Genomic DNA, 93,255 nt, shown 5'->3' on the forward strand with positions numbered 1-93,255 from the left:
ACGACGTTGATAGGTTGGGTGTGTAAGCGCTGTGAGGCGTTGAGCTAACCAATACTAATTGCCCGTGAGGCTTGACCATATAACACCCAAGCAATCTGCCTACTCGAAAGAGCATCAGATTGCGGTGTGTGAAGACGAAAGAACCGAAAGTTCGACTCTCGCAAAACACCGAAAGCTATCACATACCCAATTTGCTGAAGCGCGGCCAGCTGGCCACGACTCGGTACCCGAATTTCTTGACGACCATAGAGCATTGGAACCACCTGATCCCATCCCGAACTCAGCAGTGAAACGATGCATCGCCGATGGTAGTGTGGGGTTTCCCCATGTGAGAGTAGGTCATCGTCAAGATTAAATTCCAAAACCCCTATCTGCGCACGCAGGTAGGGGTTTTGTTTTTGGCCGCAGGAAAGCGAAACTACTGCCCCAACCGCTCCAGCGTGTGCGTCAATGGTTCCAGCGACACACAGATAAAACCATCAAGCGGCCGATTGAGTTCCTCCACCAGCAAGATTGTTGCCCCCGTCGACAGGGCGCACATCAACAACACGACGACAATGGTGCCATTGCATGGTGCAAACAGGCCGAACGAGCCGAAGATAATCGCCAGCCATGTCACCAGGATCACCAGCATCACCGGTGGAATCGATTGATTGGCCTGTAGCAGGGTCAGCCAGCGGGTGGCAAACACGGTGTCCATGTCCCGCAATGCCTTGGCTTTGAGCGAGCGCTGATCATCGTTGCCGGGCGTCAGTGACTCGACCTGGCGTTGCAGGCCTTCGGAGCGACGGATCATTTCGGGGCTATCGAGTTTTTCAATCTGCTGGTGATCGCGGGTCGCGAGCACTTGGGTGACTTCGGCGTAGTTGTGCTTGAGCTCGGTGCGGATACCCTGGGTGTCAGCGCCGTAACGGGCCAGCAAGCGGTCGAACTGAACCACTTTCGCCGCCGCGCCCTCCAGTTCGGCATTGGCCGTATCGAATGTGCCTTTGGCAGAGGAAACGAGCAGGCCGAGGACCAGCGCCGACATCGTTGCGATGAGGCCGGTGGCCAGCTTCACCACCGCCACGGAGTCATCGCTCAGATGATGGCTTGGTAATCGCTCCCTCACGTACGAGCCCAGCAGTGCGCTGGCGGACAGGCAGGCGAAGACGATGAGGGCGATCACCACGTCATTCAAATTCAACCTCCGTTGACGCTGTCTTCCATGGGGGAGATATCTACTGGTACTTGATCACGATGCCTTTGAGTTTGCGTCCCTCGATGGTCGTCACGTCGCGAGCCCACAGCGGTCCGCTGGCATAGGCACCCACTGCCTGAATGTGGTCATAGACGACCACCACGGCGTTGCCACCGAGTTTGGCGGATTCTATCCGCAGCTTCTGTTCGACTTCGGTAATCGGCGGGGCAGGGTCGATGCTGGCGTCGATCAGCACCTCACCCAGGCGCACATGCGGACGTGAGGGTTCGGAGCGCAGCACCACGACCTGGTCGGGCGATGTCGGTGCGGGGTGTTCTACGCCGACATAGGCGGTGGTCTGTGCATCGACAGTGGCGCAGCCATTGAGGGTCAGCAGACTCGTGATCAGTCCACCTGCCAGTAGCAAGTATTTGAAACGGGGGGACCAGGACAGGACGTGGGTCGGCATAGTGGGTTTGCTCCTTGGTTGCGCTGCTATCCCTGTGGCTAGTTGACGGTAGCAGACAGACCGGGAGTTGCCAGAACGCCCAACCTTTTCAGGTTGGGCTTTTATGCCTTGAAGATTGTCGATCGACAAAAGCCGTTCACTGATCCTTTTCGCAATTGACCATCCACGAAACACCAAAACGGTCGACCAGCATACCGAAGCGTGCCGCCCAGAACGTGGTCTCCAGTGGCATTTGCACAGTGCCACCGTCCGCCAGCGCGTTGAAGACCCGCTCGGCCTCGGCAATGCTGTCGACGTTAAGTGAAATCGAACAGCCACTCATTTTATCGATGGGGCGATCCGGTGTGGTGTCCGAGCCCATGATGGCCTGATCGCCCACGATCAGGCGGGTATGGATGATCAGGTTGTGCAGATCCTTGGGGAAATGCTCACCGGCCGGCGTTTCGCCGAAGGTCAACATGGCTTCGATCTGGCCCTGCAGGCACTGCGCGTAGAACGTGAAGGCCGCTTTGCAGTCGCCGTTGAAGATAAGGTAGGGATTGATTTTCATGGTCTGCTCCGGGTGCTCGAGTAAATACATCGGTTTGGACGCCGGTTTTTTCGGCGAATTCCGATTGTGTCGAGCCGACAAGCAAAGCGCTAAATCTTTGTCGAAGCTTGTGTTTCTTTAGATGTTTTTTCGATAGGACGCGCGAGGCTTATCGCCTCCGGCACACGCCGTGGCGCCAGCACACGTTCGATGGCGCCGCTGACCATGCTTTCCAGCAGTTCATCGCGTTCCTGCTCGTCCAGCACATGGGGCGTCAGCCAGCTGGGAGCGCTGTTGAGCAGGGCGCCAATGGCATGCCCGGCGGCGAGCAGGCCTTGCTCGCTGAAACGGGACTTCGCGCCCAGCATCTTCAGCAGCGTACGTTCGTATTGCTCGCGCAATTGCCTGACCCGAGCCTGTTGCTCTTCGTTCAGGCAACCGCTGTCGCGCTCCACCAGGCGGAAATGCCAGGGCATCTCCCGATGCAGACTCAGATGGGCGCGGATCAGGCTGTTGAGTTTGTCGCGCTTGCCCGGGGCCTTCTGCTGGATACGTGCCAGGGTGGCCAGCAGTTCCTCGTAGAACTCTTCGATCAGGTCGAGCAGAAGATGCTGTTTGCTCGGGTAATGGTGATACAGCGAGCCTGGAGAAAGCCCCAGGCACGTCGCGAGCTCACGCATGCCGACCTGGCCGAACCCCTTGCAGGCAAACAGCTCCAGGACCTTGTCCCGGTACTCGGCAAAGCGCGAGCAACGCTCAGGCATAGGCATGGAAGCCGCGCCCCGTTTTGCGTCCCAGGTAACCGGCAGCGACCATTTCCTTGAGCAGCGGCGCCGGGCGATATTTGCTGTCGTTGAAACCGTCATAGAAGGCTTCGAGGATCGACAACAGGGTGTCCAGGCCAATCAGGTCCGCCAGGGCCAACGGGCCGATAGGCTGATTGCAGCCCAGGCGCATGCCGGCGTCGATGTCTTCGGCGCTGGCCAGGCCCTCCTGGAACACCAGGATCGCTTCGTTGATCATCGGCACCAGGATCCGGTTGACCACGAAGCCCGGGCGGTTACCGGCGGTGATCGCCGTTTTGCCGAGGGTGGTCGCCATGTCCAGCGCCAGTTTGTGGCTCGCGTCACTGGTTTGCAGGCCGCGGATGACTTCGATCAGGCCCATCACCGGCACCGGGTTGAAGAAATGCAGGCCGATGAAGCGCTCAGGCTGGCTGACACTGGCGGCGAGTTGGGTGATCGACAGCGACGAGGTGTTGGAGGCAATGACGCATTCGCTGCTGACCTGCGCGGCGATCTGTTGCAGCACACGCAGTTTCAGGTCGAGATTTTCCGTCGCCGCTTCGATGACCAATTGCGCGTCACCCAGGACACTGTAATCGGTGCTGGTGCGGATTTTGTCGAGGGTGGCCTGTTTCTGCTCCGGCGTCAGGGTTTGCTTGGCGATCTGCCGGTCCAGGTTTTTACCAACGGTTGCGACAGCTTTTTGCAAAGCGCTTTCGGAAATGTCGAGCAAGGTCACGTTGAAACCGGCCATGGCACAGACTTGCGCGATGCCGTTGCCCATGGTGCCCGCACCGATCACGCCGATGTTTTGCAGATTCATCTTCCCATCCTTCGATCAAACCCTGCGATACCTTGGCCGCGACTGCAGCCGAAGGCGTACTATTGCCGCGAGTCTAGAGCCGGCAGGGCGGTTGTCCTATGCCAAAACTGTTCAACGGCACTGATGTTTTTTGCCATTCGGGTGATGAGAGAGAAACGAACCAATGCGGGAAAAGGACTCGGTTGCCGCCTATTTCGTGCAGGCAATGATCCATGGGCTGAGGGATGATCCGCAGCGCGTGACGGCCGTGCTCGAACAGGCGGGCATTGATCCGGCGGTCATGCACCAACCTACGGCGCGGGTGCCGGCCAATGCGTTTGCGGCGTTGTGGCTGATCCAGATCCGCGAACTCGACGACGAGTTTTTCGGGCTCGACTCCCATGGCATGCCGCCGGGCAGTTTCGCCCTGATTTGCCGTGCCCTGATTCAGGAGCCCGACCTGCACAAGGCCATGCGTCAATGCCTGGCCAACTTCGGCTTGTTCCTGCGCGACTTTCGCGGCTCGCTGGCCGTGCGTGGCAAGCGTGCGGTGATCAGCCTGGAAACCCGTTCGACGGACAACGATGCCAGCCGGTTCGGTGAAGAAACCTTCCTGGTGTTGATGATCAGCCTGCTGTGCTGGCTGGGCGGGCGGCGCATTCCCATTGACCGTGCGGACTTCCGCCATTCACGCCTGTCGCTGGGTGACGATCGCCTGCTTTGGGGCCCCAACCTGACCTTTGGTGCCGAGCGCACCGAAATCGAATTTGCCAGCCACTACTTGCGCCTGCCAGTGGTTCAGGACCTGGCGTCGTTGAAAGTGTTTCTGCGTACCGCGCCGCAATGGCTGGTGATCCGTTTCCGTAACCAGCATGGCCTGGCATCCCAGGTTCATCAGCGCTTGCGCGGCAGTCATTACAGCGAATGGCCGACGTTGCAGGCCTTTGCCCTGGAACAGCACCTGAGCCCCAGCACCTTCCGCCGCAAACTGGAACGTGAAGGCTGCTCCTACCAGGAAATCAAGGACGAAGTACGGCGTGGCGTGGCCTTTGAGCAGTTGCGTCAGAGCGACGCGAGCATCAGCGATATCGCCGAGCGACTGGGTTTCCAGGAACCCAGCGCCTTCCATCGGGCATTCAAGAAGTGGACCGGGGAAAGCCCTGGGCGCTATCGGGCCCGTTATCAGGGGGAGCAGGGTACAGGGGGCGCCGCCCTTCAGGAGTCCTGCGAGCCCTGAGCCATCAACTCTCCACCCGCAGGACAATCTTGCCGATGTGATCACCCGCTTCCATCCGGGCGTGGGCCTGTGCCGCTTCGGTGAGCGGGTAAACCCGGTCGATCATCGGCAGGCAGCGACCGGCACTCAGCACGGGCCATACGTGTTCGTGCAGTTGGCGGGCGATGGCGGCTTTCTCATCCTGAGTCCTCGAGCGCAACAGGGAGCCGGTGACAACGGCGCGTTTGGCCATGATCGCCAGTAAATCGACATCCCTGGCGTGAGCTCCACCGAGGAAACCGAGCATCACCAGGCGACCTTCCATGGCCAGGGCGGCCACATTGTTGTTGAGGTACGAGCCACCCATGATGTCGAGAATCACGTTGACGCCCTGGCCTGCGGTTTTTTCCGCGATGACCTGCATAAAGTCCTGGTCGCGATAGTTGATCGCCTCGGCGCCCAATTGGCGAATCGCGGCGCATTTTTCTTCGCTGCCGGCGGTGGCGAACGCTTCGATGCCGAGCTCGCGGCACAGCATCAACGCGGTAGTGCCGATGCCGCTGGTACCACCGTGGATCAAGGCGCGCTGACCCTGACGGGCATCGCCAAGGCCGAACAGATTGGCCCAAACCGTAAAGTAGGTTTCCGGGACGGCCGCCGCCTGCAGCCAGTCCATGCCTGCGGGGATCGGCAGCGCCTGACTGGCCGGGACCACGCAGTATTGTGCGTATCCGCCGCCATTGGTCAGGGCACAGACCTTGTCGCCCAGGGCAAATTCGCTGACGCCCGCGCCAATCGCCATCACTTCGCCGGCTACTTCCAGCCCTGGGTTCGGGTTCATGCCGGGTTTCATCGGGTACTTGCCGGCCCGTTGCAGCGCGTCCGGGCGATTGACCCCGGCGGCGTGCACGCGGATCAGTATTTCACCGGCCCCTGCAACGGGCACAGGCACCTGGCGCGGTTGCAGGACTTCAGGGCCACCGGGTTCGGTGATTTCGATCAGGGTCATGGTCTGGGGCAGTGTCATTTCAAATACCTGTATCGAGTGTCAATGATTCGCTCGAACGACTGAGCAATCGGCTGCCGAGTTCCAGCAATAGCGCTACCACAATGGCCCCGGCGGCAATCACGAACATCAAGGCATGATGGCCACCACTGGCGTTGAACAGCGCCGAATAAGCAAACCCCGAGAGGGCCTGGAACGTCGCGAACGACACGGTGGCGCGGCTCCAGGCAATCTGCTGTTGGTGATGGTTGGGGATCAATTCATGCACCCGGGCCAACGCCAGCGGCACGATGCCGGGCGGGAAGGAGCCGAGGATCACCGCCAGTACAGCCAGTGCCGCGAACGAACTGCTGATCGATAAAAGGCCAACCGCCAACGCCTGTATGACCAGCACGATGCGGATCCCTGTTTTCGCGCCCAGTTGGTCGGCCAGAAAACCGTAGCTCACTGGCCCGACAATCGCGCCAAGGCCATACATCACCCAGATCAGCGCGCCGACATGCGCCCCGGCATTGAGCCCGCGGGCGACGTAATCCACCAGGAACACCATGGCCGGCACCAGTCCGGCGGCCATGAACGCGTATTGGGCGAACAGCAGGTAAACGCTCGGGTCGGCGGGGGCAGACGACGAGGTATCCGACGGCGCAGGGGCGACCAGGTGCGCAGCGGTTGGCCAGCCAAACCAACTGGCGGCGGTGAGGACCAGGGCCAACACGCCAAGGCCGAACCAGGTTTGCTGCAAGCCGAGGCTCAGCAGCGGCGGCACGAGCGTCCCCGAGCCGGCGATGCCCAAGCCGATGCCAAGGAATATCGCACCGCTGGCCAGGCCCCTGCGGGTCGCCGGTACGTGAGGCAATACGGTTCCCGCCACCAACACCATGATCGCGCCACCGGCGATCCCCGACAGCAGGCGCCAGCCGAAGAACCAGCTCATCGACAACGGAAAACCACAGGCGAAAAACGCCAGCGTCACTGCCAGCATCATCAGGCGCAGGGCGGTTTTGTTCGAGGTCCGGCGTGCCAGTGGATGACCAATCAGTGCGCCGATCAGGTAACCCACCAGATTGGCGGCGCCGAGGTACACCACGTCGCTGGCGGAAAACCAGTGGGCCTGGATCAGTGAGGGAATCAACGGCGTGTAGGCGAAACGCGCCAGGCCGATGCTGACCAGGCTGGCGCAGAGGCCGGCGAAGATCGGCAGCCAGATCGCACTGGGTGCAGGAGTAAGGGGAGCAGATGAGCGGTGCATGTGCATTGTCCTGTGGGGAACTCAGGCCTTCAGCATAGCGAGCTTCTTTGAAGCATTAATGAAGCGATTACGCGCTATGCTGATGCACAAATGCATCATCAGGAGAGCGCTGTGAATTGGGATGACGCCCGGGTATTTCTCGCGGTTTGCCGTGAATCGACGTTGCGTGGTGCGGCGCGGGTGTTGGGGGTCGACCAGGCGACGGTCGGCCGGCGCATCACGGCGCTGGAAAAGTCATTGAGTGCGACCTTGTTCCTGCGTACCTCCGAAGGTTACGCGCTGACGGCTGTCGGCGAAGCGGCGCTCAAGGCGGTGGAGAAAATGGAACATTCGGCGTTAGAGCTGGAACGCCAGATCCAGGGCCTGGACGATCGCCTGACCGGCACGGTTCGGGTCAGCACCACCGATTCCCTGGCGATCGATTTCCTGATTCCGGCGATTGCCCGCCTGCATCGACAACACCCGGATGTACGGGTGCAACTGGACGCCACCACGCAGATTCTCAGCCTCGCAAAACGCGAGGCGGACATCGCCGTACGCAACACCCGACCGGACAACCCGGACCTTATCGCCCGGCGCATCGCCCGCTGGCCGGTGGGTCTGTTTGCCTCGCAAGCCTATGTCGATGCCCACGGCGTGCCGGAGCCCGGGTCGGCGTTCGCCGGGCACGACCTGGTGGTGTATCAACCGTACTTGCAGGGCAACAAGGACCTGACGCTGGTCTCGGAACCGGTGGCGCGCGGGCGGATTGTCGCCAGCCTCAGTTCCAGCCTGCTGGTGCGCCGTTCGATTGCTGCGGGGATAGGGGTTGGGGAAATTCCGGTGTACATCGGGGAGAAGGAGGGGCTGGTCAGGTTGTGGCCGGAGCGCTCGCGGCCGTTGCCCTATGACATCTGGCTGGTGACCCACGCGGACCTGCGGCATACGGCGAGGGTGCGGGCGGTCATTGATGAGATTGTCGCGGGGTTTGCCGGGACCGGCGAGTAACCTGTAGGAGCGAGCTTGCTCGCGATGGAGTGTCATTCACATTGGTGTCGACTGACGCACCATCGCGAGCAAGCTCGCTCCTACAGGGATCCGTCATGGCATTTGCGGCAGTTCCTGTGGGCGCAGGTCAAACACCAGCACTTCGGCATCCACGCCGTTGCTCAAGGTCAGCGCCTGTTCGTCACGAACCCGCACACCGTCGCCTTCCTGCAACAACACACCGTTGAGTTCGACGCTGCCCCGGGCCACGTGCACATAGGCGTAGCGGTTGGCGGCGAGTTCCAGGGTGGCGCTTTCCTTGCCGTCGATCAGGCCGGCATACACCCGTGCATCCTGACGCACCTTCAACGAACCCTTGGCGCCGTCCGGCGAGATGATCAGTTGCAGGCGCCCACGTTTTTTCTGGGTGCTGAAGTGCTCTTGCTGATAACGCGGTTTGGCGCCACTGACGTCGGGCACGATCCAGATCTGCAGAAAGTGCACCGGCCGGGTGTTGGAGTGGTTGAACTCACTGTGGGCCACGCCGCTGCCTGCGCTCATCAGTTGCACGTCGCCGGGGCGGATCACCGAACCTGTGCCCAGGGTGTCCTTGTGTTCCAGGGCACCTTCAAGCACGTAGGAGAAAATCTCCATGTCGCGGTGCGGGTGTTGGCCGAAGCCTTTACCGGCGGCGACGCGGTCGTCGTTGATCACCAACAGGTCAGAAAAACCCTGCTCTTTCGGGTTGCGATAGCTGGCGAAGGAAAAGGTATGGAATGACTTCAACCAGCCGTGATTGGCCAGGCCACGATCCGAGGCTTTGCGAAGAGTCAGCATGATCAAATCTCCTTTCAGGACGTGAATTCGTCCGAGTGAGGAGAAGGTTAATGTTTATCGTTAGATGCAATAAGTAGATGGAAATTGAAATACTGTCTCTATGTGGTTGACAGTTATGTGGGCTGTGTCACGCATTCTTTTTTCGATGCAAGCGCCACATTTAGCCATAATGCACACCACCCCTGATGCCGGGCGCAGACTTTGTAGGAGCGAGCCTGCTCGCGATGGTCGTTAACGGTGACGCGTTCTGGCTGGATGAAAGCGGCGCTGTTGAGTCCATCGCGAGCAAGCTCGCTCCTACAGGGGGGCCGTGTTCGGCGGACCGACCTAATTTGATCCCAGTGAATTCCAATCCATGAAAACCGTGGCAATGGTGCTGTTTCCCGACTTTCTCCTGCTCGATATGGCCGGGCCCATGGAAGTGTTTTCCATCGCCAATCGTTATCTGAAACCCGACGATCACTATGTGCTGTCGACCATCGGCACTGAGCACGGCGCACTGCGGGCGTCCAACGGGGTGAGCGTGCATGCCGACCGGCACATCGACCAGGCCTGCGAGGGTTTTGATTTGCTGCTGGTGCCCGGTGGTCCCGGTGCCTACAACGAAAGGCATCCGCCGTTGCTCGACTGGCTCAGGCACAACGTCAACCGGTCCGCTGGTTATGGTTCCATCTGCACCGGGGCGTTCGTGCTGGGGCATGCGGGTTTGCTCGATGGCTATCGCGTCACCACCCACTGGCACTACACCGAGCGGCTGATCAAGGGCTTTCCGAAGGCGACCGTCGAGACCGATCAGATCTTCGTCCAGGACCGCAACCTGATCACCTCCGGTGGCGTCACCGCCGGGATCGACCTGGCCTTGTCGGTGGTGGCCCGGGACCATGGCAAAAAAGTCGCCCAGGACGTGGCCAAGGTGTTGCTGGTGGTCATGAAACGCCAGGGCGGGCAGGCGCAGTTCAGCCCGTTGATGGCGGCGGTCGCCCCCCACGAAACGGCGATTACCCGGGTGCAGAACCATGTGCTTGAACATCTCGATGAAACCTATGGCATCGAGCGCATGGCGGGTCTGGCCAACATGAGCCCGCGTCACTTCGCCAGGGTGTTCGCCCGGGAAGTGAACATGACGCCGATGGAGTTTCTGCAAAGCGCGCGCATCGATTGCGCCAGGAACCTGCTGGAAACCACCGAGTTGCCGCTCAAGACCGTGGCGTTCAAAAGTGGCTTCGGCAGTGTGCGGCACATGCGTTTTCTGTTCAGTGAAAGGCTTGGCCTGACCCCGACCCAATACCGCGAGCAGTTCAGCTAGCGCGTATGTCCGTCATGCGCACCGCAATGGCCGTGACGCTCCCCCCGTGGCAGTTGTACCGTCACCGTGGCCTGCCAAGATACCGCTGAACTCATTGCAAGGACGGTGCGGAGCCTGGGCTGGAAGCCAGGTTTCCAGCGAGTGACAGCCCATGAACAGCCTCAGAGATATAAACAGCGAAGCGGTGCTGCAATTCGGGCCCTACGCTTTCCACCTCAGTCAGCGACTGGTGCTGGAGGGCGATCGACCGCTGCGCCTGGGCGGCCGCGCTCTTGACGTGTTGCAGGTGCTGGTCGAGCACGCAGGTTCAGTGGTCAGCAAGGAAGAGTTGATTGCGCAGGTCTGGCCGCGCTCCGTGGTCGAAGAGATCAACCTGCGGGTGCACATTGCCGCCCTGCGTCGTGCCCTGGGCGATGGGCAGAACGGCCAGTGCTACATCGTCAACATTCCCCAGCGCGGCTACAGTTTTGTCGCCCCGGTGCAGCTTTCGCCAGAGCCTGTAGCGTTCCCGAGCGGGACCGTACAAAAGCTGCTGCACAACCTGCCGGCGCGGCTCACGCCGATTACCGGGCGCGATGCGGTTGTCGGCAGCCTGGTGCGGCAGATGCCGGTGCGCCGATTCATGACCCTGGTCGGGCCTTGCGGGATCGGCAAGACCACCGTGGCGCTGCGCGTGGCCGAACTGTTGCTGCAGCACTATCGGCATGGCGTGTGGCTGGTGGACCTGGCGGCGATCGATGACCCGGCGCAAGTGACTGATTACCTCACTCGAACCCTTGAACTGAAGGTCGGCACCACGCTGGAGACGCTGGCGCAGCGGCATGCCTTGTTGGTGCTCGACAATTGCGAACACCTGCTCGAACGCTGCCAGACGTTGATCGAGACACTGCTGCATTCGATGCCCCGACTGTCGATCCTCGCCACCAGCCGCGAGCCACTCAAGGCGTCTGGCGAAACCGTATTGCGTCTGCCACCGCTGGCGGTGCCGCCGGCGTCAGGGCTGCGCAGCGTCGCCGAGGTCATGGGCTATTCGGCGGTGCAGTTGTTCGTCAGCCGTGCCCGGGCTCGATTGCACGGGTTCACCCTGCGCGAACAAGACCTCAGGACCGTACGGGATATCTGCCGACGCCTCGATGGCCTGCCGCTGGCGATTGAACTGGCCGCGGCGCAAATCGATGCGTTGGCGCTGGTGGGGTTGCAAGCGCAACTCGACAACTGTTTTCAGCTGCTGACTCAGGGCCGCCGCACAGCCGTTCCCCGACATCAGACCCTCAAAGCCGCTCTGGACTGGAGCTACGAACGGTTGACTGCCGTGGAGCAAACCGTGTTGCAGCGTCTGGCGGTGTTCAAAATGGCGTTTACCCAGGACGCAGCGATTGGCGTGATCAGTTGCGACGGGCTGCCCGCCGCCGAGCTGATCAAGGTGATGGAGAGCCTCGCTCTCAAGTCACTGCTGTCCCAGGAGCAGGGCGGCGGTGTTACCCGTTACCGCTTTCTCAACACCACCCGCACCTACGCACTGGAAAAACTCGAACTCAGTGGTCAATTGCGAACCCTTGAAATGCGTTATGCGGCATACATCAGTAAAACGTGCTGGTCTTCAGGCCGACAGGTGGCATTGCAACTCGTCGAGTAGCCGGCGAACCGTCATCAGGTCAGGCGTGGCAAAACCTTCGGTGAAGCGCTCGTAGATCGGTGCCAGCAGGTCATACGCCCTTTGGCGGTGGCCTTGACGCTGCCACAGTTGCGCCAGCGAGGTGGCGCTGCGCAGCTCCCAGGCCAGTGCACCCTGAGTTCTGGCCACGTTGAGTGCCTTGAGCAGCACGGTTTCGGCCGTCGCGGCGTTGACCGGGCAATCCGTTGCCAGCAACGTCTTGGCCCTGGCCCGCAGAATCTCTGCGGTGCTCCAGCCCGACACACCGTTTTTTGCGCGTTCGAGCAAACCATCGTCGACGTATGTCGAATCCAGCGTGACCATGATGTCTTTGATCAAACCGACGCTTTGGCGGCCGGTTGGCCGAACATTGGTGCCACCGATCACCTGCGCGTAGTGTTGCGCCCAGTTGTAGAACAGTAGAATCGAGTGTTTCTGCGCCTGTTCCAGCAGCAGGCGCAGGAGTTCGCGGGCGCTGCGGGTGTCGCCGTTGTAGTAAGCGATCAGGCAGCCGGAGAGCGCCAGGGTGTAGCAGATCGACGTGCCGTGGTTGATCTGCAAGGCGATGTCCAGTGCCTGCCGGGCCGCGCGCCAGGCCTGCTCCGGTTGGCCTTGCAGCCAGAGGATGCGCGCGTGGATGGTCAGCGCCGCAACGCTCTGGTCGTATTGCACGCCGAAAGCATGGGTGAAACGGTTGAGATGACCGCTGTGGGCCATGCGTTGCAGCACCTGTTCGGCATGCTCCCGAGCCTGATGCTGGTCGCCGCAGAAGTGCAGGGCCAGTACCCGCAATCGATGCATGCTCAGGGACATCAGGGCGTCGTCCTGCAGCCCCAGTTGATCGAATTGCCGGCTCTGCTCCTGGGCCATCCGGTAATGACCGCAACAGAGATTGACCGCCAGGTGACCGGAAATCGCCAGTAACTGGCCAGCCACATCGTTGCACTGTCGGGCCAGGTTGTGGGCGCTGACGAAAGCGCCGACGGTTTCGTCGGTCCCCCCCTGCGTGTGATAACAGGCGCTGCCCAGGGCCAGCATGAGGGCCATCTTCAAGCGCGGGCAAGGCTCGGGTGACTGCTCGAGCAAGGCCAGGGCCTTGCGCACATAACCGCCGTGTTCCTTGAGCAGTGACAACTCCTGCCACAGGGGAGTGGACTTCGCGGCCAGGCGAATCGCCAGTGCCTGCGGCCCTTGAGCGTGCAAACCCCAATCGAGGGTTGCACGGATGTCCTCCAGAGCCCGGCCATAGCGCTCGATCCACAGGTCGGTCGACGTTTTCTCCCAGTCGTCCTGGGCCTGTTGCATCAGCACCAGGCAGCGCTCGGCATGGCGTTCCCGCGTGCCGGGCAGGTCGGCGGTTTGCGCAAGTTTTTCCAGGGCGTAGCCGCGGGTGGTGTCGAGCAGACGGTAGTACACGTCTTCGTCGCCCACTTCCACGTTCAGTAACGACTTGGCGACCAGTTGCGTGATTGAACCGAACACCTCGCGCGGTTCCATGTGTTCGCCGACGATCACTGCCGCTGCCGACTCCAGGGTGAAGCCTGCGCAAAACACACTCAGTCGGCGCAGGCAGGTCTTTTCGCAGGCAGTGAGCAGTTCGAAGCTCCAGTCCAATGTTGCACGCAGGGTCTGATGGCGTGCCAGGGGTGTCTGGCAGGACTGGTTCAGCAACCGGAAGCTGCTTTGCAACTGCGCCAGCAAGCCGTGCAATCCGAAGTTGCCCACTTGCGCCGCTGCCAGTTCGATGGCCAGCGGTATGCCGTCCAGTCGATGGCAAATGTCTATCAGCAGCGGCAGTTCATCATCGGCCAGTTCAAAGCTGTCATGACTGGCCATGGCCCGCTCGACAAACAGTTGCAGGGCGGAAAAGGTCATGGCCTGGGCGCGGTCGAGGACGGCGATGGGCGGCGGGCAGTCGAGTGACTCCAGGCGCTGGACGAATTCCCCTTCGGCCCGCAGGCTCTCGCGGCTGGTGGCGAGGATGTGCACGTGCGGCGCACTGCGCAGAATGTCTTCGCTGAGCTGGGCAATGGCGTCGATCAAGTGCTCGCAGTTGTCGATGATCAGCAGCATGTGGCGATCGCGCAGAGAGTCTGCAAGTCCGCTCAGGGGGGCGTCGTCGTGCAGGGCCAGTTCGAGTAGCGTCGCCAGATGACCGTTAATCATCAGCGGGCAGTTGATCGGGGCCAGGTCCAGCAGGTGTATGCCGTCCCGGTAGCGACCGATCATTTGTTCGGCGACCTGCAGGGCTACGGTGGTCTTGCCGATGCCGCCGGGGCCGAGGAGGGTGATGAAGCGCTGGCGGGGCAGTTGCTCCATCAGGTTGTCGACCAGGGTCTGCCGGCCGATCATGCGCGTGCGGCGCACCGGCAGGTTATGCCGGCTCGACGCGGAACGTGCGGGTCCCGGCGCTTGCTCGGCCTGTACCAGTGAATGCGGTGCGACGAAACTGTACCCGCGCTGGGCCACGGTGACGATGTAGCGCTGGCCGGCCTGACCGTCGCCGAGCGCCTTGCGCAAGGCGGCCATGTGCACCCGCAGGTTGATGTCTTCGACCACGCTGTTGGGCCAGACCCGGGCGATCAATTGTTGCTTGCTGACCACGTTGCCAGCGTGTTCCAGCAGGATCAACAGAATGTCCATGGCGCGCCGTCCCAGGCGCAAGGGCTGGTCGGCCTCCATCACCAGGCGTTGTCCGGGGTAGACCCGGTAGGGGCCGAAATGCACAGCCTGTTCGGGGGAAAGGGTCAACGAGTCGCTCCTGTTGCATCCGTCTGGTTCGCGGTTTTGGAGCATATTCCTCAGGTTTTTTACCTAGCGCAATGCGCCGCCCGGGTGACTGATGAGGGCAGGCATTGACTCTAACGTATCGGCCAATGGCTGTCGGTCCCGCGATCATTGGGCGCGACAGACGGACAGCAGTTGCCGAGGCTTTTTGCGCGCCATGGAAATTTAACAACGTTTAACTCGTCGCGCGTCCGGTTTGCGTCCAAAACTCTCCCTCTTCAACTTCCACTGAAGGCAGGGATGAAATGTCAGTCAGCCGCGAGCAGCTCAATGTGGGAGCGAGCCTGCTCGCGAAGGCGGTGTCACATTCAGCATATGCGATGACTGACACAATGCTTTCGCGAGTAGGCTCGCTCCCACAAAGGACAGAGCAATGAGCAACGTGGTGGTGGTCTATCACAGTGGCTACGGGCACACCCGGGTCATGGCCGAAGCCGTGGCCGGGGGCGTGGAACGGCACCTGGGCAGCACCTGCCAGTTGATTCCGGTCGAGGACGTGGACGAGCACTGGGAGCGGCTGCACAACGCCGACGCCATCATCTTTGGTGCGCCGACCTACATGGGCAGCGCCTCGGCGGCCTTCAAGGGCTTCATGGAGGCCACGGCGGCGTTCTACCTGGCCCAGCCCTGGCGCGACAAACTGGCAGCCGGTTTCACCAATTCCGGCTGCCTGTGCGGCGACAAACTCAGCACCTTGTTGCAGATGGCCGTGTTCGCCGCCCAGCACTCGATGATCTGGGTCGGCCTCGACCTGCTGCCGGCGCGCTCCAGCACCGGCGCGTTCAACGGCCAACTCAATCGCCTGGGCAGCTCACTGGGCGCCATGGCCCAGTCGAATGTCGAACAATCCCCCGACGATGCCCCTCCGCCCGAGGATCGCTGCACCGCCGCGCACCTGGGCGAGCGTGTGGCGCGCCTGGCGGATCGCATGAACCCGCTACCGGTTTGTTTCACCCCCCAACCCTCGTTAAGGAAGCATCACCCATGAGCACCTTTACTACCCGCGACGGCGTCGAGATTTACTACAAGGACTGGGGCACCGGTCAGCCGATTGTCTTCAGCCACGGCTGGCCGCTGAACGCCGACAGCTGGGAGTCGCAGATGATCTTCCTGGCCTCCAAGGGCTACAGGGTCATCGCCCACGACCGTCGCGGTCATGGGCGTTCCAGCCAGCCGTGGTCGGGCAATGACATGGACCATTACGCCGACGATCTGGCGCAGTTGATCGAGCTGCTGGATCTGCAAGACGCTGTGCTGTTCGGCTTCTCCACCGGCGGTGGCGAGGTGGCGCGTTACATCGGTCGCCACGGCACCGGCCGCGTGGCCAAGGCCGGGCTGATATCCGCCGTGCCACCACAGATGCTCAAGACCGAAGCCAACCCCGGCGGCCTGCCGCTGGAAGTATTCGACGGCATCCGCCAGGCCTCGCTGGCCGACCGTTCGCAGCTGTACATCGACCTCGCCAGCGGCCCGTTCTTCGGCTTCAACAAACCCGGCGCGAAACCGTCCCAGGGCATGATCGACTGGTTCTGGATGCAGGGCATGATGGCCGGCCACAAGAACGCCTATGACTGCATCAAGGCGTTCTCGGAAACCGACTTCACCGAAGATTTGAAGAAGTTCGACGTGCCGACCCTGGTGGTGCATGGCGATGCGGATCAGGTCGTGCCCTACGAAGCGGCGGGCGTCTCCTCTGCCAGGCTGGTGAAGGGCTCGACCCTGAAGATTTACCCGGGCGCCCCTCACGGTTTGACGGACACCCATAAGGACCAGCTCAACGCGGATCTGTTGGCGTTCTTGAAAGGTTAAAAAGCCGGATCAAAAGATCGCAGGCTTCGCCAGCTCCTACAGGGTCGCGTGCATACCCGTAGGAGCTGGCGAAGGCTGTGATCTTTTGCCGTTGAGGGCGGTGCCGCGGACAAACTGACAGCGCCACGCAAACGGATTGATGCCTTCGCTGCGGGTGAAGATGTGGCTGAAGTGCGCCTGATCGCAGAAGCCGCATTCAAGGCTGATCTGCGTAAGGCTCATGTCGGTGTACCGGATCAATTGCTTGGCCAGGGCAATGCGCTGCTGGCGGATCCAGTCCTGGGGCGAGAGACCGGTGCTGCACTTGAACGCGCGGGAGAAGTGACTGCGCGATAGGGCGCAGGCCTGTGCCAGCTCGCTGACTTCCAGGCTGTCGCCCAGGCGTTCGAGGATCAATTGTTTAACCAGCTTTTCGCGTTGCGGGCTGAGGCCGCCGGTGTGGGTCTTGCGTGGTTCGCTGGCAGGTGCGCGGGCGGTGGTGTGCTGTGGGTAAGCCATGGCCATTGTCCGGTCGGGGAGGAAAAGCGCTGGCGCCCGGTTTGAGCGATCAGCACCGTTACTCTGGAAAAACAGTTCTGCGCTGAGGGCTTCATTGTTGGCGGCGCCCGCTGTGGCTGACGAGTTAAACGTTGTTAATTCCATGCCCGAGGCTGTGAACACAGCACATCGTTGCAAGTGCGGGCGACGTCGATGGGCACAAGATGCGCAATCTGGAGCGGGCCACAACGGACCGTCGGTTGATTTGAAAAGGTGAACAGATGAAACGGACATGGCAGGGAACGCTGGGCGCCATCGGCCTGGTTCTGATATCCGCCAACGCGCTGGCCCAGGCGCCGGCGCAGGTGGGCACGCAAGTACCCGGTTACTTCCGGCTGGCGCTGGGGGATTACGAGGTGACGGCGCTGTTCGACGGTTACAACGACCTGTCGCCAAAGCTGTTGCAAGGCATGAGCCAGAGCCAGATCCGCGCGCTGTTGGCCCGTCGTTCGATTGAAACCCCGGGTGTGCAGACCGCCTTCAACGCCTTTCTGGTCAACACCGGTAAACAGCTTGTCCTGATTGATACCGGGGCAGGGCAATGCATCGGTCCTACCGCCGGCCAGCTCCCGGCCAACCTGCAAGCGGCCGGCTACAAACCGGAGCAGGTGGACGCCATCCTGATCACTCACCTGCACCTGGATCACGTCTGCGGTCTGGTGGACGGCCAGCAGCAACCGCTGTTCGCCAACGCCACGGTGTACGCGGCCAAGGCCGAAGCCGACTACTGGCTCGACCCGCAGGCGTTGGCCAAGGCGCCGGAAGCGGCCAAGGGCTACTTCAAGATCGCCCAGGATTCCACCGCACCTTACGTGGCCGCCGGCCGATTCAAGACCTTCACCCCCGGCCAGTCACCGCTGCCGGGCGTGGTCGAGGCGCAACTGGAAGAAGGGCACACGCCGGGCAGCACCACGTACCGTTTCACCTCGCAAGGGCAAAGCATCCTGTTCATGGGCGACCTGGTGCACAACCTGGCCGTGCAATTCCTGCACCCTGAGGTATCGATCAGTTTCGACGTCGACAGCCAGCGTGCGATCAAAAGCCGCAACCAGGTGTTCAGTGCCGCTGCCGCCAGCAAGACCTGGGTGACGGCGGCGCACCTGCCATTCCCCGGCATCGGCCACATCACCGCCGAAGGCAAGCATTTCCAGTGGGTGCCGGTGGAATACGGACCGTATAAACGAGCGGCGAACGTGCCGTTGATCGAGTAAAGTCGGCAGTTCTCGCGCCTGGCCGACCACACAAGGAACCCGAGCCTATGAACCGTAACGATCTGCGTCGCGTCGACATGAACCTGCTGGTGATTTTCGAAGCCCTGATGTTCGAAAAGAACCTGACCCGCGTCGCCGAAAAACTGTTCATGGGTCAGCCGGCGGTGAGCGCCGCGTTGGGGCGTTTGCGCGATCTGTTCGACGACCCGTTGCTGTTGCGCAACGGTCGCGGCATGGAACCGACGGCGCGTGCGCTGGCGATTCTCAAGGAGTTGCAGCCGGCGATGGACACCATTTCCGGCGCGGTCAGCCGGGCCAGGGAGTTCGATCCGGCGACCAGTTGCGATGTGTTCCGCATCGGTCTGTCGGACGATGCCGAGTTCGGTTTGTTTCCACCGTTGCTGCGTCAGTTGCAAGAGGAGGCACCGGGCATCGTCGTGGTCGTGCGGCGGGCCAATTACCTGTTGATGCCGGCGCTGCTGGCGTCGGGGGAAATCTCGGTGGGCGTGAGTTACACCACGGATCTGCCGGCCAATGCCAAGCGCAAGAAGCTGCGCGATATCCCCTGCAAAGTGCTGCGCGGCGACACCCGGCCGGGGACGCTGACCCTGGACGAGTACTGCGAGCGGCCCCATGCGATGGTGTCGTTCTCGGGGGACTTGAGCGGCAATATCGATCTGGATCTGGCGAAGGTCGGGCGCAGTCGTCGAGTGGTGCTGGGGGTGCCGCAGTTCAGTGGGTTGCGGGCGTTGCTCGCCGGGACCGAGATGATTGCCACCGTGCCGGATTATGCGGCGTGCGCGTTGGTCGAGGGCTGTGGGTTGCGCGCTGAGGATCCGCCGTTCGAGATTGAGGCGGCGCAGTTGTCGATGGCCTGGAGTGGGGTGCATGACAATGATCCGGCGGAGCGGTGGTTGCGGTCGCGGATCGGCGAGTTCATGTCTTTGGCTTTGGATGTTTCTTAGGTTTTCTTTGACCTTGGCGGCCTCTGGGCCGACCAGGTTCTTGGGTGATTGAGTACATATCCATTCCTGCGGTAACGGCGGCTTATGGTTCCGCTCTTACAGCGTGTCACTTTTGGCAAACGCCCCAAAAGTAACCAAAAGGTCTCGCCCCTTACGTACGGCCCCTCGCTGAGGCTCGGGGTTCCTTCGCTCCGGTATTCATCCGGGGGCATTGCCCTCCGGTCGGCTTCGCTTCGACCTACATGCAATGAGTTCGACTGCGTCGAACGGCGCTGCGCGCCCATCCCCGGATGAACACCTCCACTCAGCCTGCCGAGGGGGCGGGTGGATCAAGATCAAGATCAAGAGCTGCAGGCGAGCTAACGCTCGGCCTGTTGAGTGGTGAGAGGCGTGGGTGTACGCCGATCAACTGTAGGAGCGGGCTTGCCAGCGAAGGCGGCCTGGCAGCCGACCAATCTCTCACAGACATACGCTGATCCACTGTAGGAGCGAGCCTGCTCGCGATAGCGGTGGATCAGTCAACACCAATGCCGGATGTAATGCCGCCATCGCGAGCAAGCTCGCACACAGGGAATGTGCCGCGTTCTGACAGCCCTGTTCAAAAGCCGTCAGCCTCTATTCCTGAAAGCCACACCGCCTTGCGTCGTTGCCTACAACTACGCCAGAATCCGCCGGCTTGTGAGTCTTGGCCCTGATCTCTAACGTTCTCCCCGTCGCTGCCCATTCAGCGATCGGGTTTAGCAGCTCGGTAAATTTCAAGGCTCGCCAGTGTCACCTTCAGATCAGTCCGATCTGCAATTTGGTGGCTGTGCGTGGGGCACTTCGGTGCGCCGGGTTCCTTGATCCCTGGTCTGCTAACCCGCGTACAGCCGCCACCCAATTCGTTTAGCAGCGACCTGTGGCGGCTCCATTGATCAAGGAGATTGACCATGTTCAAACCAACCCCGAATCCCCCGCAATCCGACGACGTTTCCCCCTACGATTCCCCAGACTCCAGAAAGCTCCACGAAGCCGCCGACCGCGCACTGGATCACTACCTCAATCCCCCGAAAGACCCGGCGCCATCGCACAAGCCCAGCACGATGTTTGTCATCGCCCCCGACATCAACACCGAAACCCTGTTGGCTCACGCCTGCGAATCCCTGGCTTCGGCCAGCATCATGGCCAGTGACCTTGCGGGGTTTCTGCAAAGCCCTCATCGCAACGCGCTGCTGGGGATTGCGCAGATCATCATGTTGGGCGAGCTGGCGGTGAACCGGGCGCTGGATAATCTTGACCCGCAAGGCTAGCCGAGTAGCAACAAGCAACGAGTAACCTTGTGGGAGCGAGCTTGCTCGCGATAGCGGTGTATCAGTCAACACCAATGCCGGATGTGATGCCGCCATCGCGAGCAAGCTCGCTCCCACAGGGTTCTATGTCGTGTGGTCGATCTCGGTCTTCCCGCAAACAGAGCACGTACATTCAATTTTTCCTCCTCCTTCCCCGGCACTATCGAATCCAGTCCCGGCACATCGACGCCGGTGGTTTTTCATTTGTATGGGTAGGCCATGGACGCTTCGCGACGCGATGATCGGGCGCAAGACTGGGGGCTGCTGTTTCTGCGGGGCAGCGGCGGGTTGTTCCTGTTGTGGGTGCACGGCTTGCCCAAGCTGCTGCACTACAGTGCCGAGTTGCAAAACATCGAAGACCCTTTCCACCTGGGCGCGAACCTGACGCTGATGTTGGCGATTTTTGCCGAGGTCGTGTGCCCGCTGCTGATCGTCGGCGGGTTGCTGGCGCGTCTGGCATGTTTGCCTATTCTGTTTGTGCTGTGGGTGTCGATGTTGATCGTGCATCCGCAGTGGACCCTCTTCGAAGGCCAGTTCGGCTGGCTGTTGCTGATTGTCTTCACCAGCATTTTCATCGCCGGGCCGGGACGGCTGGCACTCAATGTCCGTTTCGCCGGAGCCTTGCGTTATGTCTGAATCCAATCGCCGTGAGCCGGCAAGTCCCGGGCCTGATGAGGTGGTGACCCTGATCGTCAAACACCGGGTCAAGGCCGGTTTCGAAGTGCCTTATGAAGCCTGGCTGCGCAACATCGTCAAGGTGGCGGCACAGAACGTCGGGCACCTGGGCGTGGATGTGGTACGCGGCAAGCACGCCGGCCTCGACACCTACACCTGCGTGTTGCGCTTTTGCTCGACCGAAGCGATGCAGAACTGGCTCGATTCACCGCAACGCCAGGCACTGGTCGACGAAGCCGCGCCGATGCTCGCCGATGGCGACCAGACCGAAGTCAATCCGGTCAACGAGTTCTGGTTCTCGCCCCAGGCCGAAGCCGGTACGCCACCGCCGCGCTGGAAGCAGGCCGTGGTGACGCTGCTGGTAATCCTGCCGCACACCTTGCTGGTGCCGCTGCTCTGGGGGCCGTTGTTGCAGCTCAACGCCTTGCTCTCCAATTACGTGGTGGCCACGTTCCTGATCACCCTGACCATCGTACTGTCGGTGGTTTACATCTTCATGCCCATGGCGACGCGTCTGTTTGCGCCCTGGCTGTCTCCCGCTACTTTGCACGAGGAACCGTGATGAACGCCGATCTGATTCTGTTCAATGGTCAATTCCACACCGTTGACCGCGAAAAACCGCTCGCCAGCGCCGTGGCGATCAGCGACGGTCGTTTCGTCGTGGTCGGCAGCGATGCCCAGGCCATGGCCCTGCGTGGTTCGAACACCCAGGTGATCGACCTCAAGGGCCGTTGTGTGATTCCCGGGCTCAACGACTCGCACTTGCACCTGATCCGTGGTGGCTTGAACTACAACCTCGAACTGCGCTGGGAGGGTGTGCCGTCCCTGGCCGATGCCTTGCGCATGCTCAAGGATCAGGCTGACCGCACGCCGACGCCGCAGTGGGTGCGGGTGGTCGGTGGCTGGAACGAATTCCAGTTCGCCGAAAAACGCATGCCGACCCTGGCCGAGCTCAATCAGGCGGCACCAGACACGCCGGTTTTCGTGCTGCACCTGTACGACCGCGCCTTGCTCAACCGTGCCGCGTTGCGCGTAGCCGGCTACACCCGCGACACGCCGAACCCGCCGGGTGGCGAGATCGTGCGCGACGCCAATGGCGAGCCGACCGGCATGCTGGTGGCGCGGCCGAACGCGATGATTCTGTACTCGACCCTGGCCAAGGGGCCGAAACTGCCGCTGGAGTATCAGGTCAACTCGACCCGCCAGTTCATGCGCGAACTCAATCGCCTGGGCCTGACCAGTGCCATCGATGCCGGCGGCGGTTTCCAGAATTACCCGGACGATTACCAGGTGATCGAGCAGTTGGCGAAGGATGAGCAACTGACCGTGCGCATCGCCTACAACCTGTTCACCCAGAAGCCCAAGGAAGAGTTGACCGACTTCAAGAACTGGACCGGCAGCGTGAAGCTGCACCAGGGCGACGATTTCCTGCGGCACAACGGCGCCGGGGAAATGCTGGTGTTCTCGGCGGCGGACTTCGAAGACTTCCTCGAACCGCGCCCGGACCTTCCGCAAACCATGGAAGCCGAACTGGAGCCGGTGGTGCGCCACTTGGTCGAGCAACGCTGGCCGTTCCGTTTGCACGCCACCTACAACGAATCCATCAGCCGCATGCTCGACGTATTCGAGAAGGTCAACCGCGACATTCCGTTCAACGGCTTGCCGTGGTTTTTCGACCACGCCGAAACCATCACCCCGCAGAACATCGAGCGGGTGAGGGCGTTGGGAGGCGGCATTGCGATTCAGGATCGCATGGCGTTCCAGGGTGAATATTTCGTCGAGCGTTACGGCGCGAAAGCGGCCGAAGCCACGCCACCGATCAAGCGCATGCTGGCCGAGGGCGTACCGGTCGGTGCCGGTACCGACGCCACGCGGGTGTCGAGCTACAACCCGTGGACTTCGCTGTACTGGATGGTCAGTGGCCGCACCGTCGGCGGCATGGAGCTGCACGCCGAAGGCCTTTCACGCCTGACGGCGTTGGAACTGTTCACCCACGGCAGCGCCTGGTTCTCGTCGGAGCAAGGCAAGAAAGGCCAGATCAAGGTCGGGCAACTGGCCGACGTCGCCGCCCTCAGCGCGGACTTTTTCAGCGTCGATGAAGAGGCGATCAAGTGGATCGAGTCGGTGCTGACTGTGGTCGGCGGCAAGGTGGTGTACGGCGCCGGTGACTTCGAGAAGCTCGGGCCGGCCAGCGTGCCGGTGCTGCCGGACTGGTCGCCGGTGGTGAAGGTGCCGGGCCACTGGCGCCCGACGTCGCCGATGCAGGCCCAGGTTCACCATTGCAGCGGGCCGTGTGCGGTGCATTCCCACAGCCATGAACGGGCGCGCCTGTCGAACGCGCCGGTCAGCGATTTCGCCGGTTTCTGGGGCGCCTTTGGCTGCTCGTGTTTTGCCTTCTGACCCATTTAAAAAAGCGCCGGCCCAACAGGTCGGCGTTGACTGCGACAACCATCCACCAAGGAGTTTCCAATGAGCAACGTTCCGTACAAACGCCTGAACAAAGACGATGCCGTGGTATTGCTGGTCGACCACCAGACCGGTCTGATCTCGCTGGTACAGGATTTCTCGCCCAACGAGTTCAAGAACAACGTGCTGGCCCTGGGTGACATCGCCAAGTTCTTCAAATTACCGACCATCCTCACCACCAGTTTCGACAGCGGTCCGAACGGTCCGATCGTGCCGGAGCTCAAGGCGCAGTTCCCGGACGCGCCGTTCATTGCACGCCCGGGCCAGATCAACGCCTGGGACAACGAAGACTTCGTCAAGGCGATCAAGGCCACCGGTCGCAAGCAACTGATCATCGCCGGTGTGGTGACCGACGTATGCGTGGCGTTCCCGACCCTGTCGGCCATTGCCGAAGGCTTTGAGGTGTTTGTGGTGACCGACGCTTCCGGCACCTTCAACACCACCGTGCAACAAGCGGCCTGGGCACGCATGTCGGCCGCCGGTGCGCACCTGCTGAACTGGTTCTCCGTGGCCTGCGAGCTGCAAGGCGACTGGCGCAACGACATGGAAGGCCTGGCCAACCTGCTGTCTGAACGCCTGCCGAACTATCGCAACCTGATCAACAGCTACACCAAATTTACCGCCAAATAAGACCAGTCAGTCGCTCCCACAAGGGATCCAGGCTGTTCACAGTATTTGTGAATGACACAGATCCGGTGTGGGAGCGACGGTGCTGCTCGAGATGGAGGCGATGCGGTTTGCCGCGTCACCGGTTCAAGGCGTGACGATATTGAACTGCGGCGCGAAGGTATCGAGGCTGCTCATCAACTCCCCAAGCTTCTTGCCATTGCCTTGCAACTTGATCAGGCCTTTCTGGATCGCTGTCGGGATATCCAGTTGCTTGAGGCTGATCTGTTCCAGGGTGGCCTTGGTCATGTTCACACTGGCGTCCGCCTGGGGATTGAGCCCGGCACGGTGGGTCAGCACTCCATTGCGCAGGGTCAGGTTGAAGTCCTTGTTCTGATCCTCGAAAGTCCAGTTCAGGGTCAGGTCATGGCCTACAGCCTTTTCACTGTCCAGACGAACCGCCAGGAAGTCGAAGAACATCTGCGGGCTCATCGCCCGCACCATGTCCACCGATACCGAAGTGCCCGCTTGGGGCGGCACGCCGTTGCGCAGTTCCATGGCACCGGTCAGGTACATGTTGCGCCAGGTGGCGTTTTCACTTTGATAGCCCATTTGCTCCAGCGCCTGGGCCTGGGCTTTGCGCGCATCGCCGTTGTCCGGGTTGGCGAACAGCAACTGATTGCCCAGTTGCGCGGCCCAGCGGTATTCACCCTTGGCCATTGCCGCCTGCATTTTCCCCAGCACGGCCGCGTCGCCGCCCATGGCTTCGACCGAACGCTTGGCCGTTTCTACCGGTGGCAGTGGATTGAGGTTGGCCGGATTACCGTCATAGAAACCCATGTAGCGCTGATACACCGCGCGGGTGTTGAAACTCAGTGAGCCGTAGTAGCCACGGGTGTACCACTTCTGGTCGAGGGTGCCGGGCAGCTTCTTGATCGAATCGGCGACTTCCAGCGACGTCAGGCCCTGATTCAGCAAGTGCAGGGTGCGGTCGTTGAGGAAGGCGTACATGTCGCGCTGGTCGGCGAGGAAGGTGCGGATGCGCTCGCCGCCCCAGGTCGGCCAGTTGTGCTGGGCGAACAACACATCGCTCTTGTCACCGTAACGCGCCAGGCTGCTGTCCAGGTACTCTGCCCAAGCCTTGGCGTCACGCACCTGGGCGCCGCGGGGGGTGAGGATGTTGTGCATCATTTGCGTGGCGTTTTCCGCCATGCACAAGGCGCGCAACTGCGGCAGGTACAGGTTCATCTCCGCCGGTGCTTCGGTGCCCGGGGTCAACTGGAACTCCACGTCGAGGCCTGCGATGGTGCGGGTTTCCAGCTCCTTGTCGATCAGGTCGGTGGGCGGGATCAAGGTGACGGTGCCGCCGCTCGGCGTGCTCTTGCCCAAGCCGGCATCGACCTGGCCTTTTTCGCCACGGGGCAACAGGCTGCCGAACTGGAACTGTGCGCGGCGGCTCATGGCGTTGCCGGCGTAGACGTTCTCGCTCATCACGTGTTCCATGAACCCGGTGGGGGCGAACACCTTGACCTTGCCGGCCTTGACGTCGGCCTCGTCGATGACCCCGCGCACGCCACCGAAGTGGTCGACGTGGGTATGGCTGTAGATCACCGCCACCACCGGTTTGTGCGGACGGTTCTGGTAGTACAGGTCCAGTGCCGCCTTGGCGGTTTCGGCCATGGTCAACGGGTCAATGATGATCAGGCCGTCGTCACCTTCGATGATGGTCATGTTGGCCAGATCGAGGCCGCGAACCTGATACAGCCGTGGGCTGACTTCAAACAGTCCGGCATGGGCGCTGAGCTGGGCCAGGCGCCACAGGCTCGGGTTGACTGACTCCGGGGCCTGATCCTTGCCGAGGAAGTCATAGGCCTGGATATCCCAGATGACCTTGCCCGAGGCGTCCTTGACCTGGCCCTTGAACGGCGCGATCAGGCCCTTGGTGACCGACTCGTAGTCGGTGCGGTCGGTGAAGGGTAGTTGTTGCAGCACGGCGGCGTTACTGGCCGAGGTTTGCGGGCTGGCCGCGACCGGTGCGTCGGCGGCGACCACCGATTGCGCAAGGCAGGCAGTGATCAGGCAAGCGAGCAGCCCACGAGGGCTCAAGGTGAAACGAGGCATGATGTCTCCGTTTTTTATCGTTATGGTCAGACCAGCTTCGAGAGTAGGGCGGGGCTCGGGCAGGGCAATCATCAGCAACGGACAAAAAACATTCAGGGCCGCTATTCTTGGACCAGGCATATCCAGCAGGTTGACCCATGCTTGAAGTCCATGGCGTTTTCAAAAGCTACACCACCCCGCAGGGGCCGCTGCCGGTGCTGCAAGGCGTCGATCTGACGCTCAGGCCCGGCAGCAGCCTGGCACTGATGGGCGAGTCGGGCAGTGGCAAAAGCACCTTGCTGCACCTGATCGCCGGGCTGGACCGGATCGATCGCGGCAGCATTCGCAGTGGCGGGCATCGTCTGGAGCAGATGAATGAAGGGCAACTGGCGAACTGGCGCCGCACGGAAATCGGCCTGGTGTTCCAGCAGTTCAACCTGATTGGCAGCCTGCGGGTCGAAGACAACCTGGCGATTCAGGCGCGTCTGGCCGGGCGCCATGACCCACACTGGCAGGCGCATCTGGTGCAGCGCCTGGGCCTGGGCGAGTTGCTGCGGCGCTACCCGGAGCAACTGTCCGGCGGCCAGCAGCAACGGGTTGCGCTGGGGCGGGCGCTGGCGTCGCGCCCGCAACTGCTGCTGGCCGACGAGCCCACCGGCAGCCTCGATGAAACCACCGCCGCCGAGGTGTTGCAGTTGCTGCTGGAATTGCTTGACGACAGTCCCACCAGCCTGTTGATGGTCACCCACAGTCCCGGCGTGGCGGCGCGGCTGGCGGAAAAAGCGCTGCTGTGCGGTGGTCGTCTTGCCGGTGTGGGGGCGCGCTGACATGCGCATTTTTGGCGAAACCCTGCGCGCTCTGCTCAGCCACTGGCGGCAGCACCCGGTGCAGTTTTTCAGTGTGCTGACCGGGTTGTGGCTGGCCACCAGCCTGCTGACCGGCGTCCAGGCACTCAACAGCCAGGCCCGCGACAGCTATGCCCGCGCCAGTCAGTTGATCGGCGGCGAACCTCAGGCCAGTCTCGGTGCACCCGGTGGCGGCACGTTCACGCAGCAATGGTTTATCGATCTGCGCCGAGCGGGGTGGCCGGTGTCACCGGTACTGCAAGGGCGAGTCACGCTCAAAGGCCATGAAGAGCAGCGCTTGCAGTTGATGGGCATCGAGCCGGTGTCGCTGCCGGCGGGCGCGGCGGTGGCCGGGCAGGCCCTGGCGATTGAGCAGGTGGTCGATTTTTTCAGCCCGCCGGGCACTACCTGGATATCGTCGCAAACCTTGCAGGCACTGGGTTTGCGTGAGGGTGACCAGCCCTTGACCCTGGCTGGCGCGGCACTGCCGCCGTTGCATGTGCAGGCCGATATGGCACCCGGTGTGCTGCTGGTGGACATCGGTTTTGCCCAGCAGATTCTGGGGTTGCCGGATCAGTTGTCGCGTCTGCTGTTGCCGAAGGACTTCACTGCGCCGCTGCCGGATTCGCTCAAGGGGCAGCTGCAACTCAAGAGCGCCGGTGAAGAAAACAACCTGGCGCGCCTGACCGAAAGCTTTCACCTTAACCTCGATGCCCTGGGGGGGCTGTCGTTCGTGGTTGGTCTGTTCATCGTGCACGCCGCCATCGGGTTGGCACTGGAGCAGCGACGAGGCTTGCTCCGGACCTTGCGTGCCTGCGGTGTGAGTGCGCGGATGCTGATCGCTTGTCTCGCCGTCGAATTGGGTGGGCTGGCCCTGATCGGCGGTGTAGCCGGGGTGGTCAGCGGCTACCTGCTGGCCGGTGTGCTGTTGCCCGATGTCGCCGCCAGCCTGCGTGGCTTGTACGGCGCCGAAGTGGCGGGGCAGTTGAGCCTCAGCCTGTCGTGGTGGTTGAGCGGTATCGGCTTGAGCCTGATCGGCGCGTTGCTGGCCGGTGCCAGCAGCCTGTTGCGGGCGGCGCGCTTGCCCTTGCTGGCGCTGGCCGACCCGCAAGCCTGGCATCAGGCCCATGCCCGCTGGTTGCGACGCCAGGGCGGGGTGGCGGCAATGGCCGGGGCGATCGCGTTGCTGGCGCTGACTTTCGGTGACAGCCTGGTCATTGGCTTCGTGTTGATGGCGGCGCTGTTGATCGGTGCCGCACTGGCACTGCCGGTGGTGCTCAGTTCGCTGCTCAGTCTCGGTTCGCAGCGCAGTCGCTCGGTGCTCGGCCAGTGGTTTGTCGCCGATTGCCGCCAGCAACTGCCGGCCCTGAGCCTGGCGTTGATGGCGCTGCTGCTGGCCATGGCGGCGAATATCGGGGCCGGCAGCATGACCGCGGGGTTCCGCCAAACCTTCAGCGACTGGCTTGAGCAACGGCTGACGGCCGAGCTTTACCTAAACCCACAGAACCCGGCCCAGGCCCGGGAGCTGCACAACTGGCTCAACCAGCAGCCGCAACTGGCGGCAGTGCTGCCCAACTGGCAGGTGTCGATCCAGTTGCAGGGCTGGCCGACGGACCTGTCCGGGATCATCGACCACCCGACCTATCGCCAGCACTGGCCGTTGCTCGAAGCCTTGGGCGACAACCCTTGGGAGCGACTGGCCAAGGACGATGCGGTGATGCTCAGCGAGCAACTGGCCCGGCGCCTGCGCGTGCAGCTCGGCGATCAACTGACGCTGCCGACGCCAACCGGCCCGTGGTCGCCGCGGATCGTCGGGATCTACGCCGACTACGGCAATCCCAAGGGCCACATTCTGGTCAATATCAATCACCTGCTGCGCGGCTGGCCGCAATTGGCACCGAGCCGCTTCAACCTGCGCATCGAGCCGGCGTCGATCCCGGCGTTCGTCGCGGCGCTGCAGGCGCGTTTTACCCTCGACGACAGCCGCATCGTCGATCAGGCGCGGCTCAAGGGTTGGTCCACGCAGGTTTTCGAACGCACTTTCGCCGCCACCGCCGCGCTCAATAGCCTGACGCTGTGCGTGGCCGGGGTGGCGCTGTTCATCAGTCTGTTGACCCAAAGCCAGAGCCGTCTCGGGCAACTGGCGCCACTGTGGGCACTGGGGGTGACACGTCGGCATTTGATGTTGCTCAACCTCGGGCAAACCTGGTTGCTGGCGCTGCTGACCCTGGTGCTGGCGTTACCGCTGGGCATCGCCCTGGCGTGGTGCCTGGACACGGTGATCAACGTGCAGGCCTTTGGCTGGCGCCTGCCGTTGCGGGTGTTTCCATGGCAACTGTTGCAATTGATGGGGCTGGCGCTGGTGGCGACGCTGCTGGCCTCGGCCTGGCCGTTGTACCGTTTGTACCGCACGCAACCGGCGGACCTGCTGCGGACGTTTGCCCATGAAGATTAAAGCCTGCGTGTTGCTCCTGGCGCTGCTGGCGAGCGGTTGCGATCAACCGGCACCGGTAGAAAAGGGTTTTGCCGGGCTGGGTAACCAGGCAGCTGCGTTCACGAAGGTGGTGCCCGGTCGGGTGTTCAGCTTCCCGGCGGATCACGGCCCGCACGACGGCTTTCGCATCGAATGGTGGTACGTCACGGCCAATCTGAAGGACGATCAGGGGCATGAGTTCGGCGCGCAATGGACGTTGTTCCGCAGTGCCTTGAAAGCCACCCCCGAGGTGGCGGGTTGGCAGAATCAGACGATCTGGCTCGGTCACGCGGCGGTGACATCGGCGACGGTGCATCACGCGGCTGAACGCTATGCTCGTGGTGGCGTCGGTCAGGCCGGTGTCAGCGTCGCGCCGTTCAATGCGTGGATCGACGACTGGCAGTTACGCAGCCAGGCGACTGCCGACGACCCGTTGGCCGACCTGCAGCTCAGTGCTCGTAACCGGCGTTTCAGCTACCGGTTGCGGTTGACCTCGACAGGTCCGCTGGTGCTTCAGGGGGACCAGGGGTTCAGCCAGAAATCCGAGCAGGGTCAGGCCTCGTATTACTACAGCCAGCCGTTTTTCCAGGCCAGCGGCACGCTGGACATCGACGGCCAGACCTTTCAGGTCAGTGGCCCGGCCTGGCTTGACCGCGAATGGAGCAGCCAGCCCCTGACAGGCAATCAGACCGGTTGGGACTGGTTCTCCCTGCACCTGGACAGCGGCGAGCAGGTGATGCTGTATCGCATGCGGCAAAAGGACGGCGAGCCTTACCTCATCGGCACCTGGATCGACGCCCGGGGCCAGACACAATTGCTGCGCGCCAGCGACATCAGCCTCGCGCCACAAGACACCGCCCGCGTGGCAGGACGCGAGATGCCCGTGCGCTGGTCGATCAAGATCCCCGCCAGACACCTCGATATCGCCATCACCGCGCTCAATCCCCAGGCCTGGATGGACTTGCGCATTCCATATTGGGAAGGCCCGGTGCGCCTCAGTGGCAGTCATGCAGGGAACGGATATCTGGAAATGACCGGGTACTAGGGCAAAGCTGTTCAGTTAAGCGAATGTGGTCCTCTGTAGGAGCAGCCGGTCGACGCTCGATTGCTCGCGATGGTCGTTAACGATAACGCGTATTTACTGGCTAAACGCGGCGCACTTGAATCCATCGTCGGAACGCCGCCCGGAGCAAGCTCGCTCCTACAATTTCCTTAAGTGAACAGCATTGTGGGTACTAGGGGGCTTGTGCAAGGAATATCACCGCCCTGGCGCGACCACTCGCTGAACAGCGTCTATGCTCACTCGCACACACGGCGTTGAGCCCGTTTTCAACGCCGTTTGTTGCCATCAATCACAGGGAAAGTTCTGTCTATGAAACGCCACGCACTGAGCAAAGCCATCACCCTCGCAACCTTGCTGTCTGCCGCCAGTTTTGGCGCAGTTGCCGCCGATATTCCGCTGTCCGAAGTCGTGGTGGCCGATCAAGTCTCCACCAAAGTCGTTTCGGTTGATGCCGCGAACCATTCCGTGGTTCTAAAAGGCCCGCAGGGTAACGAGTTCCCGGTGCAGTTGACCGACAAGGCGAAAAACCTCGATAACCTCAAGGCCGGCGATACGGTGGACATTACGGTCACCAGCGCCGTTGCAGCCTACCTCGACACCGATATCGACAAAGGCCTGCCCGGCACCGCCGAAGCCATTGGCGAAATTCGCGCAGCGCCAGGCAGCGCCAACCCGGGTGGCGAAGCTTATCGTCAGGTGAAAGTGCAGTTGAAAATCACCCACATTGACGTGAAGAAAAACCAGGTGACCTTCGAAAACCCGGAAGGCCAGTCCAAGACTGTTGACGTCAAACGACCTGAAGTCCAGGCCAAACTCAAGGACTTGAAAGTCGGGCAAAGCGTGAACGTGGTTTATACCGATGTATTGACGGTGACCAGCCAGCACTAATATTGGCTCTGAACGGGTTGATTGTTTTTGTGCAGGTTTTGTACAGGAATAATCAACTCGTATGGCCGAACTGGTGAGTTTGTGGCTCGGTGCGGGATAGGATTTACGTCGACATTTTATTACATATGATGTCGATAAATTTCATCTTTGCCCCACCGACATATTTAGCCACTTCTACTAAAATACTTTCCGTTCGCCCAGTGCAAGGCTCTTTACCAGTGCATGGATTGCCGAGGCCAGTGCACTGGGCGAACACTTTTTTTGCTGTTTTGAAAGTTTCGGATATAAAAAAACAGGCGACCAACAGGCGCTAATGCCAGTCAGTTAAGGACTCTGTAGGAGCGAGCTTGCTCCGGGCGGCGTTCCGACGATGGACTCAAGAGCGCCGCGTTTAGCCAGTAAACACGCGCTATCGTTAACGACCATCGCGAGCAAGCTCGCTCCTACAGTGATTCCCTTTCGCTTAACTGATCGGCATTAACCAACAGGTCGCCCGTTTTTTTATTGAGCGGTGAGAAGTCGTTCAGTCATGTTTTTTATTGACTTGAACAACATCGGCCAACGCCGCGAAACACTGCTCGATCGAACGCCGCTGGCTGTCGGCATACAGCTGCAGTTCATCGATCGTCGGCCGCCCCAGAGCCTGTTCGAAGGCTTGCTGGTTGGAGTGAACGCCGTAACGGGTCTGCGCCGCATCCCCAAGGTTCGACTGGAAAATCCCCGCCGCGCTGACCGGCAGGAAGTCTTCGTACACCAGCGGTTCCACCCGCAGGCAACCGCTGCCGAGCAGGTCTTCCAGGGCGGCGTTTGTCAGGTCACCCGCCGCCAGGCCTTGTTCCGTCACGAAGTAGCGGAAGTAAGCCAGGCCCTGTTGGCGCATGCCTTCCCAGGTGTCAGGGAATTCGCTGAAGTGCTGCGCCATGAGCGCGTTGTAACGCGCGGCGTTGGCTTCGTTGGGAAAGTCCTTGAGTTCGTCCCGCGCGGCATTGAGCAAGCGGTCGTACAGTGCCCGGCCTTTGGGCGTTAGAGCGGCACCGCGCTGTTCGATTTCGCCGAATCGGGCGCTGTGACTGCCGCGAGCCTGGTTTTGATCGGTGAAGGCAATCGGCTCGTCCAGGGCCTTGAAACTGGTCTGGCGCAACAGGATCGGACATTGGCGGCGGGGCGGGCCTTCGATCACCGCCTTGGGGGTGATGCCATGGGCCGGCATTTGCGCCTGGACGATGTCGATGTCCAGGGTCCGTGGTGTCAGGTGGTTGATGTGGGGGCCCTTGAACGCCACCACGTCGGCGATCAGACGATGCTGGGCGCTGAGTTGTCGATACTGCTCGGCAGTGACGGTGGCGCTGTGGTGCCAGCGAAACGTTTCCAGGGCCTGTTCGACGAATTCCAGGGCTTCCTGCTCGGTCAGGCCACCCCGGGATTCGGCACGTTCGATGAGGGAGAGGGCCGTGGGGGTGAAGATCGCGCGCTGGTCGAGCATCGACTGGGCGAACGCTCGCAGCTCCAGGTCTTCGATCAATTCCAGGCGCAACAGCGAGGTGAATACCCGGAACGGGCTGACCTGCAACGACGCTTCATGCACCGCGCGAAAAGCCGTGGAATGCACCGGCACGCCGGCGGGTGTCAGGTCGTAGTAACCCACCGGATGCATGCCCATTACCGCGAACAGGCGGGCGAGGGTCGCCAGTTCAGCGGACGTACCGACGCGGATCGCCCCATGACGCTCCAGGTCCAGGCGCTCGATTTCGCCGGTGCTCGTGAGCTGTTGTGCGACCTGTGGATCGCTGTCCAGTACGTGACGGTTGGTCTGCTCCACCAGCTCCATCAATGCGCCGTACAACGGCACTTCCTCGCGATACATGTCGGACATCGCTTTGGAGAAGCGTTGGCGGATCAGGTCAGGGCTGACGAAGTTCGGGTGGTTCATGAACAGGATTCCTGGCGCGGTGACGTAAAGGATGGACGAAAGATCGCAGCCTTGAGCGACGCCGACAAACGAAGTTTCTGACGAACTTCATTCTGCAAAGGACTGCATGCCTAGGGGGCGTTCTCAATTGGTTTCCTAGTGCAGTCGTTGATCCTGTGGGCTCTCCGAGCGCAGCGATGCCAAAAACTCCCGATACAGCCGCGCCGAACCGGTGGGGGCTTCCACCATGGGCATGTGCCCGACGGCGTCCCAGATATGCACGCGCAGGTCGACGATGCCCTTGCTCCAGACCGCCACGCTGCTGACATCGATCAGCCGATCCTTGCGCCCCCACAGCAACAGGGCCGGGGCGGTGATGTCGGGCAGGTGCGGTTCCATCGGCGGACTGGCGCGCATTTCACGGAAGATTTCTTCCAGCTCCTCGCGGGACTGTTCATAGCGCTGGGCGACGGCATCGAGAACCAGCTTCGGTACCCAGGGTGGCGAAGCCATGGTCATGGCGTAGAAGCGCTGGAATTCTTCGCGCGAGTGAATCAGAAACGGGTTGTGGCCCCTGGCCAAATGCCGCTCGAGGTCACTGGGCTCGGGCGCGGTGACACCCGCCGGGTCGAACAGTGCCAAGGACACAATGCGCTCGGGGTACGTGGCTGCGAGCCATGCGGCCATGTAGCCACCCATGGAATTGCCGATGACATGGACTTTCTCCACCCCGCACACATCCAGCAGCTGGATCATGCGCTTGGCCTGCAGCGGGATGTCATAGCCGCCGCCGGCCTTGAAGCCGGTTTCGCCATGGCCGGCGATGTCCGGGATGATCACCCGGTGACTGCCGACAAAGTGCCGGGCGAAACGCAGCCAGAGGTTCTTGTCAGCGCTGAAGCCATGGAGCATCAGCACACTGCTGGTGGCCTCGTACGGCCCGCCTTGCCAGGTCGAGACGGTCATCTCGGGGATAGGCACGACGATTTTGTGCAGCCGGTACAACTTGGCCTCGGCCGCCATGTTCAAGTCATAGAGCCAGTAGCCGATGGCCGGGTAGGTCAGCCAGCTCCAGGCGACGAACACTGCGAGAACGACGAATAACAAAAGCATCATGCGTCTCCCTTGTATCTGCTCAGGACAAAATGTGATCGGCGGGTTTCAGCGCTCGGGTCAAGCGATGAAAGCTGAAGCTGAACCCCGGAAACATGGCAATCACATGACCGCTCCTGCTTTGATACCAACTATGGCAACCACCGGACTTCCACACGGTGCGCTCCATTTCCCGGTGGATCATTTCAGTGTAGGTACGTTCTGCCTCATGGCGAACTTCGATGCTGCGTAAACCTTGATCCCTCAAGGTGCGAATGCAATCGAGGATGTAATTCATCTGGGATTCGATGATGAACAGCGCCGAGGTGTGGCCGATGCCGGTGTTCGGCCCGGTGACGATGAACAGGTTGGGGAAGTCGGGCAGGGCGGTGCCGAGATAGGCCCGCGGGTATTGTGCCCAGACCTCCTTGAGACAGGTGCCGTTTTTGCCCGTTACCGGGTAGCAAATCACCCCGTCGGTGGCATCGTAGCCGGTGGACCAGACGATCAGGTCCACGTCTATATGTTGGCCATCGAGGGCAACGATGCCGGTTTCGTCGATGGCCGCGATGCCTTGTTCGCGGCTGTGCAGCGTCACGTTGCGGCGGGCCAGTGCCGGGTACAGCGTGCTGGACAAAATCACCCGTTTGCAGCCCATGGTGTAGTCCGGCGTCAGTTTGCGCCGCAGTTCGGTGTCCGGCACCTGGAGCTTGAGGAAGCGCAGGGCCTGGCGCTGAACCCTGTGCACGGCCGGCTTCGAATACTTGAAGCCAAACACCCGGGTTTCGAATTGCCAGTAGATACCCCAGCGCAGCAACTTGTAGACGGGCTTGAGCCCCAGCAGCCAGCGCTGGAAGCGGCCAAACCTGTGATCAGCCCGGGGCAATACCCAGTGGGGCGTGCGCTGGAACACATGCAAGTGCCCGACGTCCGGGGCAATGGCCGGAATGACCTGGGCCGCACTGGCGCCGCTGCCGACGATGGCCACGGATTTTTGCCGGTAGTCGTAGCCGTGATCCCAGTTGTTGGTGTGGAAAGTCTTGCCCTGAAAACGTTCCTGTCCGTTGAAGTACGGCACCACCGGTTGACTCAGCGGCCCGGTCGCGTTGATCAGGAACTGCGCGCAAAATGTGCCTTTGTCGGCGGTGTAAACCGTCCAGCGCTTGTTGGCGTCGTCCCATTCGATGCGCTCGACATTAGCGTCCAGTTCCACCTTGTCCCGCAGGCCGAAGCGTTCCACCACATGGCGGGTGTAGCGGTGCAGTTCGGCTTGTCCTGCGAACATTTGCGTCCAGCGATACGGGGCGAAAGACAAGGAGTAAAGCGGCGAGGGCACATCGACTGCCGCGCCGGGATAGGTGTTCTGGCACCAGGTGCCGCCGAAGAAATCCCGTCGCTCCAGCAGGCGGAAATCGTCGATGCCGGCCTTGAGCAAATTGATTGCAGCACATTGTCCGCCAAAACCGCTGCCGATGATCAATACTTGAAAGGTCTGCATGGGCCTCCTCTTATGGTCATTGATCAACCCTTCTTTCATGTATAGCCGTTTCTGGAGACGAGGCTTTTGCTTTTATTCGAGCGTGATGTCGCGATATTCAGCCTGTCAGTCGGTGATGGCTATTTGATTTCATCCTGATAGACTCCAGCACACAGGCGCAGGCTGTTATCGCATTCCGTCGAGTGGCACAGAGGCCCTATGGTAAAAACGGGAGGAAAGGGATCTTCATTGGCCAGGAGGCTCTACACATCGCGAATCCTGGGGGTGGCCCTGGGATTGGTGTGTGTGAGCGCGGCGATGTATCCACTCGATCCGGCGCCCTGGGTCTGGGGATTCATGTGGTTCAATGGCCTTGTCTGGCCGCACCTGGCTTACCAATGGGCGCGCCGGGCCAGGACGCCCTATCATGCCGAACACCGCAATCTGCTGATCGATGCCTTTCTCGGCGGCTTCTGGATTGCCGCCATGCAGTTCAATCCACTGCCCAGCGCGACCACCATCTCCATGATGGCCATGCACAACGTGGCCATCGGCGGCTTGCGCTTCCTGCTGGCCGGGACGGCCGCGCAAGTGCTGGGCCTCTGCGTAGGCTTGCAGATTTTCGCCCCGGCGTTCATTCCTGCTACCAGCCCGGTGCAGCTCTATGCCTGTTTGCCATTGCTGTGCCTGTATCCGTTGGCGCTGGGCTGGTTCTGCTTTCGCCAGGCCCATGCCCTCGGCCGTCAGAAGCGTGAACTGCTGGCACTGAGCCGCACCGACAGCCTGACGGGCCTGCTGAACCATGGCTCCTGGAAGGACCAGCTGGAGGTCGAGTTCCAGCGTTGCAAACGTCAGCAAAAAGGCGGGGCGATTGCGCTGATCGATATCGACCATTTCAAAGCCATCAACGATACCTACGGCCATGTTGCCGGCGACATCGTCCTGCGTCAGTTGAGCAAAATGCTCAAGCACAGCCTGCGAGCGACCGATGTGGCAGGGCGCTACGGCGGTGACGAGTTCTGCGTGATCCTTCCGGACCTGCCCCTGAACCGCGCCGCCGCCGTCATGGAGGCCCTGCGCGATCGCTTCGCCACCTTGGGGGACGAGCAGAACCCGGCGCTGAAAGTCAGCCTGAGCATTGGCCTGGCCTCCTTCAACCCGGCCCACGCCGACGCAATGCTCTGGCTCAATGACGCCGACCATGCGCTATACGAAGCCAAGACCACCGGGCGCAATCGAGTGATCTGTTGCGGTAATGGGAAACCCCATCCCGAACTGCTCGACTCGGTGTGATTGTCTGCTCGCGAAAGCGGCGTGTCAGGCGATGTGGATGTTGGCTGTGATGGCCTCATCGCGAGCAGGCTCGCTCCCACAAGGATCTGGGGTGAATACGAATTTGTGTTCAACAAAAATCAACTGTGGGAGCGAGCCTGCTCGCGAAGGCGGAGTGTCTGTTGAGACCGTCACTCCTTCACGCTCATGAACTCTTCCGCGTAGCGGATGTACTCCTCGGGTTGGGTGTAGGTGTGCGTCAGCTCGGTCGCGTTCAGGTCCGAGGTCTGGGTGAGGATCTGGCGTTGCTCGCGCAGGCTGTCGTAGGTTGCCTTGATCGCGGCGAAGTAAGCGCCATGGCCGTCGATGGTCACTCGAACACCCAGTTCGGCCAGGCGCTTGTCATCGCGTAGCAGCGGGTTGCCGTAGGTCACCAGCATCAGCGGCACGCTCAGGTGCTCGGCGATCTGCTCCAGATGGTCGAAGTCCTTTACGCCCACCATGCAGATACCGTCGGCCCCGGCGCGCTGGTATTGCCGGGTGCGGCTGATGATTTCCTGCACCGGCGCAATCCCCGCATGGGTGCGGGCGATGATCGCCATTTCCTTATCGCAGCGGGCTTCCAGTGCCGCGCGGATCTTGCCGACACCTTCGGCGACCGTGATCAGGTCGGTGGACTTGCGGCCAAACTGCGCAGGCAGCAGGGTGTCTTCGATGGTCAGCGCGGCGACGCCGGCCCGTTCGAGTTCGACGATGGTGCGCATGACGTTGAGCGCGTTGCCGTAGCCGTGGTCGGCGTCGGCAATCACCGGCAACTGGGCGACACGGCCGATGCGGGTGGCCTGTTCAGCGAATTCGCTGAGGGTGATCAGGGCAAAGTCAGGGGCGCCCAGCACTTGCAACGAGGCGACCGAACCACCAAGGATCCCGACTTCGAAGCCCAGGTCGGCGGCGATGCGGGCCGACATCGGGTCGAAAACCGAGGCTGTGTGGTAGCAGGTGTCGGAGGCGAACAATTGGCGAAAATTGCGGCGCAAATCTTGATGGGAAAGCCTGGACATATGAGTTCCACCAATGGAATGGAGGGGCTTGAGCAAAAGTGTCAACGCCGAAGATTAAAAGGCTATCACGCGCGCAGGGGGAGAATGATGACGAATTTGCCGGGTCAGTCAGATTGACGTCGCAACGATGGAGCTGATGAGTCACGCCGCCTCGGCCTGTTGCCGTTGGTCAGGCAGCGGCACGGCGCGCACCGAGTCGCCGGGTTGCAGCTGCAAGCGCTTGGCGGTCAGGCGGTCAACCACCAGGCTGTTGCCCAACCGTCGGGCCGGGGCGCAGGTAATGCGGCAGTTTTCCAGGCGGCGGTTGTGGATCAGCCAGAGGGGCGCTTTATCGTCCGGCGAGCCGATGGCCAGTGACAGCGGTTGGCTGTCGCGCACGGTGCGGATCCCGCAAACCGGGGCTTCAAGGACCGGTCCGCCGTCGAAGATATCGATGTAGCCCTTGTGGGCAAACCCTTCGGCGCTGAGGATTTTCAGGGCCGGCTCGGTATTCGGGTGGGCCTTGCCGATCACCGCCTGGGCCTGTTCGGTAAGCAGGCAGGTGTACAGCGGCTGGCGCGGCATCAATTCGGCGATGAACGATTTGTTGCCCAGCCCGGACAAGTGATCGGCGTGGCTGAAATCCATCTTGAAAAAGTGCCGGCCGAGGCTGTCCCAGAACGGCGAGCCACCTCGTTCGTCGGCACTGCCGCGTAACTCGGCGATGAGCCGGTTGCCGAACAGCTGCGTAAACTCGGCCACAAACAACAAACGTCCGAGCGAAAGCAAACGGCCGTTGCTGCCCTGGCGCTGATCGGCGCGCAGGTACAGCGAGCAGACTTGCGATTGCCCGGTCAATTCATTGCTCAGGAACAGGGTCGGGATCTGGCGCTCGATACCCAGGTCCGGTGCCGCACTGACCGTCAGCCCGACCCGGTAGTTGTACCAGGGCTCGCGCAGGCCGACGCCCCCCGTCAGAGCGCTGACGCCCACCACTTGCTGCTCGTCGTCCTCGAGCACGAACAGATAATCGGCATCGGCCCGATCGACCTGCCCGGCGAACGTGCGTCGGGCCCAGCGGATCCGGTGGGCCAGGCGTTCTTCGTCGGCCGGCAGGCTGGTAAGTCCCGGAACGGCCTGACGCACCAGCGTGACCAGGGCGGGCAGATCGGTGATCTGGACCGGACGGACAATCATGCGGCTGTTCCTTGTTCGTGTGTGCTCGGGCGGTGACGTCGCTGGCGGGTATTCACAGGGCGATCAGCCTGATCGGGCTGCCCTCGGTCACCTTCAGCGCCTTGCACATGGCTGCGTCCAGTGTCACGGGTTGCCCGGCGATGTAATCAAGATCGGCGACGATGGCCCGGTAATCCTTCAAGGACTCGTTGCTCACCAGAAAGCTGCCGCGGGCATCGATCACAGGTCCCGGCCGCGTGATAGCGCACTGGCTGTAGGCGATGGAACGAATGCCCGACGTGCGCGCATACAGGGTCGGGCCTCCATCGAACAAATCGATGTAGCTGTTGGTTTCGAAGCCTTCACGCTCGAGGATATCGAAGGCTTCCTGGCCGTCGGGGTGGATGCTGCCGATACAGTCCTGTGCCGCCTGGGGCAGCATGGGCACGTAAATCGGATACTGCGGCATCAGTTCGGCGAGAAAGGTGCGGCTCTGCAGGCCGCAAAGCCGTTCGGCCTCGACGTAGGGCAAGTCGAAGAAATGCTTGCCCACGGCATCCCAAAATGGCGAGTGGCCTTCATCACTGCTGTAGCCGACGATTTCGGTGATCACCGTTTCGGAAAAACGCCGGGCGTGGGCGGCGATGAACAACAGGCGCGCCCGCGACAGCAGTTCGGAATGCGCGCTGCGCACACGCGCGGCATCGATATGGAAGCCCCGCAGCAGGGTGTGGCCACTGAGGTCGTGGCACAACGACAAGGCCGGTACACCGTGCTCGATGTTCAGTTCCCTCGAGGCACTGGTGAAGTGCCGGTTGCGCAGGCTGTAGAACGGCTCGTTGAACCCCGCCGTAGCGAGGATTTCCGAGCAGCCGACCAGGTGCTGCGTCGTCAGGTCTTCGAGCACAAAGAAATAGTTTTCCGGGCCATGACCCGCGACGTCCTTCTCGAACGACGCACAGGAATCGAGGATTTTTCCGTGTAACCGTTCGCTATCGTCGGGCAGGGATGTAACGCCCACGAGGCTTTCACGAGCCAGCCTTTGTAACTGGGGCAGGTCGGCTGACTCGACTGGACGCAAGACCAGCATGGAGACACTCCTGTATCAAACGATTCGACGGTTTGGGCCGAACCTGACTATCACTGTCGGTTTTTCCACACATTCAACCGGTGGTCGTCTGAACGTTGTCAGGCGCCACTCTTTTTCTTGTCAGATGTTTATTGGAGTGGACCGCATTAAACAAGAAACGGGCGATTCGGCGGCAGGCGATGCCTGGCCAGATGCGTTGATCGGGTATTCGAGAAAGGGTGTCCGGGCTCCTGCTGGATGAGTGTGGAACATGATTTAACAGTCCGTTGAAAGGAGTATTTAATTATCGCGTCCTGCCTGTCTAGTGAATTTTCGCGTGGTCTGGCCGTGCCCGAAAAAGGGGCGAAGTGCCTGTACCAAGGGACTACGCCGATGTCGTAAAGTCTTGTAGGTGATTGCCTTGATTGCGGTCAGCCATAACAGAAAACCTGGCAGGAAATGACTGAAGGATCCGTTTCAGGCAGGAAAATTAAACACCACCCGGGGCTGCTTTGTTGCGGCACAATTGCCCGATGGCGGTCCCCTGACGCCGTCGTTCCTTTCCATCTTTAGAGTGATTGCTGGTGCAGGCGACCCGTTTAACCCTGATTTGTCATGCTCGAACCGTCGCACAGAAATTGGCGCGTTTTCCATTGGACGAGCCTCTGGAGATGGATTGGCAAGCGCTCAGGCTTTCCCGTGGCAATCAGTTCAAGGGCACTCCACGCCTCGTCTGCGGCCCGGAATTGCGCACCCGGCAAACCGCTGAACTGTTCGGCAGCGCATCGGAGATTGTTGACGCGCTGAAGGACTGCGACTTCGGGCGCTGGGGCGGTGAGCGCATTGGCGATCTGCAAAAAAACGCTTCCGAAGCGCTCCAGCATTGGCTGGGCGACCCGGCTTCGGCACCCCACGGTGGTGAGTCGCTGGTGCAACTGGGCGAGCGCGTGGGCGCGTGGTTGACAACGTTGCAGTCGACGCCAGGGCACATCGTTGCCATTACCCATCCCTTCGTCATCCGCGCCGCACTGACGCAGGTGTTGCAAGGCGCATCGTCCGGCCTGATCGACGTCGAACCCCTGTCGGCGGTCGAGTTGCGGTTCCATGGCCGCTGGCGGCTGCGCTTGCCGGGCACCGGCCCCGAGGACTTGCTGTGATGAAAAAACTCCTGGTCATCGGTATCGGTGCTGGCAATCCCGACTACATCACGATGCAAGCGGTGAAGGCGCTGAATCAGGTCGACGTTTTTTTTCTCATGGACAAGGGCGAGAGCAAAAACACACTCATCGATTTGCGGCGCGAAATCTGTTCACGCTACATCACCGACCACGCTTACCGTTTTGTCGAAGCCCACAGCCCGGAGCGCGAGCGCGGTGAAGTGGACTACAAGACCAGTGTCGACGACCTGAACCTGGCCAGGCAGCAGACCTTCGAACGGCTGATCAACGAGGAATTGTCCGACGGCCAGTGTGGTGGTTTTCTGGTGTGGGGCGATCCGGCGCTGTACGACAGCACCCTGCGCATCTTGCAGGCGATCCAGCTCTCTGGCGCCTGTGCATTCGAATTCGAGGTGATCCCCGGCATTACCAGCGTCCAGGCGTTGGCGGCACAGCACAAGGTGCCGCTCAACCAGATTGGCCGCTCGGTTGAAATCACCACGGGCCGGCGTCTGGCGGCAGGGCAGGTGAGCGATGCCGACAGCCTGGTGGTGATGCTCGATGCTCAGGATGCTTACCGTCAGGTGGTGGATCAGGACACCGAGATTTACTGGGGCGCCTATCTGGGGACGCCGGATCAAATCCTGATCAGCGGCAGGCTCAAGGATGTGGCGGATGAAATCGAACGGGTGCGCAAGGCTGCAAGGCTGGCCAATGGCTGGATCATGGATACCTATTTGTTGCGCAAGCCTTGAGCGCTGAATTGCCCGGTCTGGCGCCTTCGCGAGCAGGCTCGCTCCCACATTATTTGAAATGCAGTTCCCTGTGGGAGCGAGCCTGCTCGCGAAGAGGCCCTCGAGAACACCTCAAAAACCAGCATTGCCCCCACGCCCAAACCGCTCCCGATACACCGACGGCGGCACGCCAACCACCGTTCGAAAGGCCACCCGGAAGCTTTCCACCGAGCGATAACCACAACGTTCGGCTATCAGCTCGGTGTTCTGGTCGCTGCTTTCCAGCAGTTCGCGGGCGCGGCCCAGGCGTTCGTGCTGCAACCAGGTTTTTGGTGACTGGCCACTGGCTTCAGTGAAGCGGCGCAGGAACGTGCGTTCGCTCATGGCAGCTTCGCTGGCCAGGTCGCGCACCTCCAGCGGCTCGTGCAAACGCTCGCGTGCCCACTGCATGACACGGGAAAGATCGCTGCGCGGTGTCGGGCTGACCGGTGTCGGAATGAATTGCGCCTGGCCACCACTGCGTTGCGGGGACATGACCAGGCGTCGGGCCACGGAGTTGGCCACCTGCGTACCGAAATCCCGTGCCACCAGATGCAGGCAGGCATCGATGCCTGCCGCGCTGCCAGCGGAAGTGATCAATTGGCCTGAATCGACATACAGCACGCCCGGGTCCACCAGGATGCCGGGAAACCGCTCGGCCAGTTCCGAGGTATAGCGCCAGTGCGTGGTCGCGCCGCGCCCGTCGAGCAAGCCGGTGGCGGCGAGGACGAAAACACCGGAGCAGATCGACAGCAACCGCGCCCCCCGCGCATGGGCCTGGCGCAGGGCGGCGATCAGCGGCGCGGGTACTGCGGCGCTGCGGTCGCGCCAGCCGGGGATGATGATGGTCCGCGCGTCGGCGAGCATTTCCATGCCGCCATCGGCCAGGACCTGGATGCCACCCATGGCACGCATCGGGCCATGATCGATGGCGACGATACGATGCTCGTACCACGGGAAATCGAATTCCGGGCGTGGCAGGCCGAAGATCTCCACGGCAATGCCGAACTCGAACGTGCAGAGGCCGTCGTAGGCCAGAATCGCAACCATTCCTGGGCTGAGGTGCATTTGGCGGAAAGTTCCCGGTGAGTGTCTTGTGCGCCACTGTAGCGGCAAGTGGCTGGCGGATAAAGTCCTCCTACACCCACCGATTCCTTGGAGTACACAACATGACCAGTCTGGTACGCGAAATTCCCGCCGCCCCATCGGCCATCGCCCTGATGCATTTCAGCAACCGTCTGACGTTCGAAACCGATTGTTCCGACGTCCACGGCAGCCAGCTGGCTGGCGAAGTCGATTTCGTTCTGGTGGATGTTCGTGGCCCGCTGGCGTTCGAACGCGGGCATGTGTCGGGAGCGATCAACATTCCCAGGCGCTTGCTGACCGCCGAAGGTTTGGCCGGGTATCCGAAAAACAGCCTGTTTGTGGTCTATTGCGCGGGGCCTCATTGCAATGGCGCCAACAAGGCTGCAGTGAAACTGGCGGCCCTGGGTTATCCGGTCAAGGAGATGATCGGCGGCGTGACCGGGTGGCTGGATGAAGGGTTTGAATTGAGTGTCGGGGTACAGCGGCAAGCCAGCAGCGTGGTCGGTTGCGAGTGTTGATGTAACCGTAAAAGATCGCAGGCTGCGCCAGCTCCTACATTGGATTGCGGTGCCTGTAGGAGCTGGCGCAGCCTGCGATCTTTTGATCTTTTTTATTGATTTGCGGCCGCCCACCACTCATCCAGTGTCGCTTCCAACCACGCGGCCACCGCTGCATAAGCCTCGGTCTCCTGCTCCCCCCGTGGCAACGGCGACTCATCGCCAAAATGCGCATTGAGCAAGGCCACCGATTCGGCATTCCACTCCGGATGAAACTGCAACCCCAGCCGCGTCGGCCCGGCGCGGTACATCTGCTGTGCGCATAACGCGCTGCTGGCCAGCAGTTGCGCGGCAGGCGGCAGGTCGATGGCGTCTTCGTGCCACTCCAGCGCCTTCAGCGTTTGCCCATCGATAAAGGTCACGCGGGTCCATCCGGTTTCGGTCTGGTCCATCCGCCGTACATTCCCTCCGAGACTCAGCGCCAGCAACTGTGCCCCCAGGCAAATCGCGAATACGGCCCCACCCAGTACCAGAGTGCCTGCGAGCCATTGCCGTTCGGCTTCCAGCCAGGCCGGACCGGCATTGGATTCGTAAGGCCCACCCAACAGGATCACGGGATCGGCGCTGACGGGCGGCAATTGGCCCAGGTCGGCGCGAAACACCTTCAGCGCCAGCCCTCGGGATTCGGCCCAGATGGCGATGGCACCCGGACCTTCGGCGGGGTGGTGCTGGATCAGGTTCAACGTGGGCATTACGCTAGTCTCGATGGGACGCAAGGGCACTCAATGTGCCGTAAAACATCCAGCATCGCCAGTCGTCTCATTCCGTCGGATGCAGCCGCAAACGCTGCAGGTTTGTGCTGAAAACGCGACTTGTCCGACAGACTTTGCCCCGTGATGGCGCGTGCATCTCAATACCTCCATCCTGCCGCCACTTTTCTATAAATATTTGTCGCCTCGGCGTAATTTGCCCTCCGGTAGCCACTCTAGACTGCCGGCCACTTCGGTTCCCGCTCACAAAGCGATAACCGAACGCTGCCAATCGAAGCTGCCAATAAAAGCCTCCGCGCACAGGAGTTATAAATGAAGAAGCTAGTGATGTTCGGTGCCCTGGCACTGTCGATGTTGTCCCTGACCGCCGTGGCTGATGACGCCAAGCCGATCCGCATCGGCATCGAAGCCGGCTACCCGCCATTCTCGATGAAAACCCCTGACGGCAAACTCACCGGTTTCGACGTGGACATCGGCGACGCCCTGTGCGAGCAGATGAAGGTCAAGTGCACCTGGGTCGAGCAAGAGTTCGACGGCCTGATCCCTGCACTGAAGGTCAAGAAAATCGACGCCATCTTGTCGTCCATGACCATCACTGACGATCGCAAGAAGAACGTCGATTTCACCATCAAGTACTACCACACCCCGGCGCGCTTCGTGATGAAGGAAGGCAGCGACGTCAAGGACCCGCTGACCGAACTCAAGGGCAAGAAAGTCGGTGTGCTGCGTGCCAGTACCCACGACCGCTTCGCCACTGAAGTATTGCAACCGGCGGGAATTGTCCTGGTGCGTTACGGCTCCCAGCAGGAAGCCAACCTGGACATGGTCTCCGGCCGCATTGACGCGTTGCTGGCCGATTCGGTCAACCTGGACGACGGTTTCCTGAAAACCGACGCCGGTAAAGGTTTTGCCTTCGTCGGCCCTGAGTACAACGATCCGGAATACTTCGGTGGCGGCGCCGGCATTGCCGTGCGCAAGGGTGATACCGCCCTGGCCGAGAAATTCAACACAGCGATCACCGACATCCGCGCCAACGGCAAGTACAAGCAAGTGCAGGACAAGTACTTCAAGTTTGACGTTTATGGCGAGTAAGCGAGCGGGTTGAAAAAGTGGCAACCGTTGGCGCGGTTGCCATTTTTTTTGTGTTCCTGATTTATCCTGCCTGACACATATCCCAACTGTAGGAGCGAGCTTGCTCGCGATGGACGTTAACGATGACGCGTTGTCATTGGATAAACGCGGCGCCGGTGAGCCCATCGCGAGCAAGCTCGCTCCTACAGGTTCTGTAGGAGTTTCCCATGCAACGCATCGACCACAAGCTTCCCTGGAGCCACCTGGGCACCGAGCGCACCCTCAGCGTGTTTCGTTATGGCGCGGGCACGCGCAAGGTGTACATCCAGGCCAGCCTGCACGCCGACGAATTGCCGGGCATGCGCACGGCCTGGGAGTTGAAGAAGCGCCTGACCGAGCTTGAGCAACAGGGACAATTGAACGGTATGATCGAACTGGTGCCAGTGGCCAATCCCATCGGCCTCGATCAGCACCTGCAAGGCAGCCACATGGGGCGTTTCGAGCTCGGCAGCGGCAAGAACTTCAACCGCTCGTTCGTCGAACTCAGTGCGCCGGTGGCCGGGTTGATCGGTGATCGCCTCGGCAGCGATGCCCAGGCCAACATCGCGCTGATTCGCCAGGCCATGGGCCAGGTCCTCGACGACTTGCCGGCAGCGACATCGCAGCTGGAAGCGATGCACCGTCTGTTGCTGCGCCATGCCTGCGACGCCGACATCACCCTCGACCTGCATTGCGACTTCGATGCGGCGATCCACCTCTACGCGTTGCCGCAGCACTGGCCACAATGGCAATCCCTGGCGGCGCGTTTGAAGGCCAGCGTGGCGCTGTTGTGTGAAGACTCCGGCGGCAGTTCGTTCGATGAGTCCTGTTCTTCGCCATGGTTGCGCCTGGCCAGGGCGTTCCCGGCGGCGGCGATTCCGCCGGCCAACCTGGCGACCACGCTGGAGCTGGGCAGCATGGGCGACACCCGTGTCGACCAGGCCCAGGCCAATTGTGAGGCCATTCTCGGGTTTCTCGCCGAGCAGGGTTTCATCTCCGGCACCTGGCCGGCGGCACCGGCCGAATGCTGTGAAGGCATGCCATTCGAAGGCACCCAATACCTGTTCGCACCGCATCACGGCGTAGTCAGCTTCCTGCGTGAGGCCGGGGAGTGGGTGGAAAAGGGCGATGCGCTGTTCGAGGTGGTCGACCCGTTGAGCGACAAGGTCACCACCGTGCAGGCCGGCACCAGCGGCGTGCTGTTTGCCATCGACCGTGGGCGTTATACCCAGCCGGGGACCTGGCAGGCGAAAGTGGCGGGGCGCGAGCCGATTCGGGTGGGGAAGTTGATCAACGACTGAGCCAGGTACTTCGCTGTCTGTCCTGGCCTCATCGCGAGCAGGCTCGCTCCTACAGTGGAATGCATTTCATCTGTAGGAGCGAGCCTGCTCGCGATGACGGCATCAGCCACACCCGAGATGTCTCTGCCTACTGACCAGTGTTAGGCTCTTCCCCGAATCCTGCATTCCGTGAAGGAAGACCCATGTTGAAGATTCTCGCGCTGCTTACGCTCCTGGCATCCACTGTCGTCCACGCCCAAACCCCGCTGCAAACCGACTTGCCGCTCAAATACCTGGAACAGGCCAACGCCGATTCGAACCATCAACCTCTGGTGATTTTCCTCCACGGTTACGGCAGTAACGAGCAGGACCTGTTCGATATCAAGGATAATTTGCCCGAGTCCTACACCTACCTGTCGGTACGAGCGCCGATAGTGATGCAGGAGGGCAGTTACCAGTGGTTCCGCAAGAAGGGTGAAGGGGCCTACAACGGCGAGACCGATGATCTGAAGTCCAGCGGCCAGGTACTGCTGGATTTTGTCGCACAGGCCACGAAGAAATATCACACCGAACCCGAGAAGGTGTACCTGGTGGGATTCAGCCAGGGTGCGATCATGTCCTACGAAGTGGGCCTGCGGCATCCCGAGGCGCTCGGCGGGATCGCTGCATTGAGCGGACGGATTCTGCCAGTGCTCAAGTCCGAGCTTGTACCGGATGAAAAACGCCAGTCGCTGGCCATTTTCATCGGTCATGGCGAACAGGACAAACGCCTCCCCTACAGCGATGGCACCGAAGCCAACAGCCTGTTGCAGAGCGTGTCACTCGAACCCGAGTTCCACGGCTACCCCGGTGTCGGTCACAACATCAGCGCCGACGAGATCCAGGATTTGAGCGCCTGGTTGCAGCGTCTCAACCCCTGAGCCTTATTTTCCGCTGACGATCTGTTTGATCAGGGTTTCGTGGGCCGCCATGTCGCCGGGACGGGAAATCACCTGGATCACCGCCATGCGGGTACCGGATGCCGCCATCAGCGTGGTGGTGAGGGTCAGGCCACCGCCCTGAGTGGCAGTGCCGTCAACCTGGCGCAGGCCCAGCCCGGTTGTCCGGGTCAGGGCTTTCTCGCTGAGCTTGTTGTAGTCGGGCAGGGACTTGTGTTGCGCCGCATCGAAATCGGCCACGGTGCCGTCGAGGAACGCGCCGTCGTTGTCCTTGACGCTGATACCGTTGGGCAGGGTGTTTTCAGCGGCGATCACCACGGTCTTGGTGGTTTCATTGCTGTACAGGGTGCCGCTCGCACCCTCCGGGCTGGCCGGCAGCGGGTTGGCGATGAAACCCTTGGGCAGGTTGAAGGTGAACTTGCCGCCGAGCATCGAGACTTTCCGGGCGGGCGCATCGCTGGAAGTGGCCTTGGCGGCCTGCGCATTCAAAGCCCCCAGGCCGGTAGCGGCTGCCAGCAGCAGGACAAGGGCTTTTTTACTCAACAATGACATCGGGATCTCCAGGGATGGGCGCGCGGTGGGGCGCGATCATCCCATGGAGGTTGTGATGCGTTCCAGTGTGCTCTACCGAGCGGTCACCTTGGCCGGGCACCCACCTATGCTGAGGACATCCCGATGACCCGATGCAGCCTAGCGTTTGATGGCAGCGCCTTCAGTGTGTGTCGTCGGACCGGCCGGCCGCGCCAGCAAACGCTTGGTCACGCCCAGCATGGCCACCGACACCGCGATGCCCAGCACAAAAGCGTTCATTCCCATCGTTGGCAGGGCCAGCGCCAACACCAGGCAGAAGGCGGCGAACGAGTACATGCCGGTGGCGGTGGCGCGCAGCAACGCGGCGGTAAAGGCCGGCCCACGGGTTTGCTGGGAGAACACCGCCATCACGCTACCCAATACCGGGAACACCGCCAGCAGGCCGCTCCAGCGGTCGCCGACAGTGCTGGCCAGCAGGGTCACGACCAACGTGAGCAAAGCACCGGCCAGCATGCGCAGCAGGAGTTTGTCGGATTTCGGCGCCGGGCCATTGAGCACCGGTTGCACGGCGGGGAACAGGTACGGTGCGGCAAGCAGCGCGGTGGCGGCGGCGCACACCGAAAACACCAGGGAGGCCGGGATCAGCGACAGGGCAACCGCCACCAGCGCCCAGACCGACAGCGAGATCACCAGCGCCAGCGGCCATCCGGCCCGTTGTGCGACCTGGGCGTAGGTCACGCAAAACGCAATCATCGCGAACATGGCCGATAGCGCAGCGGTGGCCGATTGCGCAGCGAACGCCTGGCCCTGTTCGAGGGCGAGGAACAACAGGATCGGCCCGACCACCACCGGCAACCCCGATAACCAACCGGCCACGCTCGGCCCCCAGCGTTTGCCAGCCAGGGAAATCAGTAGCAGGAAGCCTGGGATCACCAGCAATTTGAGGATCAACACGCGCACGTCTCCGACCTGTATGAGGTGGCAACGGTAACATTGCATCGGGTAGATTGCCTTATGTGTGTTCGATTTTTGTATACAAAAATCAAGCCCTTGGACATTTTGCGAAAGGTCTTTTGCGCATACGTTTTTTGGGCATCCTGCGATAGGGCCAATCAGCCATGGTTGATTCTGTAGTTTTTGGGGTGACAGATAGGGCTTCATCGCCGGAGTTTGCTCCGGGTGGCGTTCCGACGATGAACGATGACTCGGTCCACCTGAAAAAACGCGGGCAAAAAAGAACCCGGTGCGACTTGCATCGCACCGGGTGTTTTTCCAGACGGTCACGGATCTTCGTGGGTCCCCGCGCCATCTGTTGAACGCTGTTGGCTTACGCTCGCTCGAGCGCCAGTGCCACGCCCTGACCACCTCCGATACACAGGGTGGCGAGGCCTTTTTTGGCGTCGCGCTTGAGCATTTCATGCAGCAGGGTCACCAGCACGCGGCAACCCGAGGCCCCGATCGGGTGACCCAAGGCAATGGCGCCGCCGTTGACGTTGACCTTGTTCAAGTCCCATTCCAGGTCCTTGGCCACCGCCAGGGATTGCGCGGCGAAGGCTTCGTTGGCTTCAACCAGCTCAAGCTGGTCGATGTTCCAGCCGGCCTTGTCCAGGCAGCGGCGCGTGGCCGACACCGGGCCGATGCCCATGATCGCCGGATCGACGCCTGCGTTGGCGTAGGCGGCGATTTTCGCCAGTACCGGCAGGCCGAGGGCCTTGGCCTTTTCAGCGCTCATCAGGATCACGGCCGCGGCACCGTCGTTCAGCGACGAGGCGTTGCCGGCGGTCACCGAACCGTCTTTCTTGAAGGCCGGCTTGAGCTTGCCCAGGGATTCGGCGGTGGTGCCGGCCCGTGGCTGCTCGTCGGTGGCGAAGGACAGCGGATCGCCCTTGCGCTGCGGGATCAGGATCGGGGTGATTTCATCGACGAAGCGCCCGGCTTCGATGGCGGCCACGGCTTTCTGTTGCGAGGCGGCGGCGAACGCGTCCTGCTGCTCGCGAGTCAGGCTGTACTTCTCGGCCAGGTTCTCGGCGGTGATGCCCATGTGGAAATCGTTGAATGCATCCCACAGGCCATCGCTGATCATGGTGTCGACGATTTGCGCGTGGCCCATGCGCAGGCCGGTGCGGGCGCCGGGCATCACGTAGTTGGCCAGGCTCATGTTTTCCTGGCCGCCGGCGATGATCACTTCGGCATCGCCGCAGCGAATCGCCTGGGCGCCCAGGTGCAGGGCCTTGAGACCCGAGCCGCAGACCTTGTTCAGGGTCATGGCCGGCACGGCGAAGGGCAGGCCGGCCTTGATCGCGGCCTGGCGTGCAGGGTTTTGCCCGGCGCCGGCGGTCAGCACCTGGCCCATGATCACTTCATCGACTTGCGCAGGGTCCAGGCCGGTTTGTGCCAGCAACTGGCGGATCACCGCAGCGCCCAGGTCAACCGCGGACACATTGGCCAGGGATCCCTGGAAGCTGCCGATCGCGGTGCGCGTGGCGGCAACAATGACGACTTCTTGCATGGAATGATTCCTCACTGGGCAGCGAACTGCATTTCCGGCACGTGGTCCGGCACGATCAGTTTACCGGCAGTCTTGGCGACGATCTCTTCGACGCTGACGCCCGGTGCACGCTCTTTCAAAATGAACGCGCCGTTTTCGATTTCCAGGTAAGCCAGGTCGGTCAGTACGCGCTTGATGCATCCGGCGCCGGTCAACGGCAGGCTGCATTGGGACAACAGCTTGGACTCACCGTCCTTGGACGCGTGGGTCATGATGACGATGATGTTGTCGGCGCCGGCTACCAGGTCCATCGCGCCGCCCATGCCCTTGACCAGTTTGCCGGGGATCATCCACGAGGCGATGTTGCCTTGCACGTCCACCTCAAAGGCGCCCAACACGGTCAGGTCGACATGACCACCGCGGATCATCGCGAAGGATTCGGCGGAGGAGAAAATCGACGCGCCGGTACGCGCGGTCACGGTTTGCTTGCCGGCGTTGATCATGTCGGCATCGATGGTTTCTTCAGTAGGAAAAGGACCCATGCCCAACAAGCCGTTTTCCGATTGCAGCATGACTTCCATGCCTTCGGGGATGTAGTTGGCGACCAGGGTCGGAATGCCGATACCCAGGTTCACGTAGAAGCCGTCCTGCATTTCGCGGGCGACGCGCTGAGCCATTTGTTCGCGGGAAAGTGCCATTGTCGTTATTCCTTCATTCGGTCCGGGGGCAGGGGATCACTTACGCACGGTGCGCTGTTCGATGCGCTTCTCGAACGTGCCGCAGATGATCCGGTCGACGTAGATGCCAGGGGTGTGGATCTGCGCCGGGTCCAGCTCGCCGGGTTCGACGATTTCTTCGACTTCGACCACGGTGATCTTGCCGGCGGTGGCGGCCAGCGGGTTGAAGTTCTGGGCCGTGTGGCGATAGATCACGTTACCGAAATGGTCGGCTTTCCAGCCTTTGACGATGGCGAAGTCGCCGGTGATGGACTCTTCCATCAGGTACTTGCGGCCATGGAATTCGCGGACTTCCTTGCCGTCGGCGACAGGCGTGCCAACGCCGGTAGCGGTGAAGAAGGCCGGGATGCCGGCACCGCCTGCGCGCATTTTTTCAGCGAGGGTGCCTTGCGGGGTCAGGGTGACTTCGATTTCGCCGTTGAGCAGTTGCTCTTCGAACAGCTTGTTTTCGCCGACGTAGGACGCCACCACTTTGCTGATCTGGCGGTCGGTCAGCAGTACGCCGAGGCCGAAACCGTCGACGCCGCAGTTGTTGGAAACCACGGTGAGGTCGCGAGTACCTTTGCGCTTGATCTCGTTGATCAGGTTTTCCGGGATCCCGCACAGGCCGAAGCCGCCGGCGATCACGGTCATGCCGTCTTCAAGACCTGCCAACGCTTCCTCGTAGGAACTCACGCGCTTGTCGAAACCTGCCATATGCACCTCTTTTATTCTTTGTGGGCGGCTGGCTAGCCGAATGGAATGGAGTGTCTCGCTGGAGTATTCATTTGTTAAGTTGTTTTTTAAGGTTGATTAATAGATAAAACTCAACAATATGTAGGGGCTGCCGAAGGCTGCGCTCTTTTGGATCAAGATCAAAAGAGCGCAGCCTTCGGCAGCTCCTACAATACCCGGGAGAAATCGAGTATGACCGTCAAGCAGATCCGCGCCTTTCTGGCCGTAGCCCAGAGCCTGAGCTTTGCCGTGGCCTGCGAACGCCTGCACCTGTCGCAATCGGCCCTGAGCCTGACCATCAAGGCGCTGGAGGAGGGCCTGGGCGGGCGCTTGTTCACCCGCACAACGCGCAACGTGGCGCTCACCGCCGAAGGCGAATCCCTGGTGCCGCTGGCGCGCCGGCTGATCGCCGACTGGGACAATGTCGAGGATGAACTGCGTCAACGCTTCACCCTGCAGCGCGGTCGCGTGACTCTGGCGGCGATGCCGTCGTTCGCTGGCAACCTGCTGCCGCCGATCCTCAAGACATTCCGCGCCCGTTATCCGAACGTCAACGTGACGGTCAATGACGTGATCAACGAGCAGGTGCTGGAAATGGTCCGTGACCGCCAGGTGGAACTGGGGGTGGCGTTCGAGCCGACCATGAGTTCGTCGCTGCAATTCACGCCGTTGTACATCGACCGATTTGTCGCAGTAGTGCCCCTGGATTCGGCACTGGCCGAACTCGATGACATCGACTGGCAAACCCTGCTCAAGGAACCGTTCATTACCTTGCAGCGACCGTCCACCGTGCGGGTCATGCTTGAAGAGCATTTGCAGGCCCGCGGCATGAAACTGCCGGTGGAGTTTGAAAGCCATCAACTGGCGACGGTCGGGCGCATGGTCGCCAGTGGCTTGGGCGTGAGCGCGGTGCCGGCCTTGTGTGCCGGGCAGATGCGTGAGCTGGGGGCGCGTTGCATCACTTTGCGTGACCCGGTGGTGGAGCGGGCGCTGGGGGTGTTGACGTTGCCCGGGGGAGAGCTGTCGGCGGCGGCGCAGGCGTTGTTTGATGTGCTGAAGGAGGAAAACCTGGGGCAGCGAGTTGCCATGAGCTGAACACAATCTCCCTGTAGGAGTGAGCCTGCTCGCGATGGCGCAGTGTCAGTCGACAACGATGTTGTATGTGCTGGCCCCATCGCGAGCAGGCTCACTCCTACAGGGATTGGGTTTTGTCAGTGGTTAAGGCGTTGGGCCAATAACGGAAGAAACTGCTCGCATGCCCCCTCGATCTTCAAGTCCAGCATCTCATCGGCCCGGGTCTTGCCCAGGTTGATCGCGATCAACGGCTTGCCCTGATCCACCACCGCCTGGCACAGACGAAATGCCGAATAGGCCATCAACGAAGACCCGAGCACCAACAACCCGGCAGCCCGTTCAACGGTCACCATCGCCTTGGCCGCCGTGGCCTGCGCAACGTTCTCGCCAAAGAACACCACATCCGGCTTCATCCGTTCCCCGGCGCAATGCGGGCAGTTCGGGACCTGGAAGCGTGCCTCGAAGGCCGGGTCGAGCAAGGTGTCGCCGTCCGGCGCCTGTACCGCGTCGACGCCGGCCAGGTACGGGTTCTGTGTTTCCATCAGGCGCTGGATCGAATCGCGCTCGCTGCGCCGACCGCAATCCAGGCACAAAACCCGGTGCAGACTGCCGTGGAGCTCGATCACGTCATGGCTGCCGGCCTGGTCGTGCAGGGTGTCGACGTTCTGGGTGATCAACCCGCTGATCTGCCGCGTGCCTTGCAAACGGGCCAGGGTGTCGTGGGCCACGTTCGGCTGCGCCAGACGCACCCGTGGCCAGCCGAGCATCGCCCGCGCCCAATAGCGCCGCCGGGACTCCGGGGCCGAGAGAAATTCCTGGTACATCATCGGCTGCCGGCCACGCCGCACGCCCTGGTTGTCGCGATAATCCGGAATACCCGATGGCGTGCTGATACCGGCTCCGGTCAGCACGGCGAACGGCGCGTCGGCCATGAGCTGATGGAGGCGATCGAGCTGTTCATGGATCAGGCGGTCAAGCATGTCGGGAAACCTGTAGGAGCGAGCTTGCTCGCGATGGTCGTCAACGATAACACTGTAAGCCTGACACCCCGCGGCGTGATCACGTTCATCGCGAGCGGGCTCGCTCCTACAGATGGCGGCGAAGATTATTTACGCGCCTCCAGTATCAGGTTGAACGGCGTTTCCGTGGCCCGGCGAAAACGGCTGAATCCAGCCTCGCTGAACACCTTGCGCAACCGCGCTTCACCGGCCTGGGCGCCGAGGCCGAGGCCGACTTCCTGGGACAGCGAGTTGGGCGTGCAGATGAAGGTCGAGGCCGCGTAGAACAGGCGTCCGACCGGGTTGACGTTGTCGTCGAGCAAGTCGTTGGCGTAGGGCTCGACCAGCAGCACCGTGCCGTCGTCCTTCAGCGATTCATAAGCGTGTTTGGCCGCACCTACCGGGTCGCCCATGTCGTGCAGGCAGTCGAAGTAGCAGATCAGGTCGTAGTCGCTGCCTGGGTAGCTTTTGGCTGTGCCCTGGAAGAACCTGGCCCGGCTGGATACACCGCCTTCTTCGGCGCGTTGGGTGGCAACGGTAACGGAGGGCGCGTGGTAGTCGAAACCGACGAAGCGCGAATCCGGAAACGCCTGGGCCATGATCACCGTGGAGGCACCATGGCCGCAGCCGATGTCCGCCACTTTGGCCCCGGCTTCCAGTTTGGCCACCACACCGTCGAGGGCCGGCAACCATTCGGCGACCAAGTGGGCTTTGTAGCCGGGGCGGAAGAAGCGTTCGGTGCCGCTGAACATGCACGGATGGTGATCGCCCCAGGGCAGGGCGCCGTTGCCGCGCATGGCGTTGACCAGCTTGTCCTTGTCGTGGAAAAACGACGCGACTACGCTGATCCCGCCCGCCACATAGACCGGTGAGTCTTCGTTTGCCAAAGCCATGGCCTGCTCTTCGGGCAGGCGGAACTGGCCATCATGGTGTTCCATGTAGCCGGAGGCGGCATGGGCGCTGAGCCATTCGCGCAGCAGGCGGGTGTTGCAGCCGGTTTTCCCGGCAAGGGTTTCGGGGGTGATCGGCTGACTGTCGGCCATCGCCCGGTACAGGCCGAGCTCTTCGCCGAGGATGACGTTGGCGAGCATCGCCGCGCCGCCCATGTCATTCACCAGTTTACCCATGAAATCGTTGAGTCTGGCCTCGTCCATCATGTGTGCTCCTTAAGCAGGATCATGGTCCAGGGGCGGTGTCTGGCGAGGTGTTCGCCGCTGGGCGGTGGTCGTGGGAATGTGCAGGACGCTGAGCGGGCCCTGTGTGCGTTGAGTTTAGTTCGGGGCGTGTGTACTGCTGTCTCGAGCGACGAAAGCCTCCCTGACTGACACTAAACCCCTGTGGGAGCGAGCCTGCTCGCGAAGGCGGCGGATCAGCCACCATTAGCATTGAATGTAAATCCGCTATCGCGAGCAAGCCCGCTCCCACAAGGGATTTGTGTCGTGTATTCCATTGTGTCCAACCCCGGTTTCGATACACAGACACCCATTGTCGGCCCCTGTCGAACACAGTCCCGATACACCCCTTCGATTAACTGTGTCTCAAGGCGGGCACCTGCCCGCAATCCTGGACACATGCGAGATCGACACCATGCAGACATCCATTGCCCCCGTAGGCAGGGCCAGCGCAGGGCTTGGCCTGCGTCGCGGTTTACTCAAAGAACTGCAAGCGGCCCCGACCGGCCATTTCGACTTTCTGGAAGTCGCGCCGGAGAACTGGATCGGCATCGGCGGTGCCCATGGTGCGGCGCTGCGGGCGCTGGCCGAGCGTTATCCGTTGTCCTGTCACGGCCTGTCCCTGTCCCTGGGCGGGGCGTCGCCGCTGGACGTCGGGTTTTTGCAGGAAATCCGGGTTTTTCTCGATCACTACAACGTGCCGTTGTACAGCGAGCATTTGAGCTATTGCAGCGATGACGGTCACCTGTACGACCTGTTGCCGCTGCCGTTTACCGAAGAAGCGGTGCACCACGTCGCCGCGCGTATCCGTCAGGCCCAGGACATCCTTGGCCGGCGTCTGGCGGTGGAAAACGTCTCCTACTACGCCGCGCACCGACAGGACATGGACGAGGTGACGTTCACCAATGCGGTGTTGCGCGAGGCTGATTGCGACCTGCTGCTGGACGTCAACAATGTCTACGTCAACTCGATCAACCACGGTTTCGATCCGCAGGCGTTTCTCGCGGGCATCGATTCGGGTCGGGTGGTGGCGATGCACATTGCCGGGCACTTCGACGAGTCCGATACCTTGAAGATCGACACCCACGGTGCCTCGGTGAAACCGGCGGTGTGGTCGTTGCTGGCCCAGGCTTATGTCCGGTTTGGCGTACAACCGACTTTGCTGGAGCGGGATTTCAACTTTCCGGCATTCGCCGAACTGGTGGCGGAACTGCAGACCATTCGCCGCCTGCAACAGGAGGGTGTGGACCGTGGGTAAGCCGAATCTTTTGCAGCAACAATCCACTATGGGCCTTTACCTGCGCGATCCTGAACAGCACGCGCCTCCCACCGAAATGGACCCGGTGCGGGCACAGGTTTACCGCGATCTGGTGTTCGCCAACCTGTCTTCGCTGCTCAGTGGCACTTTTCCTGTGCTGCTGAAGATTCTGGGGGATGAACGCTGGCGTTCGCTGGTGCGCATCTTTCTGCGGGACTACCGTGCCCGCACGCCGAAATTCGGTGAGATCGCCCAGGAGTTTGTCGGGTTTCTCGCGGCCGGGCCTCAAGCATTGAGCGATGGGCCGTGGCCACCGTTCATGGTGGAGCTGGCGCATTACGAGTGGGTGGAAATGGCCTTGCAACAGTCCGACGCCGAGCCTCTGGTTGCCGGTGATGCTGCGTTGCTGCTGGAGCGGCCGTTGCAGGTATCGGCGCTGGCCTGGCCGTTGGCGTATGCCTGGCCGGTGCAGCGGGTGGGGCCGGATCATCAGCCGGACGCTTTGCCTGATCAGCCGACATTGCTGCTGGTGCGGCGGGCGGAGGACTGGAGTGTGAGGTTTTCTGAATTGAGTCCGTTGGCGTGGCGGTTGTTGCAGAGAATTGAAGAGTTTCCCGAAGTGACCGGGCGTGAACAGTTGCAAGGATTGGCGGTCGAGGCGGGGCAGGTTGGTTCATCGGCGTTTTTCGAGGGTGGTCTGAGGTTGTTGCGGCAGATGCATGGGGATGGGGTTGTTGGAGTTGTTTGATCCTGGCGGCCCGCCAGCCGATCTGATTTCGCGGATGTATCACGTCGTAGGAGCTGCCGAAGGCTCGGTCCGCGCTCGGGCGATCTTTTGATCTTGATTGTCAGTAATACAGCCAAAAGATCGCAGCCTCGTTGCACTCGACAGCTCCTACCAGTTCCTACGGGGAAATGCGCACGCATGAGGAATCAGGCCGGTAGGCGCCTCGGGCCCACGGAGCAGGACCGGAGCCAAAACCCACAACTATCAGCGAATAAAGTGAATCTTCCCGCTGTCGTCATTGCCCATGTAGATGCCATACACCCCAGCCTGGCGCTCCTCGATATAACGTTCAAGGATCTGCCGGATCGCCGGGTAGTAGATGCTGTCCCAGGGAATATCCTCAGGCGCGAAGAATTGGTAGTCGAGGGTTTCCGGGCCGTACTGCCCGGTGATCTCCAGCGCGATGGCGCGGAAGATGATGTACACCTCGCTGATCCTGGGCACGCTGAAGATCGAATAGGGCGAGACGATTTCCGCGCGCACGCCGCTTTCTTCCCAGACTTCGCGCAAGGCCGCCTGCTCGGTGGTCTCGCCGCTTTCCATGAAGCCCGCCGGCAGCGTCCAGGTGCCGGGGCGCGGTGGAATCGCGCGCTGGCACAACAGGTACTTGCCGTCCTGCTCGATGATGCAGCCGGCAATGATCTTCGGATTGACGTAATGGATGTAGCCGCAGCCGCGGCACATCAGGCGCTCGTGCGTATCGCCCGGCGGCAGTTGCTGACCGAGATCAGCGCTGCCGCACTTGGGGCAAAAGCTCGGGCTGAACATTTCAGCGACCTATGCGCGGTTCTTTCAGCGCGATGGGCAGGGTGATCTGCGGCGTGGCGCCGGTTTCTTCCTGTTTGCGCTTTAGGTAGTCCAGGGCCACGGCAGCGGCCGCACGCACGTGGTCGACGCACGCCTGGTGGGCGGCCAGCGGGTCACCGCTCTTGATCGCTTCGACCATGCGTTCCATTTCCTGGTTGCTGGCGCCGCGACGGTTTTCCTGGGACACCGAGGTCGCGCGCAGGTAGCTGATGCGTGCCTGCAACTGGCGCAGTTGAGTGGCCGCGACATGGTTGCCCGAGCCTTCGAGCAGCACGTCGTAGAAACCCTGCACCGAGTCGATGACCTGTTGCAGTTCGCCGTCCTTGAGCGCCTTGCGGTTTTCTTCCAGGGCTTTTTCCAGGGCCTTGATGTCCTTGGCCTTGGCGCGCAGGGTGAACAGTTGCACGATCAGCCCTTCGAGTACGCAGCGCAGCTCGTAGATGTCCCCGGCGTCGGCCAGGGTGATGATCGCGACCCGCGGGCCCTTGGCGTCGGCGAACTCCACCAGGCCTTCGGATTCCAGGTGACGCAAGGCTTCGCGCACGGAAGTACGGCTGACGCCCAGGCGATCGCACAGATCGCGTTCGACCAGACGGTCTCCCGGCAGGAGCTGGAAGTTCATGATGGCGCTTCGCAGTTTATCCAGCACGATTTCGCGCAGGGTGACGGGGTTGCGATTGACCTTGAAGCTGTCGTCGAGTGGCAGGCGTTTCATGGGGTCCGCTCTGATTGTGGCTGTCCATGCAAAAAGAGCACTTCGATTACGGGAATCCATGTGCTCTGTCATCAAACAGCCAAGGGTTAACTGGAGGCCTCGGCATCGGCTTCGGCGAAGGCTTCACGGGCGAGCCGGAAACTGTCTACGGCAGCGGGGACACCGCAATAAATGCCGACCTGAAGCAATATTTCGCGTATTTGCTCACGACTCAGGCCGTTACGCAAGGCGCCGCGCACATGCAGCTTGAGTTCGTGGGGCCGGTTGAGGGCCGAGATCATCGCCAGGTTGATCATGCTGCGCTCCTTGAGCGACAAACCCTCACGGCCCCAGATATGACCCCAACAATATTCGGTGACCATTTCCTGCAATGGCCGGGTGAAGTCGTCGGCGTTTTCGATGGAGCGGTTGACGTAGGCTTCGCCCAGCACCTGGGTGCGGATTTTCAGGCCTTTTTCGTATTTTTCGCTGTTCATTTGCGTAGCTCCCGTGGGCTCAGAGGCCGCCCATCAAGGTATATTTGAGTTCCAGGTAATCCTCGATGCCGTACTTCGACCCTTCACGGCCGAGCCCCGAGGACTTGATGCCGCCAAACGGCGCGACTTCTGTGGAAATCAGCCCTTCGTTGATCCCGACCATGCCGTACTCCAATGCTTCGCTCATGCGCCAGGCGCGGCCCAGGTCGCGGGTGTAGCAGTAGGCGGCCAGGCCGAACTCGGTGTCGTTGGCCATCTCGACGGCCTGGGCCTCGGTGTCGAAACGGAACACCGCCGCCAATGGGCCGAAGGTTTCTTCTTGGGCGACTTTCATTTGCGTGGTAACGCCCGCCAAAACGGTTGGCTGGAAGAAGCCGTTGCCCAATGCATGGCGTTCACCGCCGCACAGCAGTTGTGCGCCGTGGGCCAGCGCATCCTGCACATGGTCTTCGACCTTGGCCACGGCACGCTCGTTGATCAGCGGTCCTTGGGTGACACCCGCGTCAAAGCCGCTGCCGACCTTGAGTTGCGAAACCCGCTCGGTCAGGCGCGCCACAAAGGCGTCGTGGATACCGGCCTGGACCAGGAAGCGATTGACGCAGACGCAGGTCTGCCCGGCGTTGCGGAATTTGGCGATCAGCGCGCCATCGACGGCACGCTCCAGGTCGGCATCGTCGAAGACAATGAACGGCGCGTTGCCGCCCAGTTCCAGCGAGACTTTTTTCAGCGTCGGCGCGCACTGGGCCATCAGCAATTTGCCGATGGCAGTGGAACCGGTGAACGACAGTTTGCGCACCTTCGGGCTGGCGGTCAGCTCGGCGCCGATAGCGATGGCGTCGCCGGTGATCACGTTGAAAATGCCCGCTGGAATCCCGGCCTGTTCCGCCAGAACCGCCATTGCCAGCGCCGAGAAGGGCGTTTCCGGGGCCGGTTTGACAATGCACGGGCAACCGGCGGCCAGTGCCGGGCCGGCCTTGCGCGTGATCATCGCCGCCGGGAAGTTCCACGGCGTGATGGCCGCGACCACGCCAATCGGCTCCTTGCTGACCACGATGCGTGCATCGCCCTTGTGGCTGGGAATGGTGTCGCCGTAGATGCGCTTGGCTTCTTCGGCGAACCACTCGATGAAGCTCGCGGCGTAGAGGATTTCGCCCTTGGCCTCAGTCAGTGGCTTGCCTTGTTCGAGGGTGAGGATCTCGGCCAGGGCGTCGGCGTTTTCCAGCATCGAGGCATGCCAGCGCTTGAGGGTATTGCTGCGTTCCTTGGCGGTCAGTGCGCGCCAGGCCGGCCAGGCTTTGTTGGCGGCCTCGATGGCCATACGCGCATGCTCGGCGCCGAGGTTCGGCACCTGGCCGATGAGTTCACCGGTGGCCGGGTTGAAGATGTCCTGACAGGCACCATCCGGCGCGTCCAGCCATTGGCCGTTGATGTAGGCCTGCTGACGGAACAGTAACGAGGCTGCTGGGCTCATGTCGGCTCCTGAGAGTAAGGGGTTACCTGTAGGAGCGAGCCTGCTCGCGAAAAACCTGAGAACGCCAAGGGCTGTCAGACAGCACGCGTTATCGTTCACGACCATCGCGAGCAGGCTCGCTCCTACAGGGGCTGCGTCAGGCCAGGGTGGGCAACGGGCCCAGCTTGCCTTTGTGGTAGATCATTGGCGTCACCGGTTGCGCGGGCAGGATCAGGTTCTTCACCGCGCCGACGATGATCGCGTGATCGCCGCCGTCGTATTCGCGCCACAGTTCGCACTCGATGATCGCCGTCGCCTTGGCCAGGATCGGGTTACCCAGTTCGCTCAGGTGCCACTCGATGCCTTTGGCCTTGTCTTTGCCTTTACCGGCGAAGGCATAGGCTTCGGCGGTCTGGTCGGCGGACAGCAGGTGAATCGCGAACTGCTTGCTGTCGCGCAGCACCGGGTAGGTGTCGGAACCGTAGTTGGGGCAGAACAGCACCAGTGCCGGGTCGATCGACAGCGCACTGAAGGCGCTGGCGGTGATGCCGACGATGCCGCCGTCCGGATCCAGGGTGGTGACCACCGTGACCCCGGACGGGAACGAGCTCATCACGTCTTTGTAAATGCCGGGTTCGATCATTTTCCAGGACTCCTAGCGCATCACGAAGGGATCAGGCATCGGTGCCTGGGACAGGTTGATCCACACCGTTTTCAGCTCGGTGTAGGCCAGCACCGAATCGATGCCGCTTTCGCGTCCATAGCCGCTGTTCTTGAAGCCGCCGATCGGCGCCATGGCCGAGACCGCGCGGTAGGTGTTGACCCAGATGATCCCGGAACGCACGTCCCGGGCCAGGCGATGGGCACGACCCAGGTCACGGGTCCAGATGCCGGCGGCGAGGCCGAACTGCGAGTCGTTGGCAATCGCCAGCGCTTCGGCTTCGTCCTTGAAACGGATGACCGAGGCCACCGGGCCAAAGACTTCTTCCTGCATGATCTTCATCGAATTGCGGTCGCACTCGAACAGCGTCGGCTCATAGAACCAGCCGTCGCCCAGGTTCTCTGGACGCTTGCCGCCCAGACGCAGACGCGCACCCTCGGCGATGGCGTCGGCGACCAAGCCTTCGACCACGGCCAGTTGCTGCGCGGTGGCCATCGGGCCCATTTCGCTGCTGTCGTCCTGCGGGTTGCCAATGCGGATGCGCCGGGCGCGTTCCACCAGACGGCCGACGAACTCGTCGTAAATCTCGTCCTGCACCAGCAAGCGCGAACCGGAGACGCAGCTCTGCCCGGAGGCGGCATAGATCCCGGCGATGGCGCCGTTGATCGCGCTGTCGAGGTCGGCGTCGGCGAAGATGATGTTCGGCGATTTACCGCCCAGTTCCAGCGACAGCTTGGCGAAATTCTCGGCGCTGCTGCGCACCACATGCCGGGCCGTGGCCGCGCCGCCGGTGAAGGCGATCTTGCGCACCAGCGGATGGCGGGTGAGGGCGGCGCCGGTGCTTGGGCCATAACCGGTGACGACGTTGACCACCCCCGGCGGAATCCCGGCTTCCAGCGCCAGGCGCGCCAGTTCGAGGATGGTCGCCGAGGCGTGTTCCGACGGCTTGATCACGATGGTGTTGCCCGCGGCGAGGGCCGGCGCAAGTTTGATCGCGGTGAGGTACAGCGGGCTGTTCCACGGAATGATCGCCGCGACCACGCCCATGGCTTCGTGCACGGTGTAGGCAAACAGGTCCGGCTTGTCCAGCGGCAGGGTGCCGCCTTCGAGCTTGTCCGCCAGGCCTGCGGTGTAGTGGAAGAACTCCGGCAGATAGCCGACCTGACCGCGGGTTTCGCGGATCAGCTTGCCGTTGTCGCGGCTTTCCAGCTGCGCCAGTTGTTCTTTGTTCTCGGCGATCAGGTCGCCCAGGCGTCGCAACAATTTGCCGCGAGCGGTGGCGGTCAAGCCGCGCCATGCCGGGCCGTCGAAAGCCGTCTGCGCCGCCTGCACGGCGCGCTCGACGTCGGCTTCGTCGGCGTCGGGCAGCTCGGCCCAAGGCTCGGCCAACGCCGGGTTGAGGCTTTCGAAGGTCTTGCCGGAGAGGGCATCGACCCATTCACCGCCGATGCACATCTGGAAGCGTGCGAGTGTCATGCAACGATCCCCTTGATCTGGTTTTGTTGGGAATGCGCGGTCTGTAGAAACTCCAGCAACAGCTGGTTGACCAGGCGCGGAGACTCTACGGGCATCATATGCCGTTGCTCGGCGAGCACGGCAACGGTCGCACCGGGAATGCGTTCGGCCAGTTGCCGGGCCATTTCCGGGGTCGAACCGGGGTCCAGCTCGCCGGTGGCGATCAGCGTCGGCACCTGGATGCTGGCCAGGTCGTCGGCGCGGTACATGTCCTGGGTGGCGAAAAGTTCATAGGTGGTCAGGTAGCCCTGGGGGTCATTGCCGGCCAGGGTCTGGCGAATCGCAGCGATCTGCGCCGGGTTCGCGGCCTGGTATTCGCGGCTGAACCAGCGCGACAGCGCCGCTTCGGCGTTCGCGTCCGGTCCGTGTTCGGCAGCCTGACTGGTGCGGGCGATGACCCCGGCGCGTTGTTCAGCGCTGCGGTTGAACACGCTGTTGAGCACCACCAGGCCTTCCAGGCGTTGCGGGTAGTGCAAGGCAAACGCCCGCGCCACCAGCCCGCCCATGGAAAAACCGATCACCGTTGCCTTGGGCAATTGCAGGTGGTCGAGCAGCTCCAGCAACTGGTCGGCATAGCCGAGCAGCGGCGTTCCGATCGAAGGGCGCGGGCTGGCGCCATGGCCGAGCATGTCGTAGGCGATGACGCGGTAGTTCGTGGCCAGGCCAACGATCTGGCCACCCCACATTTCTTTGTTCAGGCCCACGCCGTGGATCAAGACCACGGGCTGGCCTTGGCCGGTCGCCAGGTAACTGGTGCCAGCCGGGGTGAGTTCAGCGGTGAGCCGAATCATGGAGCGCTCCTGCAATGCCTTTTTGTTGTCGTTCTACTGGCCGGTTACTGGGCTTTTTCGGCGGCCAGTTCTTCCAGGTCGATGTAGCGGTTGCCGATGCGCGGGTGCAGGCGGCCGCCGTCGGCGCAACCCAGGACCACAACAATTTCGTCGGCACGCGGGGCGTCTTCGATCTGCATTTCCAGGGTGATGTAGTGCGAACGCAGGCCTTCGTCGTCCTTGTGCATCATCGGGATCTGGATCGAGGTGCCCGGGCCGCCGCGCTTGTTGGTGAAGCTCAGGTAGCTCTTGGCCTTGACCGCTTCGCGGTAATGGTTGCCGAAGCGCAGGGTGTGGATCACCGCCGAAGCGTGTTCGATCTCGCCATCGGCGCCGACCACCGCGGCCTTGCCGTAAGCCTCGATTTTCTCGGCACCGCCAATGATGCCCACCAGGCGCTCGACCATCAGCGCGCCGAGGTCGGAGCAATTGGCGCGGATCTGTGGTTTCAGGTCTTCGACGAAACCGTTGCCCACCCAGGGGTTTTTCATCACCACGGCCAGACCGACCATGGTCACGGGCTTATCGGTGGCTTTGCCGCCTTCGATAAAGGTTTCTTCGACATAGCTGACGATCTTGCGGATTTCGAAACTCATGGGCTGCTCCGTAGGAGGTTTTGGGTGTCTGTGCGTCTGATGGTATACCATAATACCGATGACGCAAGTCCCTTGAGTGAGTTTCTCGTCGGGTGGATAGGGGGGAAGAAAGCAATTTCAAACACATTGAACCTGTAGGAGCGAGCCTGCTCGCGATGGACGTCAACGATAACGCGTGCTTTCTGAATGCACGTGGTGTCTTCAAGTCCATCGCGAGCAGGCTCGCTCCTACAAGGGGGCGGTGGTGTCTGGAGGGGTTAGCGGGAAATGAGGCCGTGGTCGAGGGCGTATTTGACCAGTGCCGCCGGCTTGTCGATGTTGAGCTTGCGCCGAATGCTCAGCCGATGGGTTTCCACCGTGCGCACGCTGATGTCCAGTTCCCGGGCCATTTCCTTGTTGTTCAACCCTTGCACCATCTTCGACAGCACCTGGCTTTCCCTCGGGGTCAGTTCGTTGTCGGTGTTCCTGTCGGCGATCAGCCGCTGGGCGATTTCGGCGCTGTAGAAGGTTCCGCCACTGCTGATGGCCTCGATGGCAGCAATGATTTCCCGTGACGGGGCGTTCTTCAGCACATAGCCGCTGGCGCCGGAGCGCACCGATTCACTGACGTATTCGTAATTGTCGTACATGCTCAGCACCAGCACCTTGAGCGATGGGTATTGGTTGCGCAGCACGCGGGTCAGCTCCAGGCCGTTCATGTCCGGCAGGCTGATGTCGACCAGCAGCAGGTCCGGCTGGCAGCGTCCGACCATCTCGATGGCTTCGGCGCCGTTTTCCGCTTCGCCGACCATTTCCAGGGGCGACATCACGGCCAGCAGCGCCTTGATGCCGTCGCGGACCAGGGAGTGATCGTCGACCAGGGCGACGCGGATCGGGGAGGGCAGGTTCATCGCAGTATTCACTCTTGTAGTTTTGCGCCAGCTCAGCGTTTGGCGCCAGGTTTCATCGGCAGCCGTACGTCCAGCTCGCTTCTGCCCGGCATCGAGATCAAATCGAAGCGCCCGCCAAAATGTTCGACGCGTTCACGGATGTTACGCAAACCGATGCCGGCCTGACGACGTTCGACCTGGGCGACGTTGAAACCGATGCCGTCATCGACCACGGTCAGCCGCACCGATTGTTCGCAGCCGCGCAGGGTAATGGACACGTTCTTCGCCTGGGCGTGGCGTTCGATATTGGTCAGGCCTTCCTGGACGATGCGGAACAGTGCAACAGCGGCGCCGTCGACCAGTTGGCAGTCGAATTCATTTTCGTCATAGGTCACGGTCAGCCCGCTGCGCTGCTCGAATTCGGCGGCCAATTGACCGATGGCCGCTGGCAGGCCGAGGGTGTCGAGCAAGGATGAGCGCAGGTCGTGGGAGAGGCTGCGGACTTCGCCGATGGCATCGCCCAGGCGCTCGGTGGCGTCCCTTAACGTGTTCAGGCCCTTGTCGTGGGCTTGTCCGCGTTCCAGCAGATGGCTGGCCAGTTCAAACTGAAACTTGATCGAAACCAGCACCTGACTGATGCCGTCGTGCAGTTCACGGGACACCCGGGATCGTTCCTCCTCCTGCAGGCTGACAATGCGCTGGGTCAGGCGCTGCAGTTTCTTGTCCGCCAGCCGATGTTCGCTGACATTGAGGGTCATGCCGGTGGCGAACACGAACAGCACCGCGACCAGGGCGACCACGGCGATGGCCATCATGGTCTTGCGGATGCCCATGGCCACTTCGGCACGGGCCTGCTGGGTGGCGCGCTCGACGTCTTCGAGGTAGATGCCGGTGCCGAGCATCCAGCCCCAGCGATCGAGCATCACCACATAGGCGAGCTTGTCGGTCACCTGTCCGGAGGAGGGTTTGTTCCAGGCGTAGCGTTGAAAACCTTCGCCCGATTGCGCGCTTTTGAGCAGCGCCTGGATCACCGGCAGGCCGTGGGGGTCTTTCATGTCCCACAGGTATTGACCCACCAGTTCCGACTGGCGCGCATGCATCAGGCTGCGGCCTTCGTGGTCGTAGACGAAGAAGTAGCCGTTGATACCGAAGCTGAGCTTGCGCAGTTCTTCCAGCACTTGTTGCTGGGCGTGGGCATCGCCGTGGCCGTCGTCGTACAGCGGCTCGATCAGGCTCTGGGCCATTTCCACGTAGTTTTTCAGCTCCGCGCGCTTGCTCGCCAGAATGCTGTCTTCGATCAGTTGCGCCTGTTGGTCGCCCAATTGGCGGTTGAGGGATATCACCAGCGCGCAGATGACGGCAATGGCCAGCACCAGCGGCAGAATCCCGAGGGCGACGATCTTGTGTTTGAGCTGCATGTTGACTCCTGCCCGCGCGAAGGCTCGGGATCATATGCCAAAGAAACACAGCCTTGTTGGACGGAATGACCATTGGCGGGAGAGGTCATTCAATTGAAATGCTGAACCTGTGGGAGCGAGCCTGCTCGCGAAGGCGGTGTATCAGTCGGCATCCATGTTGAATGACAGAATGCCTTCGCGAGCAGGCTCGCTCCCACATTGATTGGTGGATAGCCATGGTTCTACGTAGAACTACGTAGACACCACGTACGTAGTAACGCGGATTTATTTGTGGACGGCATGCGCAGATATTGGGCCAGCTCCGCACCGCGGACACAATTATAAAAATTACCGCCGCAGTCACTGGCTGTCGGCAGGAGACACGCTATGCCCCGTCTGGCTAAACACCTCGCCTGGTTTGCCGTGGCTGTCCTGGGAGCGATTGCGCTGAGTGTCGTGGCCCTGCGCCGCGGCGAAGCGATCAACGCCCTGTGGATCGTAGTCGCAGCCGTCGCCATCTACCTTGTTGCCTACCGCTACTACAGCCTGTTCATCGCCAATAAAGTGATGCAGCTCGATCCCAATCGGGCCACTCCGGCTGTGCTCAACAACGATGGTCTGGACTACGTACCGACCAACAAACACGTGCTGTTCGGTCACCACTTCGCCGCCATCGCCGGCGCGGGGCCTCTGGTTGGCCCGGTCTTGGCGGCGCAGATGGGCTATCTGCCCGGCACGCTGTGGCTGATCGCCGGTGTGGTGCTGGCCGGTGCCGTTCAGGACTTCATGGTCCTGTTCATGTCCACCCGCCGCAACGGTCGATCCCTCGGCGACATGGTCCGTGAAGAAATGGGCCGCATCCCCGGCACCATCGCGCTGTTCGGTTGTTTCCTGATCATGATCATCATCCTCGCGGTGCTGGCGCTGATCGTGGTGAAAGCCCTGGCCGAGAGCCCTTGGGGCATTTTCACGGTGATGGCGACCATCCCGATTGCGATGTTCATGGGCATCTACATGCGCTACATCCGCCCCGGTCGCATCGGCGAGATCTCGGTGATCGGCGTGCTGTTGCTGCTCGGCTCGATCTGGCTCGGCGGGCAGATTGCCGCGGATCCGGTGTGGGCCAAGGCCTTTACCTTTACCGGTCTGCAGATCACCTGGATGCTGATCGGTTACGGTTTTGTCGCGGCGGTGTTGCCGGTGTGGCTGATTCTGGCGCCCCGTGACTACCTCTCGACTTTCCTCAAGATCGGCACCATCGTGGCCCTGGCCATCGGCATTCTGATCACCATGCCCGAGCTGAAAATGCCGGCCCTGACCCAATTCATCGACGGCACCGGCCCGGTGTGGAAGGGCGGGCTGTTCCCGTTCCTGTTCATCACCATCGCCTGTGGCGCGGTCTCGGGTTTCCACGCACTGATCGCTTCCGGCACCACGCCGAAGCTGCTCGCCAGCGAAGGGCATGCCCGCTACATCGGTTACGGCGGCATGCTGATGGAATCGTTCGTGGCCATCATGGCCATGGTCGCCGCGTCGGTGATCGATCCGGGCGTGTACTTCGCCATGAACAGCCCGGCTGCCGTCGTCGGTGCCGACGCGGTTGCCGTTGCGCAAACTGTCAGCAGCTGGGGCTTCGCCATCACGCCTGAAGCCTTGCAAGCCGTGGCCCATGACATCGGTGAAACCACCATCCTGGCCCGGGCCGGTGGTGCGCCGACCCTGGCAGTCGGTATCGCGCAGATCCTGCACCACGTCCTGCCAGGTGAAAACACCATGGCGTTCTGGTACCACTTCGCGATCCTGTTCGAAGCATTGTTCATCCTGACCGCGGTCGACGCCGGTACCCGTGCCGGGCGTTTCATGCTCCAGGACTTGCTTGGCTCGTTCGTGCCGGCCCTGCGCCGCACCGAATCCTGGACCGCCAACCTGATCGCCACCGCCGGTTGTGTGGCCATGTGGGGTTATCTGCTGTATCAGGGCGTGATCGATCCATTGGGTGGCATCAACACCTTGTGGCCACTGTTCGGCATCTCCAACCAGATGCTGGCCGGTATCGCGCTGATGCTTGGCACCGTGGTGCTGATCAAGATGAAGCGCCAGCGTTATGTCTGGGTCACCTTGCTGCCGGCGGTATGGCTGCTGATCTGCACCACGACCGCCGGTTTCATCAAGCTGTTCGATGCCAACCCGGCGATCGGCTTCCTCGCCCTGGCGAAGAAGTACAGCGATGCCCTGGCCAACGGTCAGGTGCTGGCCCCGGCCAAGAGCATCGACCAGATGCAGCACGTGATCTTCAACGCCTACACCAACGCAACGCTGACCGCGCTGTTCCTGTTCGTGGTGTTCAGCATCCTGTTCTTCGCGCTCAAGGTCGGTATTGCCGCCTGGGGCACCAAGGAGCGCACGGATAAGGAAGCGCCATTCCACGCGCTGCCGGATGCCTGATCATGTTCAATGACCTGAGTCGCCTCGGCAAATACCTCGGTCAGGCCGCGCGCCTGATGGTCGGCATGCCCGACTACGACAACTACGTCGAGCATATGCAGAGCAAGCACCCGGACAAACCGGTGATGGACTACGAGGCGTTCTTTCGCGAACGTCAGGAGGCCCGTTACGGCAGTAAAGCCGGACCGAAGTGCTGTTGAGTGAAATAAAAAAACCGGCTGAACAGCCGGTTTTTTTTTGAGTGCAGGAATGCCCTGAATGGCTCAGGCCGCGTGGTAATCCGAATCGTCGCTGTCACTTTTGTCCTGGGGCATGGACGCATTGCCAACATTTCGTTCATGAGTCTCATGATCCGGCCTGGCGATCTTGAGCGCCCGGTCGGCGACCTTGGCGTTATGCATCAGGCGACAGAACACGGCGGCGACGATGATCGACAGCAATGACCAGATCACAATGGCTTTGAGGAGCATGGCGAAACCTCTCGCGGCAAACAATTCTTACGATCGCACGCGTCCTTGCAGCAAAGGCTACCTATCCATTGTGGCAGGTGTTCATGATCTTGCATTTGCTTGCAGATTTGAACTGTTTATCAGCTATCTCCCCAGATGAAGCGACAGTTTCCCGGACCGGTACTTTAATGGATGTTCTGGAGCGACTGATCACTGGGCCCTCATAGCCTTAAGGCTATGGATCCCATACCGAAAAGCTATTTCTTCAATCGGTGATCCGGATCCACGCTTAAGGATGGTTAGCTGAAAACAAAATAAAGAGGAGATGCCATGTCAACTGAATCGAAATGCCCGTTCAATCACGCCGCTGCTGGCGGTGGCACGACGAACCGCGACTGGTGGCCGAACCAACTGAACCTGAAGATCTTGAGTCAACACTCGCCAAAATCTGACCCGTTGGGGGGCGACTTCAACTACGCCGAAGCCTTCAAGAGCCTGGACTTCCAGGCGTTGAAAAAAGACCTGACTGCGCTGATGACCGATTCCCAGGACTGGTGGCCGGCGGACTTCGGTCACTATGGGCCTTTCTTTATCCGCATGTCCTGGCACGCCGCAGGCACCTATCGCACCGGTGACGGCCGGGGCGGCGCCGGCTCCGGTCAGCAGCGCTTTGCACCGCTCAACAGCTGGCCCGACAACGTCAGCCTCGACAAGGCCCGTCGGCTGCTCTGGCCAATCAAGCAAAAGTACGGTAACAAAATCTCCTGGGCCGACCTGATCGTCCTCGCCGGCAACGTTGCACTGGAGTCCATGGGCTTCAAGACCTTTGGTTTTTCCGCTGGCCGCCCGGATGTCTGGGAACCGGACGAAGATGTCTACTGGGGCTCGGAAAAAACGTGGCTGGGTGGCGACGTGCGGTATGGCAAAGATGCCGGGCAAAACCCCGCAGAGCGCAATCTGGAGGCCCCCCTCGCAGCCGTGCAGATGGGCCTGATTTACGTAAACCCCGAAGGCCCTGAAGGCAACTCTGATCCGGTCGCCGCCGGGACGGACATCCGTGAAACCTTTGCGCGCATGGCCATGAACGACGAGGAAACCGTCGCGCTGATCGCGGGCGGTCATGCCTTCGGCAAAACCCACGGTGCAGGTCCCGTCGAGCATGTCGGACCTGAGCCCGAAGCCGCCGGCCTCGAGCTGCAGGGCCTGGGCTGGAAGAGCACGTTCGGTACCGGCAAAGGTGGCGACACCATCTCCAGCGGCCTGGAAGTGACCTGGACGACCACGCCAACCCGGTGGAGCAACAACTACCTGGAGAACCTGTTCGGTTACGAATGGGAACTGACCAAGAGCCCGGCGGGGGCAAACCAGTGGAAGCCGAAAGGCGGCGCTGGCGCCGGCACCATTCCGGATGCCCATGATCCGTCCAGACGGCGTGATCCGACCATGCTGACCACGGACCTGTCGCTACGCTTCGACCCGATCTATGAGCCGATTTCGCGGCGCTTCCTGACCAATCCAGACCAGTTGGCCGACGCCTTCGCCCGTGCCTGGTACAAGCTGATTCACCGTGACATGGGGCCGCTCTCGCGCTACCTCGGCCCGGAAATGCCGAACGAAGAGCTGCTGTGGCAAGACCCGATCCCTGCCGTCGATCATCCGCTGGTCAATGACAGCGATGTGGCGGGCTTGAAAAGCAAGGTGCTGGCTTCTGGCCTGTCGGTCTCGCAACTGGTATCGACGGCGTGGGCGGCGGCTTCCTGCTTCCGTGGCTCCGATAAACGCGGCGGTGCCAACGGTGGGCGTTTGCGTCTGGAGCCGCAGAAGTCCTGGCAGGCCAACCAGCCAGAACAACTGGCCAGCGTGCTGGCAAAACTCGAAAGCATTCAGAAGGAGTTCAATGGCGCGCAATCCGGCGGCAAGAAAATCTCCCTGGCTGACCTGATCGTGCTCGCCGGTGGCGCGGGTGTCGAACAGGCGGCGAAAAACGCCGGCCACAGTGTGACAGTGCCGTTCAGCCCAGGACGTATGGACGCCAGCCAGGAACAGACCGATGTCGAATCCTTCGGTTACCTTGAACCGATTGCCGACGGCTTCCGTAATTACCTGAAGCAACAGTACCGTGTGCCGGCCGAAAAATTGTTGATCGAGAAGGCGCAACTGCTGACGCTCACCGCGCCGGAAATGACGGTGTTGCTGGGCGGCTTGCGTGTGTTGAACACCAATGTCGGCCAGAGCAGACACGGTGTGTTCACCACACGTCCGCAAGCCTTGACCAACGACTTCTTCACCAACCTGCTGGATATGGGCGTGGAGTGGAAGCCGGTATCGGATGCCCAGCAAGAGTATGAAGGGCGCGATCGCAAGACCGGCGCGCTGAAGTGGACAGGCACTCGAGTCGATCTGGTCTTCGGTTCCAATGCGCAGTTGCGCGCGTTGGCCGAATTCTATGCCTGCGCCGATGCGCAGCAGAAGTTCGTCAAGGACTTCGTCGCTGCGTGGACCAAAGTGATGAACCTGGATCGCTTCGACTTAACCCGCAGTGCCTAGAGGAGAGATGTCATAGCGCCGACATTACCGGCAAAAAGTGCCTCGGCTCGCCCTCCGGCTTTTACTTCAGCGGAGGGCATCCGGCGACCATGAACCTTGGCGATCATGGTCCGGTCTTTGTGGCCGAGCTGCTTGATTACCCACATTGGATTTTCGCCAGTTGATAGCATCATGGAGGCGCAGTTGCGGCCACGTTTCGCCGCTGGCTGCTGTCAATATCGCCAGTTGCTCTTCGCGAGTGAAGGGGTCAACGTCATCTTCTTCCTTATCTCGGAATCCGAGATCAGTCGTTATGCTTGTGTTTATGTTTGTTCTTGTACTTATTTTTATGCTTGTGGTCGTAGTGGTCGTTATCGTTATCGTTATCCTTGGCCAGATTGTTGCCGATAGCACCACCTGCTGCGCCGCCCAGTCCAGCGCCGATCAGGCCACCGGTGGAACCACCAACACTGTTGCCGATTACCTGGCCACCCGCTGCACCGAGCCCCCCGCCAATGGCTGATTCGGTCTTGTTGCCACTCTTCGCAGATATTGCGCCCCCAGCTGCGCCACCTACGCCGGCTCCGATCGCAGCGCCAGTGCTACCTCCCATAGCCTGACCGACCACGCTTCCAAGGGCGCCACCGACACCGCCACCGATAGCTGTGTTGGTGGCTTCGCCGGCGAGGGAGTACTGCGATACAAGGAGGCTTAGTGCAACGACAGTGAATGATTTACGCATCAGACAAACCTTTAGAAATACACAATAAAAGAAAAGTTTGTTGGTACGAATCAGTCAGGTCAACAGATATTCGACGGTGCATGAATTTGGATCAACCAATCTGTGATTAGCACAGCCGCTTGTTGATCAATTATGACCGGTGGGCACTCCCCCCATTCCAGGTTGCGGGTCTGGCAAGGGGAGAGGAGGTCGATCAAAAAACGGGGTGATTGGCGGTCAACAGATCGCCGGGGAGGGAATGTCAGGCGGGCATAACGTTGTCATTGCACAGCCAAACCGAGCCATACAAACCCCAAAGAGGGACTTTTGAGGGCCTGAAAGCCGCGACCTGGGTGGGATCGGGTCGCGGTCACTTGATCTTCGCCATTGACCACGATGCCGTACCCGCCGATACGGGTTTGTATCAGCAGGTATCCGCAACGCCCACCGTTACCCGGGCATACAAAACCGCCGTTTCCCGACACCCGGGCGATACACGGCGGCCTCCAAATGGAATCACCGGCAGCGTCACTTTCGGCGCGGCCTGGCGTGGTTCAACTGGAGGAAAGACAATGTCGCGTATCACCCCCCGTCACACCCTCGGCAAGCTTGGTCTGGTTCTGGCCGCCGCAGGGCTCGCCACTGTCGCGAGCCTCGCTCAAGCCCAGGAAGCACAACCGGCCCCGGCGATGAAAAGCTGGCAGCAGGGCCTGCACCGCACCGACCTGGTACGCGAAGACCTGGGCACCGCCGATCGCGAAGTCCTCCAGGTGGTCGTGGACTTCGATCCGGGCGTGACATCGCCCAAACATGCTCACCCCGGTGTCGAGGTGGCACACGTGATCAGCGGCGCCTTTGAATATCAACTGGAAGGGCAGGCACCGGTGACGCTCAAGGCCGGTGACTCGTTGTACATCCCCGAAGGTGTCGCCCATGTGGCGAAGAACGTGGGGCAGGGCAAGGCCTCGGAACTGGCAACCTACATCGTGAAGAAAGGCGAAGCGCTGCTGATCCTGAAGGAGTAGGCGAGGGCCGCCGGGTCATTGCCGGCTGCAAACCTCCCACACGCAACCGCGCAGCCAGCGATGTGCAGGGTCGGCGTCCATGCGCGGGTGCCACAGCATCGAAACCGTGATCGGCGGCGTGGGGAACGGCAGGGCAAAGCAGTGCATCCCCTGGCACAGGTTGCCGACGTGCCGCTCGGGTACGCTGGCGACCAGGTCTGAAGCCCGCGCCAGTGCAATCGCCGAAGAGAAACCGGCGACGATGGTGATGATGTCGCGCTTGAGCCCCAGCTCATTCAAGGCGTCGTCCATGACGCCTTTTTCGTGGCCCCGACGTGAGACCAGAATGTGCCGGGCGGCGGCATAACGCTCAGGTGTCATTTCACCTTGAGTCAGTGGATGACCCTCACGTACGACGCCAATGAACCGATCGCGAAACAGCATCCGGGTCCGCACTTCCGGGCTGGTCGATTCGCCGATCACACCGGTTTCCAGATCCACCGAGCCTTCGCGCAGCAGGGTGCTGTCCTTGTTCAGCTTCTGCACGAAATTCAAGCGCACGCCGGGTGCCTCTTCGTTGATGTGGGCGATGAGTTGCGGTCCGACATTTTCCACGAAGCCGTCGCTGGTGCGCAGGGTGAAGGTACGGGTCAGTTGATTCAGGTCGAGTGCCTCGGCGGGGCGCAGGACGGCTTCGGCGTCCTGCACCAGCACGCCGACGCGTTCACGCAACTCCAGCGCCCGAGGCGTGGGAACCAGCCCGCGGCCGGCCCGCACCAGCAGCGGATCGCCCGTGGTTTCGCGCAATCGCGCCAGCGCCCGGCTCATGGCTGACGGGCTCAGGTGCAAACGCTGCGCGGCGCGGGCCACACTGCCTTCCTCCAGCAACACGTTCAGGGTGATCAACAAGTTCAGATCGGGCATTGGATCAAATCCTGTGGGAGCGAGCCTGCTCGCGAAGGTGGCACATTAAAAATGATGTTGTCTGACACACCCTCTTCGCGAGCAGGCTCGCTCCTACAGTTTTTAACATGTGGCGTCTTGTGCACGTATAAAGTGCAAATGCTGCGTCTTCCGCCATGTTATGGCTGGGCTTAGGCTCGGGACAACCTATTTGCGGAGTCGCGAGAAAATGAAGTCCATATCGATTCGGGGAGCCTTGGCCAGCCTGTCGTTATCCATGCTGCTGTCGTCCCTGGGCACCAGCATTGCAAGCGTTGGATTGCCGACACTGGCCGAGGCGTTCTCGGCCTCCTTTGAGCAAGTGCAATGGGTGGTGCTCGCTTACCTGCTGGCGGTCACGGCGCTGATCGTCAGTGTCGGAAGACTTGGCGACATCATTGGCCGCCGACGTTTGTTGTTGATCGGGATTTGTGTGTTTACCGTCGCTTCGGTCCTGTGCGCGCTGGCCCCTCATCTCTGGTTATTGATTGCCGCTCGGGCGCTGCAGGGCGTCGGTGCGGCCATCATGATGGCGCTGACCATGGCGCTGGTGGGCGGGGCCGTTCCCAAGGAAAAAATGGGCAGTGCCATGGGCGTGCTCGGCACGATGTCGGCGATTGGCACCTCACTCGGCCCGACCCTTGGAGGTTTTTTGATTGCCAATCCGGGGTGGCAGGCCATTTTTCTGATCAATGTGCCGTTGGGTGTCTTGGCGATTGGGCTCGTGCTCTACTTTTTGCCCAACGATCGCAGTGAGAAGAGGGCGGATCGAGCGGTCTTCGATGTGCTCGGCACGCTGGTGCTGGTTCTGACGCTGCTGGCTTATGCACTGGCGATGACCGTTGGGCGTGGCACCCTGAACATGACGCTGTTGCTGGTGGCCGTTTTTGGGCTGTGCGTGTTTGTATTCGTCGAGCACACAGCCGAGTCGCCTCTGGTTCGATTGACGATGTTCCGTAACTGGCACATGAGCGCAGGATTCGTCATGAGCATGCTGGTGACCACCGTGGTCATGGCGACCATGGTGGTCGGGCCGTTTTACCTCACTGGCGCACTGGCGTTGAATGCCGCGAGCGTTGGGTTGGCGATGTCGACGGGTCCGCTGATGGCCGCACTGGCAGGCGTACCGGCGGGCCGATGGGTCGACCGATTGGGCGCGCATCGATCCGGCACGCTCGGATTGATTGCCATGTTGATTGGCGCTTGCATCCTTCCCGCCATGCCTTTGGGGTTCGGTGTACTCGGCTACATCGTGCCGCTGACTGTCATGACCGGCGGTTATGCGCTGTTTCAGGCGGCGAACAATACCGCCGTCATGGCGGATATCGAGTCGCAGCAGCGTGGCGTAATCTCCGGCTTGCTCGGGTTGTCGCGCAATCTCGGGTTGATCACGGGCGCCTCGGTCATGGGCGCAGTGTTCGCTTTCGGCTCGGCCAGCCACGATATTTTGCAGGCGCAACCTGAGGCCATCGCACAGGGGATGCGACTGACGTTCGCCGTCGCCGCCGGGTTGATCGTCATTGCGCTGGCGATTGGTGCGATCAGCAAAATCGTTTCACGTCGCATAATCGCGCCGTGCTGAAAAACGGCGCGACTGTCGTGAAAACGACCTGTTTGCGCTGAACGCGAAGCCTTGCGAGTTTTCTGTTGAACGAGTGTTCAGTCTCGACTATGTTTGGGGCCACCTTCCCCCGGCTGGTTGCGGGCTTGCGTTTCTTCAATTCGAACGAGGCACTGGCATGCGGTTTTCACCCTTTGTAGAGCGGATCAGTGGCCAGGGCGTTGCCGCCTGGGATATTCACTACGCGGCCAGCGCGGCACAGCGCAATGGCGAAGACGTGATCATCCTCAGCGTCGGCGACCCGGATTTTCCCACCCCCGATTTCATTACCGATGCCGCCATCCACGCCCTGCGCGAAGGGGATACCCACTACACCGAAATCGCCGGCCGCCAGGCCTTGCGAGAGGCCATCGCCGGCCGCTACAGCCAACTGATCGACCGCGAGCTGCAGGCGTCGAACGTTATTCTCACGGCAGGTGCGCAGAACGCCTTGTTCGCCACCTCGATGTGTTTGCTCGGTGCCGGCGACGAAGTGATCGCCTTCGATCCGATGTATGTCACCTACGAAGCGACACTCAAGGCGTCCGGCGCCACGCTGGTGCGGGTGCCTTGCGCGGCGGACTCGGGTTTTCGCCTCGATGCCGCCGTGCTGGCCAAGGCCATTACCCCACGCACCCGGGCGATCTTCTTCTCCAACCCGAACAACCCCACCGGTGTAGTGCTGGGTCGCGAAGAGCTGCAAGCCATCGCCGACCTCGCCATCACCCATGACCTGTGGGTGGTGGTGGACGAGGTCTACGAGAGCCTCGCCTACGAGCGCGAACACCAAAGCCTGGCGGCGTTGCCGGGCATGGCCGAGCGTTGCGTGGTGATCGGCAGCCTGTCGAAATCCCATGCCATGACCGGTTGGCGCATCGGCTGGGTCATGGCCCATGAAGCCCTGGTCAACCATATCGAAACCCTGGTGTTGAGCATGCTGTACGGCTTGCCCGGGTTTGTCATGGAAGCGGCGCTCAAGGCCGTGCAGTCACACGACGAAGTCACCCACGGCATGTGCGAGATCTATCGCCGGCGTCGCGACCTTGTGGTGTCCGGCCTGGCCGGTTGCCCGGGCATCAGCGTGCTCAACCCCGATGCCGGCATGTTCGTGCTGGTGGACGTGCGTGGTACCGGCCTGACCTCGCTGGAGTTCGCCTGGCGGCTGCTGCGTGAAGCCGGTGTCTCGGTGCTGGATGCGGCGGCATTCGGTGAGCCGGCCCAGGGTTTTGTACGGCTTTCGTTCACCCTGAGTGACGAGCGCCTGGCCCAGGCCTGCCAGCGTATTCGCGATTTTGTCGGGGTGCTCATGGGCGAAGCGCCGAGGCCGGTGATCGGCACGGTGACCCGTACCGCAGCCGTCGAACCGGTCGCGACCAAGACCATGATCGAAGTCGATCGCCTGCACAAACGCTTCGGCAATATCGAAGTGCTCAAGGGCGTTTCCCTGACCGCCCGCGAGGGCGAAGTGATCTCCCTGATCGGTGCCAGCGGCTCGGGCAAAAGTACCTTGCTGCGCTGCATCAACATGCTCGAAGTGCCGGACCAGGGGCGCATCCTGGTCGATGGCGAAAGCATTCACCTTAACCAGAACCGTCCCGGTGCACCGCTGGTGGCGGACGCCAAGCAACTGGTGCGCATCCGTTCGAGCCTGGGCATGGTGTTCCAGAACTTCAACCTCTGGCCCCATCGCACGGTGCTGGAAAACCTCATCGAAGCGCCGACCCAGGTCCTGCGTGAAAGCCGTGCGGAGGCCACTGAACGGGCCGAAGCCCTGCTCGAACGCGTGGGGCTTGCGGCCAAGCGCAACGAGTACCCGGCGTTTCTCTCCGGGGGACAGCAACAACGGGTGGCCATCGCCCGGGCCCTGGCCATGCGGCCCAAGGTCATGCTGTTCGATGAACCCACCTCGGCACTCGACCCGGAACTGGTCGGGGAAGTGCTGCGGGTGATCCGCTCCCTCGCCGAAGAAGGCCGGACCATGATTCTGGTGACTCATGAAATGGCCTTTGCACGCGATGTCTCTTCCAAGGTCGCCTTCCTGCATCAAGGGCTGATCGAGGAAACCGGTTCGCCGGACGAAGTGTTCGTACACCCACGCAGCGAGCGTTGCCGACAGTTCGTCAACGCTCATCAGACTCGCTAACTCATCATAAAAAGACGGGAAAACAACATGGGAAATCGACGTTTTGCAAACTGGATGACCGGGGCGGCCTGCGTATTGCTGGCCGGCATGAGTGCGGCCCAGGCACAGCCGATCAGGTTCGCGGTGGCAGCCGAACCCTATCCGCCGTATACCGAAAAGCAGGCCAACGGTGAGTGGAAGGGTTTCGAAGTCGACCTGATCCACAAGCTGTGCAGCGAAATGAAAGCCGATTGCGAGATCAAGGAAGTGGCATGGGACGGCATCATTCCGTCGCTGCTGGCGAAAAAGATCGACGTGATTTTTTCCTCGATGTCGGTGACCGAAGAACGAGAAAAACAGATTGCCTTCAGCAAGGCCTACTACGATTCGGCAATTGCCGTCGTCGGCCCGAAAGAGGCGTCGGTGAAGAAGTACCCGGATGACCTCAAGGGCAAGATCATTGGCGTGCAGAACTCGACCGTGAGCGCCAGTTACCTGAAGACCTACTACGAAAAAATCGCCGACGTTAAGTACTACGACACCCAGGACTCGGCCAACGCCGACCTGATTGCCGGCCGCATCGACCTGATGATGGCCGATGGCACTGCCATGGCCGCCTTCGTCAAGACCCCGGATGCCAAGGACCTGGCCTACCTCGGCAGCGTGCCTTACGACCCGATCTTCGGCAAAGGCGTGGGCGCCGGCCTACGCAAGGACGACACCGAACTCAAGGCCAAACTCGACAAGGCCATCCGGGAGTTGCTGGCGAGCAAAGACTACGACGAACTGTCCCAGAGCTACTTCGGCACCAGCGTGAAGCCTGCGTTCTGACCTGATCGCGCAATGTAAACCCCTGTAGGAGCGAGCTTGCTCGCGAAGGACGCAAGTGCACCGCGGTTTTTCTGAATGACCGCGTCATCGTTGACGTTTTTCGCGAGCAAGCTCGCTCCTACAGGGGGACCGTGTCCTCCAACTGGAGACTGAAATGCCGGCAATGTTCGATCTGATCAATTTCACCGAGCAGGGATGGGGCAGTGCGCTGTTGAAGGGGCTCTGGATGACCCTGCAGATTTCCGCCGGGGCCTTTGTGCTCGGGCTGGCCATCGGATTGGTGGTGGCGTGCCTCAAACTGGGCGCGCCGAAGCCGATTGCAGCGCTGATGCGCGGCTACACCACCTTGTTCCGGGCGGTGCCGGAATTGCTGCTGATTCTGTTGCTGTACTACGTCGGCTCCATGCTCCTCAATTCGCTGATGACCCGGCTCGGCTACGACGTGGTGAATGTCAGCGGTCCGCTGGCGGCCATCGTGGTGCTGGGGCTGGTGCAGGGCGCGTACGCCTCGGAGATTTTCCGCGCGGCGATCCAGGCGATTCCCTTCGGCCAGATCGAAGCGGCCAAGGCATTCGGCCTGAACGGTTTCGGTCTGTTCCGCCGGGTCACGCTGCCGATCATGGCGCCTTACGCCATGGCCGGGATGGCCAACCTGTGGATCAACCTGATCAAGGACAGTGCGCTGATCAGCGTGGTCGGCACCAACGAGCTGCTGTACACCGCCAAGCAAGGCGCGGGGTCGACGCGCCATTATCTGTTGTTCTACCTCACGGCTGCGGCGTTGTATTACGCGGTGACGTTGGTGTCGAACTATGTGTCGGGTCGGCTTGAGCGACGTATTCGTCGCTGGATGCCTCTTGTTGACTGAACCGGCAGAGAGAATGAAATGATTCCAGCGTGGATAGTTGAATACGCGGCACTGTTGGGCCGGGGGCTGCAAACCACCCTCGGGATTCTGTTGGTCGCCAGTGTGTTCGGTTTTGTCCTGGCGGTGTTGGTGGCGCTGGCGCGGATCTCGAAAAACAAAGTGATCGCCAAGGTCAGCCTGTTCTACACCAGCGTGACGCGCGGTACGCCGTTGCTGATCCAGATCTACATTTTCTACTACGGCCTGGGCAGCCTGTTTGCCCAGTTCCCGCTGATTCGCGGCAGTTTCCTCTGGCCGTACCTGCGCGACGGTTACTGGTACATCGTGTTCGCCCTGGTGGTGTCGGTGGGGGCCTATGTCGGCGAAGTGATTCGCGGTGGCCTGCTGGCGGTGCCCAAGGGTGAAATGGAAGCGGCCTCGGCGTTTGGCATGACCGCGCGCCAGTCCTTGCTACGGGTGCGTTTGCCCCGGGCGATGCGCCTGTTGCTGCCGACCCTGGCCGGGGAAACCGTGATGCTGCTCAAGTCCACGGCATTGGCTTCGACCATCGCCGTGATCGACCTGTTGGGCGCCGCCAACGTGGTCCGCGCGCAAACCCTGCAGGTGTACGAACCCTTGTTGCTGGTAGCCGGGGTGTATGTCTGCCTGACATTCCTGATCGAAGCGCTGTTTGCCTTTGCCGAGCGGCGCGGGACGCCCGTACGCAGGTCGGCCTGATGAGTTCGACAAGGGTTGACCGCCGTCAGCGGCAACCTGGCGATGATCTTCGGCCGGCACGCGTCACAAGACGTCGTCTGTGCTGAATGCTCCGTGACGCAGCCCCTTTATCCAGCAACGGCAGATATGCAGTCCGTTGGCGGCGCTGAAGGTCTCGGGGTTCAGGCACCACTCGAGCCAGAGACCGTCGAGCATCGCCGATAAGCCGATGGCCGCCAGGCGCGTGTCGTGAATCACGAAGCCTTCGCTGGCGGCCAGCCCGTCGAGCAACTGGCGGATCAGGTCGAGGTAGGCGCGGTAGCTTTTTTCGTGGGACTGGCTGACGTGTTCGGAGTGACGGATCAGGCTCCAGAACACCACCCACACGCCGAGCAGTTGCGGGTCCATGACCCTGGGCGAGAACGAGCCCTCCAGGAAGGCATCGATCTTTTGCGCGGGTGTCTGGGCCTGTTCGATTTCCTGGAGCAGGGCGGTGGTCAGTTCGCTCGCGAGCCGCTGGTAGGTCTCGGCGATCAGCGCCTCGATGCTGCCGAAGTGATGGTTGAGCAAACCCACCGAGACTCCGGCCTCGGTAGCAATGCGTCGCACGGAAATCCCGGCGTGACCGTCGCGGCCCAGGCAGCGCAGGGTAGCGGCCACCAGCATTTCGCGACGGTCCTCGGGTTCGGCGCGGCGGTTTTTCGGGGCATCGGTTGTCACAAGGCTGTCCTTGGGTGAGGTTTCACGATGCCGAGCTTAGTTGAACGTCTGTTCAATCACCAGCCTCGGCAGCAGCGATACAACGTTTTTCAAGGTTCATGACGGGAGGGAAAGCCAATGTCGCAGGATATTTCGTTCAGTGTTCGCAACAACAACGGCGATGCCGTGCGGGTCGGTGCCTGGCGTTATGCAGGTGATGGCAGCGGGCCAAACGTGCACCTGCAGGCCGGCGTACATGCCGATGAAATCGCCGGGATGCTGGTGCTGCACCTGCTGATGCAACGACTGCAAACCGCTGAAAGCCAGGGCCGGCTCAAAGGCAACATCACCGTCGTGCCGCAGGCCAATCCGCTGGGCATTGGGCAGTTCCGCCAGGGGCGGATTCTTGGCCGCTATCACGACGCGACCGGGCATAACTTCAATCGCTCGTTCGACCAGTCGGCGGCCATGGCGCGGCCTTCGACCTGCGTTCAGGAATGGCAAAAGAAACTGGTGCAACTGGCCGCCCCGGCCGATGTGATGCTCGACCTGCACACCGATGACGAGGCCTTGCCGTACCTCTACGTACATCGCAGTTTCTGGCCCCGTGGTCGCGAACTGGCGGCGGCGATGAAGATGGACGTGGCGATCATCTGGGGTGACGGCGGTGATGGCTCTTTCGAGGAAACCATCATTGCCCCGTGGTTGAATGAAGGCGTCACCGAGCACCGCATGGCGGCAACGCTGGAGTTGCGCGGGCAGGGCGATGTCAGCGACCGTTTCGCCGAACAGGATGCCGAAGGGCTGTACAACTGGCTGTGCGGTTGCGGCGTCATTGACGAACAAAAGCCATCCGCTGACTGGCCCGTTGAGGCGGTGGAAATGGGCCACATGGAAACCATCATCGCGCCGCACCCCGGCGTGCTGATCTTCGAAAAGGAACTGGGAGATTTCGTCGAGGAAGGCCAGCGCTTTGCACGAATTCTCGGGCGGCCGGGCGATCCGTCCTCCGAAGTGGTGCTGCGTGCCGAGCAAGCCGGGCGCATGGTCACGCGCTATCGCGACCGACTGATATCCCAAGGCATGGGCGTGGCGAAATTCACCGGCAGCCGGGTGTCACGCAACTGGAGTGGCGGGTTGCTCGACCCCAATTGATACGAAAGTGATTCAGCGCAGCGGCCGAAACGCTGTGCGCAGTTCCTCGGTAAAGAGCTCCGGCTGTTCCCACGCGGCGAAATGGCCGCCTTTGGCAGCCTGATGGAAGTAGATCAGGTTGCTGTAGGCGCGCCTGGCCCAGCTCTCCGGTGGAAAATAGACATCATCGGGAAAGACTGTGACGGCCACCGGCAGTTTGATTTCGCCGGTCTTCTGTGCCGCAGAAAAAAGCGGACTGCGCCCTTTGTTTTCCCAATAGAACCGACTCGCCGAGGCACCGCTGTTCGTCAACCAGTACAAGGTGATGTCGTCCAGCACTTCATCCTTGCCTGGCGATTGCTGTGGGTCGGCGCCAAAAGTCCACTTGGCAAATCCCGGGTGACCGAGCATGAACGCCGCGAGGAATGCCGGGGAGTCCGTTACGCCGTAGCCGATCATTTGCGGCCGCGCGGCCATCATCGCGCTGTAGGCCAGGTTGCCCTGTTTAATGGATGCGGCCAGCGCGTCGTAGGTCGTGCGTTCCTGCTCGGAAAACCCCACAGGCGCGGGACCGCCGGCAGCGAGTGCAGCGGTCGCCTCCGGCGGGACCGTCGCTGGCAGGTTGAGGTGAATGCCCAGCAACCCGGGCACGGACTGGCGCGCCATGGCGCTGGTGATGGGACCGCCCCAATCACCACCCTGGGCGACGTAGCGGCTGTAACCCAATCGCTGCATCAATTGTCCCCAGATCCGCGCCACATGGTCCGGGTCCCATCCGGTTTCTGTCGGTTTGCCGGAGAAGCCGTAGCCAGGGATCGACGGAATCACCACGTCGAATGCATCCGCACCATTGCCCCCGTGAGCAGCCGGATCGGTAAGCGGGCCGACCACCTTGATGAACTCCAGTACCGAGCCTGGCCAACCGTGGGTCAGGATCATCGGTAAAGCATTCGGCTGCGGCGAGCGCACCCAGATGAAATGGATAGCGACCCCATCGAGGGTGGTCGTGTACTGGGGCAAGGCATTGAGCTGCGCCTGGGCCTTGCGCCAGTCATAGTTCGTGCCCCAGTAGCGAACCAGCTCTTGCAGTTTCGCCAGCTGTGCACCTTGCGATCGATCGGCCACCGTCTCCTTGTCCGGCCAGCGCGTTGCCGCGATGCGGTTACGCAGGTCAGTGAGTTGTTGATCCTGGATATCGACGTGGAAGGGCACAACGGCGTCGGCGGCGGGAGCGGCGCTCACGAGGGGCGAGTTGCACAGTGCGAGGGCCATTAGCAGGACGACGAAAGCAGATTTCATCTTCAATTCCTCGCTGGGAGGTATGCCTTCGTCCTTGCCCGGAGCTCAGGGGTGAAGGTCGATGCTGCTCCAGAGACTGATCCCGTTCGACGGGGCACGCAAGCAGGTTTATGCGAAGGATTGCACCGGGACGACCACCGGCGGGAAAGGGTGAGTCGATACTGGCTCAGCCCTTTTTAACTGACTGCCCCCAAATCCCTGTGGGAGCGAGCTTGCTCGCGATGGGCCGCGCAGCGGTCCCAAAAATGGTAGCCGCACAACCCAACGCGAACAACATCACTCGTCGCAGTAGACGACATCTACTCAGGCGGGTCGATTTGATCCAGCATCCGATTCGCCGTGATCTCCGCCAACATCACACTGTTGGAAATTCCCAGCAGGGCATTGCGCGATCCGCCGTCCAGATGATCCACCAACTGGTGCACCATCACATCGACCGAGGCCAACGTCTCGACCAGATACACCATCAGGGTTTCAGTATCGGCCTCGGGGTCCACAGTAAACAAAGTGCTGGGTGTGCGTGGAGTGGCTTTGATGTCGGCAGTCGAGGGGACGTGGAAGGCGAGGGCGCGTTCGGTGGCCTCGTTGAGCTGTTTTGAGTCTGGTTCGTACGGGGATGCCGGATCGGTGTCCGGCGGGTTGGGGGTGACTTTGAACATATGCTTGCTTCTCTGATTGGGTGCCAACCCTCTTGCTGCTAAACGAGAAGGAGGCAGCTGTACGCAGGTTAGCAGACCGGGGAAGCTAGCAAAGCCGGCGCGCCCGAAGGCGCCCTGCGCACAGCCACCATCAAATGCAGGCATGGGAATACCTGACTGACAGGAGCTTGTGCACCTTGCTTACAACCCCGGGCTGCTAAACCCGACCACTGATGGGCAGTGGCGCGGAAACGATAGAGACCAGGGGCAGGGCGCACAAGCCGGCGGATTCTGGCGTAACCGTAGGCAACGACGCAAGGTCTTGTAGCCCTCGGGAAATAACCTACAACCTTTTTAAACAAGCGCTCTTACGGACATGAGCAACTGACTACCGGCTTTCGTGTATCGCTGTGTATCAGGGCGCGGCATCCGCATACAACCATACAAAACCAGCGCTTTACGGATACAGCCGGGATACACCAGCGGGGCCAAATAGACCTGCCAAAGCGAGATGCACCTCGCACCTCGCCACCAGGTTTATCACCCTTGTGGTACGACCAATAACGGTCCAGCCGCGCAAATGATCCGGAGTATCAACATGTCTCGTATCCAGTCGAACAAAACCCGTATTGGCCTGATCGCTGTAGCACTGGTCGGCGGTATCAACTTCGCGTCCTCGGCGTTTTCCGCCGAAGCCTTGCCTCAGGGCTATCAACTGGCTTCCGCAGAAAAGACCAGCGAAGGCAAGTGTGGCGAAGGCAAGTGCGGTGCCGAAGCCAGCGCGCAAAAGACCCAGGCCGAGGGCAAGTGCGGTGAAGGCAAGTGCGGCGATGCGTCTTTCGCGCGCACCGACTCCGATGATGACGGCCGCGTGTCGCTCAAGGAACTGCTGGCGGTGGCGCCCAAGGGCACTGAGGAATTCAAGGCGATGGACACCAACGGCGACGGTTTCCTGTCCGAGGGTGAGGTGTACAAGTTCCGCACCAACCAGTTCATCTCCAACGGCAAGAAAGTACCGACCGAGCTGTTCACCAAGTTGAGCCAGGCTAAAGACTGATCGGCCGCAACGAAAAAACCCTTTCTGTGCTGACGCGCAGGAAGGGTTTTTGGCGTGGGTAGTAGTGGTTTGGTCGTCAGGCGCGAAATTGCACTGCACTTGAACACCGAATGCCTGCGCTAAAAGTAAAGGTTTCAATCCTCTCCATAAATGGGGCATTACACCCACGAACGGGTGTTTTCCACCTAATTAGAGGGGTATTCCCCACACACCCTTCTCGCGTTTGAAACACTCAAAAATAGTTTATTAATTTACCTGGACTTTTCCCCTTTCCTGGTGTGATGGCTCATTAATTGCGGCCCTCTTGTACCCGCAATAGCTGTGTCCCAGACATCCTGGCGACGGTGGGTTTCGCCAGACTCGATATGTCGCGAGGGGTGAAAAATGAAACGCACGACATCACTACGCAGCTCCATCGCCTTTCTGCACAGGACAAGCCTGCCCTGTGCGATGCTCCTTACCCTAACCACTATGGCAAGCGCCGTGCCGCTGGATGATTTCGGCCCGCCACCACCGACAGACCCCTCGGCGTTTAGCAACCCGCCGGCCGACCTCGATGCCGCGGCGGCGGCCTTACGGGCCCTGCCACCCGCCAACCAGGGCGCCATAGCCCTGCCCAATGGCGTCTTCGGTGACCGGAACACGCCACGGGCCGACAACGTGCTGCCGCCAGCCCTGCAGACATCCTTCAATATCCCCACCAATGGCAAGCCCAGCCCATTGTTCGGGGCCCAGCCGTACACGCAGCAACTGTTGCTGTTCGAAGAATTCGGCACGGAAAAACTCGACCCGGCATTGCCGGCACCGCCCCTGACCTTCCCGGTTCCGCTCGTCGGCCCGGCGCCCACGCAGGACCCGAACAACACCGCCCGCAGCAGCCCTTCGCCCGTGGCGCTGGAAGCCTTCATGCGCCAGCCGGGGCTGTTCCCGTTTCCGTCGCAGTTTTCCAACGTGCTGGACCGCAACCCGTGGCAAGCGCAGATCGAAGCCTTCCTCAACCGCCACCCGGTCGGCTCGCCGGCCGAAGGCCGGCCGCCAGGAAAAGGCTGGTCGCACCAGCGCTGGAACGAGTTCTTCCCGCAGGTCGGCTTCAAAACCGTGCAAGCGGGCGCCCAGATCAACAGCGGCATGCGCGACCACCGACAGTTGCACAACTACGCCGTCGGTGAGTTCGGGCCTGGCGGGCTCTACAACCAGACCTCGGACACCCCGGTCCTGGTGGGCACCACCAAAGGCATAAGTGTTCGTTTTCACCCCAACATGCCGATTCAGAACCACAAGGCGCTCTGGACCTTCGACGGCACCTTTCCGCCAAAACTGTTGATGGTGCGTTACGGTCAAGCCGCGCTGATGCGCCACTACAACGCCCTGCCGATCGATCCGTCGGCCAACATGGGGTTTGGCCTGCATACCATTACCACCCACGAACACAACGGCCACTCCCCGGCTGAAAGCGATGGCTATGCCAATGCGTTTTTCTTTCCGGGGCAGTACTACGACTATCGCTGGCCGATCCAGTTGGCCGGTTACGACACCATCAACACCAGCGCTCAGGATCCGCGCGCGGCGTTCCCCTGCGCCCCGGGCGAAACCCTGTTCGTCAACGACGCCACCCCGGGCCTCAAGACGTGCAACAACGGCAGCATCAAGATCCGCGGCGACTGGCACGAAACCATGAGCACCCACTGGTTCCATGACCACATGCTCGATTTCACCGCGCAGAACGTCTACAAGGGCAACGCGGTGATGATGAATTACTACAGCGCCCTGGATCGCGGTAACGAAGCCTTCGAAGACGGCGTCAACCTGCGCCTGCCCAGCGGTTCGGCGCTGCCTTGGGGCAACCGCGACTATGACGTCAACCTGCTGGTGGCCGACAAGGCCTGGGACGCCAATGGCCAGTTGTGGTTCAACCCGTTCAACACCGACGGCTTCCTCGGCGATCAGGTCCTGGTCAACTGGCAGTACCAGCCGCGCCTGAATGTGCGGGCGCGCAGCTATCGCTTCCGCATCCTCAATGGCTCGGTGTCGCGCTACCTCAGGATTGCACTGGTGCGTGAAGTCGCCGGCACCGGCGGCGAAATCCCCGGCCCGGCCGGTTCCGGCCTGTCTTATAGCCGAGTGCCGTTCCACTTGATCGCCAACGACGGCAACCTGATGGAGCACGCCGTGCCGTTCGACGGCAGCATGGACCTGGAAGGTGACGGCGACCTGCAGAACCACAACGCCATCCTGCCCACCCAGGGCATCGCCGAGCGCTTCGACATCATCGTCAACTTCGCGAAAAACGGGATCAACACCGGCGACAAGCTGTACTTCGTCAACCTGATGGAGCACCAGAACGGCAAGAGGCCGACAGCTAATCTGCTGAGCCTGGCCGACGTGCTGTCCGGGACGTACAAGGCGGTGCTCAGGCTGGGCAGCAAAGGGCCGGAATGGGTCGGCGGCGACCCGGCGGTGGGCAAGTTCCTGCAGTTGGTGGTCCAGCCTTATGCCGGCCAGGACGTGAGCATGAACCCCGCCGACTACGAGCCCGCCAAACCGGGCAAGCCAGCTGGCAAGACCATGATCCCGCTGACCCTCAACCGTGACGATCCGGCGGTGCAGGCCAGGCTCCAGGTGGCGCGGCATCGCGAGTTCAGCTTCGGCCGCTCCGACGGCACCGACGAAACACCCTGGACGATCAAGACCGACGGTGGTGAATTCGGCTTCCCCATGGACCCTCGAGTCATCAGCGCCGCTCCGCAACTGGCCAACGGCCCGACCCCTGCCGGGTTCTCCGGCGACGGCACCCTGGAAGTGTGGAGAATCAAGAGCGGCGGCAACGGCTGGAACCACCCGGTGCACGTGCACTTCGAAGAGGGGATCATCCTCAACCGCGATGGCAACCCACCGCCGGAATGGGAAAAATGGGCGCGCAAGGACGTCTATCGCGTCGGCGATGGCATCGACAGCTCAGTGGCCGTGGAAATGGCGATCCGCTTCCGTGAATTCGCCGGGACCTACATGGAGCACTGCCACAACACCCAGCACGAGGACACGTCCATGCTGCTGCGCTGGGATGTCGAGCACCCCGGCCAGTTCCAGTTGATGCCAAGCCCGCTGCCCGGCTGGGACGGCGTCACCTACGTCAACTCCGCCGCGCTGCCGACCTTCCGCACTGGCGATACCCGCGCCAATAACGACGGCAATAACCAAATACCGATCGCCACACCCGACAGCGCCATCAGCAACACTGGCCAACCACTGCCCATCAACGTCCTGGCCAACGACACCGACCCTGACGGTAACGTACCACTCAAAGTGGTGGGGCTGGAGCAACCGGACTCCGGCAAAGGCGTGGTCAGCACCGATGGTGTGCGCGTGACCTACACACCACCGGCCACGGTCGCCGCGCCGTTCACTGCGACCTTTATCTATAAAGCCGCCGATGCCAAGGGCGCGGAGTCGGCACCGGCGACGGTGTCCGTGGCGGTCTCGGCAGCGGTCACGGTCACCGCGAGCCAGTAGTGGCGCACTGAGTACAACTACGCTTTAGCGATGAGGGCCTCATTGAGGCCCTCTTGCTACAAGCGAATTAACAACTACCTGGTTGTCAAATCTCCAGAAGACCAGCATTTCAAGCCGTAGCTCGGAACTGGAGTTTCCATCGTCGACCAAAAATGGAACCAAAAATGGGGACGGATCTATTTTCTGAAAAATAAATCCGTCTCCATTTTCAGTCCCCATTTTCACGCTGGAACGGTGAGCATCATGACATTGCGGCGACGCATTCGCTCAGCGCATTGCACTCACGCTTCCAAAAACTGCAACTACACTCGGTCTTGCTGGCCCAGAAGGATCGACGGCTGCCATAGGTTTTCGTTGGTCCCTGGTGGCCTGTATGGTTATTCGTGCACTCAACTTCGGCGCCCGGATTAACCACGCAGGCCACTGGAAAACTTTCTTCGAGACAAGGAGCAGTCATGACTTCGCTAGACTCACTTCAGCAAAGGCAAATCAGTCTTACACACGCTTTCGTGGTCAACAATGCGGCGTTGTATTCGCAGTCCTGGAAAAACATGAAGAATCCTACGCCGAGTCAGGTTAAAGACAATATTCTTTCGCGTCTCAATGCCTCCAAGGTAGGCGGCGGTTATGGCGTGGCCTGGGGCCCCGCTCTGGTGATGGATGGCGAACACGCGGCGCACATCACAGTGGTGCTGATCGGCGGAAAAAATGAGAACGACGTCGTCGTGGTGACGAGTGGGACACTTAAGGATTCTTTAAAGGATCAGGTGGACGATCTGGATATTTTTCCAATGGTGCCATTGCAGAGCGTTATCACGAACTGCCAGGTGCCGGCGAACATCGCGCAGGGAACTTCAGATGGGGTGCACGCGATATTGACTACGGCATCCACTATCGGTTCTCAGGGCACGCTGTGCGATTTTCTAGGGAAGCTGCAAAGTGGGGCGACGATCCGATTGGTTGGACATAGCCTTGGCGGTGCGCTCATGTCGGTGGTCGCGCTTTATCTGAAAGACAAATTTCCGGGCTCTAAATTTTATTGCGAGACGATTGCTGCGCCCACGGCTGGCGATGGTTTTTTTGCGAGCTACTTCAATAAGCAAATGGCTGGTAATGCGCTACGCATCTACAACACTTTGGATGTTGTTCCGATGGCGTGGTGCGCAACTTCTCTCGATTACTCCCTGACGCTATATGATGCCAACCCCATTGATGAAAGCATGAGGAACATGGTCTGTTCCAAAATGGATACGGTTGTAAACAACAATCTGAACTATACGCAATGGGGAATGGGCAACGCGAACATGGAGCTGCGGCTCTGTGGGCAACCTCAATCCAAGTGCACAGACTATGAGTCTCAATCCGGCTATCAGCACATCTACGAGTACATGACACTGCTGGGCTTGCAGCTCAGCGATATACCGGTGCCGCCACCGTTTGGCAGCTAGTGCGATAGTCTCGTCGTTCAAATGTTCGAGTTGCGGTTGCCGAGATTTCTTCCGGGAAGTCTACACAACTGCAACTCGCTTATCCGGAAGCCTTTTTGCTCGCAACCAAAAATGGGGACGACTGAAAATGGGGACGGATCTATTTTTTGAAAAATAAATCAGTCCCCATTTTCACCGGGGACTTTATGAATGGCTTCTGCCGGTCATGGCCACGCAGCGTGATGGTCAAATCTGATGCAAATGATTGGTCAGGTCGAATGCAAATGGGTGGGCAAGTCCGTGCAATTACCCACAACTAGGCTGGGTTCGCTGATGGGTTACGCTGCCGTTGGTCGGCGCCTTGCGCGTCAGTGCGATAGAAAACTGTAGGAATAAACTCTCGTGCCGATCTCAGTGAGGCAAGGCCTGCGCGCGCCTGACCTTGAACCTGAGCGAACGAGCACATTGATGAGTGATAAATCCTTGGAAGAAAAAGCGGCAGCGATGGTCGACCCACATGAAACGGTGGCCAGTATCGGACAGATCACTGCCGGGCGCGATGCCCTGCAACAGCGCCTGGATAAGGCTGATCGCGCGGCTCAGGAGCTTCAGAAGCAACTGGACTTGGCAAAGACGCTGATGATCCGTCTGCTGGCGGCGAGTTTTGCGTCGACCGGCAAACCTTCCGCGCCCCTGACAAATTGGGGGCTAAATGAGATCGACGTTGTCGAACGGGAGATGGCCTGCTATTTGAATCCTACCAATGAGGTGAGTGCCGCTTGATAGGTCGCGCACTGAATGCCTACAGGCTGCGTAGATACTGGCTCCAAGCAGAATGCCGCTGTTGGGTTACCACTGCGGTTACCCATCGCGGCGTACCCAACCTGACTGGGCCTGCATGATCGCAGGCCCTTGGCGTTTCGGGGTAGGGTTACTCATGGGTTATCCCCTCACCAGTGACCGCCGCACCCGTATCAATGGATGCAAGATTCAGTTCGGTTGATTCCGGTCCGCTTGAACGAAGGGTTAGGCCTCATGCTGCAACCTTACTTTGGTGGGACGGACTGTCTATATTGGGTCGGATAGTGACGGTCTAGCATCGACCGTCACTATGGCTGGTGGTCGCTATCCGACCCATAGCTGAAGGTCACGACAGACAGAAATCGGCCGATTCTGTTGAAAAAGTCGGATTTTCAGCTCGCCTGAACTCAGGCACGGCCACCTCTAGAAAACCTATTCACCACGTTGCGTGGTTTTTCGGCCCTTCGTTGACCTTTGCTGCTCGGTTATTGGGTTAATTTGAGGTTTTTTGCTTCGTGCAGACGCACCTATCCCGTGAGCGGTGGCCTTTGAGAGGTCAGTTTGGCCAGCCGTCGCAGGTTCTGCACCGCGGCGGCCAGTGTGAACTCGTCGGTCGCGCCACTCATGCCACGTAGCCGCAAGCGATCCAGTTTCAGGATGCGCTTGAGGTGGGCAAACAATATTCGACCTTCTTACGCTCGTGGCGAGAGCGCTGATACGCCGGCGTCGCTGCGATGCGCCGAGCCACATCACGCGCGGCCTCATGGACGCTGCGAGCAATCTTGCGGAACGCAGTGTTCGGGCAGCACTTGGCTTTCATCGGACAGGCAATGCAGTCGGTTTGCCGTGAGCGGAAGATGATGGTGTTGAGAAAAATGGAGACAGATTTATTTTTGTAGCTCTAAACGACTGCTATTGGCCGATTCTGTTGAAAAAGTCGGTTTTTCAAATGGCCTGAACTCAGGCACGACCACCACCGGAGAACCTACTCACCACATTGAGTGGTTTTTCGG

Annotated in this window: 83 protein-coding genes, 2 rRNA genes and 1 pseudogene; 43 read left to right on the forward strand and 43 right to left on the reverse strand. The window is 61.2% G+C overall.

All coding sequences use genetic code 11. The features are described from left to right. Positions 1-79 (forward strand): 23S ribosomal RNA (locus C8K63_RS28050); the annotation flags it as partial. Positions 80-235: 156 nt separating this feature from the next. Next, positions 236-351, forward strand: a 5S ribosomal RNA gene (rrf, locus tag C8K63_RS28055). 67 nt (positions 352-418) lie between these two features. Here the strand turns inward: rrf and C8K63_RS28060 are convergent. The 5 genes from C8K63_RS28060 to C8K63_RS28080 form a co-directional block, all read right to left on the reverse strand. Next, positions 419-1,171: a hypothetical protein gene (locus C8K63_RS28060; RefSeq protein ID WP_223531144.1), complete on the reverse strand. Its 753-nt coding sequence runs from the start codon at positions 1,169-1,171 to the stop codon at positions 419-421. 49 nt (positions 1,172-1,220) lie between these two features. Then, on the reverse strand, positions 1,221-1,649 hold the full coding sequence (locus C8K63_RS28065) for a hypothetical protein (protein WP_108219656.1): 429 nt from the start codon (positions 1,647-1,649) through the stop codon (positions 1,221-1,223). Between the two features lie 136 nt (positions 1,650-1,785). After that, positions 1,786-2,199: a VOC family protein gene (locus C8K63_RS28070; protein ID WP_108219657.1), complete on the reverse strand. Its 414-nt coding sequence runs from the start codon at positions 2,197-2,199 to the stop codon at positions 1,786-1,788. Between the two features lie 89 nt (positions 2,200-2,288). After that, positions 2,289-2,948: a TetR/AcrR family transcriptional regulator gene (locus tag C8K63_RS28075; protein ID WP_108219658.1), complete on the reverse strand. Its 660-nt coding sequence runs from the start codon at positions 2,946-2,948 to the stop codon at positions 2,289-2,291. Then, the gene (locus tag C8K63_RS28080; protein WP_108219659.1) at positions 2,935-3,786 is read right to left on the reverse strand and encodes a 3-hydroxybutyryl-CoA dehydrogenase; all 852 of its coding nucleotides are present in this window, start codon (positions 3,784-3,786) and stop codon (positions 2,935-2,937) included. Before C8K63_RS28080 ends, C8K63_RS28075 begins: the two co-directional genes overlap by 14 nt. 163 nt (positions 3,787-3,949) lie before the next feature. On the opposite strand from C8K63_RS28080, the gene C8K63_RS28085 reads away from it, so the two are divergent. After that, positions 3,950-5,002 carry an AraC family transcriptional regulator gene (locus C8K63_RS28085; protein WP_108219660.1) on the forward strand — a complete coding sequence of 351 codons (1,053 nt, stop codon included), beginning with the start codon at positions 3,950-3,952 and terminating at the stop codon, positions 5,000-5,002. Positions 5,003-5,006: 4 nt separating this feature from the next. Here the strand turns inward: C8K63_RS28085 and C8K63_RS28090 are convergent, their stop codons facing one another. Further along, positions 5,007-6,008, reverse strand: coding sequence for an NAD(P)H-quinone oxidoreductase (locus tag C8K63_RS28090; RefSeq protein WP_108219661.1), 1,002 nt, complete (start codon positions 6,006-6,008; stop codon positions 5,007-5,009). A gap of 1 nt (position 6,009) precedes the next feature. After that, positions 6,010-7,236, reverse strand: coding sequence for a YbfB/YjiJ family MFS transporter (locus tag C8K63_RS28095; RefSeq protein ID WP_108219662.1), 1,227 nt, complete (start codon positions 7,234-7,236; stop codon positions 6,010-6,012). A 111-nt stretch (positions 7,237-7,347) separates the two neighbouring features. Between C8K63_RS28095 and C8K63_RS28100 the strand changes: the two genes are divergently transcribed. Further along, positions 7,348-8,223: a LysR family transcriptional regulator gene (locus C8K63_RS28100; RefSeq protein ID WP_108219663.1), complete on the forward strand. Its 876-nt coding sequence runs from the start codon at positions 7,348-7,350 to the stop codon at positions 8,221-8,223. Between the two features lie 93 nt (positions 8,224-8,316). Here the strand turns inward: C8K63_RS28100 and C8K63_RS28105 are convergent, their stop codons facing one another. Beyond that, positions 8,317-9,039: a pirin family protein gene (locus C8K63_RS28105; protein WP_108219664.1), complete on the reverse strand. Its 723-nt coding sequence runs from the start codon at positions 9,037-9,039 to the stop codon at positions 8,317-8,319. A gap of 355 nt (positions 9,040-9,394) precedes the next feature. On the opposite strand from C8K63_RS28105, the gene C8K63_RS28110 reads away from it, so the two are divergent. Then, positions 9,395-10,345: a GlxA family transcriptional regulator gene (locus C8K63_RS28110; RefSeq protein WP_108219665.1), complete on the forward strand. Its 951-nt coding sequence runs from the start codon at positions 9,395-9,397 to the stop codon at positions 10,343-10,345. 151 nt (positions 10,346-10,496) lie between these two features. Then, positions 10,497-11,981: a winged helix-turn-helix domain-containing protein gene (locus C8K63_RS28115; protein WP_108219666.1), complete on the forward strand. Its 1,485-nt coding sequence runs from the start codon at positions 10,497-10,499 to the stop codon at positions 11,979-11,981. Here C8K63_RS28115 and C8K63_RS28120 read toward each other — a convergent pair. Then, on the reverse strand, positions 11,946-14,750 hold the full coding sequence (locus C8K63_RS28120) for a winged helix-turn-helix domain-containing protein (RefSeq protein WP_108219667.1): 2,805 nt from the start codon (positions 14,748-14,750) through the stop codon (positions 11,946-11,948). The genes C8K63_RS28115 and C8K63_RS28120 overlap by 36 nt on opposite strands. Positions 14,751-15,159: 409 nt before the next feature. Between C8K63_RS28120 and C8K63_RS28125 the strand changes: the two genes are divergently transcribed. After that, complete coding sequence (locus tag C8K63_RS28125) at positions 15,160-15,774, forward strand: flavodoxin family protein (RefSeq protein WP_108219668.1); 615 nt, start codon at positions 15,160-15,162, stop codon at positions 15,772-15,774. Then, the gene (locus tag C8K63_RS28130) at positions 15,771-16,595 is read left to right on the forward strand and encodes an alpha/beta fold hydrolase (RefSeq protein WP_108219669.1); all 825 of its coding nucleotides are present in this window, start codon (positions 15,771-15,773) and stop codon (positions 16,593-16,595) included. Before C8K63_RS28125 ends, C8K63_RS28130 begins: the two co-directional genes overlap by 4 nt. A 36-nt stretch (positions 16,596-16,631) precedes the next feature. Here C8K63_RS28130 and C8K63_RS28135 read toward each other — a convergent pair whose 3' ends face one another. Beyond that, complete coding sequence (locus C8K63_RS28135; protein WP_108219670.1) at positions 16,632-17,093, reverse strand: helix-turn-helix domain-containing protein; 462 nt, start codon at positions 17,091-17,093, stop codon at positions 16,632-16,634. Between the two features lie 260 nt (positions 17,094-17,353). On the opposite strand from C8K63_RS28135, the gene C8K63_RS28140 reads away from it, so the two are divergent. The 7 genes from C8K63_RS28140 (at position 17,354) to ycaC (ending at position 24,407) form a co-directional block, all read left to right on the forward strand. Beyond that, positions 17,354-18,343 (forward strand): MBL fold metallo-hydrolase, encoded by a 990-nt coding sequence (locus tag C8K63_RS28140; RefSeq protein WP_108219671.1) that lies wholly within the window; start codon positions 17,354-17,356, stop codon positions 18,341-18,343. Between the two features lie 47 nt (positions 18,344-18,390). Then, positions 18,391-19,308, forward strand: a complete 918-nt coding sequence (locus tag C8K63_RS28145) for a LysR family transcriptional regulator (protein ID WP_108219672.1) — start codon at positions 18,391-18,393, stop codon at positions 19,306-19,308. Between the two features lie 929 nt (positions 19,309-20,237). Then, positions 20,238-20,597, forward strand: a complete 360-nt coding sequence (locus C8K63_RS28160; RefSeq protein WP_108219674.1) for a DUF6124 family protein — start codon at positions 20,238-20,240, stop codon at positions 20,595-20,597. Positions 20,598-20,855: 258 nt separating this feature from the next. Then, positions 20,856-21,272: a DoxX family protein gene (locus tag C8K63_RS28165; RefSeq protein WP_108219675.1), complete on the forward strand. Its 417-nt coding sequence runs from the start codon at positions 20,856-20,858 to the stop codon at positions 21,270-21,272. Then, positions 21,265-21,873, forward strand: a complete 609-nt coding sequence (locus C8K63_RS28170; protein WP_108219676.1) for an antibiotic biosynthesis monooxygenase — start codon at positions 21,265-21,267, stop codon at positions 21,871-21,873. The genes C8K63_RS28165 and C8K63_RS28170 overlap by 8 nt, the downstream gene beginning before the upstream one ends. Then, positions 21,873-23,711 carry an amidohydrolase gene (locus tag C8K63_RS28175; protein ID WP_108219677.1) on the forward strand — a complete coding sequence of 613 codons (1,839 nt, stop codon included), beginning with the start codon at positions 21,873-21,875 and terminating at the stop codon, positions 23,709-23,711. The genes C8K63_RS28170 and C8K63_RS28175 overlap by 1 nt, the downstream gene beginning before the upstream one ends. 69 nt (positions 23,712-23,780) lie before the next feature. Continuing rightward, positions 23,781-24,407 (forward strand): isochorismate family cysteine hydrolase YcaC, encoded by a 627-nt coding sequence (ycaC, locus tag C8K63_RS28180; protein WP_095942850.1) that lies wholly within the window; start codon positions 23,781-23,783, stop codon positions 24,405-24,407. A 123-nt stretch (positions 24,408-24,530) separates the two neighbouring features. Here ycaC and C8K63_RS28185 read toward each other — a convergent pair whose 3' ends face one another. After that, the gene (locus tag C8K63_RS28185; RefSeq protein ID WP_108219678.1) at positions 24,531-26,504 is read right to left on the reverse strand and encodes an alkyl/aryl-sulfatase; all 1,974 of its coding nucleotides are present in this window, start codon (positions 26,502-26,504) and stop codon (positions 24,531-24,533) included. A gap of 137 nt (positions 26,505-26,641) precedes the next feature. On the opposite strand from C8K63_RS28185, the gene C8K63_RS28190 reads away from it, so the two are divergent. The 4 genes from C8K63_RS28190 to C8K63_RS28205 all read left to right on the forward strand — a co-directional run bounded on the left by C8K63_RS28190 (position 26,642) and on the right by C8K63_RS28205 (position 31,752). After that, complete coding sequence (locus C8K63_RS28190) at positions 26,642-27,310, forward strand: ABC transporter ATP-binding protein (RefSeq protein WP_108219679.1); 669 nt, start codon at positions 26,642-26,644, stop codon at positions 27,308-27,310. A 1-nt stretch (position 27,311) separates the two neighbouring features. After that, complete coding sequence (locus C8K63_RS28195) at positions 27,312-29,783, forward strand: ABC transporter permease (RefSeq protein ID WP_108219680.1); 2,472 nt, start codon at positions 27,312-27,314, stop codon at positions 29,781-29,783. Then, positions 29,773-30,846, forward strand: a complete 1,074-nt coding sequence (locus C8K63_RS28200; RefSeq protein ID WP_108219681.1) for a lipocalin-like domain-containing protein — start codon at positions 29,773-29,775, stop codon at positions 30,844-30,846. Before C8K63_RS28195 ends, C8K63_RS28200 begins: the two co-directional genes overlap by 11 nt. A 327-nt stretch (positions 30,847-31,173) precedes the next feature. Next, complete coding sequence (locus C8K63_RS28205; protein ID WP_108219682.1) at positions 31,174-31,752, forward strand: hypothetical protein; 579 nt, start codon at positions 31,174-31,176, stop codon at positions 31,750-31,752. A gap of 523 nt (positions 31,753-32,275) precedes the next feature. Here C8K63_RS28205 and C8K63_RS28210 read toward each other — a convergent pair. From C8K63_RS28210 to C8K63_RS28220, 3 genes are all read right to left on the reverse strand, one after another. Beyond that, positions 32,276-33,682 (reverse strand): VOC family protein, encoded by a 1,407-nt coding sequence (locus C8K63_RS28210; protein WP_108219683.1) that lies wholly within the window; start codon positions 33,680-33,682, stop codon positions 32,276-32,278. A 135-nt stretch (positions 33,683-33,817) separates the two neighbouring features. Beyond that, on the reverse strand, positions 33,818-34,774 hold the full coding sequence (locus tag C8K63_RS28215; protein WP_108219684.1) for an alpha/beta fold hydrolase: 957 nt from the start codon (positions 34,772-34,774) through the stop codon (positions 33,818-33,820). Between the two features lie 22 nt (positions 34,775-34,796). Further along, positions 34,797-36,251, reverse strand: a complete 1,455-nt coding sequence (locus C8K63_RS28220) for an NAD(P)/FAD-dependent oxidoreductase (protein WP_108219685.1) — start codon at positions 36,249-36,251, stop codon at positions 34,797-34,799. 198 nt (positions 36,252-36,449) lie between these two features. On the opposite strand from C8K63_RS28220, the gene C8K63_RS28225 reads away from it, so the two are divergent. Next, on the forward strand, positions 36,450-37,523 hold the full coding sequence (locus C8K63_RS28225; protein ID WP_108219686.1) for a diguanylate cyclase: 1,074 nt from the start codon (positions 36,450-36,452) through the stop codon (positions 37,521-37,523). A 170-nt stretch (positions 37,524-37,693) separates the two neighbouring features. Here the strand turns inward: C8K63_RS28225 and C8K63_RS28230 are convergent, their stop codons facing one another. The 3 genes from C8K63_RS28230 to C8K63_RS28240 form a co-directional block, all read right to left on the reverse strand. Then, positions 37,694-38,563 carry an oxaloacetate decarboxylase gene (locus tag C8K63_RS28230; protein WP_108219687.1) on the reverse strand — a complete coding sequence of 290 codons (870 nt, stop codon included), beginning with the start codon at positions 38,561-38,563 and terminating at the stop codon, positions 37,694-37,696. 141 nt (positions 38,564-38,704) lie between these two features. Beyond that, a complete protein-coding gene (astA, locus tag C8K63_RS28235; protein WP_108219688.1) occupies positions 38,705-39,739 on the reverse strand; it encodes an arginine N-succinyltransferase in 1,035 nt (344 codons plus the stop codon). Positions 39,740-39,791: 52 nt separating this feature from the next. After that, positions 39,792-40,808 (reverse strand): arginine N-succinyltransferase, encoded by a 1,017-nt coding sequence (locus C8K63_RS28240; protein ID WP_108219689.1) that lies wholly within the window; start codon positions 40,806-40,808, stop codon positions 39,792-39,794. 563 nt (positions 40,809-41,371) lie between these two features. On the opposite strand from C8K63_RS28240, the gene C8K63_RS28245 reads away from it, so the two are divergent. Both C8K63_RS28245 and cobF read left to right on the forward strand, forming a co-directional pair. After that, positions 41,372-41,944, forward strand: a complete 573-nt coding sequence (locus C8K63_RS28245; protein ID WP_108219690.1) for a histidine phosphatase family protein — start codon at positions 41,372-41,374, stop codon at positions 41,942-41,944. Beyond that, on the forward strand, positions 41,944-42,699 hold the full coding sequence (gene cobF, locus C8K63_RS28250) for a precorrin-6A synthase (deacetylating) (protein ID WP_108219691.1): 756 nt from the start codon (positions 41,944-41,946) through the stop codon (positions 42,697-42,699). Before C8K63_RS28245 ends, cobF begins: the two co-directional genes overlap by 1 nt. A gap of 111 nt (positions 42,700-42,810) precedes the next feature. On the opposite strand, the gene ftrA is transcribed toward cobF, so the two are convergent. After that, complete coding sequence (gene ftrA, locus C8K63_RS28255; RefSeq protein ID WP_108219692.1) at positions 42,811-43,785, reverse strand: transcriptional regulator FtrA; 975 nt, start codon at positions 43,783-43,785, stop codon at positions 42,811-42,813. A 101-nt stretch (positions 43,786-43,886) separates the two neighbouring features. On the opposite strand from ftrA, the gene C8K63_RS28260 reads away from it, so the two are divergent. After that, positions 43,887-44,321: a rhodanese-like domain-containing protein gene (locus tag C8K63_RS28260; protein ID WP_108219693.1), complete on the forward strand. Its 435-nt coding sequence runs from the start codon at positions 43,887-43,889 to the stop codon at positions 44,319-44,321. Positions 44,322-44,413: 92 nt separating this feature from the next. Here the strand turns inward: C8K63_RS28260 and C8K63_RS28265 are convergent, their stop codons facing one another. After that, entirely contained in the window at positions 44,414-45,052 is a 639-nt protein-coding gene (locus tag C8K63_RS28265; RefSeq protein ID WP_108219694.1) for a type 1 glutamine amidotransferase, read from the reverse strand. A gap of 330 nt (positions 45,053-45,382) precedes the next feature. On the opposite strand from C8K63_RS28265, the gene C8K63_RS28270 reads away from it, so the two are divergent. The 3 genes from C8K63_RS28270 (at position 45,383) to C8K63_RS28280 (ending at position 48,380) form a co-directional block, all read left to right on the forward strand. Continuing rightward, on the forward strand, positions 45,383-46,162 hold the full coding sequence (locus tag C8K63_RS28270) for an ABC transporter substrate-binding protein (RefSeq protein ID WP_108219695.1): 780 nt from the start codon (positions 45,383-45,385) through the stop codon (positions 46,160-46,162). Positions 46,163-46,368: 206 nt separating this feature from the next. Next, a complete protein-coding gene (locus C8K63_RS28275) occupies positions 46,369-47,481 on the forward strand; it encodes a succinylglutamate desuccinylase/aspartoacylase family protein (protein WP_108219696.1) in 1,113 nt (370 codons plus the stop codon). 182 nt (positions 47,482-47,663) lie between these two features. Further along, entirely contained in the window at positions 47,664-48,380 is a 717-nt protein-coding gene (locus tag C8K63_RS28280) for an alpha/beta hydrolase (RefSeq protein ID WP_108219697.1), read from the forward strand. A gap of 3 nt (positions 48,381-48,383) precedes the next feature. Here the strand turns inward: C8K63_RS28280 and C8K63_RS28285 are convergent, their stop codons facing one another. The 5 genes from C8K63_RS28285 to C8K63_RS28305 form a co-directional block, all read right to left on the reverse strand. Next, positions 48,384-48,950, reverse strand: a complete 567-nt coding sequence (locus C8K63_RS28285) for a hypothetical protein (protein ID WP_108219698.1) — start codon at positions 48,948-48,950, stop codon at positions 48,384-48,386. A gap of 138 nt (positions 48,951-49,088) precedes the next feature. Further along, positions 49,089-49,883 carry a hypothetical protein gene (locus C8K63_RS28290; RefSeq protein WP_108219732.1) on the reverse strand — a complete coding sequence of 265 codons (795 nt, stop codon included), beginning with the start codon at positions 49,881-49,883 and terminating at the stop codon, positions 49,089-49,091. A gap of 373 nt (positions 49,884-50,256) precedes the next feature. After that, entirely contained in the window at positions 50,257-51,438 is a 1,182-nt protein-coding gene (locus C8K63_RS28295) for an acetyl-CoA C-acetyltransferase (protein WP_108219699.1), read from the reverse strand. A gap of 11 nt (positions 51,439-51,449) precedes the next feature. Continuing rightward, the gene (locus C8K63_RS28300) at positions 51,450-52,115 is read right to left on the reverse strand and encodes a CoA transferase subunit B (protein WP_008026717.1); all 666 of its coding nucleotides are present in this window, start codon (positions 52,113-52,115) and stop codon (positions 51,450-51,452) included. A 36-nt stretch (positions 52,116-52,151) separates the two neighbouring features. Continuing rightward, the gene (locus C8K63_RS28305) at positions 52,152-52,850 is read right to left on the reverse strand and encodes a CoA transferase subunit A (RefSeq protein ID WP_108219700.1); all 699 of its coding nucleotides are present in this window, start codon (positions 52,848-52,850) and stop codon (positions 52,152-52,154) included. A gap of 210 nt (positions 52,851-53,060) precedes the next feature. Here C8K63_RS28305 and C8K63_RS28310 point away from each other — a divergent pair, with 210 nt between their 5' ends. Next, a complete protein-coding gene (locus tag C8K63_RS28310) occupies positions 53,061-53,963 on the forward strand; it encodes a LysR family transcriptional regulator (protein WP_108219701.1) in 903 nt (300 codons plus the stop codon). 116 nt (positions 53,964-54,079) lie between these two features. On the opposite strand, the gene C8K63_RS28320 is transcribed toward C8K63_RS28310, so the two are convergent. Together C8K63_RS28320 and C8K63_RS28325 are read right to left on the reverse strand one after the other, a co-directional pair. Next, entirely contained in the window at positions 54,080-54,922 is an 843-nt protein-coding gene (locus tag C8K63_RS28320; RefSeq protein WP_108219702.1) for an NAD-dependent protein deacetylase, read from the reverse strand. A gap of 125 nt (positions 54,923-55,047) precedes the next feature. Continuing rightward, positions 55,048-56,094 (reverse strand): class I SAM-dependent methyltransferase, encoded by a 1,047-nt coding sequence (locus C8K63_RS28325; RefSeq protein ID WP_108219733.1) that lies wholly within the window; start codon positions 56,092-56,094, stop codon positions 55,048-55,050. A gap of 433 nt (positions 56,095-56,527) precedes the next feature. Here C8K63_RS28325 and C8K63_RS28330 point away from each other — a divergent pair, with 433 nt between their 5' ends. Continuing rightward, a complete protein-coding gene (locus C8K63_RS28330) occupies positions 56,528-57,370 on the forward strand; it encodes a DUF692 domain-containing protein (protein ID WP_108219703.1) in 843 nt (280 codons plus the stop codon). Next, positions 57,363-58,118, forward strand: coding sequence for a DUF2063 domain-containing protein (locus C8K63_RS28335; RefSeq protein WP_108219704.1), 756 nt, complete (start codon positions 57,363-57,365; stop codon positions 58,116-58,118). Before C8K63_RS28330 ends, C8K63_RS28335 begins: the two co-directional genes overlap by 8 nt. Before the next feature lie 243 nt (positions 58,119-58,361). Here the strand turns inward: C8K63_RS28335 and C8K63_RS28340 are convergent, their stop codons facing one another. The 10 genes from C8K63_RS28340 to C8K63_RS28385 form a co-directional block, all read right to left on the reverse strand. Beyond that, positions 58,362-58,925, reverse strand: coding sequence for an NUDIX hydrolase (locus C8K63_RS28340; RefSeq protein ID WP_108219705.1), 564 nt, complete (start codon positions 58,923-58,925; stop codon positions 58,362-58,364). Between the two features lies 1 nt (position 58,926). Beyond that, positions 58,927-59,679 carry a GntR family transcriptional regulator gene (locus C8K63_RS28345; protein WP_108219706.1) on the reverse strand — a complete coding sequence of 251 codons (753 nt, stop codon included), beginning with the start codon at positions 59,677-59,679 and terminating at the stop codon, positions 58,927-58,929. Between the two features lie 86 nt (positions 59,680-59,765). Next, a complete protein-coding gene (locus C8K63_RS28350) occupies positions 59,766-60,155 on the reverse strand; it encodes a carboxymuconolactone decarboxylase family protein (RefSeq protein ID WP_108219707.1) in 390 nt (129 codons plus the stop codon). Between the two features lie 19 nt (positions 60,156-60,174). Then, a complete protein-coding gene (locus C8K63_RS28355; RefSeq protein ID WP_108219708.1) occupies positions 60,175-61,626 on the reverse strand; it encodes an NAD-dependent succinate-semialdehyde dehydrogenase in 1,452 nt (483 codons plus the stop codon). Positions 61,627-61,762: 136 nt separating this feature from the next. Next, entirely contained in the window at positions 61,763-62,248 is a 486-nt protein-coding gene (locus C8K63_RS28360) for a flavin reductase family protein (RefSeq protein ID WP_090456302.1), read from the reverse strand. A 12-nt stretch (positions 62,249-62,260) separates the two neighbouring features. After that, positions 62,261-63,742: an aldehyde dehydrogenase gene (locus C8K63_RS28365; RefSeq protein WP_108219709.1), complete on the reverse strand. Its 1,482-nt coding sequence runs from the start codon at positions 63,740-63,742 to the stop codon at positions 62,261-62,263. Continuing rightward, positions 63,739-64,572 carry an alpha/beta fold hydrolase gene (locus C8K63_RS28370; protein WP_108219710.1) on the reverse strand — a complete coding sequence of 278 codons (834 nt, stop codon included), beginning with the start codon at positions 64,570-64,572 and terminating at the stop codon, positions 63,739-63,741. The genes C8K63_RS28365 and C8K63_RS28370 overlap by 4 nt, the downstream gene beginning before the upstream one ends. 44 nt (positions 64,573-64,616) lie before the next feature. Then, positions 64,617-65,207 (reverse strand): amino acid synthesis family protein, encoded by a 591-nt coding sequence (locus C8K63_RS28375; RefSeq protein WP_003225712.1) that lies wholly within the window; start codon positions 65,205-65,207, stop codon positions 64,617-64,619. Between the two features lie 257 nt (positions 65,208-65,464). Next, positions 65,465-66,097 (reverse strand): response regulator transcription factor, encoded by a 633-nt coding sequence (locus C8K63_RS28380; RefSeq protein WP_108219711.1) that lies wholly within the window; start codon positions 66,095-66,097, stop codon positions 65,465-65,467. 32 nt (positions 66,098-66,129) lie between these two features. Further along, entirely contained in the window at positions 66,130-67,494 is a 1,365-nt protein-coding gene (locus C8K63_RS28385; protein ID WP_108219712.1) for a cache domain-containing protein, read from the reverse strand. A 366-nt stretch (positions 67,495-67,860) separates the two neighbouring features. Here C8K63_RS28385 and C8K63_RS28390 point away from each other — a divergent pair, with 366 nt between their 5' ends. Both C8K63_RS28390 and C8K63_RS28395 read left to right on the forward strand, forming a co-directional pair. After that, positions 67,861-69,918, forward strand: coding sequence for a carbon starvation CstA family protein (locus C8K63_RS28390; RefSeq protein WP_108219713.1), 2,058 nt, complete (start codon positions 67,861-67,863; stop codon positions 69,916-69,918). Between the two features lie 2 nt (positions 69,919-69,920). Then, positions 69,921-70,118, forward strand: a complete 198-nt coding sequence (locus C8K63_RS28395; RefSeq protein WP_008051268.1) for a YbdD/YjiX family protein — start codon at positions 69,921-69,923, stop codon at positions 70,116-70,118. Positions 70,119-70,181: 63 nt separating this feature from the next. Here C8K63_RS28395 and C8K63_RS28400 read toward each other — a convergent pair whose 3' ends face one another. Next, on the reverse strand, positions 70,182-70,388 hold the full coding sequence (locus tag C8K63_RS28400; RefSeq protein WP_108219714.1) for a hypothetical protein: 207 nt from the start codon (positions 70,386-70,388) through the stop codon (positions 70,182-70,184). A 309-nt stretch (positions 70,389-70,697) separates the two neighbouring features. On the opposite strand from C8K63_RS28400, the gene katG reads away from it, so the two are divergent. Then, complete coding sequence (katG, locus tag C8K63_RS28405) at positions 70,698-72,914, forward strand: catalase/peroxidase HPI (protein ID WP_108219715.1); 2,217 nt, start codon at positions 70,698-70,700, stop codon at positions 72,912-72,914. 283 nt (positions 72,915-73,197) lie between these two features. Here the strand turns inward: katG and C8K63_RS28415 are convergent, their stop codons facing one another. Next, on the reverse strand, positions 73,198-73,635 hold the full coding sequence (locus C8K63_RS28415; RefSeq protein ID WP_108219716.1) for a glycine zipper domain-containing protein: 438 nt from the start codon (positions 73,633-73,635) through the stop codon (positions 73,198-73,200). Positions 73,636-74,186: 551 nt separating this feature from the next. On the opposite strand from C8K63_RS28415, the gene C8K63_RS28420 reads away from it, so the two are divergent. Continuing rightward, positions 74,187-74,639 carry a cupin domain-containing protein gene (locus C8K63_RS28420; RefSeq protein WP_108219717.1) on the forward strand — a complete coding sequence of 151 codons (453 nt, stop codon included), beginning with the start codon at positions 74,187-74,189 and terminating at the stop codon, positions 74,637-74,639. Between the two features lie 15 nt (positions 74,640-74,654). On the opposite strand, the gene C8K63_RS28425 is transcribed toward C8K63_RS28420, so the two are convergent. Beyond that, positions 74,655-75,542: a LysR family transcriptional regulator gene (locus C8K63_RS28425; protein ID WP_108219718.1), complete on the reverse strand. Its 888-nt coding sequence runs from the start codon at positions 75,540-75,542 to the stop codon at positions 74,655-74,657. A gap of 160 nt (positions 75,543-75,702) precedes the next feature. Here C8K63_RS28425 and C8K63_RS28430 point away from each other — a divergent pair, with 160 nt between their 5' ends. The 5 genes from C8K63_RS28430 to C8K63_RS28455 all read left to right on the forward strand — a co-directional run bounded on the left by C8K63_RS28430 (position 75,703) and on the right by C8K63_RS28455 (position 81,698). After that, the gene (locus C8K63_RS28430; protein ID WP_371920818.1) at positions 75,703-77,142 is read left to right on the forward strand and encodes an MFS transporter; all 1,440 of its coding nucleotides are present in this window, start codon (positions 75,703-75,705) and stop codon (positions 77,140-77,142) included. Positions 77,143-77,299: 157 nt separating this feature from the next. Next, positions 77,300-79,303 (forward strand): aminotransferase class I/II-fold pyridoxal phosphate-dependent enzyme, encoded by a 2,004-nt coding sequence (locus C8K63_RS31125; protein WP_108219720.1) that lies wholly within the window; start codon positions 77,300-77,302, stop codon positions 79,301-79,303. A 27-nt stretch (positions 79,304-79,330) separates the two neighbouring features. Further along, positions 79,331-80,113: a transporter substrate-binding domain-containing protein gene (locus C8K63_RS28440; RefSeq protein WP_108219721.1), complete on the forward strand. Its 783-nt coding sequence runs from the start codon at positions 79,331-79,333 to the stop codon at positions 80,111-80,113. A 154-nt stretch (positions 80,114-80,267) separates the two neighbouring features. Further along, positions 80,268-80,981: an ABC transporter permease gene (locus C8K63_RS28450; RefSeq protein WP_108219723.1), complete on the forward strand. Its 714-nt coding sequence runs from the start codon at positions 80,268-80,270 to the stop codon at positions 80,979-80,981. Between the two features lie 18 nt (positions 80,982-80,999). Continuing rightward, the gene (locus C8K63_RS28455) at positions 81,000-81,698 is read left to right on the forward strand and encodes an ABC transporter permease (RefSeq protein WP_108219724.1); all 699 of its coding nucleotides are present in this window, start codon (positions 81,000-81,002) and stop codon (positions 81,696-81,698) included. A 63-nt stretch (positions 81,699-81,761) separates the two neighbouring features. On the opposite strand, the gene C8K63_RS28460 is transcribed toward C8K63_RS28455, so the two are convergent. Next, on the reverse strand, positions 81,762-82,397 hold the full coding sequence (locus C8K63_RS28460; protein ID WP_108219725.1) for a TetR/AcrR family transcriptional regulator: 636 nt from the start codon (positions 82,395-82,397) through the stop codon (positions 81,762-81,764). Between the two features lie 117 nt (positions 82,398-82,514). Here C8K63_RS28460 and C8K63_RS28465 point away from each other — a divergent pair, with 117 nt between their 5' ends. Then, positions 82,515-83,531 carry a succinylglutamate desuccinylase/aspartoacylase family protein gene (locus C8K63_RS28465; RefSeq protein ID WP_108219726.1) on the forward strand — a complete coding sequence of 339 codons (1,017 nt, stop codon included), beginning with the start codon at positions 82,515-82,517 and terminating at the stop codon, positions 83,529-83,531. A gap of 12 nt (positions 83,532-83,543) precedes the next feature. On the opposite strand, the gene C8K63_RS28470 is transcribed toward C8K63_RS28465, so the two are convergent. Both C8K63_RS28470 and C8K63_RS28475 read right to left on the reverse strand, forming a co-directional pair. Then, positions 83,544-84,809 (reverse strand): epoxide hydrolase family protein, encoded by a 1,266-nt coding sequence (locus tag C8K63_RS28470; RefSeq protein WP_108219727.1) that lies wholly within the window; start codon positions 84,807-84,809, stop codon positions 83,544-83,546. A 299-nt stretch (positions 84,810-85,108) separates the two neighbouring features. Continuing rightward, complete coding sequence (locus C8K63_RS28475; protein ID WP_108219728.1) at positions 85,109-85,468, reverse strand: DUF6124 family protein; 360 nt, start codon at positions 85,466-85,468, stop codon at positions 85,109-85,111. A gap of 577 nt (positions 85,469-86,045) precedes the next feature. Between C8K63_RS28475 and C8K63_RS28480 the strand changes: the two genes are divergently transcribed. The 4 genes from C8K63_RS28480 to C8K63_RS28495 all read left to right on the forward strand — a co-directional run bounded on the left by C8K63_RS28480 (position 86,046) and on the right by C8K63_RS28495 (position 92,224). Next, on the forward strand, positions 86,046-86,504 hold the full coding sequence (locus tag C8K63_RS28480; RefSeq protein WP_108219729.1) for a hypothetical protein: 459 nt from the start codon (positions 86,046-86,048) through the stop codon (positions 86,502-86,504). Positions 86,505-86,954: 450 nt separating this feature from the next. After that, positions 86,955-90,014 (forward strand): Ig-like domain-containing protein, encoded by a 3,060-nt coding sequence (locus tag C8K63_RS28485; protein WP_371920819.1) that lies wholly within the window; start codon positions 86,955-86,957, stop codon positions 90,012-90,014. A gap of 455 nt (positions 90,015-90,469) precedes the next feature. After that, on the forward strand, positions 90,470-91,462 hold the full coding sequence (locus tag C8K63_RS28490) for a lipase (protein WP_108219730.1): 993 nt from the start codon (positions 90,470-90,472) through the stop codon (positions 91,460-91,462). Between the two features lie 447 nt (positions 91,463-91,909). Then, the gene (locus C8K63_RS28495) at positions 91,910-92,224 is read left to right on the forward strand and encodes a hypothetical protein (RefSeq protein WP_108219731.1); all 315 of its coding nucleotides are present in this window, start codon (positions 91,910-91,912) and stop codon (positions 92,222-92,224) included. 545 nt (positions 92,225-92,769) lie between these two features. Here the strand turns inward: C8K63_RS28495 and C8K63_RS28500 are convergent. Beyond that, positions 92,770-93,107, reverse strand: a pseudogene (locus tag C8K63_RS28500) (transposase); the annotation flags it as partial. Positions 93,108-93,255: the final 148 nt, after the last annotated feature.

Source organism: Pseudomonas sp. GV085, from assembly GCF_003050925.1.
Taxonomy (GTDB): domain Bacteria; phylum Pseudomonadota; class Gammaproteobacteria; order Pseudomonadales; family Pseudomonadaceae; genus Aquipseudomonas.

What these genes read in the sequence shown, in the direction of transcription:
- C8K63_RS28065 (WP_108219656.1), bottom strand. Translation starts at nt 1,649, where the DNA reads ATGCCGACCCACGTCCTGTCCTGGTCCCCCCGTTTCAAATACTTGCTA.
- C8K63_RS28070 (WP_108219657.1), bottom strand. Translation starts at nt 2,199, where the DNA reads ATGAAAATCAATCCCTACCTTATCTTCAACGGCGACTGCAAAGCGGCC.
- C8K63_RS28075 (WP_108219658.1), bottom strand. Translation starts at nt 2,948, where the DNA reads ATGCCTATGCCTGAGCGTTGCTCGCGCTTTGCCGAGTACCGGGACAAG.
- C8K63_RS28080 (WP_108219659.1), bottom strand. Translation starts at nt 3,786, where the DNA reads ATGAATCTGCAAAACATCGGCGTGATCGGTGCGGGCACCATGGGCAAC.
- C8K63_RS28085 (WP_108219660.1), top strand. Translation starts at nt 3,950, where the DNA reads ATGCGGGAAAAGGACTCGGTTGCCGCCTATTTCGTGCAGGCAATGATC.
- C8K63_RS28090 (WP_108219661.1), bottom strand. Translation starts at nt 6,008, where the DNA reads ATGACACTGCCCCAGACCATGACCCTGATCGAAATCACCGAACCCGGT.
- C8K63_RS28095 (WP_108219662.1), bottom strand. Translation starts at nt 7,236, where the DNA reads ATGCACCGCTCATCTGCTCCCCTTACTCCTGCACCCAGTGCGATCTGG.
- C8K63_RS28105 (WP_108219664.1), bottom strand. Translation starts at nt 9,039, where the DNA reads ATGCTGACTCTTCGCAAAGCCTCGGATCGTGGCCTGGCCAATCACGGC.
- C8K63_RS28110 (WP_108219665.1), top strand. Translation starts at nt 9,395, where the DNA reads ATGAAAACCGTGGCAATGGTGCTGTTTCCCGACTTTCTCCTGCTCGAT.
- C8K63_RS28115 (WP_108219666.1), top strand. Translation starts at nt 10,497, where the DNA reads ATGAACAGCCTCAGAGATATAAACAGCGAAGCGGTGCTGCAATTCGGG.
- C8K63_RS28125 (WP_108219668.1), top strand. Translation starts at nt 15,160, where the DNA reads ATGAGCAACGTGGTGGTGGTCTATCACAGTGGCTACGGGCACACCCGG.
- C8K63_RS28130 (WP_108219669.1), top strand. Translation starts at nt 15,771, where the DNA reads ATGAGCACCTTTACTACCCGCGACGGCGTCGAGATTTACTACAAGGAC.
- C8K63_RS28135 (WP_108219670.1), bottom strand. Translation starts at nt 17,093, where the DNA reads ATGGCTTACCCACAGCACACCACCGCCCGCGCACCTGCCAGCGAACCA.
- C8K63_RS28140 (WP_108219671.1), top strand. Translation starts at nt 17,354, where the DNA reads ATGAAACGGACATGGCAGGGAACGCTGGGCGCCATCGGCCTGGTTCTG.
- C8K63_RS28145 (WP_108219672.1), top strand. Translation starts at nt 18,391, where the DNA reads ATGAACCGTAACGATCTGCGTCGCGTCGACATGAACCTGCTGGTGATT.
- C8K63_RS28160 (WP_108219674.1), top strand. Translation starts at nt 20,238, where the DNA reads ATGTTCAAACCAACCCCGAATCCCCCGCAATCCGACGACGTTTCCCCC.
- C8K63_RS28165 (WP_108219675.1), top strand. Translation starts at nt 20,856, where the DNA reads ATGGACGCTTCGCGACGCGATGATCGGGCGCAAGACTGGGGGCTGCTG.
- C8K63_RS28170 (WP_108219676.1), top strand. Translation starts at nt 21,265, where the DNA reads ATGTCTGAATCCAATCGCCGTGAGCCGGCAAGTCCCGGGCCTGATGAG.
- C8K63_RS28175 (WP_108219677.1), top strand. Translation starts at nt 21,873, where the DNA reads ATGAACGCCGATCTGATTCTGTTCAATGGTCAATTCCACACCGTTGAC.
- ycaC (WP_095942850.1), top strand. Translation starts at nt 23,781, where the DNA reads ATGAGCAACGTTCCGTACAAACGCCTGAACAAAGACGATGCCGTGGTA.
- C8K63_RS28185 (WP_108219678.1), bottom strand. Translation starts at nt 26,504, where the DNA reads ATGCCTCGTTTCACCTTGAGCCCTCGTGGGCTGCTCGCTTGCCTGATC.
- C8K63_RS28190 (WP_108219679.1), top strand. Translation starts at nt 26,642, where the DNA reads ATGCTTGAAGTCCATGGCGTTTTCAAAAGCTACACCACCCCGCAGGGG.
- C8K63_RS28195 (WP_108219680.1), top strand. Translation starts at nt 27,312, where the DNA reads ATGCGCATTTTTGGCGAAACCCTGCGCGCTCTGCTCAGCCACTGGCGG.
- C8K63_RS28200 (WP_108219681.1), top strand. Translation starts at nt 29,773, where the DNA reads ATGAAGATTAAAGCCTGCGTGTTGCTCCTGGCGCTGCTGGCGAGCGGT.
- C8K63_RS28205 (WP_108219682.1), top strand. Translation starts at nt 31,174, where the DNA reads ATGAAACGCCACGCACTGAGCAAAGCCATCACCCTCGCAACCTTGCTG.
- C8K63_RS28210 (WP_108219683.1), bottom strand. Translation starts at nt 33,682, where the DNA reads ATGAACCACCCGAACTTCGTCAGCCCTGACCTGATCCGCCAACGCTTC.
- C8K63_RS28215 (WP_108219684.1), bottom strand. Translation starts at nt 34,774, where the DNA reads ATGCTTTTGTTATTCGTCGTTCTCGCAGTGTTCGTCGCCTGGAGCTGG.
- C8K63_RS28220 (WP_108219685.1), bottom strand. Translation starts at nt 36,251, where the DNA reads ATGCAGACCTTTCAAGTATTGATCATCGGCAGCGGTTTTGGCGGACAA.
- C8K63_RS28225 (WP_108219686.1), top strand. Translation starts at nt 36,450, where the DNA reads ATGGTAAAAACGGGAGGAAAGGGATCTTCATTGGCCAGGAGGCTCTAC.
- C8K63_RS28230 (WP_108219687.1), bottom strand. Translation starts at nt 38,563, where the DNA reads ATGTCCAGGCTTTCCCATCAAGATTTGCGCCGCAATTTTCGCCAATTG.
- astA (WP_108219688.1), bottom strand. Translation starts at nt 39,739, where the DNA reads ATGATTGTCCGTCCGGTCCAGATCACCGATCTGCCCGCCCTGGTCACG.
- C8K63_RS28240 (WP_108219689.1), bottom strand. Translation starts at nt 40,808, where the DNA reads ATGCTGGTCTTGCGTCCAGTCGAGTCAGCCGACCTGCCCCAGTTACAA.
- cobF (WP_108219691.1), top strand. Translation starts at nt 41,944, where the DNA reads ATGAAAAAACTCCTGGTCATCGGTATCGGTGCTGGCAATCCCGACTAC.
- ftrA (WP_108219692.1), bottom strand. Translation starts at nt 43,785, where the DNA reads ATGCACCTCAGCCCAGGAATGGTTGCGATTCTGGCCTACGACGGCCTC.
- C8K63_RS28260 (WP_108219693.1), top strand. Translation starts at nt 43,887, where the DNA reads ATGACCAGTCTGGTACGCGAAATTCCCGCCGCCCCATCGGCCATCGCC.
- C8K63_RS28265 (WP_108219694.1), bottom strand. Translation starts at nt 45,052, where the DNA reads ATGCCCACGTTGAACCTGATCCAGCACCACCCCGCCGAAGGTCCGGGT.
- C8K63_RS28270 (WP_108219695.1), top strand. Translation starts at nt 45,383, where the DNA reads ATGAAGAAGCTAGTGATGTTCGGTGCCCTGGCACTGTCGATGTTGTCC.
- C8K63_RS28275 (WP_108219696.1), top strand. Translation starts at nt 46,369, where the DNA reads ATGCAACGCATCGACCACAAGCTTCCCTGGAGCCACCTGGGCACCGAG.
- C8K63_RS28280 (WP_108219697.1), top strand. Translation starts at nt 47,664, where the DNA reads ATGTTGAAGATTCTCGCGCTGCTTACGCTCCTGGCATCCACTGTCGTC.
- C8K63_RS28285 (WP_108219698.1), bottom strand. Translation starts at nt 48,950, where the DNA reads ATGTCATTGTTGAGTAAAAAAGCCCTTGTCCTGCTGCTGGCAGCCGCT.
- C8K63_RS28295 (WP_108219699.1), bottom strand. Translation starts at nt 51,438, where the DNA reads ATGCAAGAAGTCGTCATTGTTGCCGCCACGCGCACCGCGATCGGCAGC.
- C8K63_RS28300 (WP_008026717.1), bottom strand. Translation starts at nt 52,115, where the DNA reads ATGGCACTTTCCCGCGAACAAATGGCTCAGCGCGTCGCCCGCGAAATG.
- C8K63_RS28305 (WP_108219700.1), bottom strand. Translation starts at nt 52,850, where the DNA reads ATGGCAGGTTTCGACAAGCGCGTGAGTTCCTACGAGGAAGCGTTGGCA.
- C8K63_RS28310 (WP_108219701.1), top strand. Translation starts at nt 53,061, where the DNA reads ATGACCGTCAAGCAGATCCGCGCCTTTCTGGCCGTAGCCCAGAGCCTG.
- C8K63_RS28320 (WP_108219702.1), bottom strand. Translation starts at nt 54,922, where the DNA reads ATGCTTGACCGCCTGATCCATGAACAGCTCGATCGCCTCCATCAGCTC.
- C8K63_RS28325 (WP_108219733.1), bottom strand. Translation starts at nt 56,094, where the DNA reads ATGGACGAGGCCAGACTCAACGATTTCATGGGTAAACTGGTGAATGAC.
- C8K63_RS28330 (WP_108219703.1), top strand. Translation starts at nt 56,528, where the DNA reads ATGCAGACATCCATTGCCCCCGTAGGCAGGGCCAGCGCAGGGCTTGGC.
- C8K63_RS28340 (WP_108219705.1), bottom strand. Translation starts at nt 58,925, where the DNA reads ATGTTCAGCCCGAGCTTTTGCCCCAAGTGCGGCAGCGCTGATCTCGGT.
- C8K63_RS28345 (WP_108219706.1), bottom strand. Translation starts at nt 59,679, where the DNA reads ATGAAACGCCTGCCACTCGACGACAGCTTCAAGGTCAATCGCAACCCC.
- C8K63_RS28350 (WP_108219707.1), bottom strand. Translation starts at nt 60,155, where the DNA reads ATGAACAGCGAAAAATACGAAAAAGGCCTGAAAATCCGCACCCAGGTG.
- C8K63_RS28355 (WP_108219708.1), bottom strand. Translation starts at nt 61,626, where the DNA reads ATGAGCCCAGCAGCCTCGTTACTGTTCCGTCAGCAGGCCTACATCAAC.
- C8K63_RS28360 (WP_090456302.1), bottom strand. Translation starts at nt 62,248, where the DNA reads ATGATCGAACCCGGCATTTACAAAGACGTGATGAGCTCGTTCCCGTCC.
- C8K63_RS28365 (WP_108219709.1), bottom strand. Translation starts at nt 63,742, where the DNA reads ATGACACTCGCACGCTTCCAGATGTGCATCGGCGGTGAATGGGTCGAT.
- C8K63_RS28370 (WP_108219710.1), bottom strand. Translation starts at nt 64,572, where the DNA reads ATGATTCGGCTCACCGCTGAACTCACCCCGGCTGGCACCAGTTACCTG.
- C8K63_RS28375 (WP_003225712.1), bottom strand. Translation starts at nt 65,207, where the DNA reads ATGAGTTTCGAAATCCGCAAGATCGTCAGCTATGTCGAAGAAACCTTT.
- C8K63_RS28380 (WP_108219711.1), bottom strand. Translation starts at nt 66,097, where the DNA reads ATGAACCTGCCCTCCCCGATCCGCGTCGCCCTGGTCGACGATCACTCC.
- C8K63_RS28385 (WP_108219712.1), bottom strand. Translation starts at nt 67,494, where the DNA reads ATGCAGCTCAAACACAAGATCGTCGCCCTCGGGATTCTGCCGCTGGTG.
- C8K63_RS28390 (WP_108219713.1), top strand. Translation starts at nt 67,861, where the DNA reads ATGCCCCGTCTGGCTAAACACCTCGCCTGGTTTGCCGTGGCTGTCCTG.
- C8K63_RS28395 (WP_008051268.1), top strand. Translation starts at nt 69,921, where the DNA reads ATGTTCAATGACCTGAGTCGCCTCGGCAAATACCTCGGTCAGGCCGCG.
- C8K63_RS28400 (WP_108219714.1), bottom strand. Translation starts at nt 70,388, where the DNA reads ATGCTCCTCAAAGCCATTGTGATCTGGTCATTGCTGTCGATCATCGTC.
- katG (WP_108219715.1), top strand. Translation starts at nt 70,698, where the DNA reads ATGTCAACTGAATCGAAATGCCCGTTCAATCACGCCGCTGCTGGCGGT.
- C8K63_RS28415 (WP_108219716.1), bottom strand. Translation starts at nt 73,635, where the DNA reads ATGCGTAAATCATTCACTGTCGTTGCACTAAGCCTCCTTGTATCGCAG.
- C8K63_RS28420 (WP_108219717.1), top strand. Translation starts at nt 74,187, where the DNA reads ATGTCGCGTATCACCCCCCGTCACACCCTCGGCAAGCTTGGTCTGGTT.
- C8K63_RS28425 (WP_108219718.1), bottom strand. Translation starts at nt 75,542, where the DNA reads ATGCCCGATCTGAACTTGTTGATCACCCTGAACGTGTTGCTGGAGGAA.
- C8K63_RS28430 (WP_371920818.1), top strand. Translation starts at nt 75,703, where the DNA reads ATGGCTGGGCTTAGGCTCGGGACAACCTATTTGCGGAGTCGCGAGAAA.
- C8K63_RS31125 (WP_108219720.1), top strand. Translation starts at nt 77,300, where the DNA reads ATGCGGTTTTCACCCTTTGTAGAGCGGATCAGTGGCCAGGGCGTTGCC.
- C8K63_RS28440 (WP_108219721.1), top strand. Translation starts at nt 79,331, where the DNA reads ATGGGAAATCGACGTTTTGCAAACTGGATGACCGGGGCGGCCTGCGTA.
- C8K63_RS28450 (WP_108219723.1), top strand. Translation starts at nt 80,268, where the DNA reads ATGCCGGCAATGTTCGATCTGATCAATTTCACCGAGCAGGGATGGGGC.
- C8K63_RS28455 (WP_108219724.1), top strand. Translation starts at nt 81,000, where the DNA reads ATGATTCCAGCGTGGATAGTTGAATACGCGGCACTGTTGGGCCGGGGG.
- C8K63_RS28465 (WP_108219726.1), top strand. Translation starts at nt 82,515, where the DNA reads ATGTCGCAGGATATTTCGTTCAGTGTTCGCAACAACAACGGCGATGCC.
- C8K63_RS28470 (WP_108219727.1), bottom strand. Translation starts at nt 84,809, where the DNA reads ATGAAATCTGCTTTCGTCGTCCTGCTAATGGCCCTCGCACTGTGCAAC.
- C8K63_RS28475 (WP_108219728.1), bottom strand. Translation starts at nt 85,468, where the DNA reads ATGTTCAAAGTCACCCCCAACCCGCCGGACACCGATCCGGCATCCCCG.
- C8K63_RS28480 (WP_108219729.1), top strand. Translation starts at nt 86,046, where the DNA reads ATGTCTCGTATCCAGTCGAACAAAACCCGTATTGGCCTGATCGCTGTA.
- C8K63_RS28485 (WP_371920819.1), top strand. Translation starts at nt 86,955, where the DNA reads ATGCTCCTTACCCTAACCACTATGGCAAGCGCCGTGCCGCTGGATGAT.
- C8K63_RS28490 (WP_108219730.1), top strand. Translation starts at nt 90,470, where the DNA reads ATGACTTCGCTAGACTCACTTCAGCAAAGGCAAATCAGTCTTACACAC.
- C8K63_RS28495 (WP_108219731.1), top strand. Translation starts at nt 91,910, where the DNA reads ATGAGTGATAAATCCTTGGAAGAAAAAGCGGCAGCGATGGTCGACCCA.